The sequence below is a fragment of the Kitasatospora sp. NPDC101235 genome, from assembly GCF_044767505.1.
Taxonomy (GTDB): Bacteria; Actinomycetota; Actinomycetes; order Streptomycetales; family Streptomycetaceae; genus Kitasatospora.
On the sequence record NZ_JBIWNZ010000035.1, the window covers coordinates 3,281 to 84,434 of the forward strand.

The window sequence follows — 81,154 nt, forward strand, 5'->3', positions numbered from 1 at the left end:
CCCCGCCGCTCTCCCGACCCCCCGGGGCGCCCGGCGCGGGGGGGCCCCCCCCCCCCCCCCCCCCGGGGGGGCGCCGCCCGCCCCCCCCCCCCCCCCCCCCCCATGCCGGGTGGAGGCTCTGCCGACCAGCAGGGCCGGCCTCGGTCGGCCACGGCAATCCGCAGCAGTGAAGGAAGTCAGCACGATGACCACCGTCAACACCGGTTCGCCGGCGGCCGCCGGCGAACCGACCGGGCAGCAGGACTCCGCCACCGCCCGCACCTCCCGTCCGTCCCGCACCGCACGGCTCCGTCGGGGGATGGGCATGGTGGCCGTGATCGCGACCGGTGCCGGCGTGATCGGCCTCGGCACCGGCGTCAGCCCCGCGGCCGCCGAGACCGCCCCGGCGCACGCCGGGTGGGACGGCTCGCGGTACTGGTTCAAGAACAGCCAGGGGCAGTGGCGCTGGACCTCGCACTACAGCGTGTACGCGGCCCGCACCGGGGGCGGCTCGCCGTCCGCCGCGAAGGCCACCACCGGGTCCTCCGGCGGGATCAAGGAGGGCTGGGACGGCTCCCGCTACTGGTTCCGCAACAGCAAGGGCGAATGGCGCTGGACCTCGCACTACGACGTCTACCTGGAGCGCACCGGGCGCGCCCCCTCCTCGTCGGGGTCCGCGGGCTCGGGCCACGCCGACGACTCGGTCGCGGTGAACCGGGACGTCGAGGCCGCCGTGCAGTTCGCCCTCTCCCAGGTGGGCAAACCGTTCCTCCGGGCCGGCAACGGGCCGGACGGCTACGACTGCTCGGGCCTGGTGCAGCAGTCCTTCCGGCGCGGCGGGATCTCGCTGCCGCGCGTGGCCAACGACCAGTACGCGGCGACCACACCGATCAAGGCGAGCCAGCTGCGCCGTGGGGACCTGCTGTTCTGGTCGCCGAACGGGACCGCCCGGGGCATCCAGCACGTGGCGATCTACCTGGGCGACAACAAGTACGTCGAGGCCGCGCGGCCCGGGACCAACGTCCGGATCTCGACGATCAGCAAGGGCTACTACCCCATGTACATGGGGCGCCCGTAGCGGGGCCGTCGTCCGCCGGTCGGGGGCGCCGGGTCCGCCCGCGGCCCCCGACCGGCGCCGTGCGGGCGGGCTCCGGTGGCTCCCGACATGCGGTCAGAGGTCCGTCGGGCGGGGCAGCGCGCCGCGGGCACCGAGGCCGGTGACGGCGAAGGCCCCGGCGGCGACGGCGGTGGCGGCGGCGTCGGGCAGTCCGGCGCCGCGGGCGAGTCCGGCGGCGAGGGCGCCGCAGAAGACGTCGCCGGCACCGGTGGTGTCGACCACCCGGACGGCGGGGGCGGGCAGGCGGACCGGTGTTCCGTCCACGACGACCAGCGCGCCCTCGCCGCCGAGGGTGACCACGGCGCCTTCGGCGCGCCCGGCCAGGGCCCGGGCGGCCCCGGTGACGTCGGCGGCACCGGTGAGCTGGCGGGCCTCGACGGCGTTCGCGACGACCAGCGGGCGGCGTCCGGTGGGGCCGGCTGCCGGCAGGGTGCCGGCGGGGGCGGCGTTGTGCAGCCAGCGGGTGCCGCCCGAGCGGCCTGCGGCGGGCAGGGCGGCGGCGGTCGCGCGGATGCACTCCTCGGGGATCTCGTTGCTGGTCAGGACCACGTCGACGGGGAGCAGGCGGAGGCGGGTGAGCGCGGTCGTGACCTCCTCCGGGGTGAGGTGGGCATTGGCGCCGGGGACGACGACGATGCTGTTCTCGCCGGACGGGTCGACCATGACGATCGCCTGACCGGTGGGCGCGTCCGGGTGGGTGAGAACGGCGCCCGTCTCGACCTGCGCGCCGTGCAGATCGGCACGTGCCGCCTCGCCCTCGGCGTCCCGCCCGACCTTGGCGACCAGGTGCGCCGCTGCCCCCATCCGGGCCGCCGCCACCGCCTGGTTGGCCCCCTTGCCGCCGAAGCCCCGGGTGGCGGCGCTGGCGAGGACGGTCTCGCCGGGGGAGGGGAGCACGGGGCAGCGGAGGATGTGGTCGGTGTTCACTGAGCCGATGACGACCACGCGGCCGACGGGGAGCAGCTTCATCGTTCCTCTGTACGCGGCGGGGCGCGGGCGGCGCAAGCAGGCGGGCGGTGACGATCGGTGACGGGGAGCGCAGAGTGCGCACGGAGCGTGCACGCGGGCGTGCGGAGCGCACGAGCGGGGCGTGCATGGCAGGTCGACCCATCGGGCGCCCTGTGCCCTAGCAGTGGTGAAGGGGTGCAATTTTGATGTAGACCGGTCTGCATATTTCTGTGCACGGGTGCCTGACCTGGGCACATGCTGCTGTCACGGGGCAGGCCGGGGCGTGCGGGCGGGCGCGTCGGGGAGGCATGGGGAGCGGCATGGCGCGGGTACCACCACGGGTGGCGCTGGTTCGGCTGACGGGGGCGCTGCCCGGTGCGAACGGCATCGGGGGAAGTCGAGGGCAGGGGACGTTGTGATCGTCTGGGTCAATGGCACATTCGGGGCGGGCAAGACGAGCGCCTGCCGCGAGCTGGTGGAACTGCTGCCCGGGAGCGTGCTCTTCGATCCCGAGCTGGTGGGCTTCGGCCTGCGCCGGATGCTCCCGGCCGACCGGCTGGCGACGGTGTCCGACTTCCAGGACCTGGCGGCCTGGCGCCGGCTCGTCCCCGAGACGGCGGCGGCGCTGCTCGGTGAGGTCGGGGGCCCGCTGGTGGTCCCGATGACCCTGCTCAGAGAGGACTACCGGGACGAGATCTTCGGCGACCTCGCCTCGCACGGGATCGCGGTGCACCACTTCGTGCTGGACCCTGAAGAAACGATCCTGCGTGACCGCATAGCCCACCGCGAGGAGTGTCCCGGCGATCCGGAGGGCAGCGAGCGGGTCCGCGACTGGTGCCTCGAACACCTGCCGCGCTACCGCGCCGCCCGCCGCTGGCTGGTCGGCGACGCCCGGCTGATCGACACCAGCGAGCTCTCCCCCCGGGAGACCGCGCACCGGATCGCCGAGCTGGTCCGGGTCGGCGCCGCCCGCTGCCCGATCGTCCAGACCCCGGACCCGACCGGGGACACCGTGGCCTCCGCCGTCCTGTTCTTCGACGAGCAGGACCGCGTGCTGCTGGTCGACCCCGTCTACAAGCCCGACTGGGACTTCCCCGGCGGCGTGGTCGAACGCGGCGAGGCCCCCACCGACGCAGCCCTGCGTGAGACCGCCGAGGAACTGGGCCTGCGCCTGGACCCGTCCACGCTGCGCCTGCTCGCCGTCGACTGGGAACCGCGCACCGGTCCTCGCCGCGGCGGCCTGCGGCTGATGTACGACGGCGGCCTGCTGAACGCGGAGGGCCGGCAGAACCTGCTGCTCCAGCAGGAGGAGCTGCGCAGCTGGCGCTTCGTCACCCTGGAGGAGGCCGGCGAACTGCTGCCCCCGGGGCGCTACCGGCGGCTGGCGGCCGCGCTGGACGCGCGGCGGAGCGGCGAGCTGCGGTACCTGGAGGCGGGGAGCCGGGTGGCCGTCGGGCTGGCGAGCGCGGCGGACGCGGCGTAGCGGCCGGTCGGCGCGGGGCAGGGGCGGTGCGGGGCCGGGGCGGCCGGTACGGCTGCGCAGCGGCTCGTGGGGGCCTCCCGGTGCGCGGCGCCGCGGCCGCCGGCGGGAGGATGGAGGCATGCCGTTCACGCTGAGCCATCCCGCCGCCGTCCTGCCCCTGCTGCGCGCCACCGGGGCGCGCGGGCCGCTGGTGGCGTCGGCGCTGGTCGCCGGGTCGATGGCGCCGGACGTGCCGTTCTTCGCCGAGTCCCTGTTGCCCGGGGTGTACGGCCACGGCGGGCTGACGCACCGCTGGTGGGCGGTGCCGACGCTGGACGTGGCGATCGCCGGCGTGCTGGTGGCCGGCTGGCACGGGCTGCTGCGCGGGCCGATGGCGGCGCAGCGTGGTTCGCGGCCTCGGCGGCGATCGGCGCGGCCACCCACGTGGGCTGGGACGCGTTCACCCACGGGGACCGGCTGGGGGTGCGGCTGCTGCCCGTACTGGACCGGCCGGTGGCCGGGGTCCCGCTGTACGAGGCGCTGCAGTACGGCAGTTCGGCGCTCGCCCTGGCGGCGCTGGGCGGTTGGGCGGCGCGTGCGGTGCGGGCCGTCGAGCCGGTGCGGCCGGCCGTGCGGCTCGTGCCCCGGGCCCGGCGGGCCGCCGTCGCGGCGCTGGGCGCGGCGACGGCGGCCGGGGTGCTGTACCGGCTCAGCCCGCTGCGGCGGAACCTGGTGCCGGAGGTCTGCTTCGGCGCCGGGGCCGGGCTCGCGGTGGGCGCGGTCGGCTACGCGGCGGTGCTGGCGGCCGCCCGCCGGTTGCGCGGCGGGCGGCCGGACGCCCTTCGGGAGACCCCTCGGGACGTCGCCTCGAACGTCCGTCAGACGGAGCGCAGTTCGGCGTAGCGGCGGAGGAACAGCGCCTCGGTGAGGGCCATCCGCTCCAGCTCCTGCGGGTCGACGCTCTCGTTGACCGCGTGGATCTGGGTGGTCGGCTCCTCGACGCCGATCAGCACGATCTCGGCCTGGGGGTAGAGCGAGCGCAGCGTGTTGCAGAGCGGGATCGAGCCGCCCTCGCCGGAGGCGACCATCGCGGTGCCGAAGGCCTCGGCCATCGCCTCGCCCATGGCCTCGTACGCCGGGCCGCTGGTGTCGGCACGGAACGGCGCGCCGCTGCCCTGGCGCTGGACGGTGAGCCGGGCGCCGAGCGGGACCTGCGCCTCCAGGTGGGCGACCAGAGCGTCCTGGGCGGCGCCCGCGTCCGTGCCCGGCGCGACGCGCAGGCTGATCAGGGCCTTGGCGGTGGCCTGGACGGAGGAGGTGGCGCCGATCACCGGCGGGGCGTCGATGCCGAGGACGGTGACGGCCGGGCGGGCCCAGAGGCGGTCGGCGATGGTGCCGGTGCCGGTGAGGGCGACGCCGTCGAGCACCTTGGCGTCGGCGCGGAACTGCTCCTCGGGGTACTGCACGCCGGTCCAGGTCTGGTCGGCCGTCAGGCCGGCCACCGCGACGTCGCCGTTCTCGTCGTGCAGCGAGGCCAGCATCCGGACCAGGGACTGGAGCGCGTCCGGGGCGGCGCCGCCGAAGGCGCCGGAGTGCAGGTTGCCGGCCAGCGTGGTGACCGTGGCCTCGACGACCGTCATGCCGCGCAGCGAGGTGGTGACGGTGGGCAGGCCGGGGGCGAAGTTGCCGGTGTCGCCGATGATGATGGCATCGGCGGCGAGCAGCTCGGGGTGGGCCTCGGCGTAGCGCTCCAGACCGCCGGTGCCCTGCTCCTCGGAGCCTTCGACGATGATCTTCAGGCCGACCGGGTAGGCGTCGCCGTGGACCTGACGCAGCGCCCGCAGGGCGGTCAGGTGCATCAGGATGTTGCCCTTGCAGTCGGCAGCGCCGCGCCCGTACCAGCGGCCGTCGCGCTCGGTCAGCTCGAAGGCGGGGCTGAGCCAGGCGTCCTCGTCCAGCGGGGGCTGGACGTCGTAGTGGGAGTAGAGAAGGACGGTCGGCGCGCCCTCGGGGCCGGGCAGCTCGCCGTAGACGGACTGGGTGCCGTCCGGGGTGTCCAGCAGCCGGATGTTGGTCAGGCCCTCGGCGGCGAAGGCGTCGGCGACCCAGCGCGCGGCCTTCTCGCACTCCTCGACCGGGAACTGGCGCGGATCGGCGACCGACGGGAAGGCGACCAGCTCGGCGAGGTCGGTGCGGGCACGGTCCATCAGGGACCGGACGGCGTCGGCCAGGGGCTGTGACATCGGGGCTCCGAGGGGACGGTCCGCCCTCGAGGTGGTGCGGGCGGAGGAGACGGCTTGCGGTAGTGCCGATCATAGGCGGAGTGGAACGGGGAGCTCCGAGGGTGTGGCGCGGACCCGGACGGGTCGGGCGGCCGGTGCGGGGGCGGCGCGCTCGACCGGAGCGGTCGGACGCATAGGATTGCTCGACGTGACTGACTCCGGAAGCTCCGATTCCCGCAGCCCGCTCGACAGCCCGGCCGAGGGCGGTCCGATCGACGACGCGGCGGCGCCGCCGGACGGCGTCTGGGACGTCGTGGTGGTCGGCGCCGGACCGGCGGGTTCCTCGGCCGCGTACGCCGCCGCGGCCCAGGGCCGCCGGGTGCTGCTGCTCGACAAGGCCGAACACCCGCGGTACAAGACCTGCGGCGGTGGCATCATCGGCCCCTCCCGGGACAGCCTGCCGCCGGGCTTCCGGCTGCCGCTGCAGGACCGGGTGCACGCCGTCACCTTCGCCTACGACGGGAAGTACACCCGCACCCGGCGGTCCAAGCGGATGCTGTTCGGCCTGGTCAACCGGGACGAGTTCGACCTGCGCCTGGTGCAGGCGGCCAAGCAGGCCGGGGCGGTGCTGGTCACCGGAGTGACCGTCACCGGCGTCGAGCAGCGCGGCGGCGAGCACCGGACGGCGCTGGTGACGGCGGCCGACGGGCGTACCTTCGAGGCCCGTGCGGTGGTCGGCGCGGACGGCAGCGCGAGCCGGATCGGCCGGCACGTCGGCGTCACCTTCGACCAGATCGACCTCGGCCTGGAGGCGGAGATCCCGGTGCCGGCGCAGGTCGCCGCGGACTGGGCGGGCCGGATCCACCTCGACTGGGGCCCGCTGCCCGGCAGCTACGGCTGGGTGTTCCCGAAGACCGAGACCAGCAGCCTGACCGTCGGCGTCATCTCGGCGCGCGGCGACGGCGAGCGCACCAAGCAGTACCTCGCCGACTACATCCGCCGGCTGGGCCTGTCCGGGTTCACCCCCAGGGTCGAGTCCGGGCACCTGACCCGCTGCCGGGCCGAGGACTCGCCGCTCTCCCGCGGCCGGGTGCTGGTCGCCGGGGACGCGGCCGGACTGCTGGAACCGTGGACCCGCGAGGGCATCTCGTACGCGCTGCGCTCGGGCCGGCTGGCCGGCGAGTGGGCGGTGAAGGTCGCCGAGGCGGGCAACGCGGCGGCGGTGCGGCGCGAGGCGCTGAACTACGCGTTCGCGGTCAAGGCCGGGCTGGGCGTGGAGATGCGCGCGGGCAAGCAGCTGCTGGGCGCCTTCGAGCGGCGGCCGTACCTGTTCCACGCAGCGGTCTGCCTGGTGCCGGCGGCCTGGCGGGCCTTCGCCCGGACCACCCAGGGGCAGACCTCCTTCTCCCAGGTGCTGCGGCAGTACCGGGCCGCGCGGCGGCTGACGGCGATGGCCTCGCGGTAGGGCGGACGTCGTGACGCGGGGCCGGCGCCCCTCCCCGGTGCGGGGAGGGGCGCCGGCCCCGTTTCCGTGGTGGCGCCGGTCACGTGAGCCCCGGGTCGGGCCGTGCGGCCTGGGTGATCCCAGGGCCGGGTCGTGCGGACTACCTGAGCCCGGTGTCCAGCGCGGACATCAGGGTGCCGGACGGGGTGTCGCCGGACATCTCCCAGATCATGCCGCCGAGCAGGTTCTTCGACTTGAGGTAGGCCGTCTTCTGTGAGATCGACCAGGCGTCGTCGAAGGTCCACCACTGGCCGCCGGATCCCGTGTAGCCGTACGTCGCAACGGACTTGGGGTCGTGGTAGACCTTGAGGCCGGAGAGGCTGGTGATCAGGTTGTTGTACCCGCGGGTGCCGGCCTCGTCGGTGAACTGGCCCGGTGCGGCGCCGTTCGCGGACTGCCAGGCGCCGTTCGCGCCGCCGTCCGCGACGCTCTGCCAGCCGCGCCCGTAGAACGGGAAGCCGATGGTCAGCTTGCGCGGGTTGACCCCGGCGTTCAGGTACGTCTGGACGGCCGTGTCCACGCTGAAGTGGGTGTTGTAGGGGTCGTTCGGGTCCTGGAAGAGGTTGGAGGCGTGGCCGGTGCGGTTCGGCTCCCAGGAGTTGTCGCTGCCCGAGCCGTGGAAGTCGTAGCCCTGGACGTTGGCGATGTCCAGCGAGCTGAAGATCTTCGAGAGGTCCCAGCCGACGGCGACCTTCGCCGGGTCGGCCGGGGTGAAGGCGGTGAGCAGCTTGTGCGAGCCGCCCAACGCGTCCAGCTGCTTGCGGAATTCGGCCAGCAGCAGGGTCAGGTTGTCCTTGTCGTTGGCGCTCCAGTGGTTGCCCGGGTGGCCGTCGCCGGAGCCGGGCCACTCCCAGTCGAGGTCGATGCCGTCGAAGATGCCCGCCGCCACGCCGTCGCCGCCGGCACCGTTGTAGACCGGCAGGTTGCCCTTGATCCAGGTGTCGATGCAGGACTTGACGAACTTCTGGCGGGACGCGTCGGTGGCGGCGGCGTCGGAGAAGTACTTGGAGTAGGTCCAGCCGCCGAGCGAGACGACCACCTTCAGGTTCGGGTACTTGGCCTTGAGCTTCTTCAACTGGTTGAAGTTGCCCCGGAGTTTGCCCCAGCCGTCGTCGGCCACGCCGTCCACCGACTGGTCGGCGCTCATCGCCCGGCCGTAGTCCGCGTCGGCGTCACCGGCGCCGGTGCCCTGGTCCGGGTCCTCAGGGTTGCCGGTGGTGCCCTTGGTGACGCCCGCCATGCAGGTCAGGTTGACCGGATCGATGTTCTCGAAGGCGTAGTTGACGACGTCGAGCTTGGCGGCGGCGCCGGAGGTGTCCAGGTTCTTGACGAAGTACTGGCGGCCGTAGATGCCCCACTGGACGAAGTAGCCGACCCGGGCGTACTTCCCGGCGCCGACCAGGTCCGAGGTGGTCACGGTGAGCGGTGCGGAGGCGGGCGAGGCGTTGTCGGCGGCGTCCCGGGCCTTCACGGTGAACGTGTAGGTGGTGGACGGTGAGAGACTGCCGACGGTTGCGCCGAGCGTGCCGCCGGTGACCGTGGTCGCCAGGGTGTTGCCCTGGTACACGTCGTACGCGGCGACCCGGACGTTGTCGGTGGCGGCGTTCCAGGCGAGCTTCACGTCCGTCGAACTGACCGCCGTTGCCCGGAGGTTGGCCGGTGCCGTGGGCGGCGAGGTGTCGGTGGACGGGTCGAAGGTGGACGCGGTGACGGACGCGCTGAGCGAACCGGTGTTGCCTCGGCTGTCCTTGGCCCGGACGGTCAGGGTGTACGAGGTGGCCGGGGTGAGGCCGGTGACCAGGACGCTGGTGGACGGGCTGGAGGCGAGCACGGTGCTGCCGCTCAGCACGTCGTAGGAGGCGACCGGGAAGTCGCCGCCGCTGGCGGCCGGCCAGCTCAGGGCGAGCGTGTGCGCGGTGGACTCGGCGACCGTCGGGGTGCCCGGTGCGGACGGCGGGACGTCCGCGCTGCCGTCGCACTTGTCGCCGTTGATGCGGCAGTTGAGCGGGGTGGAGACCGGGCCGTTGCCGACGAACCAGAAGCTGTACGGCTCGGTGGTGCTGTGGGCGTTGACGGTGGAGTTGTAGAACGCGGCCGTGGCGGTGACGTGCCGGCCGCTGACGGCGGCGGTGCCGTTGTAGCTGTTGCCGATGGTGACGCCGGCCGGGAGGTCGAACTCCAGGGTCCAGCCGCTCACCGCGGTCGCGTTGTCGTTGTGGACGACGTAGGTGCCCTGCCACCAGGAGCCGTTGTCGGCGGTGGTGAAGGTGGCGGTGAGCCTTCCGGCGGCGTTCGCCGGGGCGGCCAGCGCGGTGAGCGCGGCGAGGGGCAGGAGCAGGACGGAGAGCAGTGCCAGCAGTCTGCTGCGCACGCGCGGGCGCCCGGCCCGGGATCGAGCGGACATGGTTCTCCCTGTGGCTGTGGGGGTGAACAGGGTGACGTAGAACCTTGGTTGATCCATTGATCCGTGTGCGATCGATGCCTGCACCGTGGGGAGGTGCGGCATGGGAACTGTAGGAGGACTGGACCAATGCGTCAACAGGTCTGTACCACTGGCGAGCATGGGGAGGCCGCCGCCGGGCCGGTCGGCTCTGGCCGAGGGGCGGGTGGGCGTGCCAGAGTCGACCGGGCGTCGTCCGGGCACCCCCGGACCGCACCCGCAGCCCGACCCACCCTCAGCCCGAAGGCAGGCCTCGCCGATGACCAGTGCAGCGCCCCTCGTCCACGTCAGCACCGCCGACGCCGTCACCACGCTCACCCTCGACTCGCCGCACAACCGCAACGCGCTCTCCACCCGGCTGATGGCCGAGCTGCACGCCGGGCTGGCCTCCGCCGCGGCCGACCCGGAGGTCCGCGCGGTGGTGCTCGGGCACACCGGCAAGGTGTTCTGCGCGGGCGCGGACCTCTCCGAGGCGACCGGCGCGGACCCGACGGTCGGCCCGCGCGGCCTGGTCGAGCTCCAGCGGGCGATCGTGGACTGTGCCAAGCCGGTGATCGCCGTCATCGACGGGCACGTCCGGGCCGGCGGTCTCGGCCTGGTCGGCGCGGCGGACCTCGCCGTCGCCGGACCGGCCTCGACCTTCGCCTTCACCGAGGTGCGGCTCGGTCTCGCGCCCGCCGTCATCTCGCTGCCGCTGCGCCCGAAGCTGGACCCGCGCGGCGCCTCCCGCTACTACCTCACCGGCGAGGTCTTCGACGCCGCCGAGGCCGCCCGGATCGGGCTGATCACCAGCGCCACCGACTCCGCCGAGTCCACCGGCGTGGTGCTGAAGGGCCTGCTGGACGCGCTGCGCCTGGGCTCCCCGCAGGGCCTGGCGGAGTCGAAGCGGCTGGCCAACGCCGAGGTGGTGCGCTCCTTCGAACGGGACGCGGACGAGCTGGTGGAGCTGTCGGCGCGGCTCTTCGGTTCGGCGGAGGCGCAGGAGGGGATGCGGTCGTTCCTGGAGAAGCGGCCCGCGCGCTGGGTGCGCTGACGCCGGGGTTCCCGGGCGTCGTGCTCGCTCGCCCGGGGGCGTCGCCGCCCCCGGGCGTCGCGAGCGTCATCGACGTCACGACACTTCGCCGGCGTCGCGATCAGCGGAGCGCCGCCGCGTCGTGCCAGAGGTCGAGCAGGTCCCGGTCGCCGGTCGCGACGACGTCCCGGGCCCGCCCGGAGGGCAGCCGGTTCCACAGCAGCAGGTAGAGCTCGCGGGCGGGACCGGCGAGGGTCAGGTCGGCCGGCTCGGGGCTCTCGCCGGTGGTGACGGTCAGCGGCTCCTGGGTGATCGTCAGTCGCCAGGAACCGGTGCCGGTGCTGGAGTCGGCGCCGGAACCGGTGCCGGAGTCTGCGCCGTCGGTGGCCCGGACCTGGAGAGTGCGCGGTCGGTCGCTGCGCAGCGTGGACCGGCCGCGGGTCATGAAGCCGCTCACCAGTTCGTCGATGCCGTCCAGGGCCAGCGCGGTGTCCACGGCCGGGCCGGGCATCCCGGCGGCCGCGTCGGCGTCATGGCGGTGGACGGCGGTCTCGTGCGCCTGGCGCCGGGCCCAGAACGCCAGCGGGCTGGGCGAGGGCAGGAAGCTCCAGCACTCGACGTCGGCGGGCGCTGCGGTGAGCGCGCCCACCAGGGCGGTGTGGCCCTCGCGGTACCAGTCGAGCAGTGCGGCGTCCGAGGGCAGCGGCCCGACGGCGGCCTGCGCGCCCGTCTCGTCCAGCGGTGCCCGCAGGCCCTGCGAGAGGATGGTGGCGGCCCAGCGGTGGACGTAACCGATGTGTCGCAGCAGGTCCACCAGTTGCCACTCCGGGCAGGTCGGTACGGGGGCGGACAGCTCGGTACGGGCTGCGGCCTCGGCGAGCCGGTTGCCCTCGCGACGCAGCGCGTCGATGTGCTCGGTGATCTCCATGGGGTGGAGTCTTCCATCGCGGTCGGCCGCCGGTCGCGGATTTCGGACACTCCTTGGGGCGGTCCGGTGCGGTCCGGTTCGGGTCGGTCCGGTGCGGTCCGGTTCGGGTCGGTCCGGTGCGGTCCGGTTTGGGCCGGGAGATCCAGCCGGGGTGGGACGGCGCTCCGATGGTCGGTCGGATGGTGCAGGGGCCGGGCAGATGCCGCTGTGCGCGGTCGCGGGCGGGCGCCCGTCCGCGGCGGCGGGCCGGGGCGGATGTGGCGGGTGTGATGTCGGCCTCCCGACGGACGGGCGGATGCTACGGGCCGGTAACGTGAGCGCATGCCGATAACCCGTTCCCTCGTCTCCGCCGTCCGGGCTGGTGGCCGCCGCGCTGCCGGACTTCTCGTCCACCGGGGCTGGCGCTGGGTTCAGCGGACCGGCGCGGTCAGCAACCGCAACCCCGGCCCGTACCGGTTCGGCGAGCTGGGGGACGGTACGACCCTCAGCTTCCCGCTCGGGGCGGTGTTCAACGAGCAGTGGATCACCATCGGGCCGTTCTCGATCATCGGCGAGCGGGTCACCATCAGCGCCGGCTTCCTGCCCGGGCTCGACCTCGGGCCGGAACCGATCGTGCGGATCGGCGGCGGCTGCGTGATCGGCCGGGACAGCCACATCGTCGGCCACCAGTCGATCGTGATCGGCGACGATGTGTGGACCGGCCCGGGCGTGTACATCAGCGACCAGGCCCACGAGTACCGGGACACCGAACTGCCGATCGGCAAGCAGTGGCCGCGCAACGAGCCGGTGGAGATCGGCGCGGGCAGCTGGATCGGCACCGGCGCGGTGATCCTGCCGGGCGCGCGGATCGGCCGGAACGTGGTGGTCGCGGCGGGGGCCGCCGTGCGTGGCGAGGTGCCGGACCACAGCGTGGTCGCCGGGGCGCCGGCCAAGGTGGTGCGCCGCTGGACCGAGGAGGAGGGCTGGCAGCCGCCGCTGCGCCACGAGGCTCCGCAGCCGGTGCCGGACGGCGTGACCGCCGAGCAGTTGCGAGCACTGGTCGGCTGGGACCTGCGGCTGCCGGGGGAGCAGAGCTGACGTCGGCGCCAGTGCACCGCACCGGGAGCACCGGCGCCGTGCGCCGGCGAACGGCCTGAACTGCCCCGTGGGGGAGGCCTGTTCGGCGGTGCGGGCGGCGGCGGTGGCGATCGCGGCGATCGCGGCGGTGATCCGAGGGATGCCGGCGGGGCGCGTCGGACCGCCGGGCTGGTCCGAGAGTCGGGCGCACCGTCCTTCGGCGGTGCGTCGGTGCGTAGGCCTGCCGGTGCGTCGGTCCGCCGGCTGTCAGGGCGCGGTGCGGAAGGTGACGACGGCGGTGGTGCTGTTCGGGTGCAGCTCGTACGCGCCCGGGGCGTCGAGCAGTGCGGCGTCGTAGCGGGCGAGTTCGACGCCGTCGACGGCGGCCGCGCCGGCGAGGCAGACCAGAAGGGCGGTGTTCCCGTCGGGGAGGTCGATCGTGGTGGCCACGGTGGCCAGGTCCACGGTGGCCTCGACCCGTCCGCGGCGCGTCATCACGTTGAAGTCCACCACCGGGCCGGCCACCAGCCGACAGTCGGTGGTGGCATCGCCGGAGAAGGCGAACGGCAGGAACGGTGCGTCGACCAGCCGCTCGGTGCCGTCGACGGTGAGTGCCATCCCTGCGCCTTCGACCAGGGTGATCACCCGGTCGATCCCGGGGAACGGGGAGAACGGTCCGGCCGAGGCGACGTCCGCGAGGCTCACCCGCCAGTCGAAGGCGTCCAGCCCGGCTCCGGCCGGGAACCCGGCGACCTCCCTGGTCACCCCGCCCCCGTTGAGCCACGCCGTCGCCGGGCGCTCGCTCGCCCGCAGTACCTGGAAGCGTTCGCTGGTCGTCATGGCCCCGCATCCTGTCACATGGCGGCTGACAGATGACAGATGACAGATTTCAACATCTGTCATCTGTTATCCGTCAGTCGTCAGCCGTCACCGGTCGTCCGTCACCCGCCGCCCGACCGAGAGTGGCAGGAGCGCCGCCACCGTGGCTGCGACCGCGACCGTGGTGAGGGCCAGTGGCAGTCCGGCCGCGTCGGCGAGGAAGCCGATCACCACCGGGCCGATCAGCATCCCCCCGTAGCCGAGCGAGGAGGCGAACGCGACGCCCTGTGGCCCGCCCGCCGCGCCGGCCCGGGCGATGGCGAGCGGGAAGAGGTTGGCCAGGCCGAGGCCGACCAGCACGAACCCGCAGATCGCCACCGGCACCGCCGGGGCCAGGGCGGCGATCAGCATGCCGACCGCGGCCGTCAGCCCGCCCAGCAGCATCAGCCGGGTCTGGCCGAGCCTGATGGACAGCCAGGTGCCGCCGACCCGCCCGCCGGCCATCGCGAACGCGTACGCCCCGTAGCCGGTGGCTGCGACCACGGAGCTCGCATGGACGTCGTCGGTGAGGTGGAGCGTGGTCCAGTCTGCGATCGCGCCCTCGCCGTACGCGGTGCAGAGCGCCGTGAGGCCGAGCAGCAGGACGAGCAGCCGGGTGTGCGTACGTACCGAGCCCGGGTTCGCCCCGGCGCTGTCGGACGGTTCCGCCGTGCGGCCCGTACGGCCCGGAGCGACCGGTGCCGCCGCCGGGCTGCGCAGCAGGACGATGCCCGCGCCGAGGGTGACGGTCATGCCCAGCACGGCGCTGAGCGCGAGTGCCCATGCGGTGCTCAGCGGGCCGGCGAGCAGTCCGCTGACGCCGGTGCCGGCCAGCCCGCCGAAGCTGTACCCGGCGTGGAAGCTGGGCATCACGGGCCGTCGCAGCTGCGCGACCAGGTCGACGGCGGCGCTGTTCATCGCGACGTTGGCCCCGCCGTACCCCGCGCCGAACAGCAGCAGCACCCCGCCGAGCGCGGTGACCGAGTGGGCGTGCGCGGGCAGCAGCACGGCGAGGCTGAGCAGGGCGAGCGAGCCGACGGTCACCGGCCGCGAGCCGTACCGCAGGCAGAGCCGGCCGACCATCGGCATGGTGAGGACGGCGCCGATGGATAGGCAGAGCAGGGCGAGCCCGAGGGCGCTGTGCGAGGCGCTGACCTGACTGCGGATGTCCGGGATGCGGACGACCCAGGCGGCGAAGAGGAAGCCGTCGATGGCGAAGAACGCGGTGAGGGCGACACGTGCAGGACCCCAGGGGCTGTCGGTGACCGGGGGTGTGCTGCGAGACTGGGAGGAGGGATCGTCCGGTGGAGTGCGTGAACCGATTTTGTTTCGAAGCGACACAAAGTCACAATAGGGGTGTGCAGCTCTCACCATCAAGCCCGAGGCCCGGTACCGGGAACGACTCCGACGCGCAGCGCGACAGTCACCGCCGCGCGGCTCCCGACCGGGGCCGGACGCTGCTCGGCCCCGCGCTCTCCCTGATCCACACCGGCCAGACGCCGACCCGCTCGGCGCTCACCCGCGCACTGGACGTCACCCGGGCCACCGCCGGCGCGGTCACGGCCGAACTGGAGGCGCTCGGCCTGATCACCGTCGACTCGCGCCCGGCCGGTGGTGGCCGCGGCCGCCCCTCGCACCGGCTCGCGATCGACCCGCAGGGCCCGGTCGTGGTCGCCGGGCAGATCCACGCCGACGGGCTGAGCGTCACCCTGGCCGGCCTCGGCGGGCTGCTCGACCCGCCCGTCCACCTGCCGCTGCCCGCCGCCACCGACCCGGTCCGGATGCTGCGCGCCGTAGCCGTGGCCGGCGCCGAGCTGGCCCGTGCGACCGACCGCCGCTGCCTGGGTGCCGCGCTCGCGCTGCCCAACCCGGTCACCGAGCCGGACGGCACCGCCCTTGCCGCGCTGCACTTCGCCTGGCCCAGCGGCACCCCGGTCGCCGACCTGTACGACGTCGAGGTCGGCCGCGCCGACCACGGTCCGAACGCGCTGCGCCCGCTTCCCACCGTGATCGCCAACGACGCCAACCTGGCCGCGCTCGCCGAGTACCGGCACGGCGCCGGCCGCGGCGCCCGCCACCTGCTCTTCGTCACCTCCGGCCACCGCGGCGTCGGTGGCGCGCTGGTCGTCGACGGCCACCTGCACACCGGCAGTGCCGGGCTCGCCCTGGAGGTCGGGCACCTCACCGTCGACCCGCAGGGCCGGCCGTGCATGTGCGGCAACCGGGGCTGCCTCAACTCCGAGACCGACCCCGACGCGCTGTTCGCCGCCGCCGGACTCGCCCCGGAGCCGGGGCGGCCGCTGCTCGACCAGGCGCGCGAGCTGTGCCGGGCGGCTGCGACGGACGACCGGGCGCGGGCGGCGGTGGAGCACGTCATCGACCGGCTCGGGCTCGGCCTGGCGGGCGTCGCCAACATCCTCAACCCCGACCGGGTGGTCCTCAGCGGGCTGCACCTCCACCTGCTGGAGGCGGCGCCCGACCGGCTGCGGTCGGTGGTCGCGGAGCGCAGCCTGTGGGGGCGCAGCGGCCGGGTGCCGATCGTCGGCGCGGAACTGGCGCACAGCGCGCTCGCGGGTGCGGCCGAGCTGGGCTGGGGGCCGTACCTGGCGGATCCGCAGTCGGTGCCCGTTCTGCACTGAAGCGATAAGGGGAAGCTGGCCCCTCGAAAACGGTTACTTATCGTGACTCTCATACACTCGTAGTGAGCAGTGGGGGGTCACCACGAGGGAGACAGAGCGACCAATGAGCACCCAGCCCGGCACCGAGCCGACCGTCGACATCGACCGCTCGGACCCCGAGTACCGCGCCTGGCTCAAGGAAGCGGTGCGCAAGGTCCAGGCCGACGCCAACCGGTCCGCCGACACCCACCTGCTGCGCTTTCCGCTGCCCGCGGAGTGGGGGATCGACCTCTACCTCAAGGACGAGTCCACCCACCCGACCGGCTCGCTGAAGCACCGCCTGGCCCGCTCGCTCTTCCTCTACGGGCTCTGCAACGGCTGGATCCGGCCCGGCAAGCCGGTGATCGAGGCCTCCAGCGGCTCCACGGCCGTCTCCGAGGCGTACTTCGCCCAGCTCATCGGCGTGCCGTTCATCGCCGTGATGGCCAAGAGCACCAGCCAGGCCAAGATCGACCTGATCCAGTTCCACGGCGGCGAGTGTCACCTGGTCGATCGTTCGGACGAGGTGTACGAGGCCTCCGCCCGGCTCGCCGAGGAGACCGGCGGGCACTACATGGACCAGTTCACCTACGCCGAGCGGGCCACCGACTGGCGCGGCAACAACAACATCGCCGAGTCGGTCTTCGCCCAGCTGTGCCTGGAGCCGCACCCCGAGCCCGCCTGGATCGTGGCCACCGCCGGCACCGGCGGCACCTCGGCGACCATCGCCCGGTACGTACACTACATGCAGCACGACACCCGGATCTGCGTCGCGGACCCGGAGAACTCCTGCTTCTTCGACGGCTGGGTGCGCCACGACCCGGACGCCGTCTGCGAGAGCGGCTCGCGGATCGAGGGCATCGGACGGCCGCGGATGGAGCCGAGCTTCGTCCCGGGGGCGATCGACCGGATGATGAAGGTGCCGGACGCCGCGTCGATCGCCGCCGTGCGGGTGTTGGAGCAGGTGCTCGGCAAGAAGGCGGGGGCCTCCACCGGGACGGGCCTCTGGAGCGCGCTGCGGATCGTCGCCGAGATGCGGGCAGCAGGGCGGACGGGCAGCGTGGTCGGCCTGATCTGCGACCCGGGGGACCGCTACCTGGACAAGTACTACTCGGACGACTGGCTGGCGGGCGAGCGGATCGACATCGCGCCCTACCGGGCGGCGCTGGAGTCCTTCCTGGCCGGCGGCGCCTGGACGGGCTGACCGGGTGGGAGGCTGTCAGGGGGCGGCTGACGGCTGACAGATAACAGCTGACAGATGACAGATTTCAGACTCTGTTATCTGTCAGCTGTTCGCCGTCATCTCTTCGCCGTCAGCCGTCAGCCGTCAGCCGTCAGCCGTCAGTCGCCACCTCGCCGGATCACCGCCCGCCCGCCCGCGAGGTCGATCCCCGTGCGCTTCGGCGCACCATCGTGCTCGTCGTCCCGCAACACCAGCTCGACCCGCCGCTGTTCCAGCTGCACCCGCTTGCTCGGGTAGAGCAGCGCGTGCAGCTCCTCCGTCGCGGTCGCACCCGCGCCGCGCGCCGCGCCGCGCCCCGCACCCGGCCCCGCCGTCGGCCGGGCGCGCAGCCGCCGCGCCACCGCGCCGAGGAAGAACGCCACGACCAGTCCGGCCGGCAGCAGCAACCCGCCCGCCGCGCCCGTCAGCAGCACACCCATGCCTGCCCAACGGACCGGCGCAGCCGACGAGTTCCCCTGCCGCTCGCCCTACGGCAGCGGCGCCGCCGGCAGGTCGGTCGGGACGAGCAGCTGGAGCTCCTCCGTGGACGGATCCGCGAGGTGGGCGACCCGTACCGCGTGCCGCTCGACCATGGTCTCGAAGACCTGCCGCGCGGTGCGCCCGTTACCGAAGTTGGGGCCGCGCTCCAGCCCGCCGAAGTGCTCCAGCAGCGCCTTCTCCGTCTCGTCGCAGAGCGCGTACTCGTGTTCGGCGCACTGCGCCCGGGCGATCTCCAGCAGCTCGTCCGCCGTGTAGTCGGGGAAGCCGATGGTGCGTGAGAAGCGGGACGAGACACCGGGGTTGGCGGACAGGAAGCGCTCCATCTCGGCGGTGTAGCCCGCCGCGATGACGACCACCTCGTCCCGGTGGTCCTCCATCAGCTTGACCAGGGTGTCGATCGCCTCGCGTCCGAAGTCCCGTGCCCCGTCCTCGGGCGCGAGCGCGTACGCCTCGTCGATGAAGAGCACCCCGCCACGCGCCCGGTCGAAGGCGGCCGCGGTGCGGATCGCGGTGGAACCGATGTGCTCGCCGACGAGGTCCACCCGGGCCACCTCGACCAGGTGCCCGCGCTGGAGCACCCCGAGCGAGGCGAGGATCTCGCCGTAGAGGCGGGCGACGGTGGTCTTGCCGGTGCCCGGTGCGCCGGTGAAGACCAGGTGCCGGCGCAGCGAGGGCGCCTTGAGCCCGGCCTGGCGGCGGCGCCGGCCGACCGAGATCAGGTCGATCAGCGTGCGCACCTCCTGCTTCACCGTGGCCAGCCCGACCAGCGAGTCCAGCTCGGCGAGCGCCTCCTCGGCCGGCCGGCAGTCCGGGATCGGCGCGATCGCCGCCGAGGTGGCCGCGGACGGTGCCAAGGCCTGGGCAGCGGCGCTCAGTTGGGCCGTCCGCGGTGCCGGTACGTCGGTGGAACCGAACGGCGGCCCCAGCCCCGGGCCGCGTCCGGACGCGGGCCCCGATCCGGGCGCGGGCCCCGCCCCGCCACCAGGGGCGGCGGGAACGGCCGGCACCGGAGCGGCCCCGACGTCGTCCGAGGTGCACCCCTCCGTGACCGGACCCGGCTCGGAGAACTCGAAACCGGCCCGCTGGTTGTGCTCCGCCCGGCACCGGATGAGCTGGGTCCGGCAGCCGTCGATGATGTGGAAGCCGAAGCCCTTGCCCTGCGAGACCCGGCAGTCCTCGAAGGTGCCTCGCCCCTGCGCCGAGACGTACACCCCGGCGTCCGTGCTGGCCCGTACGGTGCAGTCGCGCAGCACCGGGTCGGCGCCCTTGGTGACGATCACGCCGGTGGCCACGTCGGCGATCTCGCAGTCGGTGAGCAGTCCGCTGCTGCCGTGGTCGCGGAACCAGAGCCCGGTGCCCGCCTCCTGCACCCGGCAGGAGGCCAGGGAGACGCTGGCCCCGCCGCTGACCGAGACCGCCGAGCTGCGGATCCGGCTGAACGAGCAGCCCTCGGCGGTGGCGGCGGAGTTCCGGTCGAGGACGAACAGGGCGTCCGGCAGGTCGTGCAGCGAGCAGTCGGTGAGGGTCAGCCGGGCGCCGTCGCTGACCCACAGGGCCGGGTACTCGCCGGTCGAGCCGTGGATCTGGCAGGACTCGGCGACGGCCTCGGTGCCCTGGTCCCAGACCGACAGCGCCCCGCGCCCGAAGTCCCGGACGGTGCTGTGCGCGAGGCTCAGCCGGGCGCGTCCGCGCAGGTCGGCGCCGTTCTCTGGCAGGTCGTGCACCCGGCAGCCGGTGAGCACCAGCTCGGCCTCGCCGTCCAGGGTCAGACCGTTGCCGGTGACGCGGTGGATCTCGCAGTCGACCAGCCGCCCGCCCGCCTGGGCCTCGGCCTGCACGCCGCTGCCGCGGATCTCGTAGATCTCGCAGCCGGTCAGCTCGGCCGCGCTGCCGGGGTCGGAGAGCAGGACGCCGGCGCCGGAGGCGTGGTGGACACGGCAGCGGTCCAGGGCCGCGGTGGCGCCGCCGAGGACAGCCAGTCCGGCCTGGCCTGCGGCGGCGACCTCGCAGTCCTCGAAGGCGGCGGCGGTGTCCGCGCCGCGCAGCCGCAGCCCGAGCCCGCCCGGGTTGGTGACCACGCAGCCGCGCAGGGTCGGTCGGGCGCCGCCGGTGATCTCGATCCCGGTGGCCGAGCGGGTCTCGATCCGGCAACCGCTGAAGGCGGGTGTCGCCTCCGGCCCGGTGACCAGGACGGCCGGGGTGGAGCTGTCGCCGCCCTCGACCACCAGGTCGCGCACCGTTGCGGCGGCGGTCACGGTGAGCGCCACCCCGGAGGGCGGGTCGATCCGGACCGTTCCCGGGCCCTGGGCCGGGACGATCGTCACCGGCTTGTCCAGCAGCACGTTCTCCCGGAAGGTGCCCGGCCGGACGGTCACGGTGTCGCCCGGTTCGGCGGCCGCCAGGGCCTCTGTGAGCGTGTCGTACTCGCCCGCGCGGCGACGCCAGCGGGATGCGCTGTCCTGGGTGACCCGGACCCTGTGCTCAGCCATGACGGTCTGTCGTCCCCACCTTCGTCGAGCCGGCGATCAACGGGCCGAACGCGCGGGGGTGCGCGGGCCGCCCGCCCACCGTAGCGCGCCCACGTGGGTGGTCCGGCCGCCCGCGGTCGCGCGGACACCGGTAGCGCTCAGCGCCGCCACAGGTTCCGACCACTTGTTTCAACGAGCGCGCACAGCGGTGGTTCCGTCCGGGACGCGCCGGTTCCGGAGTGCAGCGTGCGCCCGGCGCCGGTCGGCGGGCCTGCGAGCCCGCCGTCCGGCGCGGGTGGTCGGCGGTGGGCGGGTCGGTACGGGCGGTCGGCCGGCCCTCCGGCAGAAGCCGGACCAGGTGCGGCTCGCCCTCCCGGAGAAGGTGCCCGGTGCTTCCCGCTCAAACGCTCAGCGCCCGTCGGCGGGCCAGTGCGCCCCGCCCTCCAGCACCTCGACCTCGTCGCCCAGCCGCAGCGTGCCGAGCGCGTCGCCCTCGACGCCGGCCGGCCGTTCGGGAATCAGGTTCTGCCCGAACGCGGCCTTGCGCAGCAGCCGGTGGTGCCGGGCCAGGGTGCGCAGCGGCTCCTTGCCGCGCCGCTCGCCGGTCTCCTGGTCGGTGGTGGTGATCACGCAGCGGCCACAGGGCTTGACCACCTTGAAGGTGACCGAGCAGATCCGGATCCGGCGCCAGGTGTCCTCGGCCCACGGTTCGGCGCCGCCGACCACCACGTTCGGGCGGAAGCGCTCCATCGGCAGGGTTTCGTGGCCGTCCGGGTCCTCGGCGGCGATCAGCTCGTTGAGCCGGTCGAGCGAGGCGGTGGTGGTGAGCAGCAGCGGGAAGCCGTCGGCCATCGAGACGGTGTCGTCGGGCTCGCCGTACTCGGGGTCGACCGGCCGGGCGTGCGGGTCGTCCAGGTGCACGAGGCGGTAGTCGCCGAGGTGCTCGGCGATCCACTGGTGCGCCTCCTTGGCGGCCTCCGCGGCGCGGAAGCGGGTGCCCCAGACCTCGACGTCGGCGAGCGGGTCGCCGGCCGCGACGGCGGGGGCGGGGACCTCGATCCGGGAGCCGTCGGGGGCGGTCAGGGTGAGGACGCCGTCGGGCAGCAGTCCGGCCCGGATCTGTCCGAGGGCCGGGTCCTCGCGCTGGCTGACGAAGCGTCCGGTCACGTCGGCGAGCATCCAGCGGCGGTCTCCGGCCAGGCCCCAGGGTTGGACCACGGCGGTGTCCGGGCTCAGGCGGTACATCGACTTGACGGGGTAGACGTGGAGTCCGGTGAGCTGCATTCCCCCATCCTGCCAGCCGGCCCCGACCAGCAGGGACGGCCCCCGTATGCGCACGGACCGCCCGGACGCCGTGGGGGGCGTTCCGGGCGGTCCGTGGATGACCCGTTTCTCCGTTCGCCCGGCGTACGGGGGGCGCCGGGTGGTGCTCAGGTGGTGCGGGTGCGGGCCGCGTGGGGGGCCGCGGGGTGTCAGTGGTTCAGTAGCCCTGGCCCTGCGGCTGGTAGCCACCCTGGAACTGGCCGGGCTCGCCGTACGGGCCCGGGCGCTGAGGCTGCATCGGGCGGACCGGCGCCATGGCCGGGCGCAGCTGGGCGCCACCGAAGGACTGGTCGCCGCCCGGGCCCTGGAAGCCGGGGCCGCCGACGGCCGGGCCGCCGAAGGACTGCTGGCCGCCGAGGCTCTGCGGACCGGCGGGCTGGCCCTGGCCGAAACCGCCCGGGCCGCCGGCCGGCTGCGCGCCGAAGGTCTGGGGGCCGCCCTGGGCACCGATGAAGGTGTTCTGGCCGCCGAAGCTCTGGCCGCCGGTCGGCTGGTAGCCGCCGCCGGAGGCCTGGGCGAAGGCCGGGGCGCCGGGCTGCGGTCGCTGGTACGGCTGGGGGGCGCCGTAGCCGGGGACCGGCGGCTGGGGGGAGGCGTACGCCGGCGCGGGCTGCGCGGGGATGTACGCCGTGGCGGGGCCGGCGGAGGGGCCGCTGCTCGGGCCGGGGCCCAGGGCGAGGCGGGCGGGCGGCAGCGCGGGGAGGTTGCTGCCGGCACTCTCGTACCCGTTGCCGTAGCGGTTCTCGTGGGACGGGCCGAGGCCGGATCCGTAACCGGACGACAGGGCCGGCGGCAGGGCGGCCGGCACGTTGATGGGCGCGATCTGGGGGACGCCGCGCTCAGCCACGAGGCTGTCGTAGATCGGCGTGCCGGAGGAGAAGGACGGAGAGGGGTAGCCGACTCCGTCGTAGGAGCGGGGCGAGGTCATGGGGCATACGGTAAGCCCACAACGCGCCTGCTGAGGAGAGCGGGAGGGGGAGCAGTTCGAGTGTTTACACAGTCTTCGCTCGCACAAAGGTTTCGAAAGTAGGAAAGCCGGACATTCCGGCGTCCGTTTCCGGACAGTCCTGGCGCCCCGTCAGTGATCGAACAGCGGCCGGACGGAGCCTCCGGAAGGCCTTGTGGCGAACGGCCGGTAGCCGGTTGGGGGCCCTGCGGAGAAACTTTTTCCGGATGGGCGTGCGCGGGCGCATTCGAGCCCCTGCCGAGGGGACGGCGGGGGCTCGTGAATGTTTCGGGAATAAAGTTCCCGTCAGCTCTTCGGGCATTCGGTTCAGGCCCGCGACCTGCGCTGTCGGCCCGGGGCCGGCGGTCAGTGCGACCGGAGCGCCTGGGCCTGAGCGGGCAGGCCAGGCTTGCGGACCTCGGAGGTGCAGAAGGAGCACCGGGTCGCGGCGGCCGGGATGGAGCTCAGGCACTCCGGGCAGTCGGTCTTCGCGGCCGGCTCGGGCCTGGCCGATTGGAAGCGGTCCTGGAGCTTGCCGACCGGCAGCACCACGGCGAAGTAGATGACGGCCGCGGTCAGCACGAAGCCGATGACCGCGTTGACGAAGACGCCGTACGGGAACCGGGTGCCGGCCACCTCGAAGGTCTTCTGGGTGAAGTCGCCGACGGCACCGGACGCGACGCCGACGAGCGGGGTGAGGAAGGCGCTGACGAACCCGGTGACGACGGCGGTGAAGGCCGCGCCGATCACGATGCCGACCGCGAGGTCCACCACGTTCCCGCGCAGCAGGAAGCTGCGGAATCCCTTGAACACCGGGCGACTCCAAATCCGTACGGGGAAGGGGAGATGGGGCGGCACGGCGGGTGCCGCCCCGGCCGGACATCCTGCCGAGCGGCCCGGGCCGAGGTCCAACCGCGTTCACCCGAACCGCGTAACCGCCCCCGCCCCGGCGTCCACCGGCCCGCCGGGGCGGGGGCGCTCCGCGTACCGGCCTTTCGGCGGTCGAACAGCCCGGGTGACTCGACGGTGTGACGTCGCATGTGACACCGGCACGAGCCGATCCGGGGCGGCGCCGACCCGGCGCGACAGGGTGGACCGGAGCGCGGCAGGGGGCGAGACGGGGCGCACGGCGGTCGCAACCGGCGCACGACGGCGGCCCTGTGGAGCACATCGGGTGTACAAGTGCGGGCGGATGGGCCACCATCAGGTTGCGCGAAGGGGATGTACCGGGCGGAGCACTGTGCCAAGGTCGGTCCATGCCCGACCATTTGTCGGCCGATCCGGCCGGAAACCGTCCGCGTGTCCTGCATCTGATCAGCGACTCACGCCGTGGCGGCGCACAGAACTTCGCCCGTGACCTCCACCGGGAACTGAACCGCCGGGGGCAGCCCTCCGCGCTGTGCGCCCTCGCCCCGCATCCGGCCGTCCATTCCGGGCCCGCCGAGGCCGGCCCGGATTCCGCAGGCCCGGGCCCCGGCGCCGCGGGCCGGGGCGCCGAGTCCGCGGGCGACGACTCCGAGTCCGTGGGTCGGGGCGCCGCCGGTTGCTCCGCCGTCTCCGGGCTGCGCTCCGCCGCCGTGCTGGGCCCCGGCCGGCTGCACCCGAGCACGCTGCGGGCGTTGCGCTCCGCCGCGCGCGCCGCCGACGTGGTGCTCGCACACGGCTCGGACACCCTGGCCGCCTGCGCCCTCGCCCTGGCCGGGACCGGTACGCCCTTCGTCTACGTCTCGGTCGGCCACCCGCGCTACTGGACCGCCAACCGGCTGCGCCGGGTGCGCGGCGGCGCGCTGATGCACCGCGCGGCCGCCGTCACCACTCTCACCGACGAGGCGCGCGACGTCCTGGAGGAGCAGTTCCAGCTGCCCGAGGGCAAGGTGCACGTGATCCCCAACTCCCGCGCGGCCGAAAGCTATCCGCCCGCCGACGGCCGGGACGACCGGCGCGCGGCGCGGCACGCGCTGGGCCTTCCGGCCGACGTGCTGCTGGTTGCCTGGATCGGGGCGATAGCTCCGGAGAAGCGGCTCGACCTCGCCCTCGACGTGCTCGACCGGCTGCCCGACGTCCGGCTCGCCGTCGCCGGGGACGGACCACTGCGCGAGACGCTGGCCCGCCACCCGGCCGCCGCCCGCGCCCATTTCCTCGGCCCGCTGCCCGACCCGGTCCCGCTCTACCGTGCCGCCGACGCGCTGCTGCTGACCAGCGACAGCGAGGGGGTGCCCGGTGCGCTGATCGAGGCGGCACTGGCCGGGGTGCCCGCGGTGGCCACCGACGTCGGCTGGGTGCGCGAGGTGGTCCAGGACGGTGCGACCGGTGCGCTGGTCGCCCCCGGGGACCCGCTCGCCCTCGCCGAGGCACTGGGCAAGGTGCTCGCCGTCAACCGGGCGGGCCTCGGTGCGGCGGCCCGGGCGCACGCGCTGGAGCACTTCGAACTGGGTGCCGTCGTGGACGCCTGGCAGCAACTGGTCGCGGAGGTCTGGACGGCGGGCACGGAGGGCGCCCGCTGACCGCATCGACCCCGTCGGTGGTCGGCTCCGTCCCCGGGCGAGGCCCGGCTGCGCCGTCCGGACGAATCCGGCACGGCCCGTGCCTGAGCAACCGGTCGGTAACGAGCCGTCGCCAGCACACTGCCCGGTGTGAACTCGAAGTCGCTGCTGCGGTCCACCGTCCTGCTCGCCGTCGCCGTCGGGATTGCCGCGTCCCCCGTCCAGGCCGGCGCGACGACCCACCAAGTCCTCTTCGGGGGTGTCCAGTTCGTCAAGCTCGACCACCCGCAACCGGTGCGCGAGAGCGCCCTGACCGAGGCGGTCGAGTTCTTCTGGTACGACTGCAGTCACTCCCAGGCGCTCGAACAGCCCTTGCGGGCCTGGGCGGAGAAGCATCGCGCCGATGTCGCGCTGCGTCGCGTCCCGGCCGTCTGGCCCGGCAGCCGGGACGAGGCCGTGCAGCGTGCCCACGCCCGGCTGTACTACACGCTGGAGCACCTCGGCCTGGTCGACCGCCTCCAGGTCGGCGCCTTCCGGGCCGTGCGCGACGAGGGGCTCGACGTCACCACCGAGGCCACCGCCACCGACTGGGCCGTGCGCCAGGGCGTCGACGGCCAGGCGTTCGGCCGGACGTACCGCTCCGCCGCGGTGAACCAGTCGGTCGACGAGGCCGCCGCCGCCTTCACCCGCTACGGCATCAACGAGCTGCCGACGGTCGTGATCCAGGGGGAGTACCGCACCTCGCCGACCCTGGCCGGTGGGGTCGAGGCGATGCCCGAGGTGCTCGACCGCCTGGTGCGGCAGGAGCAGGAACACAGCCGCTGAGCCTGCGCTCCCGGCCCTTGTCGTGACATCGGATCAGCTTGCTCATGTGCCCTGCCCGGCAGGCGGCTTGGCTGTTTCGACCGCTTCTGCTGTTTCAGCCGTTTCTGCCGTTTCTACCGCTTCGGTCGCATCAGCCGCGGCGCAGCAGGTACGTGACGAAGCCGAGCGTCCCCCGGTAGCCGTGCAGCCACCCGGTGCGGTGCCGGTCCGCGGCCTCCCGGGCGGCTGCCGCGTCCGGGTGGTCCGGGTGGTCCAGCGCCCACTCGGCCAGCGAGCCCGTCCAGGAGAACTCGTAGTCGTCCCACTCCTGTTCGGTGCTGACGTGCCCGAACACCGGTGTCCAGCCGTCCGCGAGGACCCGGTCGGTGGTCGTCGCCAGATCCGCGAAGTCCTCCCGGACCGCGCCCAGCCCGTCCAGCGTCGCCTGCGACGGCTCGCGCTGCCAGAACCCCTCGCCGACCAGCAGCCGGCCGCCGGGGGCCAGCAGTTCCCGGGCCGCGGCGAGCGTCGGCAGCAGACCGTCGAAGGCGTGGGTGGCGCCGACGCACAGCACCAGGTCGAAGGGCTCCTTCGTGGTGAACTCCCGTGCGTCCAGGTGGTGCAGGCCGATCCGGCGGACCACGCCGAGTGCGGTCGCGGTCTCCCGGGCCAGGGTCAGCGCCGCCGCGTCCAGGTCCACGCCCACCGCCTGCCAGTCCGGGCGGGCGGCCAGCGCCCGGAGCAGCCAGGCGCCCTCACCGCAACCGAGGTCAAGCGCCCGGCCCCGTTCCGTCCCGGCGGTGGCGCGGTCCAGCAGCCGGGCCACCGACTCGTCCGCCAGGGGGGCCGCGATCGGGTGGTGGGCATGGGCGAGGCGGGAGATCTGCTGACGGTCCATCCGAGCAGTATGGATCGGGGCGGCCCGCCGTGCAGGGGGTTTCTCAGGCCCGGGAGTAGGTGCGGCCCTTCCACGCCGCGCCCCGGCCGCGCCAGTGCTGCACCGCCGAGTCCACCGTCATCAGCAGGTACAGCCCCGCGGTGAACGGCAGCAGCAGAACGGCCGCGGCCGGCTGCCCGTAGTACCGGACCATCGGCAGGTACGTGCCCGCCATCAGTGTCCACGCCGCCCCGCCCGCGGCCGCCACCGCCGGCACCCCCGCCGCCAGCCCGGCCACCGTCGCCACCGGCGGGACCAGGTACACCAGCGCCAGCCCCAGCACCGTCCCGAACAGCAGCAGCGGCGAGTGCCTGAGCTGGGCGTACGCACTGCGTGACACCATCCGCCACAGCTGTTCCAGCCGTGGGTACGGGCGCACGCTGTCCACGTCGCCGGCCAGGCCCAGCCAGGTCCGGCCGCCGGTGGACTTCACCGCCCGGGCCAGCGACACGTCGTCGATCACCGCACCGCGGATCGCCGCCACCCCGCCCGCCCGCTCCAGGGCCTCCCGCCGCACCAGCGAGCAGCCGCCGGCCGCGGCCGCCGTCCGGGCACCCGGGCGGTTGCTCCGGCGGAACGGGTACAGCTGGGCGAAGAAGTACACGAAGGCCGGCACGATCAGCCGCTCCCAGCCGGTCTCCACCCGCAGCCGGGCCATCTGTGACACCAGGTCCAGCCCGTTGCTCTCGGCGGCGGCCACCAGCTCGGCCAGCGAGTCCGGGCCGTGCGCGATGTCGGCGTCCGTCAGCAGCAGGTACTCGACGTCCGGCCCGGCCAGCGCCACGCCGTGCCGCAGTGCCCACAGCTTGCCGGTCCAGCCCGGCGGCAACGGGGGAGGGGTGGTGACGGTCAGCTTCAGCCCGTCGGCCGTCCGCAGCTCCGCCGCCAGCGTGCCGGTGCCGTCCGAACTGTGGTCGTCCACCAGGATCACCCGGGCCCGCCCCGGGTACTTCTGCGCGAGCAGCGTCGGCAGGCTCACCGGGAGCACCGAAGCCTCGTCCCGGGCCGGCACCACGATCGCCGCCTGCGGCCAGCGGACCGGCGGACGACGCGGCGGCAGCCGTACGTCGGTGCGCCAGAACGAGCCGTGGCAGCACGCCAGCCAGAGCCAGACCAGCAGGGAGAACGCGGCGATCCACAGCAGGACGGTCACCCCGGCAGTCTGCCGCAGAACCGGGCGGGCCGGGCGGATCGACTAAAGTCTTGACCCGTGAAGATCGCACTGATGGACTCCGGAATCGGCCTGCTGGCCGCCGCTGCCGCCCTTCGGAAGCTGCGTCCGGACGTGGATCTGGTGCTCTCTTCCAACCCGGCCTCGATGCCGTGGGGGCCCCGTACGCCGGAAGAGGTCACCGAGCTGGCCCTCGGCTGCTGCCGGGCCGCCGCCGCGCTCGAACCCGACGCGCTGGTGATCGCCTGCAACACCGCCTCCGTGCACGCGCTCGCCACCCTGCGGGCCGAGCTGGAGCCCGGGCTGCCGGTGATCGGCACCGTCCCGGCGATCAAGCCCGCCGCAGCGCAGGGCGGCCGGGTAGCCATCTGGGCCACCCCGGCCACCACCGGCAGCGCTTACCAGCGCGGGCTGATCCACGACTTCGGCGGTTCGGCGGACATCACCGAGGTCGCCTGCCCGGGCCTCGCGGACGCGGTCGAGCACGGCGATGACGAGGCCATCACGGCCGCCATCGCCGACGCCGCCGCCCGGACACCGGCCGGCACCGACGTCATCGTGCTCGGCTGCACCCACTACGAACTCGTCGACGACCGCATCCGCGCCGCCGTCGCCCCGACCGCCTCCCCGGCGCTCACCCTGTACGGCTCCGCCGACGCCGTCGCCGCCCAGGCCCTCCGCCGCGTCGCCGACCCCACCCGGACCGGCACCGGTACCCTCACCGTCCTCCACGCCGGCGCCCCCGCCAACCTCCCCCCGGTTGCCGCCCTCTACCCCCAGGGCAACACCCTCGCCACCCTCATCGGCTGACACGAGCAGAAGTCGACAGGTCGACTCCCCGGCAATACGCAGGAGGTCGGCTCGGCCGGCTTCCAGCATTGCCTCCGGACGCCATCTCTGCGGAGCCCGCCCCCGAAAGCTGCCGGCCGCCCGACCGGCCCTCGCGCACGAGAAGTCGGCCCGGCCGACTTTTCGTGCGACTGCATCGACTTCCCCGCAGCACGCCGGGGGCGGCCCGGTCGACTTGCGGCACGGCCCGCGGGCGGCAGGCTGTGCAGTCCGTCCTCCGAAGGCCTTGGCCACCTGCCGGGGCCCTGCCCGCGCGAGAAGTCGGCCCGGCTGACTTCTCGCGCAGTGGCCGCATGGGCTTTCTGGCGGCGCATGAGAAGTCGACCAGTTCGACTTCCTGCGCCGTGCTCGGGCGCAATGGCTGCGCGGCTCGTTCGCCGAAGCCCCTGGTGGTTGCGTGCCGGGTCGCTGCCCGCGCACGGGAAGTCGGCCCAGCCGACTTCCCACGCAACGGCGGAGGCGTTGTCCGTGCTACGCGACGGCCTGGCGGCGCCAGCGGCGGTAGGCGGGTTCGAGGCCGGAGAGGATGGTGTCGAAGCGGCGGGTGCTGGTGGTGGAGTCGACCTGGAGGCGGCTGATCTGGAGGGGATGGGAGGGGAGCCGGGGGCCCAGGCGGTGGTCGGAGAGGAAGCCGAGGCGGTAGCCGAGCTCCTGCAGGACGGTTTCAGCGCGGACGTCGTGGCCGCCGTCCGGGTAGGCGAAGGCGATCGGTGGTTCGCCCAGCCAGCGGGTGAGGGCTTCGTGGGCGCCGGTGATCTCGGCGCGCACGGTGTCGTCGTCACAGCGCCCGAGGCACGGGTGCCCCTGGGTGTGGTTGCCGATGGCGACGCCCCCGTCCCGCAGGGCGAGGAGGTCGCCCGGGGTCAGCTGCTCCTGGCGGGGCGGTCGGCGGTCGGCGCTGACCCGTAGCTCGTGCAGGCTGCGCCGGCGGTCCGGGTCCGGCATGGCCTTGAGCCGTCGGAGCAGCTGGGACGGGTGTCCGCAGTCGAGTGAGCGGGCCCGGCCCCCGTGCCGGGCGAGGAAGTCGGCCTCGTGCCACCAGAACGGCCGCTCGGTGCCGATGAGCTCCGAGATGACGAACGCGGTGGCCGGAATGCCCCGGGCGTCGAGGGCCGGCAGGGCGTGGGTGAGCACGCTCCGGTCGGCGTCGTCGAAGGTGACCAGGACGCTCCGGGGCGGCAGCGGGCGCCGCTCGGTCACGGCTTGGAGAACCGCGTCGAGCGAGACGGGCGTGGCGAGCCGCTGGAGCCGGTCGAGCTGGGCGCCGAAGGAGCGGTGGTCGGTCACCCCGTGGTACGCGAGCACGGCGAGCCGCTGGGCGGCCAGGGCTCGGAACAGCGGCTGGACGGGGGCGAACCGCAGCCATTCGCCCCGAGCGTCCTGCTGTTCCGTATCGACGGCCGCCCGGTGACGGCCCCCGCCGTCCCGGTGCGTGCCCTGGCGGTGCTCGCCATGCCGGCGCTCGCCGTGAAGAAGCTCGTTGTGCAGATGCTCGCCGTGCAGGCGGCCGGTGGGCCGGCCGGTGTCGTGCCGGTCCGCCGCGCACCCGACGGGCGGAGGCAGCGCGCGCACGCCGGGTGCCGGCCGGGCGCGGGCCATGGAGGTCGATGTACTGGACTGGGACTGCGGCACGGTTCCCCCTCGTTCGCCGAGCGGCGTGGCGGTACCGCCGGAGGACGGAGCCCGGCCTCCGACTCCAGGGGCGGAGGCTCCGTCCCTGGATATTCCTGTTCTCGGTGGGGGGTTCACACCCGTCCCTCGAACGGCTCCTGGATCACTCAATGCCATTGAGACCGCTGCACCGGACGGATGGTTGTACCGGGGGGACGAGGATTTTTCGTGGACTGATTGTGGAGCCGGAATGCCCGCGCGGACGTCTCGGACACACTTCGGGGAGGCGCCGACGAGCCCCTGACCAGCCGGATCTCCCGGTTGCGCAGGGTGTTCACGCCTTCACTCCCCGCGGGCTGCCGCTCGCGCTGCCCCGGGGTACCTTGGCCTCATGGCAGATGCGGACCGTGACCCCCTCGACCTCCACGGGGCCTCCCGGATGGCTCGTGCGTGCAGCGGTGGAGCCCTGGTCACCCACCAGCTCCCGCTGGCCGTGGTGGGCCTGGCCTGCCTGGCGCTCGGCATCGTCGTGGCCGTGTTCGTTCCGGACAGTGACGGGCCGGCCTGGGCGATGGCGGTGGCCGGCTGTCTGGCGGCGGGCGTCCTGCTGCTCGGCCGGATCGCCTTCGGCGTGATCCGCGACCGGCGCCGCGCCGCGCTCTGACGGCACCCCGGCCGGCACGCCGGCCGTACGGTGGGCGGGTTCCGTCCGGACGATCCCCCCACCCGTTACGTCGATCGCTCTCGGCATTCCGAAACGGCAGATCGAGCGAAATTGGTCAGACCGACTGAATATCGTCCAGTCTGACAATCTCGGGTCCCCTTCTTTCACCATTCCAGGACAGAGGCTCCGTCCCGCCTCTACTGTGAATGCGTTCTTCCGGCTCGAGGCGCCGCGGAGGGGGAGCGATGGGCGGCAGACCGGATCGTGCCATGGCCGCCTCATGAGACGCGGTGGCGACCTCGCCGTCGCCGTTCTGGCCGCGATCGTCGCACTGCCCCTGGCGCTGCTGATCGCCGCCCTGCTCCGCTGCGCCACCAGCGGCCCGGTCCTCCAGCGGCAGACCCGGACCGGCCGGCACGGCCGCGAGTTCCAGATCCTGCGCTTCCGGACCGGCGGGGACGGCCGGCTCACCGCCCTGCTGCGCCGCACCGGCCTGGAGGAGCTGCCACGCCTGTGGAACGTGGCGCGCGGTGAGATGGGGGTGATCGGACCCCGGCCGGCCAGCCCCGACCAGGTGGTGCGCTACTCCCGCCGTGAGCGCGGCCGGCTCGCGGTGCGGCCGGGCCTCACCGGCTGGGCCCAGCTGCACGCCCTGAGCCGCGGCCGGACGTCCAGCCCGCTCAGCCGTCCCGAGTGGGCCGAGCTCGACCTCTGGTACGTCGAGCACCGCTCGCTCGGGCTCGACCTGCACATCCTCGGGCTCACCGTGCTCGCCCTGCTGCACCCCGACACCGGCCGGACGCGCCAGGTCGGTCCGTGACCGCCCCGATAGGCTGCGGCCATGGCCATTCCCCCCTTCCTCGCCGAACTCCGCGCCGTCGTGGGCACCCGTCCGCTCTGGCTGAGCGCCGTCGTCGCCGTCGTGCTGGACGACCGCGACCGGGTGCTGCTCGCCCGCCGGGCCGACGACGGCCGGTGGGCACCGGTCGGAGGCATCCTCGACCCCGGCGAGCAGCCCGCCGACGGCGTGGTGCGCGAGTGCGAGGAGGAGACCGGGGTGGTGGTCGTGCCCGAGCTGCTCGCCTCCGTCACGGTCTCGCCGCAGGTCACGTACCCGAACGGTGATGTGACGCAGTACCTGGTGCTGACCTTCCGCTGCCGCGCGGTCGGCGGCGAGGCGCGGGTGAACGACGACGAGTCGCTGGAGGTCGGCTGGTTCGGGCTGGACGAGTTGCCGCCGATGATCGAGAGCGAGCACGAGCGGCTGCGCCACGCGCTGGAGTGCGAGGGCCCGGCGGTCTTCACCTGGGAGGGCAAGGAGCGCCCCTGAGCCCGCCTTCCGCGCCCACCGCGGCCCCGTCCGGGCGGGGTCAGCCCTTGTGCTGCCGGTAGGCCTCCTCCGCCGCGTCCAGCACCGCGGCCAGGTCCCCGCCCGCCGTGGCGGTCGCGGTGGCGGCCACCGCGCCCTCGACGAACGGGGCGTCGGCGAACCGGACCGGGAACGGCAGCCCGTGCTCGTCCGCGTCGGACAGCAGGGTACGGACGGTGGTGACGGCCCCGCCCAGGTCGGCGAGCACCACCACGCCGTGGCCCTGGTCCACCCGGCGGGTCGCGGCGGCCACCAGGACGGCGCTGATGCCCGGTCCGTCCGACGGGTCGCCGCCGGTCGCCGCGACCGGCGCGGGGGAGTCGGATCCGGTCAACGCGAGCGCGAGGGAACGTACGGCGGTGGCCAGTTCCTGGCTGTGCGAGACCAGGACGATCCCGACCCGCCCGTGCGTGGCGGGCCGGGCGGGGGTCGGCCGGGGAAACGAGGTGGGCGAGGGAGGCGTGCGGGGCGCGGGGGGATGGGCCGAGGGGGCGTCGGAGATGGGGATGACGTCGGCGCGGGTGCCGTCCCGGCGGCTCATCGGCTGCTCCCTTGAGCGGATCGGTGGGTGGATCGTTCGGGCAAAACGTTCGGGCAAAACGTTCGGGCAAAACGTTCGGGCAAAGCGGTCGGGCGGAGCGGAGCAGTCGAGCAGCGCGGTGGGGCGGTCCGCGAGCGGCGGCGGCCCGGTCCGCGCGGGGCCGCCGAGGGTTCCCGGACGGCCGGCGGGCCCGCCCTTCCGGGCCTTCCGGGCCTCCCGGGGCGGGGAGGTGCCTGGGCGGCGTCCTGGCAGCACTCTGGCAGCTGCCCGCCGCCCCCGCCGGTCGGGACACGCCTCAACCCTTCCTCCGGCGGTGTCCGTCCCCGCCTGGAGGAGTCCTCGTCAACCCGCTGACCGGGGCCGGGCGGTGTGGCTAGGCTGGCCCCGGAACGCAGTCGGGAGGAGATCGGTCAGTGGGATCCAGCAGCGGGACGGACACGGAGGCCGGCGGGGCACAGCCGGGGCTGGCGCCGAACGGGAAGCCCAGGGTGGACTTCACCGGGGCGGAGTGGCTGTGCAGCAGCCAGGGCGTCGGGGACGTGCAGATCGCCTTCGTGGACGGCTACATCGGGATGCGGGACGGCCGCCAGGAGGACGGGCCGGTCCTGGTCTTCACGCCGGGCGAGTGGCGGGCCTTCGTGCTCGGCGCCCGGGACGGCGAGTTCGACCTCACCTGAGGCCCGAGCCGACGCTTGCCGGGCCGCTCATCACGGAGCGGGCCCTCGTCGTGGAGCGGGCCCTCGTCGCGAACCGGACTCCTCTCGTGGAGGCCGGTTCTGGTCCGACCGGGCCCCGACCGACGGGGGTCCGCTCCGCAGACGATCTTTCGGGTCCGAACATCACAAGTGATGATCCATTGAGCGTGCCCCGTCAGAATTTCTGTTGACTGTTAGACAAACGCAGCTCAGAGTATGAGCACGGGCAGACGCCGTGCCCACCGCCCCCACGCGGCCAGACACGGCGCCTGCTGTGCGGCCCGGCAGTACTGCCAGGCCATCCTCCCAGTCATCCCCTGCGCACCGGGGTGCGTCGGCCGGTCCCGGCCCCACGAGGGGCCGGCAGTCGCCGGGAGGCTGGCGCCGAAGCCGAGAGCGACTCGGATGACGGCACCGATGCTCGGGACCCGCACGCCCCCACGCGGCGGTGTCCCGAGCAGATCCACGGGAGCGACGGGCCGGGGCCCCGCGGATCTGGCTTGTGATGCATGGAACTGTTGGCTTGTGTGTTTGTGCTGTGTGCGATGACGAAGCTGGGTGCTCGGCAGTTCGGCACGACAAGTGCACAGTGAGGGAAACGCGTGTAGGGCCGCGTTGCGACATGCCGTCCCTCCGGAGGGTGAAACCCAGAACGGCTGTCGTGCTGAACCGAACGTAGCCCGGACGGTTGCTCAGAGTCAACATTGGTCTCTGAGCGTCGATCTCCCGCCCGTCCCCCGGCGGCGCCCCACCCACCTCGCGAGCGCGGTGTGCCGGACACGTACGATGTTCCCATGTCTTTTCTCCGCCGTCGCACCGGACAGCCCGCCGGCCCGGACTTCGACGTGCTCGCGATGGACCCGGGCGACTGGCCCGGTGACTTCGGTGCGGCCATGATGACCGGCCCGGACGGCTCCTGCCAGGGGATTTTCCTGCGCTACGACCTGTTCGGCGGCAGAGGCCCGGCGATGTTCATCGGCAACCTCCCCGAGGGTTCGCCCGCCCGGGAGACCGGCGACAGCGTTCCCTTCGAGGTGCGGCAGCTGCTCGCGGCGCTGGAGAACGACGAGCCGGTCGAGTTCGTCTCGGCGGAGGACTTCCCGGTGATGCTCGGGGACGACCTGCTGATCGTGAAGAAGGTCAAGGTCAGCGAGGAGCGCGTGTTCTGCGCCCAGTTCGGCCGCAGCGACGGCGTCCTGGTCACCATCGCGTCCTGGGACCGACCGATTTCGGACGACCTGTATCAGCTGCTGAAGCCGCTTCCGGCGGACATGTTCCAGCAGGGCTGATTCCGGCGGGGCCACCGGCTCCGCCCGGTGGCCGGACGCTGCTTGACGGTATCGATCAACGATTCGTACAGTCGCGAACATGCCGTGCCGTCTTCCGCTGCTGACCCGTCGCAGGCATCTCGACCTGCGACGCACAGCCAGCGCGGCGTGTCCGGGCCACTGAGGGGGATTCGTCCTCCGGCGGCGGTCGGTCGGCCGGGTGCCCGGTCGGCGCCGACACCAGGGGGCGGGCCGTGAACCGGCCTCCGGGGCCGCCAATCGGTACCGCGCGCCCGTACGGCGTGCCGCCCGCATCCGCCGAGCCCACGCTGCCGCCCGGAGGCACAGCATCATGACGACCCGCGCCGCCGACCGTTCGACCGCCGATCGTTCGCCCGAGGACCACACGTTCGACGACCGCCCCGTCGGCGACCGTCCGGCCAGGAGCGCCTCCGCGAAGGAGGCTCCCGTCATGGACGCTCCGGCCGAGGACGCCTCCGCCGGACGCCGTTCCCGGACCGCTCCGCCGACGGCGGGTTCCGACCGGTCCGATTCAGGCCATCTCGAATCCACCGGTTCCCCGTCCACCGGTTCCCCGTCCGCCGGCCCCGCCGGTTCCGCGCCCGACCGCACCGCGATCGAGACCGCCCTCGCCGGGCTTCCCCGGGTGGTCGACCTGCTGGCCGCCCGCGCCGAGGAGCACGACCGCGACGCGACCTTCCCGTACCAGGGGATCGAGGCCGTCCACGAGGCCGGACTGCTCACCCTCACCGTCTCCGAGCGGTACCGCGGGCCGGGCGGAACGCTCGCCGACACCGTCCGGGTGCTGTCCCAACTCGGCCGCGGGGACGCCTCGGTGGCCGTGGTCACCGCCTTCACCCTGCTCCGGCACGCCGAGCAGGCCCGGCGGGCCGACTGGCCGACGGCCGGCTACCGGCGGCTGCTCACCGAGTCCCGGCGAGGCCCGGTCCTGGTCAACACGCTGCGGGCGGAGCCCGGTGCCGGGGCGAGCGAGCTGCCCGCGACGGTCGCCCGGCGGGACGGCGACGGCTGGCTGCTGACGGGCCGGAAGACGTGCTGCACCGGCGCCGAGGCGCTCGCCTGGATGGCGGTGACGGCGCGGACCGACGAGGAGGAGCCGAGGGTCGGCACCTTCCTGGTCCGCGGCGAGAGCGAGGGCCTGGAGATCGACCCGACCTGGGACCAGCTCGGGCTGCGGGCCAGCGCCAGCCACGACGTGGTGCTGAACGGGGTCCGGGTGCAGGCCGACCTCGCGCTCGGCCTGACGGCCGGTCGCCGGACTGTCCGTCAGGGCGCCGACGCCGAGGCCGAACTCTCCCTGGCCTGGCACGACCTGGCCCTGTCCGCGGTGGCGATCGGCGTCGCCCGGGCCGCCGAGGCCTGGCTGATCCGCTTCCTCAACCAGCGCACCCCGGCCAACCTGACCGAGCCGCTCGGCACCCTGCCCCGCTACCGGACCGCCCTCGGCGAGATCGAGGCCCAGCTGATCGGCGCCGAGGAACTGGTCGAGGGCCTGGCCCCCCGGGTGGACCGGGGCGAGCCGGAGGCCGTCGCCCGGACCGGTCCGGCGCACCTGCTGGCCACCCGGGCCGCGACGGCGGTGGTCCAGCAGGCCGTCACCCTCACGGGCAACCCCGGCCTGAGTCGGCGTCACCCGTTGGAGCGGTACCTGCGGGACGTGCTCAGCAGCCGGGTGCACCTGGCCCCGGACGAGACCGTCCTGGAGGCCGCCGGCCGGGCCGCCCTCGAACGGGGCGCCCGGCCGTAGGAACTCCCGCGACCCAGCGGGGGCCCGACCGCGGCTCAGCGGGGGCCCGACCGCGGCTCAGCGGGTCCCGACCGCGGCGCGGACGGCCCGGCGAGCGAGCGCCGCGTCGTCGTAGAGCCGACGGATCATGATCCGCTGCTCCTCGCCGGCGCCCGGCACGTCGTACAGCCGGATCTCCCGCATCAGCACCAGCACCAGGTTCACCAGGAACGCGTCCCGGGCCAGCGTGCCGCCGCTCTGGGCGAGTTGGCTGATCTGGCGACGCGCCGCGGTGTCCCCGGACAGGACGCTCCAGAGCACCGCCAGGTCGTAGCCGGGCAGGTACCAGCCGGCCTGCTCCCAGTCGACCAGCACCGGGCCGGACGGCGCCAGCAGCATGTTGCTGAGCAGGGCGTCGCCGTGGCAGAGCTGGAGCGGGGTGTGGCCGAGGCCGTGCAGCAGGCCGCGCAGGTCGCCGGCGTCCCGGTCGGTGAGCTGGCCCACCGAGTGGTAGCGGGAGATCTCCAACTGGTAGTCCAGGCGCGGCTGGAAGACGTCGGTCGGAGGCCGCCACAGGTTCAGCGTGCGGACCGCGGTGAGCAGCGCCCGCACCTCGCCCGGGGTGGGCGCGTTGACCGGGTGGCGCTCGCGGGCCGCCGGGCGCCCGGGGACGCGCTCCATGACCAGCACGCACCGGTCGTGGTCGGCCGCCACCAGCCGGGGCAGCCGCACCGGCGGACGGTGCCGGACGAACGCCCGGTAGACCGCCACCTCGTGGTGGAAGTCGGCCACCAGCTGCTCGAAGTACTCACTCCGCACCGCCTGCGGCGCCAGGCACTTGGCGACCACCGGGGCCCGCCCGATGGTGCCCGCCACCAGGATGTGGCGGCTGCCCTCGCGCAGGACCTGACGCGGGGTGAACGCGGGACATATCCGCGAGACGCTGGCGAGCGCCGCCCGGACCGCCGGGGTCTGGAGCGCCGACGGATCGATCCGCTCCGGGCCGCCGCCGGGCTGGCCGGGCCGGCGGGCCCGCAGCACCTGGCCGTCGGCCTGCCGGGCCAGCGGCATCCGGCCACCGGCCGGCAGGGCGGTCTCGGGGGCGCGCAGCCCCAGCGCGGTGCGGCCGACGGGGCCCGGCGCCGTACGGCCGGTCGGGACGACCCGGGTGTCCGCGGCCCGGCCCTCGGCGCCGCGCGGGGCCGCGGGCCGGCTCGCCGGGGGCACCGCCCTGGGGCCGGTGCGGCCGGCGGCTGCGGTGGGGGGGCGCAGCGCTGGGCGGGTCGCGGCGGGCGTGGGGGTCGTCGCTGAGGAGTACATGGGCTGAGGGTGGTCCCTTCCGGTCCGTCGGCGGGTGCTGCCCCGCGGGGGCGGGGGAGGGCCGGTGCCGTGTGCTTCCTGGCGTGACGGCGGCCCTGCGGGTGGTGCGGTACGGCATGCGGTGCGGTGGGTGGTGCGCGGGCGCCGGGCACGGACGTGGGGTCGGGAACCCCTGTTCGGCGGTGCTCCGGCCGTCCGCACCCTGGGGAATGCGGTCGGCCGGACTGCCGTGGCCGTGCCCGGCGCTCCCGCGCCACCCGGCCGCGCCACCCCCTCGGGTGAGGACCGGGAACGCCCCGTGCCACTGTCGGGGGACAGCCCCGACGCTGGTGGGACGCCGCCCGACCCGGGGGACGAGGTGACGCACCTCTACAACACACCCGTCGGGCACTGGCTTAGTAGTCTGGCGGGCCCTGGCGAACGGTGGCGAATGCTCGCCTGGCACTTGCCGGAGCCTCTAGCCTCGGATCAGCCGAGGAACCTGGGGGCTTCGTTGAGCAGGGAACCCAACACCCGACTGGCCGATCTGTTCGTCCTGACCGGATGGTCGAAGGGCGAGCTGGCACGGCTGGTCAACCGTCGGGGTGCCGCGATGGGGCAGCTGCAGCTGTCCACCGACACGTCGAGGGTACGGCGTTGGATCGAGCAGGGGGAGATCCCGCGCGATCCGGTGCCGAGGGTGCTGGCGGCCGTGTTCACGGAGCGGCTCGGCCGTGTCGTCACCACTGAGGACCTCGGTCTGGAACGACACCGGCCCACCAGGTCCGGAGCGGAAGCGTCCGCAGCAGTGCCATGGTCGCCGGATCGAACAGCCGCGGTCCTCACCGAGTTCACGGGAATGGACCTCATGCTGAACCGACGTGGATTGGTGGGCGCGGGAGCCGCGCTCACGGCCGGGGCGGTCATCGCCGACTCGCTGAAGGGCTGGCTGAGCGGGGACGCGGTCGCGTACGCGGCCTCCGTCCCCGGGCCGCGACAGGTGGTCACCGGGAGCGGAGCGCGCCCGGTGGTGGACGTGTACGACGCGGGCCCGGTCGGGCTCGACGAGGTGGAGTCGCTGGAGCACTCGGTGCAGGTGTTCCGGGCCTGGGACGCCGCCCGCGGCGGCGGGTTGCAGCGCAAGGCGGTGGTCGGTCAACTGAACGAGGTCGGCGGCCTGTTGACGCACCGACACGCGCCCGCCGTGGAGCAGCGGCTGTGGCTGGTCGCGGCCAACCTGGCCGTGCTGGCGGGCTGGATGTCGCACGACGTGGGTCTGGAGCCCACCGCCCAGAAGTACTTCATGATCGCGGCCGACGCGGCCAAGGAGGCCGGTGACCGGCCGCGGGCCGGCGAGGCGATCTCCCGGGCCGCGCGGCAGATGGTGCACCTGGGCCGGGCCGACGACGCGCTCGACCTGATGGCGGCGGCCAAGGCGGCCGGCGGGCAGTTGTTGCCCCGAACGCGCGCGATGCTCAACACCGTCGAGGCGTGGGCGCACGCCTCGATCGGACACTCCCAGGACACCTACCGGCTTCTCGGGGAGGCCGAGGACCTGTTCACCGAGGAGGCACCGGAGCCGCCGCCCTCGTGGATGCAGGTGTTCGACGAAGCCGAACTGCGCGGCATGCAGGCCCTGGTGCTGCGCACGCTGTCCGAGCACGACCCGGGGGCGGCTCCCGAGGCCCGCAGGCACGCGGAGCGGGTGATCACCCTGCGCGAGGGCACCGGACAGCTGCGTTCGGCGCTGTTCGACCGGATCACCCTGGCCTCGGTGCACCTGATCTCCGGCGAGCCGGACGCGGCGCAGTTCCAGGCGAAGATGGTGATGAACCTGATCGGCCAGAACTCCTCGCACCGGACCTGGGACCGGCTGCGCGAGATGTACCGGCTGACCGCGCAGTACCGCGGGCTGCCGGTGGTGGACGAACTGCGGGAGGAGCTGGGCCGGGAGCTGAGGGCGGCGGACGCCAAGAACCGGCCGCGGCTGAGCTGACGGGGTCCCGGGTGTGAGGGCCGGGCCCGGGCCGTCGGTTCAGGCCGGCGGGGCCGGGCGGATCAGCATGCGCAGTGCGACGACGGTGCCGTCCGTGCCGAGGAGGGGCTCGCCCACGCACTCGACGCCGTCGTGCCGTCCGTCGGGCCGGCGGACCCGCAGGGTGCCGGCGGCGTAGCGGCCGTGTACCAGGGCGTCGGTCATCATCCGCCGCAGCAGCGGCCGGTCCCCCTCGGGGAGACGGTCGGGCAGCCGGTCGAGGCTGAGCGGGCCGTGTTCCGGGTCGCAGCCGAGGAGGAGGTAGGTCTCCGGGCTCCACTGGATCCCGTCGGTCAGCAGGTCCCACTCGGCGGAGCCGATCAGGCCGTCGTCGGTCGCGTCGTGGTCGCCGCCGTCGCCGAGACAGGGGCCGGACGGCTCCTGCGCCGTGCCGTCCACTCTGCCGTCCGTTCCGCTGTCGGCGTCGCCCGCGCCGTTTCCGCCGGAGCCGTCTCGGCCCGCGGCGCCGGGCGCTTCGGCCGTGGCGCCGCTCCCGCCGCTCACCGCGCTGCTCCCGCCCGTCGGGGCGCCGTCCACTGTGACGGCTCCCGGCGGGCGGGTGGCACCTAAGGGCATGTTCATGGCGGCCCCATCGCTCGGATGTCCCGCGGTGTGCGGGTGGTTCGGACAGTGAGAAGACTGTCGCACAGCGTCGTCAACCCCGGGGGCGATTTGGACAGAACGCAGGCAAAATTCCGCTGGCATATGCCACTGTGGCCGGAGGCTCCGTCGCCCTGTGTGCGGACGGGGGCCCGAGGCGGTAACCTTCGGTGATTCCGGCGCCCGGGCGCCCACCGCAGTACCGACCAGAGACCCCGGCGACGGAAATCCCGTTGCCACTACGACCGCCGCAACGGATGCTGACCTCATGTTCGAGCCAGTGATAGCACCCAGTGCCAGCCTCCTCGGCCTCCTTCAGCGAGGCCGTGGTGACGGGCAGCTCCACGCGCTGGCCGCCGACCGTGCCGAGGCCATCGCCGCGCTGGAGGAGTGCGTCACCAGGGACCCGCGAGCGGACTGGCAGGTCGAGAGCCGCTCCCTCTACTACGCGCGCATCTACATGGAGCTGGAAGCCCCCCTCGACGGCATCGAGGACCACCTCCACTCCGCCGAGGACCTGGTCACCGACGACGAGAGCCGCACCGGCCTCGCCCTTTCCGTCCTGGGCCACCTCGCCGCGTACGGCCGGCGCGACGCGCTGCTGATGCTGCGCGAGTACGCCGCCACCGGCGCCAACTGGTCCTGGGCCCTCGACGAGCTCGCCCTGCGCGACGACGACCGCGGCCTGCTGCTGCTCGGTACCGCCGTGCTGGACCGCTTCGCGCCGGGCCCCGAGGGTGACGCCGAGCTGCGCGAGTTCATCCGCAACGCGTACGAGCCCCGGCCCTGGCGGCTGTGGGCGGCCTACCACCCCAGGGTGGCGGCGGCCGGCGAACAGTCACCCTTCGACCTGTGGCAACGTCAGATCAACCGCAGCGGGGTCACCCCCGGCTGGTCCACCGCCGACGTGCTGGCCTGGGCCGACCAGGGCGAGCTCGGCGGCCTCGGCGCCGGCGCCTTCCTCGGCAGGCCCGACGTCCGCCCGGAGCCCGCGCGCGGCACCGACTCGCCGTCCGGCCCCGACGCGGTGGACCGCCGCGCCGCCGCGGCCGCCCGCTGCCTGACCGCCGTGGTCCGGCCGGAGGACCGTCCGCTGCTGCTGGAGGCGGCCCGCGACGGCCTGCCCGGCGCACGCCGGGCCGCCCTGCGCCACCTGGTCGACCAGCGCGACCCGGCCGCCGTCGAACTGATCGAGGCCGCCGCCGCGGACGTGGACGACCGGATCGTCCGGGCCGCCCTGGAACTGCTCGGCCGGATGCGCGGCCCCGAGGTGCTGGCGCACGCCCGCCGCTGGGCCGACCCGGCCAGCGGCGGTGCCGACAGCGCGCTCGGCGAGGCCGCCGTCCGGCTGCTCGCCGACGCCGGGGAGCCGGACGACGCGCCGCTGGTGGTGGCCGGGCTGCGTCGCTGGATCTCCGTGCGCGGGGTCAGCGGTACCGGGCTCGGGTCGCTGGTGGACGGTGCGGGGCGGCTGGTCGCCGCCGACGCCGTACCGGTCCTGCGCCACATCTACGGGGAGGCCGCCTCCTCGGAACTGCGCGGACGCGCCGCCCAGGCACTGGCCGCGACCGACGTGCACTTCCCCGAGGGGCCCGCCGTCGAGTGCCTCTGGGACTGCGAGGAGTCCACACGCGAGCTCGCCGCGCGCCACGTCGCCACCACGGGCGACGCGCGTGTGCTGGAGCGGTTGCGCAGGCTCGCCGCCGACCCGGCCGAGGAGGCCGAGGTCCACGCCGCCGTACGCGGCCGACTGACCGCCGCCCGGGAGCACGGGCGTTAGGGTCCTCGACGTTCAGTGGGCCGGGACACCGTGTCGGTGTCCCGGCCCACTCGCTTCTGCGGGTCCTCGGTTCTGAAACCCGGTTCTACTTCACCGCGCCGGCGTCCGGGGCCAGGACGCCACCGACGACCAGTCCGATGATCAGAATGCCGAGCAGTACCCGGTAGACCACGAACGGCAGAAAACTGTGGGTCGAGATGTACTTCAGGAACCAGGCGATCGCCGCGTAGCCGACCACGAAGGCGATCACGGTGGCCAGGATGGTCGGCCCCCAGGCCGGGGCCGGGCCCTCGCCGATCTTGAACAGCTCCAGCGCCCCCGAGGCGAGCACCGCCGGAATGGCGAGCAGGAACGAGTAGCGGGCCGCCGCCTCCCGGCTGTAGCCGAGCAGCAGGCCCGCGCTGATCGTGCCGCCGGAGCGGGACACGCCCGGGATCAGCGCCAGCGCCTGGGCGAAGCCGTAGATACCGGCGTGCGGCAGCGTGAGGTCGGTGATCGGACGGGCGTGGCGGACGGCCCGGGTTCGGTCGGCGAAGGCCAGGATCAGGCCGAAGACGATCAGCGTGGTGCCGATGATCCGCAGGTCGCGCAGGTGGGTCTCGATGGTGTCCTGGAACAGCTTGCCCAGGATGCCGATCGGCAGGGTGCCGATGATCACGAACCAGCCCATCCGCGCGTCCGGGTCCGAGCGCAGCGCCGGCCGGAACAGGGACAGCGCCCAGGTCTTGATGATCGAGGCGATGTCCCGGCGGAAGTAGATCAGCACCGCCGTCTCGGTGCCGAGCTGGGTGACGGCCGTGAAGGCCGCGCCCGGGTCGTCCCAGCCGAGCAGGGCGGAGAAGACCCGCAGGTGGGCGCTGGAGGAGACCGGCAGGAACTCGGTGAGGCCCTGGATCAGGCCGAGGACGGCCCCGTGGAACCAGTCGATCACCGGGCACCCGCCGGGGGTATCCGTCGGGCGTGGGGCAGGGGCGGCATGGGCGGGTCCTTGCGGGTCGGAAGGGCATGCGGGGCCGCCGCGACCCGCCTGGCCCGCAGGCCGCGCGCGAGCCCGGCGCGCGGCTGATGGTACGGGGTGAAAGTGACAGTTCTTTGTTCACCTTTTGTTCCGGCTTTGCGCACGGGGCCCCTGCTCGTCCGGAACCGGCCCGGGGCGGTGCCTAGAGCACCGGCCGCGCCCGGACCCAGGTGCGGTCCGCGGTCAGGTAACGCTCGACCGCCAGGCTGGCCTCCGCGAGCGCCTGCTCGAACGCCTCGGTGCTGAGCGGGCGGGACAGGAAGGTCTGCGTCCACGTGCCGTCCGGGAACACGTACTCGAAGCGGACGGAGTTGACGCCGTCGCCGACCGGCGTGGCCGAGACCAGCCGGGCCCGCGCGTCCGGGCCGATCGAGCTCTCCCGCGGCACGTTCCGGTGCCAGTCCTCGCCCTCGCGCTGCACCAGCACGCAGCCGCCCTCGCTGACGTGCCGACGGCAGGTCTCCAGCAGGCCCCGGCGGACCGTCACGTCACCGGCGTGCACGAGGAACGAGGCGAGCATGACGACGTCGAAGCGCTCACCGAGGTCCAACTCCTCGATCCGGCTGCGCACCGTGCGGACGTCCGTACGAACCCGGGCCAGCATCTCGGCGGACTCGTCCACGGCCGTCACGGCGAAGCCGCGGTCGGTCAGTGGGTGCGTCATCCGGCCGACGCCGCAGCCGAGTTCGAGGATGCGCGCGCCGGGCGGCACCGCGGCCTCGATCACCTCCGGGGCGTCGCCCACCGGAAGGCGGCTCCACACCTCGACGGCGCAGCCGTCCGGAGTGATCGCACCCTCGCCCGTTCCGTCGTAACCCTCGCGTCGTTCGTCTGCCATGCCGTTCATCCGAGCACGGACGGGTGCGCAGGGGAAGAGGGCGTCGGAAACTGATTGCCATATACCCCATGGGGGTATATGTTCGACACCGACGACGGAGCGGGAGAAGGGGCGCCGAACCGGGCGCCGCGGCAAGCGGAGGACGACATGGCACACCCTGCGCAGCACGAGCACCACGGGCACGAGCACGGCGGTCACCACGAGCGCCAGGCGCACGCCGGCCATCACCAGGCCCACGGCGGTGGAGGGACGAGCTGGCGGATGGCCGCCCAGGCGACCCTGCACTGCCTCACCGGCTGCGCCATCGGCGAGATCCTCGGCATGGTGCTCGGCACCGCCTTCGGCCTGCACAACGGCGCGACGGTGGTGCTCTCGATCCTGCTGGCCTTCGTCTTCGGCTACGCGCTGACCATGCGCGGCGTGCTGGAGGCCGGCCTCGACGTCGGCGCCGCGGTCAAGGTCGCGCTGGCCGCCGACACCGTGTCGATCCTGGTGATGGAACTGATCGACAACACCGTGATGGTCACCGTCCCGGGGGCGATGGACGCCGGCCTCGGCGACCTGCTGTTCTGGGCGGCGCTGGCGGCTTCGCTGGCCCTGGCGTTCGTGCTGACCGTCCCGGTCAACAGGTGGATGATCGGCCGGGGGCGCGGCCACGCCGTGGTGCACGCGCACCACCAGCACTGATCCCGTTCCCGGGCGCCGGAAATCCTCGCCCGCGGCCCGCACCGACCGTTCGACGGCCGGTGCGGGCCGCGGCGCGTTCGGGCCCCGGTCTACCGCGGACCGCCTTCCATGTCGGCCAGGGTCGCGTGCAGCCAGGCGAGTTCGGCCTCGGTGGTGGCACGGGCCACCAGCAGCAGGCCGCGCCGGAACGGGTCGGCGAACTCCTCGGCGCCGACGGGGCGGTCGCCCTCGTAGAAGAAGCTGGCCGGCTCGGCGAGGAAGGCCAGCCGGCGGCGGAGCACGGCGGCCTGGGCGGCCGGGTCGGCGAGGTGCCGCAGGAAGGCGAGCAGGGTGAACCAGCGGTTCTCGTCGCTGACGTCGAGCGGTTCGGGCTCGCGCAGCCGGTCGAGCAGCGCGGCGCGGCCGGCCTCGGTGAGGTGCAGGGTGTGCCGGGGCGCGGCGGCGCTGCCCGGCTCGGTCTCGCGGACCAGCAGGCCGTCGGCCTCCAGGCGCTTGATCGCGGGGTAGAGCGTGCCGTCGCTGATCGGGCGGACGTGGCCGGTGAGCGCGGCGAGGTGGCGGCGCAGCTCGTAGCCGTGCAGCGGCCGGTCGTACAGGAACCCGAGGATGGCGAGCTTCAGCATGGGGCCACTCTCTCAGATCCTTCCCTCGATGCGTGGGTATCTCGCTTCCGTGATACCTCGGGCCCGATGTATGGTCCTGGTCGTCCGCCGGAATCCCCCGGAGCCGGACCCGGGCCGGAGCCCGTCGGCCCGGCCCCCGGAACCGGAACCCCTGGAAGAGGAGCGAGTGAGCATGCGCGAGACCCCCGTCACCCCGAACGGCGACCGGATCCGCTGGGTCGACCTGCCCGGCGCCGAGCCGGCCCGGCTCTACCTGCACGGGCTCGGCGCCACCTCGCCGGCCTACTTCGCGGTGGCCGCCGCCCACCCGCTGCTCGCCGGGCGGCGCTCGCTGCTGCTGGACCTGCTCGGCTTCGGCCTCAGCGACCGGCCGACGGACTTCGGCTACACGCTGGAGGAGCACGCGGACGCGGTCGCGGCGGCGGTCGCGGCCGCCGGACCGGACCGGGTCGAGGTGATCGGCCACAGCATGGGCGGCGCGGTCGCGATCGTCCTCGCCCAGCGGCACCCGCGGCTGGTCGAGCGGCTGCTCCTGGTGGACGCCAACCTGGACCGGATCGACCCCGACCGGCGCCATCCCGGCAGCAGCGGCATCGCGGCCTACACCGAGGAGGAGTTCCTGGCCGGCGGACGGGACGAAGTCGCCGAGCGGGTCGGCCCGTTCTGGTGGTCCACCATGCGGCTGGCCGGCCCGGAAGCGGTCCACCGCAGTGCCCGCTACCTCGCCCGGGCGACCGTGCCGACCATGCGCGAACTGCTGCTCGCCCTCGACCTCCCGCGCACCTTCCTCCACCCGGCGGCGGACGGCGAGCCGGCGGGCGCCGACACCCTCCGCGCGGCGGGCGTGCGGGTGGTCGCGGTGCCGGACTGCGGGCACAACATCATGCTCGACAACCCGGACGGCTTCGCGGTCGCCGCGGCGGAGGCGCTCGGGCGGACGTGAGCGGCGCGGGCCGGACGGGTCCCGCCATAGGCTTGGACTGACCGCCCGAGAGGAGCCCGCCCGATGCCCGTCGAGGTCCCGCCCGCGCTGGCCGCCACCCTGGGGGAGTTCCTCGGCGCCGAGGGCCGCACCTGGGTGGACCGCCTTCCCGTCCTGGCAAGCGAGTTGCTCGACCGCTGGGAGCTGCGTCCGGACGGGCCGGTCGCGCACGGCGTGGTCGGGCTGGTGCTGCCCGTGCTGCGCGCCGACGGGGCGCCGGCCGTGCTCAAGCTCCAGCCCGTGGACGAGGAGACGGTGGGCGAACCGCTCGCCCTGCGGACCTGGAACGGCCGCAGCGCCGTCCGGCTCCTCGACCACGAACCGGCCACCGGGTCCCTGCTGTTGGAGCGCCTGGACCCGGGGCGCTCACTGCTCGACCTGCCCGACGACCTCGCGGCGCTGCGCGTGATCGCCGAGCTGCTACGCGAACTGACGAAGTGTCAGGCGCCAACCGGGCTGCGGACCTTGGCCGAGGGGTCGGCCCGTCTGCTGGAGCGGGTCCCGGCCGCCGCCGCCTCCCTCGCCGACCCGGCGGAGCAGCGCCTGCTCGCCGACTGTGCGGCCGCCCTGCGCGAGGTCCGTGCCGAGCCCGGCGACCGCCTGCTGCACTGGGACCTGCACTACGGCAACGTGCTAGCCCCGCTCCCCGGCAGCGGCCGGGCCCCCTGGCTGGCCATCGACCCCAAGCCGCTGGCCGGCCACCCCGGCTTCGAGCTGCTCCCGGCGCTGCACAACCGCTGGGCGGACCTGGTGGCCACCGGGGACCTCGCCCGGGCGCTGCGGCGGCGCTTCGACCTGATGACGGAGGTGCTGGAGCTGGACCGCGAGGTGGCGGCGGCCTGGACGCTCGCCCGGGTGCTGCAGAACACGGTCTGGTCGGCCGAGGGGGGTGAGGCGGCGCTGGACCCGGCCCAACGCGTCGTCGCCGAACTGCTGTTGGGGCGTTGAACGCGGATCTCGCGGGCCGTTCGGTGTTCCCGCCCGGTGCTCCCGTTCGGCGTTCCCGCCCGGCGCTCCGGCTCCGTGCTCCGGCTCAGCGCTCCCGCAGGGGTGCGAAGCGCACCGGCGTCCCCGGCCGGGCCTGTGCGGCGGCCGGGAGGTCGGCGGTCGGCACGACGCCGATCACCGGGTAGCCGCCGGTGGTCGGGTGGTCGGCCAGGAACACCACCGGCTGCCCGTCCGGCGGGATCTGCACCGCGCCCAACACCATTCCCTCGCTGGCCAGTTCACCGTCCCGGGCGCGGGCTACCGGCGGGCCCTCGGTGCGCAGCCCGATCCGGTTGCCGGTCGGGGAGACCAGGTACCGGTCGCGGGCGAGGCGGGCCACCGCCTCCGGGGTGAACCAGTCCGCGCGCGGTCCGAGCCGCAGCCGAAGCACCAGCTCGGCCGGGGGAGCGGGCAGCGGCACCAGCTCGGGCCTGGCCCGGTACGGCGGCGGGGTGCCGACCGGCACCCGGTCCCCGACGGCCAGCGGTGCGGGCCCGAGTCCGGAGAGCAGGTCCGCCGAGCGGCTGCCGAGCACCGGCGGGACGGCGATCCCGCCCGCCACCGCCAGGTAGCCGCGCACCCCGGCCGTCGCCGCCCCCACGTCGAGCAGCGCCCCGGCCGGCACCACGACCGGCGCGCCCCAGGCGGCCGGTCGGCCGTCCACCCGGACGGGCGAGGGCGCACCGGTGACGGCGACCAGCGCCGTCCCGACGGCCCGCAGCGCGACCCCGCCGAGCGTGGTCTCCAGCCCGGCGGCCCCGGGCTGGTTGCCCACCAGCCGGTTGGCCGCTCGCAGCGCCGGCTCGTCCAGCGCCCCGGCCCTGGGCACCCCGAGGTGGGCGACGCCGCGCCGCCCGAGGTCCTGGACCGTGGTGAGCGGTCCCGGCCGCTCCACCACCAGCTCGTTCAACTCCGCGCCCCCTCAGGCCCGTTCCGCGGTGAAGCGGACCCGGGTGCCGGGGGCCAGCAGGGCCGGGGGCACCCGGTCGGCGTCCCAGAGGGGGAGTGCCGTGCGGCCGATCAGCTGCCAGCCGCCGGGGGAGGGGTGCGGATAGACGCCGGTGTACGGGCCGGCCAGGGCGACCGAGCCGGCCGGCACGGAGCTGCGCGGGGTGGTCCGGCGCGGCACCTCGTGCCGCGTCGGGAGGCCGGTGAGGTAGCCGAAGCCGGGGGCGAAGCCGCAGAAGGCGACGACGTACTCGGGTTCGGTGTGGATCCGGACGGCTGCCTCCTCGGACACTGCCCACAGGGCGGCGACCTCGGCCAGGTCGGCGCCGTCGTACACGGTCGGGACCTCCACCAGCGGCCCGGGCGCCGCCCCGGCCGCCGTCGGGCGGGCGGTGCGCAGCAGCGCCCCCACCGTGTCGACGTCCGCGACGCCGTCCAGCAGCAGGGTGCGCGCGGCCGGTACGAGTTCCTCCACCGTGCCGAGCGCGCCCGCCTCCCGGCGTTCGCTCAGCCAGCCGTACAGCGCCGCCACCTCGGCCGTCCCGGGCAGCTCGACCAGCAGCGCCCGCTCGCCGACCCGGCGCACCGTCCCCACCGTCACGTGAAGGCCTCCACCCGGGCCCCGGCGGAGGCCAGGGCGCCGCGGATCCGCCAGGCGAGCTGGGCGGCGCCGGGGGTGTCGCCGTGGACGCACAGCGAGCGGGCCTCGACGCCGATCCGCTCGCCGCCGACGGCCTCCACCGTGCCGTCCCGCGCGATGCCGACGGCGCGGGTGATCACCGACTCGGGGTCGTGCACCACCGCGTCCGGCTCGCGGCGCGGGACGAGGGTGCCGGTGCGGGTGTACGCGCGGTCGGCGAAGGCCTCGGCGACCACCGGGAGCCCGACGCCCTCGGCCACCTCCAGCAGCAGCGAGCCCGGCAGGCCGAGCACGGGCAGCGGCCCGTCGCAGACCGCGCCCGCCCGCAGCACGCCGGCCACCACGGCCTCGGCCTGCTCGGAGTCGCCGACCACCCGGTTGTAGAGGGCGCCGTGCGGCTTGACGTAGGAGACCCGGGAGCCGGCCGCGCGGGCGAAGACCTGGAGGGCGCCGATCTGGTACGCGATCTCGTCGGCGAGCTCCTCCGGGGGCACGTCCATCGCGCGGCGGCCGAAGCCGGCCAGGTCGCGGTAGGAGACCTGGGCGCCGATCCGGACGCCGCGCTCGGCCGCCAGTGCGCAGACCCGGCGCATCGTCGACGGGTCCCCGGCGTGGAACCCGCAGGCGACATTGGCACTGGTCACCACGGACAGCAGTGCCTCGTCGTCGGTCAGGGTCCAGCGTCCGAACCCCTCGCCGAGGTCCGCATTGAGATCGATCACCGCATCGGCCACGCCCGTCCGCCTCCCAGCAGCTGTTGAGCCAGATGGTAGGGCCTGCGGATGAAGGCCGTTGCGCGTGACCCGGAGCCCCGCGGGCGCTGCGGCGCGTGCCCGGGACCGCACGCCCCTCGGCGGCGCCGCGCGGGGGCGTGCAGGTCCGCGAGCGGGTCGCGCGCCCCGCCCCGCTCAGCCGGTGGGCGCAGGCTCCCGGAGGGGACGCTCCAGCGGGCGCAGCGCCCGCAACACGATCAGCAGCGGTATGACGCCGAAGACCCCGAACGACATGTCGATGAATCGCCATGCCAGCGGAATCCCACGCAGCGGCCCGCAGATCAACGCCAGCGGGATGACGGCCCCGCAGGCGAGCACGGCCCAGCGGATCACCCAGATGTTGCGGACCGGGTCCTTGAGCGGCCCCCAGAAGGCGGCGGCGATCACCAGGTGGGCGAAGGCCAGCCAGTCGGTCCCGTACGTGTTCAACTCCCTGTCGGGCAGGTGCGCGGCGGGCCGGCCGGACCCGGAACGCACCGGTGCCCGGGCTCCGTGGAACCCGGGCACCGGTGGCGGGCGGTCCGCCCTGTGCGGCGATACGCCGCGTGCGGCCGTTATGCCGTGTAGGTGTACGTCGTCGGCGTGCTGGTCCCGCCCGCCGTGGTGACGGTGACGTCCACCGGCCCGGGCTGGGCACTCGCCGGGGCCGTGGCCGTGCAGAAGGACGGGCCGCAGGAGATGTGGGTGGCCGGCACCCCGCCGAAGGCCACCGTCCCGTACGTCAGGTTGCTGCCCAGCACGGTCACCCGGGTCCCGCCGGCGGCCGGGCCGGAGGCGGGGGACAGGCTGCTGATCGCCGGAGCGGCGGGCGCCGGCGGCGGGGCGCCGGTGTAGTCGAAGGCGGCCGGGGCCGCGGCCGTGCCGCCGGGCGTCACCACGCTGACCGGGGCGCTGCCGGAGCCGCCCGGGGTGGTCACCGTGCAGGCGGTGTCGGTGCAGGTGCCGGGCGCCGGGACGCCGCCGACCAGCACCATGCCGCTGGTCAGGTTGCTGCCGCCGACCGTCACCGTGGTGCCGCCGGCGCCCGGGCCGGTGGCGGGGTCGAGGCCGGTGACGGTCGGTGCGGGCTGGACGGTTGCCGGCAGGTAGCTCTTGCTGACGAGGTCGTAGCGGGAGATGTGCCCGGTCGGGTCGGTGTCGTTCGGGTTGGCGACCGTCGCCGTGATCACGCCGGCGATCGGCACTCCGGGTGTGGTCGCCAGGTTGAGCTTCATGAAGTTGTACGCCCCGACCGCCCGGGTGGCGGTGAACACGGCCTCCAGGTGGCGGTGGTCGGGGGAGAGGGCCGCGGTGAAGGTGTAGTCCTGCGGCGTGGGGAAGAACATCGCGCCGTCGGTGGTGACGCCCGGCGGCAGGTCGAGGGTGATGTGCGTCGGCCCGGTCAGGTCCGCGGTGCCGGACGAGGTCCAGCCCACCGACATGTTGCCGGTGGTGAAGAAGCCGCCGGGGTAGTTCCCGCTCTGTGACACGGTCACGTGCTGGGCGGAGGTCGACGTCTGCTGGGCGGAGGTCGATGTCGCGGCGGCCGGGGTGGCCGCGCCGGCGGCGCCGGCGGCGAGGGTGGTCACGGACAGCGCGGCGGCGAGGCTCGCTTTGGCCAGTCGGGTGATCATAGGTCGATCATCACCGAACCAACGCGCCGCCCTCACGGTTTTCTCGAATACGGGTTCGGGAATGGCGGAATTCCGTCGAAACCATGTTCTGAATCGGTCGCCTGCACCGCCGCCCACCTGCTGGTCCGCCCGCCCGCAAGGTCCGTTTCGGTCGATGTCGGTGCGAACCTCTAATCTTGTCCCCCGTGACCGCCATCGCAGACCCGCCCATCGAGCCCGGCCTCCGACCGCCCGCCGGCCCGGCCGCCGCCGTGCGCCCCGCGCCCGGCCCTGCCGCCGACGAGGGCCTGGCCCGCCGGCTCAAGGCGCTGGCCTGCACCGCCCCGCTGCACGACCTGGACAACCGCAAGGTCAACCTGGCCGGCGAGTACGGCGGCTACGCGATGGCCGAGGTCGGGCTCGCCGCGATCGACCTGGTCACCCTGAACATGGACTTCGACACCGGGGCCGACCGCGAGATAGTGCTCGCCCGGCTGCTGCCCCGGGTCGCCGCCCAGGCCGTCGGCCGCCCCGCCACCGAGCACGAGCGGGTCGCCCGCTGGGTGCTGGAGTCGCTGATCAACGTCGGCAGCGTGGACCGCGGCTTCCGTGCCGTCTACGGCACCTTCGGTGCGGACGGCGAGTACGTCCGCCGCGACTACGACTTCAAGCTGATCGAGGAGGTCCCCGGCCCCGACGGCGGCGTCTACCTGCGCACCACCGACGAGGCGGTCAACGTCCTGGTCGGCGCGCTCGACACCGACGTCACCTCGGCCCAGATCGCCGCCGAGGTCAAGCTGGAGGTGCTGATCCGCCGCGGCCGCCTGGCCGACGCCCAGCTCGCCGCCGAGCAGGCCCGCTACCGCACCGTCCAGTACGCCGAGACGCTGCGCCGCGCCCTGGACGCCACCCGCCGCAACGTCCGCGCGGTCGACTGGATGCGCGCCATTCCCGACCTCATCGAGGAGGCGCTGGACCACATCGCCGACCGCTACCGGCACGAGAACGCGATTCTCACCAACATCCGCAAGGCCCGCGACGAGGCCGAGGACCCGGAGCACAAGCGCCGCGCCGCCGAGCTGGTCGACATCGTCAAGGACTGCATCCGCCGTCACACCCAGCTCCAGACCCGCCTGCTGGAGGCCGGCCCGCTGTTCCGCGCCGAGCAGGACCGCCAGGCCTTCGCCACCCCCGGTGCCCGCAGCGGCATCGACCTCTACGGGCAGCTGCTCGCCCCCGTGCTGCGGCTGCCGATCGAGCAGGCCGTCCGCCCCACCGGCGCGTTCTTCGCCCGCGGCGCCGGTCTGCGCACCCCGGTCTCGGTCCGGGTCGCCGACCTGGTCGACCTGCTGCTCACCCCGCCGGTCGAACGCGAGCACCTCGGAGCCGAGCTCCCCGACCCGGACCTGGTCGCCACCCCGGACGACAGCCGGTTCTCCGAGGCCCAGCTGGAGTCCGCGATGCTCCTGCTCGACCTGCCCCCGGACGCACCCCGCCGGCTCTCCGGCCTGCTCGCCGACGCCCGCAAGCAGGACCCGGACCTGCCGTACCTGGTCGCCCTGCTCGCCGTGCACGCCGCCAGCCCGCCGGTCGGCACCGCCTACCGCCAGGGCGAGGAGCGGCTGCTGTTCGCCGTGGACGACGGCACCCCGCTGCTCGACCCGGAGTTCGGCGGCGCCGACCTGATCGTCGGCAGCGCCCTGCTCGACGCGGTCGGCATGGCCGCCGACCGCAAGGACGCCGGCTGACCGGCCGGCAGGCACACGTTGCCGGGACCAACCTTGACGAACCGTAACCACCGCGCCACCCCCGAGGAGCACCGCCCGTGACGACCCACCACGACACGTCCTGGGCGGCCGAGAGCGAACCCGCGGCCCCTGCGCCGATCACCCCGGCCGACGTCGCGGACGCCGCCCGGCTGGTGTCCTTCGGCCTCCAGGCCAAGCTGCTGCCCGCCCGGGACGCCGAGTACGCCGAGCTGGTGCGCCGCCACCGCGAGGACCCGCCGTTCGCCCGGCTCGCCGACGCCATCGCCACCGGCATGGGGCTGGTCGTCCTGGAGGTCTCCCCGCGGGCCGGCATGGCCGTGGCCGCCGCCGAGGACTCGCTGTTCGCCGTCCGGATGGGCGACTACTCGCGCCGCGCAGCCTCCGAGTCCACCGACCGCTTCCTGCACGGCCTCGCCCACCTGGCCGTCGCCGCGATGGCCTTCCCCCGCCCCGAGGACCTCGCCGACGACGGCTACCTCGGCCGGATCACCGTCAACGGCGTCGACTCCTTCGTCCGCCAGGCCTGCCGCCGCCTGGAGGAGCAGGCCGACGCCGAGGGCGCCAACACCGACCCGGCCTCCGACGCCCCCGGCCTGGAGGCCGCCTGGCGGGTGTGGGCCCGGCGCACCGCCACCGGCGCCACCAAGGACGCCCGCCGGCTCTCCGGCTCGACCATCGGCATCGTCGCCAAGGCAGTGCTGTTCCTGGTCGACTCCGGCTTCCTCCAGAAGGTCTCCGACGACTCCGGCGGCACCTACCGCACCACCGCCCGCTACCAGCTCCAGGTGCGCGACCTGGCGGGCAGCGCGGCCATGGCCGAGCTGCTCGACCTCGGCATCGTCCCGGTCTCCGACGGCACCGCCAGCCTGCTGCCGCCGGACACCGGCGACGAACTGGTCGCCGACGCCGGGCTGCCGTTCCACTCGCTCTGAGCCCCGGGGCTCGGAGTCCACCCGCTCCGAGCCCACCGCGCCGGCCCCGGCCACCCGCCCCGAGCCGGCCCGCCGCCCATCCCTCACGCCCCGCAAGCCACGGAGAACCGCCGCACATGTACGAGCTCAACCGGGTCCGCCTCTACTCGATCGGACCGGCCGGCGCCCGCTACGCCGACACGGTGCTCGACCTGCGCGGCGTCGGCGAGCCGGTCGCCGACCCGGCCCCGCAGCAGATCGGCCTGTTCGGCGAGGAAACCGAGGGCCCGGTCCGCCGCCCCGCCCCGGCCGGCGTGCTCTTCCTGGAGAACGGTGGCGGCAAGTCCGTCCTGCTCAAGCTGATCTTCTCGGTCATGCTCCCCGGCCACCGCAACACCCTCGGCGGCGCCAGCTCCGGTGTGCTGCGCAAGTTCCTGCTCGCCGACGACTGCGGCCACGTCGCCCTGGAGTGGCAGCACACCGTCACCGGCGAGCTGATCGTGGTCGGCAAGGTCAGCGAGTGGCGCGGCCGCCAGGTCTCCTCCGACCCGCGCAAGTTCGCCGAGACCTGGTACTCCTTCCGCCCCGGCCCCGGCCTGACCCTCGACTCGCTGCCGGTCGCCGAGCGGGTCAGCCTGGCCGGCGACCAGAAGGCCCGCGGCCGCCGCCGCACCATGAAGGGCTTCCGCGACGCCCTCACCGAGGCCGGCAAGGCCCACCCCCACCTCGACCTGGTCTTCGAAGACGGCCACGACCGCTGGACCGAGCACCTCGGCGAACTCGGCCTCGACCCCGAACTCTTCCGCTACCAGCGCGAGATGAACGCCGACGAGGGCGAGGCGGCCGGCCTCTTCGCGGTCAAGCACGACAGCGACTTCACCGACCTCCTGCTGCGCGCCGTCACCGACACCCGGGACACCGACGGCCTCGCCGACCTCGTGCACGGCTTCGCCGCCAAGCTCGGCCGCCGCGCCGAACTCACCGCCGAACGCGACTTCACCGCCGGCTCGCTGGACCTCCTGGAGCGCATCGCGGAGGCCACCACCGCCCGCGAGACCGTCCGCGAGGCCCACCGCACCGCCGAGCGCCGCACCCGCCGCCTCGCCCTCGCCCTCGCCTCCCGCGCCGCCGCCGAACGCGACCGCGCCCAGGACCTCGCCATCGAGGTCGCCGCCGCCGCGAGCGCCGTCACCGCAGCCGAGGCCGACCGCACCCGGCACAGCCTGATCACCGACGAACTCACCCACCGGCACGCCACGTTGAGCCTCACCGCGGCCACCGCCGAGGCCGCCGCGCTGCGCCGCGAACTCATCGACGCCCGCACCCTGCACTCCGCCTGGCAGGCCGCCGAGGCGGTGCTGCGCCAGCGCGCCGCCGCCGACCGGGTCGCCCGGGTCGCCGCCGCCATCCGCGAGGCCGAACTGGACGCCGCCCCCGCGCTCGCCGCCCGCGCCCGCGCCGCGACCGCCCTGGCCCGCGCCCTGGAGGCCGCCGCCGGCGCCGCCGAGTCCCGCGCCGACACCGAGGAGGAGCGCGCGGGCGAACTCCAGGCGGACGGCGGCAAGGCGCAGTCCGACGCCACCGAGGCCGCCACCGCCGCCCAGAAGGCCCGCAGCGAGGCCGAGCACCTGCGCCAGCGCCTCGCCGAGGTCGAGCAGGAGACCGAAGCCGCCGTCTCGGCCGGATTCATCGACGCCGACGGCGACGTGGACCCGGCCCGCGCCGCGCTGCACGCCGCCGACGTCGAGAAGGCCGCCGCCGCCGCACTCGCCCAGGCCCGTACCGCCGCCGAGTCCGCCGCCGCCCGGCTGCGCGAGGCCGCCGCCGCCACCTCGCGCGCCGAACTCGCCGCCGAGCGGGCCGGCGACGCCCGCAAGGACGCCGCCCGGACCCTCGCCGCCGAGCAGCGCACCGCCGCCCTGCTCGCCACCGAACAGCGCCTCGCCGACCTGCTCTCCCTCACCCCCTACCAAGAGGGCGCCGAGGAGGACGCCGGCTTCCTCACCCCCACCGTGCTCGACCGCAACGCCGAGTACCTGCGCGAACTCCTCGACGAGTCCATCGCCACCGCCGAACGCACCCTGTTCGACCTCCGTACGGCGGCCGCCGACGACTCCCGCATCCTCGCCGCCCTCGGCGACGGCGGTCTGCTGCCGCCCGGCCCGGACGTGCTCGCCACCGTCGAGTACCTCGCCGAGCACGGCATCCCGGCCCTGCCCGGCTGGCGCTACCTCGCCCAGTCCGTCGACCCGGCCGACCACGAGGCGATCCTCGCCGCCCGCCCCGAACTGGTCGACGGCGTGGTCGTCACCGACCCGGCCTCGCTGGAGCGCGCCCGCGAGGCCCTGCAGGCCGCCGCCCTGCTGCCGCGCTCCACCGTCGCGGTCGGCGCCGCCGCCTCGCTGATCGCCCCGATCACCGACGAGCCGGCCTTCTTCCTCGTGCCGCCGAACCCGGCCATGCACGACGAGTCCGCCGCCGACGGCGAGCGCCGCGAACTGCGTGCCCGGGCGAGCGCCCGCGAGGAGCACATCCGCGAACTGGCCGGCCGCCTCGGCGCCGACCGCGCCCTCGCCGCCCGCCTCGCCTCCTGGCACGCCAGCTGCCCGCCCGGCACCCTCGCCGAACTCGCCGCCGCCGACGCGGCCGCCCGTGAGCACGCCGAGCAGGCCGCCGCCGCGCTGGCCACCCTGCGTGCCGACCACGACGAGGCCGAGACCGACCACGCCATGGCCGCCTCCGCCCACGAGGAGCACCGCGAGGCAGCCCAGCGCGCCCGCCGCCGTGCCGACGCCCTCTCCGGCCTCGCCTTCCGGCTGCGCGAGCGCGGCAACTGGGCCCGCCGCCAGCGCGAACTCGCCGAGGACGCCGCCGAGTGCGACCGTCGCCAGGCACTGTGCGCCGAGCGCGCCCGCACCTGCGACGAGGACCGCCGCGCCGCCCAGCGCGCCGCCGACGACGCCCGCCGGACGGCCCGCGCGCTGCGCGCCGAACGCGCCGAGATCCCGGCCGCCGAGCAGGCCGACGAGCCCGCCGAGACCGCCCCCGCCGCGCTGCCCGCCCTCCGCGAGGCCTACCGCGCTGCCTCCCAGCTGTACGAGAAGGTCGGCGTCGGCGCCGACCTGCGCGCCGAACAGGCCCGCGCCGAGGGCGACGAGGCCGCCGCCGCGGCCGAACTCGACCGCCTCACCAACAAGGTGCGCACCCGCGCCGAGGAGCTCCTCGGCAGCCCCGACGGCGCCGACGGCCCGGCCCGCCAGGCCGCCGCCGCGCGCGCCGAGGAACTGGTCGCCACCATCGAGGCCCGCTCCGCCGCCGCCAGCGAACAGCTCGGCCGCCTGCGCGGCGAGGCCGAACGCTCCGCCCCCGCCGACGGCGAGGCGCACACCGAGCTGCCCGAGGACCTCGTCCCCACCGACCCGGAGCACGCCCAAGCCCTGCTGCGCACCGCCACCAGCCGCCTCGCCGAGCGCCGCGAGGCCCTGGACGCCGCCCGCACGGCCCACGCCGACCTCCAGCGGACCTTCGACACCGCCCAGGCCGCCGCCGCCGACTTCGACGAGCTGGCCGGCCAGCTGCGCGACGGCCTGCGCGACCATCAGGAGGACCCGGACGACCCGGTCGAGCCGTACCTGGGCTCGCTGGCCGAGGCCCGCACCGGCGCCATCGAGGCCCGACGCGCCCTGCGCACCGCCGCAGGAGAGCTGTCCTCCGCCGAACTCGCCGTCCGCGACGCCGCCGACGCCCTGGTCCGGCACGCCAACGCCGCCCGCTACGAGGCCGTCCGCACCCCCGCCCGCCAGCAGATCCGCGAACTGCCCGCCTCCGCGCTGCCCGAGCACGCCGCCGCCTGGGCCGCCGCCTTCGCCCCCCGGCTGCGGGTGCTCACCGACGAGCTCGCCCAGCTGGAGAAGAACCGCGGCTCGATCGTGGACCGGCTGCGCGGCCTGGTCGAGTCCTCGCTCACCACCCTGCGCGCCGCCCAGCGGCTGTCCCGGCTGCCCGAGGGCCTGGGGGAGTGGTCCGGCCAGGAGTTCCTCCGGATCCGCTTCGAGGACCCGGACCACGCCACCCTGGTCGAGCGCCTGGGCGAGGTCATCGACGAGGCGACCCGTGCCGCCGTCAGGAAGAACAGCGACCTGCGCCGCGACGGCATGTCCCTGCTGCTGCGCGGGGTGGCCGCCGCGATCGGTCCCAAGGGCGTCAGCGTCGAGATCCTCAAGCCCGACGCGGTGCTGCGCGCCGAGCGGGTCGGCGTCGGCCAGATGTCCGACGTCTTCTCCGGCGGCCAGCTGCTCACCGCCGCCATCGCGCTGTACTGCACGATGGCCGCGCTGCGCGCCAACGACCGGGGCCAGTCCCAGCTGCGGCACGCCGGCACGCTGTTCCTGGACAACCCGATCGGCCGCGCCAACGCCACCTACCTGCTGGAGCTCCAGCGGGCCGTGGCCGACGCGCTCGGCGTCCAGCTGATCTACACCACCGGCCTGTTCGACACCACCGCGCTCGCCGAGTTCCCGCTGGTGATCCGCCTGCGCAACGACGCCGACCTGCGGGCCGGCCTCAAGTACATCTCGGTCGAGGAGCACCTGCGCCCGGGCCTGCCCGCCGCGCCGGACCCGGACGGCCCGACCATCCACGGCGAGATCACCGCCACCCGGATGTTCAAGCGCCCCGCAGAGGTTCCCGTCCAGCCGTGAACTCACTAGCGTGATCGTCATGCTGACGATCGCGCACCTCAGTGACATCCACCTCGGCCAGGTCCACCGCCGGGACGGCGGCAAGCGTGCCCGGCGGCGGGCCGAGCAGGTGATGGCGTACCTCGACGCCCTGCCCGGCCCGCTGGACGCGGTGCTGGTCACCGGCGACCTCGCCGACCAGGGCCTGCCCGAGGAGTACCGGCAGGTCGCCGAGGTGCTGTCCTCCCGGCACCCGGTGCTCATCTGCCCCGGCAACCACGACCACCGTTCGCCCTACCGCGAGGTGCTGCTCGGTGAGGCGCCGGGGGAGGAGCCGGTCAACCGCCTGCACCGACTGCCCGGTGCCGACGTGCTGATGCTGGACTCCTCCATACCCGGGCAGCACGACGGCCTGCTGGACGATCGGACGCTGGACTGGCTGGACGCCGAACTCGGTTCCGGGCGCAGCGAGTTGCCCGCCCTGGTGGCCTTCCACCACCCGCCGGTGGAGCTGCACCTGCCGTATGTCGACGAGATCCGCCAGTTCGGCGAGGTGCGGCTGGCGCGGGTGCTGCGCCGCCACCCCCGGGTGGCCGCCCTGTTCTGCGGTCACTCGCACACCCCCGCCGCGACCACCTTCGCCGGCCTGCCGCTGCTGGTCGCGCCCGGGGTGGTCTCCACCGTCACGCTGCCCTGCGAGGGCGGGCAGGTCATCTCCTTCGACCACCCGCCGATGCTGGCCTTCCACATCCTGGACGGGGACGGCCGGCTCACCACCCACTACCGGGCGCTGCCGTTCCAGGACTGACCGGCCCGCCCGGTGCTACGGCTGGTTGGTCCGCACCCGGGCCTGGCGCGGCGGCTGAGGCGGTGACTGGCGCGGCGGTTGGTACGGCTGTTGGTACGGCAGTCGGGGCTGCTGCTGCCCGGGGCCGTACGGCTGCTGCTGCCCCGGCCCCGGCCCGTACGGCTGCTGCTGCCCCGGCCCCGGCCCGTACGGCTGCTGCTGCGCAGACTCGTACGGCTGCCGGTACACCGAGGAGGAGCCGGGCCGGGGGAACGGCCGCGCGGCCAGCGGCTCGGAGGGCGCCCGGCTGCCCGCCATCGGGTGCGCGGAGCCGGGTGCCCGCATCCGCTGGGCGGCGACCTGGCGGGAGATCAGGATCTCCAGCAGGCACCACATGGTGCCGAACACCCCGAGCCCCATCGCCAGCAGCGCCGGTGTCAGCAGCCAACTGCCCGCGTACGAGGCCAGGGTGGCCACCACGACGCCCACGAGCGTGAAGGACAGGCAGAGCACCGCCCGGACTGCGGCGGCGCGCACCTCGTCGGGCAGGCGGCGACGGCGGCGGCGTGGCACGGACATCGAGCGACCCCCAGGCGCGTGGCGCGTGTTCGGTGAAGCATACGGAACGGGCGCACACGAAACGCGCCCCCTGGCCTCACTCTGCCCCGTCGAACCAGGACTATGCGTCCGAAATCGCCGAACTGCCGCCAAATCGTGTCATCCGGGAATTCCCGGCAGGCCCGGTACTCCCGGCAGGCCCGGTACTCCCGGCCGATCCGCTGGCCCGGGCTCAGCCCAGCTGGAGGTTGAGCTCCTCCAGCGCGCCGCTCACGATCGTCCGCATCGCCTGCTCGGCGTGGACCGGGTCCTTGGCGCAGATCGCCTCCGCGACCTCGCGGTGCAACCGGATCGCGTACGACTCCGGCTGATGGGGCATCAGATGATACTCGGTCCGGCCGGTGAGCACCGCCGCGACGGTGTCCCCGAGGTGGGCGAACATCTCGTTGCCGGAGGCGCGCAGCACCAGGGAGTGGAAGGCGATGTCGTGCCTGAGGAAGGTGGCCAGGTCGGCCGCCCGCGCGGTGACCGTCAGATCCACGGCCAGTGAGCTGAGTTCGCGCCGGTCGTCGTCGCTCGCGTGGGTGGCGGCGAGCGCGGCCGCGGCCGGTTCGACGGCGACCCGCAGCGAGCCGAGCGAGCGCAGCTGGGCGGGGCGGTCCGAGCCGGCCAGGCGCCAGCGGATCACCATCGGGTCGAAGACGTCCCAGAGCGACTTCGGCTGCACGGTGATCCCGACCCGCCGCCGGGACGCGACCATGCGCATCCCCTCCAGGACCCGCACCGCCTCGCGGACCACCGTCCGGGAGACCCCGAACCTGGCCTCCAGCTCCTCGCCGCGCAGCACCGCCCCCTCGGGGATCTCCCCCGACGCGATCGCCGGCCCGAGCTCGTCAAGCAGCCGCCCGGGCAGTCCCTGGATCTCCATCCGCTCAGCCTAGACGCCCGCCCCGAGAGAGTTCACGCCGCCCTGCGACCCAGACCACACCGCAAAAGTATGACGATTTGGTTTCCGCCACTTGAATACGTCATATCTTTGAGGCGATAGTGGCGGCCAGGCAACGAAGGAGCACCACCCATGGCTCTCAGCGTCGAGAACCACGACCTCCCGCGGGCCCCCCTCACCATCGTGGTGATGGGCGTCTCGGGCGTCGGCAAGACCACCCTGGCCCGGCTGCTGGCGGACCGCCTCGCTCTCCCCTTCGCCGAGGCGGACGACTTCCACCCGCCGGCCAACATCGCCAAGATGTCCGCCGGCATCCCGCTGGACGACCAGGACCGCGCCCCCTGGCTGCGCGCCATCGGCGCGTGGCTCAAGGAGCGGACCGAGGACGGCACCGGCGGTGTGGTCACCTGTTCGGCGCTGAAGCACCGCTATCGCGACACCCTGCGCGCGGCCTGCCCGGGTGCCTTCTTCCTGCACCTCAGCGGTGGCCACGAGCTGGTCGAGGACCGGCTCAACCACCGCACCGGCCACTTCATGCCGTCCTCGCTGCTCGACTCGCAGTACGCCGCCCTGGAACCCCTGGCGGCGGACGAGCGCGGTGCCGTCCTGGACGTGGGCCCGTCCCCCGAAGAACTCGTCGAGATGGCCGCGGCACTGCTGCGGCCCGTCAATGGAGACCTCACGTGAGCGAGCGAAGCGAGCAAGCCATCAGAAGGCGCGCATGGGCGCATGCCCCTGCCGAGCGAAGCGAGGCAGGCGCATGAGCATTGCCCCCACTCTGCTGGCGGCCGCCCCACCGGCCCTGCCGCACACCAGCAGCGACTCCCAGCTGCTGATCGCGGTGCTGCTCAGCATCGGTGCGATCGTCGTACTGATCACCAAGCTGAAGCTGCACCCGTTCCTCGCCCTCACGCTCGGCTCCGGTCTGCTGGCCGCCGTCGCGGGTGCCCCCTTCGACAAGCTGCTCAGCAGCTTCTCCACGGGCTTCGGCTCGACCGTCGCCAGCGTCGGCCTGCTGATCGGCCTCGGCGCGATGCTCGGCAAGCTGCTCGCCGACTCCGGCGGCGCCAACATCATCGCGGACACCGTGCTCTCCCGCACCGGCAACAAGGCGCTGCCCTGGGCGATGGCGCTGATCGCGGCCGTGCTCGGCCTGCCGCTGTTCTTCGAGGTCGGCGTCGTCCTGCTGATCCCGATCGTGCTGCTGGTCGCCCGCCGCGGCAACGTGCCGCTGATGCGGGTCGGCATCCCGGCCCTGGCCGGCCTGTCGGTGCTGCACGGTCTGGTGCCCCCGCACCCGGGCCCGCTGGTCGCCGTCGACGCGCTGAAGGCCGACCTCGGTATCACCCTCGCGCTCGGCCTGCTGATCGCCGTCCCGACCCTGATCATCGCCGGTCCGCTGTTCGCGCGGCTGGCCGAACGCTGGGTCGGCCCGCTGGAGATCCCGGCGGCCACCGCCCCCGAGGAGACGGCCAAGCCCGACCGCACCCCGTCCTTCGGCGCGGTGCTGGCCACCATCCTGCTGCCGGTCGTGCTGATGCTCGGCAAGGCGCTGGCCGACGTGGTGATCGACGACCCGAAGGCGATGGGCCAGCGGGTGTTCGACTTCATCGGCTCCCCGCTGATCGCGCTGCTCGCGGCGACCCTGCTCGCCATGGCGACGCTCGGCAAGGCGGCCGGCTTCGACAGGGCGCGGATCTCCGACACCGTCGGCAAGTCGCTCGGCCCGATCGCCGGCATCGTGTTCATCGTCGGCGCGGGCGGCGGCTTCAAGCAGACCCTGATCGACGTGGGCGTCGGCAACGCGGTGAGCGAGTGGTCCGGCAAGTGGCACATATCGGCGCTGCTGCTGGGCTGGCTGATCGCCGTACTGATCCGCCTGGCCACCGGCTCGGCGACGGTCGCCACGATCACCGCGGCCGGCATCGTCTCCCCGCTCGCCGCGAACATGTCCTCGACCCACGCGGCCCTGCTGGTGCTCGCGATCGGCGCGGGCTCGCTGTTCCTCTCGCACGTCAACGACGCCGGCTTCTGGCTGGTGAAGGAGTACTTCGGGATGAGCGTCGGGCAGACGCTGAAGTCCTGGTCGGTGATGGAGACGGTGATCTCGGTGGTCGCCATCGCCCTGATCCTGCCGCTCAGCCTGATCATCTAGCCGGGTCCGTCCCGGCCGGGAAACACCGAACGGGCGGGCGCTCCGCGAAGGAGCGCCCGCCCGTTCGTTCCTTGTCCGGGCCACGACCGGGCCTGGCGGGATCAGTTCAGCAGGACCCGCCAGCCGCCCCCGCCGTCCGGACCGTCCATGCGGAGCGTCAGCTCCTTCACCTGGCCGGTGCCGTGGAAGGTGAGCCGTACGGTCTGCCGGTTCGCCGGGTCGTCACCGAAGTCGGCGGTGACCTCCCCGGCGGCGCCCGGCCCGTAGGCGCGGACCCACTCCTCGGCCGCCGCCCGGCGTGCGTCGGCCGGGCCCTCCGCGGCGGCCAGCTTCACCAACCGGTCCGCGGAGCCGTCGGCCAGCCGCCACACCACCTGCTGGACCAGGCCCAGCGTCTCCGGCACGGGGTAGCCGGTGACCTTCAGGTGCGGATGGGCGGAGTAGTCGGCCGAGTGCTGCAGCCGGTCGTCCTCCGTGCCGCTCGAACATCCGGCCAGGAGGGCGGCCGAGAGCACGGCCGCCAGTGCGGCCGCCACCGGCCGCCCCGCCGCCATCAGTTGGTCCCGAGCGGGCGGACGACGACGAACCACTCGATCGGGTCGCCCTTCTGCCGGTAGTACGACAGCACCTCGTTCAGGGTGGTGACACCCTGCCGGCCGTGCTGGCGCAGCTCCATCCGGGCGCCCCAGCTCACCACGATCGCGGCGTGGTTGATCCGCGACTCGTTGCGCCACTTGAAGAACACCACGTCGCCGGGGCGCGCCTCGGAGGTCCAGCGCAGCCAGGTCGAGTACCGGTAGTTCAGCAGGTGCCGGTGCAGGTTGGCCGCGCCGGCCCAGGTGTAGCTGCGGTTCTTGTGCCAGCCGAACAGCCAGTAGTCGTTGGTCCACCAGGCACTGTCCCAGGTCTTGAAGCCGTACCGGGTGCGCATGCCGCCACCGTAGTAGAGGGCCTTGGAGACGAAGTTGGTGCAGTCCTGGGGGAAGTCCCAGCCGATGTTGACGTTGCGGCGGGCCCAGTCGGCGGTGCCGTTGTAGTTGTACCCGGCCTGGACGGCGCCGGCGGCCGGCTGCGCCGGTTGGACCGGGAAGCCGTTGGCGTCCAGCGGCACGGCCTTCTGGGCGTCCGCCGGGTCGGGCTGTGCGGCGTCGGCCACGTCGACCTGGGCCTGGGCGGCCGCGGAGGAGGACAGCTTCTGCTGGGCCGCGAGGTCGTCGGCCTCGGAGACCATCACCGCGGCGGTGCCGACGGCGAACTCGAACCGCTTCGGGCCGGCGCTCTCGCTCGGCGAGTCCACACCGCCCGACCGGATCATCACCGAGTCCTTGACGGTGGCCCGCACGACGACCTTGCCGGCCGTCTGCTGGTCGACCACCACGTCGGTCAGGCTGACCGCGGCGGCCGTGTACAGCTGGTTCTGGGTCGCCAGCGCCTCGCGGTTGGCGACCAGCGAGGCCTCCTGGGTGGCCAGCAGGTCGACGAAGACGGTGCCGTGCGCGGCCTCGGCGGCGGCGTCCGGCGCGGTGAACCCGGCCTTCATCTTGATCTTGTTGCGGGCGTCCAGGTACTCCTGCACGTAGCCGCGGTACTGGTTCGGGCCGCCGGCCGTCGGCGTGCCCTGGACCACGGCCGAGGCGACCGGGGCGGCGGTGCCGTAGCTGTTGCGGGCGGTGACCACCGCGCGGTACGAGAGGGCGTTGTCGAGGCCGGTGAACACGGCCCGCAGGTCGCCGGTGGTGACCTCCTGGACCGGGGCGCCGGCCGAGGTCTCGACCCGGACGGTGTAGCCGACGTCGCCGACCGAACCGCGGTCGGCCGGGGCGTTCCAGGTGACGACCAGACCGGCGTCGCCGCCGACGGCGGCCACCAGCTCGGCCGCGCCCGGCGCGGTCGGCGCCAGGTAGTCGAGGGTCAGCTTCGGCCGCCGCGCCGGGTCGGCGGCGGTGGCCGAGGAGTAGCGGGCCGCACCGGTCCAGCCGGCCGGCGGCCGCAGCGCCAGGCCGTAGGCCTCGCCCTTCTCGATCCACGAGCCGACCAGCGCGGCCAGGTCGGTCTCCGACAGCTTGGCGGCGGAGGCGTAGCTCTCCGCGCCGGCGGCCGCGGTCAGTGCCGCACCGCCCTGGCCGGGAGCCCAGGCGCTGCCGAGCTGGAAGACGTCCACCGCGGTCTCGTCGCAGCCGGCGGTACCGGCCGCGCAGTCCGAGCGGGTCAGTTCGAGCTTGCCGCCGATCACCCGGGAGCCGGCCGGGACGGCCGACAGGTCGGGCTTGAGCCAGCTGGTCCAGCTGCTGCCGTCGGGCGTGGTGCCGATCCGCAGCTCGGCCGGGTCGGCGGCCGGGCACGTGCCGGTGTCGCAGCCGCCGCCGGCCGTGGCCGCCGAGGCGTCCGCGAGGGCGGCGCCGGTGAGGACCACGGTGGTCGGCGCGGGCTGGACCGGCGGGGCCTGGACGCGGACGGCCAGCGGCTGGTCGGCGGTCCACGCGGAGCAGCCGACGGCGGCGCAGGCGCGCACGGCCCAGGTGTAGTCCCCGCCGTCGGCCACCGCGCCGTCCGGCAGCTGGACGGAGGCCCGGGTGCCGCTCTCCGCCCACACCGGGGCGATCGAGGTCGGCAGCGGCTGGCCGGTTCGGCCCTTGAGCGCGAACTCGGTCCGGATCCGGCCCTGGTTGGGGTTGGTGACCAGGGCGGAGAGCACCGGCGTGAGGGTCTGCTGGGCGCCGGTCTGCAGCTGGCTCGGCACGTCCGGCAGCGGGCTGACGCTGAAGGTGGCCCAGGCGGACCAGCCCAGGTTGTAGTGCAGGCCGTCGTAGGGCGAGCTGCGGAACCGGTAGGTGTGGCCGTACTGGAGCAGGCCCGCCGGCACGGTGACCTCGGCGGGGGTGCCGCTGGGTACGTAGCCGGAGACGTTGACGTTGCCGACCTGTGCGCCGGAGATGGCGTCGACCAGCTGGAAGGTTCCGGTCACCTTGTCGCCGTCGGGGTCGATGAAGGTGTCCCGCAGCACCGGGGTGGTGGTGTCGACCCGCCAGGTGCCGGTGCCGTCCTGGAGGAACGGCGGACCGGCCTCCTGCTTGGTGCCGGTGCGCGGACGGTAGTTGTAGTTGACCGTCAGCTTGGGCACGTCGGTGGCGGCGTTGGCGGAGTTCACCTCCTTCCAGTACTTGGTGTTGACCTCGTCGGGCGCCCTCAGGCCCATCCCGGAGACCTGGTTCTTCGCCGAGGCCCAGCCCTGGACGAGGTCGGTGACGTTGGCGGTGATCCAGCCGTCGCCGCCGCAGTTGTCGCGGCCCTTGGTCTCGGTGGAAGTGGCCTTCCTGGCGTTCCAGGCCGGCTGGTTGGTCCAGCGCGAGGCGGTGGAGGCGAGCCCGGTGTCCCACACCTCCCAGGTGTAGGGCAGGCAGTCGGTGTTGCCGGAGTGGATGTTGTACAGCGACAGCGTGGCGTTCTGGACCAGCGCGTCCGCGATCGAGGAGGTGTTCCAGTTGATCAGCGAACGGGCCTCGCGCGAGCTGCCGTCGGCGTTCTTGGTGCCGGGGTTGCCCCAGTACAGCTCGACATCGGCCGACCAGTCGACCGTCTCGCCCTTCTGGACCCGGGTGTCGAGGGCGTTGCCGAGCCCGCTGGTGGACGGGTCGACGGTCACCGGATACGCGGTGGCCGGGTCGGCCAGGAAGGCGGCGTCGGGGGTGAAGACCAGGTCGACGTCGTCACCGTGCTGGACGACCTTGAGGTCGACCTTGGCCTGCCGGGGGTGCTCGCTCGACCCGGTCGCGGTGGTGGCGTCCCACATCACCGGCGCGGGCAGCACGGCGCGCTTCTGCCCGTTCTTCCGGTCGGTGAACAGCACGCCGCCGTCCGGCTGCGCCACGGCCTTCAGGCCCTTGGCCCGGAACGGCATGGTGTACGAGTAGCTCCCGCCCGCCGGGCGCTGCTTGAGCGTGACGAACTGCTCGAAGCCGTTCCGGTTGGCCTCGACGACGAGGTCCCCGGCGCCGTCGCCGATCGCGTCCCGGTAGACGGCGCGCGGGCCGTCCAGCTCGGGCGCGGGCAGGCCGCCCTTCCACTCCAGCGCCAGCTCGTCGTCGCCGGAGCCGAGCGACACCAGGGTGCGGGCGGGCTCGGCGGCGGTGGGCGCGGTGGCGGCCTGCGACTCGGCGAGGGTGCGGGGCCGTTTGCCGCCGGGGCCGGCCAGCTTCATCCCGTGCGGGTGTGCGGCGGGGGCCACCGAGCCGTCGGGCGCCTGCTTGAGCGTCAGGTCGACGTCGGTCCACGTGCCGTCGCGCAGGAAGCGGACCGGCCCGGCGGCGAGTTCGGTGGTGAGCGTGCCGTCCGGGTTGACCCAGGTGGTGGACACCTCGCTGCGCTCGGACGCCGCCTCGACGCGTTGGCCGGTGGTGCGCGCGGCAACCCGGGCGGCGGCGATGCTGCCGGTCGGGTCGATGGCGGCCGCCGTCGGCGGCTTACCGGGGGAGGGCTTGGGGTGGGGCTTGGCCGCGAACGCGACCGGCGCCCCGCCGGCCAGCGACAGCGACAGCGCCACCGCGAGGGACAGCGGACCGACGAGGGCCCGCTTTGGAACGTGCATGGGAGCTCCTTGGCTCACTCTTGGTCGAAGAGGTCCGGAGCATAAGCAAGATCATCAGGGATGATGATCATGATAAATCGGCGCAAATCCGTCCAGATTCTGAATATTTCCTTAGGAAGTTGATGGGATCGTGACGCATTGTGCACGCACGAGTGCGAAAGGGCGGGCACCCCCGGGAAACCCCGGAGTGCCCGCCCTGCGAACGTCCTCGGACCGTACGGCGCCGAGCCGCGCCTACTTGGTGCGCTTCGCGAGGAAGGCCTCGACCTCGGCCCGGATCTCCGGGGTGTCCAGCCCGCGCACCGTCATCGTGGTGCGGCGGCGCAGCACGTCGTCCGTGGTGTACGCCCACTCGTTGTCCGCCGCGTACGCGACCTGCGCCCAGACGTCCGGACCGTCCTCGTGGATCGGCCGGCCGAGCTCCGGGTTCTCGTCGATCATGCGGGCGATCTCGAAGGACAGGGTGCCGTAGTGGCTGGCCAGGTGCTTGGCCACCAGCGGCTCCATCCGCGAGCCCGGCTCACGGTCGATCAGCAGGCGGTGCGCCACCGCGTTCGGCGCGCCGACGCCCGGCAGCGGGACGGTCGGGGCGATCGGGGACATGTCCTCGCCGAGGCTGGTGCCGGGCACGTGGGCCAGCTTCTCCAGCACGGTGCGGCCGATGTGCCGGTAGGTGGTCCACTTGCCGCCGGAGACCGACAGCATGCCGCCGCGGCCCTCGGTGACGACGGTCTCGCGCTTGGCGGCGGCCGTGTCGCCCGGGCCGCCCGGCAGCACCCGCAGGCCGGCGAAGGAGTAGGTGATCAGGTCGCGGTCGAGGTGCTCGTCGCGGATCGCGTGCGCGGCCTCGCCCATGATCTGGTCGATGTCCGCCTCGGTGGCCCGGACGTCCTTCGGGTCGCCGGTGTACTCCTCGTCGGTGGTGCCGAGCAGGACGTGGTCCTCCCACGGGATGGCGAAGGAGACGCGGTACTTGTCGATCGGGATGGTCAGCGCGGCGCGCCACGGCGAACGGCGCTTGACGACCACGTGCGCGCCCTTGGAGAGGCGGATCGACGGCGCGGCGCCGGAGTCCTCCATCTTGCGCAGGTGGTCCACCCACGGGCCGGTGGCGTTCAGCACCAGGCGGGCGTCGATGCCGAACTCGCTGCCGTCCAGGCGGTCGCGGACCTCGGCACCGGTGACCCGGCCGCCGGTGAAGCGCAGCCCGGTGACCTCGGCGTGGTTGAGCACCACGGCGCCGGCGTCGACCGCGGCGCGCACGGTCATCACGGCGACGCGCGAGTCGTTCATCTGGTGGTCGCCGTAGACGGCCACCGAGCGCAGGCCCTCGGTGCGCAGCGCGGGCACCTGCTGGGCGGCGTGTGCGGCGGTGGAGACCCGGCCCATGCCGTCGCGGAAGGCGGACAGCGCCGAGTACAGGAAGACGCCGGCGCCGAGCTTGGCGGCGCCGTGCGGGCCGCCCTTGTAGACCGGCACGAAGAAGGTCAGCGGGTTGACCAGGTGCGGGGCCACGTCGGTGGAGAGCGCGCGGCGCTCCTTGTGGTTCTCCGCGACCAGCTTGACCGCACCGGTCTGGAGGTAGCGCAGACCGCCGTGGACGAGCTTGGAGGAGGCGCTGGAGGTGGCGCCGGCGAAGTCGCCGGCGTCGACCATGGCGACCTTCAGGCCGGCCTGGGAGGCGGTCCAGGCGACGGCCGTGCCGAGGATGCCGCCCCCGATCACCAGCAGGTCGTAGGTGGCCTTGCCGAGCAGCTCGCGGGTCTCGGCGCGGGAGGCGGTGTGGCCGGCGGTGCGCTCGGCGCCCAGGGTCGGGATGGTTGCCATGGTGGTTGTGTACGGCGCGCGGGTCGGGCGGCGCCGTTACTCCTCTCGTGTGCGGTGTGGCCCCTACGGGAGAGGCCGGTCGGCCCGGTGCGGCGGGCCGGTGAAACACGGTGACGCCCGTTGCCGGAACAGCGGGCGGCCGGTCGGGGCCCGGGGCCCCGACCGGCTTGTCGGTCAGTTGTTCTCTTCCTCCTCCACCCAGCCCATGGTGCGCTCCACGGCCTTGAGCCACTTCTTGTACTCACGCTCCCGAGTGGCCTCGTCCATGCGCGGGGTCCACTCGGCGGCGCGGTGCCAGTTGGCCCGCAGGGTGTCGAGGTCGTTCCAGAAGCCGACGGCGAGACCGGCCGCGTAGGCGGCGCCGAGGGCGGTGGTCTCGGCCACGTACGGGCGCTCGACCGGGGCGTCCAGGACGTCGGCGATGTTCTGCATGAGCAGGTTGTTGCTGGTCATGCCGCCGTCGACCTTGAGGGCGGTGAGCTCGACCCCGGAGTCCTTCTGCATGGCGTCGACGACCTCGCGGGTCTGCCAGGCGGTGGCCTCCAGGACGGCCCGGGCCAGGTGGCCCTTGGTGACGTACCGGGTCAGGCCGGCGATCACACCGCGGGCGTCGGAGCGCCAGTACGGGGCGAACAGGCCGGAGAAGGCCGGGACGAAGTAGGCGCCGCCGTTGTCCTCGACGGTGTTGGCGAGGGTCTCGATCTCGGCGGCGGTGGAGATGATGCCGAGCTGGTCGCGCAGCCACTGGACGAGCGAGCCGGTGACGGCGATCGAGCCCTCCAGCGCGTACACCGGGGCCTGGTCGCCGATCCGGTAGCCGACGGTGGTCAGCAGGCCGTGGTACGAGTTGACGACCTTCTCGCCGGTGTTCAGCAGCAGGAAGGTGCCGGTGCCGTAGGTGGACTTGGCCTCGCCCTCGTCGAAGCAGGTCTGGCCGAACAGCGCGGCCTGCTGGTCGCCGAGCGCGGAGGCGACCGGGACGCCGGCCAGGTCGCCGACGGCCTCGCCGTACACCTCGGCGGAGGAGCGGATCTCCGGCAGGACGGCCATCGGCACGTCCATCGACTCGGCGATCTTCTCGTCCCACTGCAGGGTGTGCAGGTTCATCAGCATGGTGCGGCTGGCGTTGGTGACGTCCGTGACGTGCTTGCCGCCGTTGACACCGCCGGTGAGGTTCCAGATCACCCAGGTGTCCATGGTGCCGAAGAGGATGTCGCCGGCCTCGGCGCGCTCGCGCAGGCCCTCGACGTTGTCCAGCAGCCAGCGGATCTTCGGGCCGGCGAAGTAACTGGCCAGCGGGAGGCCGGTCTCGCGGCGGAAGCGGTCCTGGCCGACGTTGCGGCCCAGCTCGCGGCAGAGCGCCTCGGTGCGGGTGTCCTGCCACACCAGCGCGTTGTGCACCGGCTCGCCGGTGTTCTTGTCCCACAGGACGGTGGTCTCGCGCTGGTTGGTGATGCCGATCGCGCGGATGTCGTCCTTGGTCAGGCCGGCCTTCTCCAGCGCGCCGCGGACGACCGACTGCACCCGGGTCCAGATCTCGGCGGCGTCGTGCTCGACGTAGCCGGGCTGGGGGAAGATCTGCCGGTGCTCCTGCTGGTCGACGGCGACGATCCGGCCGTCGGCGCCGAAGATGATGCAGCGGCTGGAGGTGGTGCCCTGGTCGATCGCGGCGATGTAGTTACCGGTGGAGGTCATGGGGAGGGTCCTCGGCTCGGGTTCGGGGGTTACGGGGTGGGTGGGCCTGACGCGCTTGCTCGGTCAGTCCCCGTGCTCGGAGGGGTCGAACCCGTCCTCTAGAAGATGGCGTTGTAGACGCCACCGGCCGCCAGGCCGCCCAGGACCGGGCCGACGACCGGGATCCAGGCGTACGACCAGTCGGAGCCGCCCTTGTTCGGGATCGGCAGCAGGGTGTGCGCGATGCGCGGGCCGAGGTCACGGGCCGGGTTGATCGCGTAGCCGGTCGGGCCGCCCAGCGAGAGGCCGATGCCGACGACGGTGAAGGCGACCATCAGGGTGCCGGTGCCGGACTGGGAGAGGCCGGAGTTGGTGCCGATGGTGAGGATCGCGAAGCAGAGCACGAAGGTGCCGATGACCTCGGTGATCACGTTCTGGATCGGGTTCCGGATCTCGGGGCCGGTCGAGAAGATGCCGAGGGTGGGTTCCTTGTTCGCGTTGAACTGGCCCAGGTAGGTGGCCCAGACCAGCACGGCGCCGATGATCGCGCCGAGCAGCTGGGAGCCGATGTAGAGCGGCACCTGGCTCCACTCGCCGCTCTTGACCGCGAGCGCGATGGTGACGGCCGGGTTGAGGTGGGCACCGGACTTCGGAGCCGACATGTAGGCGGCGATGAGGACCGCAAATCCCCAGCCGAAGGTGATCGCCAGCCAGCCGGCGTTGACGGCCTTCGACTTCTTGAGGGTCACGGCGGCGCAGACGCCGCCGCCGAGGAGTATCAGGGCGGCGGTGCCGAGGGTTTCGCCGACGAAGACGTCGCCGTTGGAGAACGCGGACACAAAGACTCCCTTGTCCATATGGCCCGGAGGGTGGGTGGGGGCAGGTGACTGGTCGATCGCTGTGCGGGTGAGCGCACTGTGGGAGTGATCTTCCCGGCCATCGTTCGACAATGTCGACCGTCATGCGGAAGCTTCCTCCCCAGGTCGCCCCCGCGTCAAGGCAGGGTTACGGAGCTGTGACCCTCGCCTCGACCGGTCCGTCGACGTTACCGAGCGGAGCGCCCCGAAACAGGACAAAACGCCAGAGGCGCGGACAGGCCTCTCGCCCGTCCGCGCCTCAGCGTGACGAATCGACGGCCCGTCGCGAGCCGTCCCCGGATGTACTCAGAACCGCCCGGCGCCCAGGTCGCGGGAGATCGCCCGCGCCGCGCTGCGCACCGAGGCCACCAGCGTGGGCTTCACGAAGCCGTCCTCGCAGACCCGCTCGACCGCCCCGCTGATGCACACCGCGCCCACCGGGTTGCGCCGCCGGTCCTGGATCAGCGCGCCGATCGAGGCCACGCCCTCCCAGGTCTCCTCGATCGAGTCCGCCCAGCCGCGCTCCCGGATCAGCGCGCACTCGGCGTCCACGTCGGCCGCCCCGGTCAGCGTCCGCATGGTGTACGACTCGTACGGCCCGTCGCCCAACTCCCCGCGCGCGACCGGGTCGTAGGCCACCAGCACCTTGCCCAGCGCGGTGCTGTGCAGCGGCTGCATCGAGCCCACCTCCAGTACCTGCCGGGTGTCGTCCGGCCGGAACACGTGGTGCACGATCAGCACGCCCTGCTGGTGCAGCACCCCCAGGTAGACCGTCTCCCCGGCCGCCCGGGCCAGGTCGTCCGCCCACACCAGCGCCCGCGCCCGCAGCTCGTGCACGTCCAGGTAGCTCTGCCCCAGCCGCAGCAGTTCGGCGCCCAGCTGGTACTTGCCGCTCTCCGGGTCCTGCTCGACGAACCCCTCCTGCTGCAGTGTGCGCAGGATGCCGTGCGCGGTGCCCTTGGCCAGGTCCAGTGCCGTCGCGACCTCGGACAGGCCGAGCCGGCGCTCGCCGCCGGCCAGCAGGCGCATGATCGCGGCGGCCCGGGAAAGCGACTGGATCGGGCCGGGCATGGGTACCTCCGCGCTGACAGGCAGTCGACAATGTCGACCGCAGTGGTGACGGGACGAGTCTGCCAGGCCGCGCCGACTCCGTGCACCTTCCCCCCGGGTAACCCCGTCCGCGTGCGGCCCGAACCGCGGGCCGCGCCGCGCCGCCTCAGCCCACCGCCCCCGCCCGCTGCGCCCGCAGCACCGCCACCTGCGCCGCCAGCGCCGCGATCCCGTCCGTCCCGACCCGGCAGCAGCCGCCCACCAGCCGCGCCCCGTCCGCGAGCCAGCCGCCCACCCGCGCCGAGCGGAAGGTCGGCTCGCCGCACCAGCCCCGGCGGGCGGCGTCCCAGCTCTCCCCGCTGTTCGGGTAGACCACCACCGGCTTCCCTGTCACCTCGGCGGCCACCGCCACCGCCCGGTCCGCGTCCTGCGGCGTACAGCAATTGACGCCCACCGCGACCACCTCATCCACATCAGCGGCCGGCGCGAAGGCCTCCGCCAGCGGCTGCCCGGCCCTGGTCCGGTCGCCCTCGATGCTGTACGAAAGCCAGGCCGGCACCCCCAGCCCGCGCACCAGCCCCAGCAGCGCCCGCGCCTCGTCCGCGTCCGGCACCGTCTCCAGCGCCAGCACATCCGGCCGGGCCGCCGCCAGCACCTCCAGCCGCGGCCGGTGGAAGTCCGCCAGCTCCACGACGCTCAGCCCGTACCGGCCCCGGTACTCCGAACCGTCCGCCAGCACCGCTCCGTACGGGCCCACCGAGGCCGCCACCCAGCGCCGTCGCCCGCCCGGCTCCGACCGAGCCGCCTCCCGGGCCAGCTCCACGCTGCTCGCCAGCAGCCGTGCGGCCTGTGCCCGGCCGACCCCTCGGCGCGCGAAGCCCTCGAAGCTCGCCTGGTAGCTCGCGGTTATCGCGACGTCCGCGCCCGCCGCGAAGTACGCCCGGTGCGCGGCCACCACCGCCTGCGGGTCGTCCGCCAGCAGCCGCGCCGACCACAGTTCGTCCGACAGGTCGTGCCCGGCCGCCGCCAACTGGTTCGACATCCCGCCGTCGAGCACCAGTGGACCGGCGGCCAGCGCGGCGGCGAAGCCCGGCGGGGGAGCAGCGGACATGTCGGCCTCCTCTGGCAGAGTTCCTGGTCACAGCCTAGAGGTGGGTGTCCCCGCCGAGAGGGAAAACCATTTGCCGCAGGGGAATCCGATCGCTACGTTGTGCTCATCCCGAGAAGAACAGCGCCGGTGAGACAGGCCACGCGGCGCCCGTGAGCACGGAGAGGAGCCCGGCGATGGCAGCGGACGACCAACTGCCTCCCACCGGGTCCGAGGCCGAGCAGGAGTGGCTCGCCGCGTACGACCCGCGCGCCTACGCCCCGATCGCCGTCACCGTGGACGTGGTCGCCCTGACCTTGCGCCACGGCAGCCTGCACGTCCTGCTCGTCGAGCGCGGCGCCCCGCCCTACCAGGGCTGTTGGGCGCTGCCCGGCGGCTTCCTGCGGGCCGGCGAGGAAGGCCTGGACGAGGCGGCCGCCCGCGAGCTCGCCGAGGAGACGGGCCTGCGGAGCGCTTCCGAGGCCGAGGTCAGGCTCTGCCGCCTCCACCTCGAACAGCTCGGCACCTACGGCGCCCCCGAGCGGGACCCGCGGATGCACGTCGTCTCCGTCGCCTACCTCGCCTTCGCCCCAGACCTGCCCGACCCCCAGGCCGGCACGGACGCCGCGGCCGCCGCCTGGCACCCCGTCTCCGACCTGGACCTCCGGCCCTGCGGCCGGTCCCGAGCCGCCGGTGCGCCCGCCGACACCCACGGGGGTGGCGTCGACGGGCGCACCGGCCACGGCCCGCTCACGCTGGCCTTCGACCACGCCCGCATCCTCGCCGACGGCCTCGACCGGGTGCGCGCCAAACTCGAGTACAGCCCGCTGGCCACCGCCTTCCTGCCGTACGACTTCACCATCCCCGAGCTCCGCGCCGTCTACGAGGCGGTCTGGGACGAGAAGCTCCACCCCGGCAACTTCCACCGCAAGGTGCTGTCCGTGCCCGGCTTCGTCGAGAGCACCGGCACCACCACCGAGCGCGGCGGCGCCCGCGGCGGCCCCCGCGCCCGCACCTACCACGCCGGCGACGCCCGCCTGCTGCACCCGGCGCTGCTCCGCCCCACCCGCGACGGCACGACCGACGACCCCGAGGCCCCCTGACGTTCCGCAGCCCGCGGCAACACCGTCGACCCACCGGGCTACCATCCGGCCATGACCACTGACGAAGCGATCCAGACCGCCCACCGGCCGTTCTCGCACTGCCACTTCTGCGGCACGCCCTACCCGCCCGGCACCCGCGCCTGGCCGCGCACCTGCCCCGGCTGCGCCGAGATCAGCTACCGCAACCCGCTGCCCGTCGCGGTCACCGTCCTGCCCGTCACCCGCCCCGACGCCGACCCCGCGCTGGTCGTCATCCGCCGCACCATCGAACCCGGCTACGGCGAACTCGCCTTCCCCGGCGGCTACATGGACTACGGCGAGAGCTGGCAGCAGGCGTGCGTGCGCGAACTGCACGAGGAGACCGGCATCCCCGCCGACCCGGCCGAGGTCACCCTGATCCACACCGCCTCCGACCCCAACGGCCGCTTCGTCATGCTCTGCGGACTGCTCCCGGCCCGCCCGCTCGCCGACCTCCCGCCCTCGCGCCCCACCGACGAGACCGACGGCTGGCTGCTCGCCACCGCGGAAACCCCGCTGGTCTGGGACTTCCACAACGGCGTCCTGCGCCGCTGGTTCAGCGGCGAGTTCACCCCCCGCTGACCTGCCGTCCACCCACCGGCCGACCCTGGCGCGGCGGGCGATCACATGGCATGGTCTGCACCGACAGCCCAACCGGACGGGTCTGCCACGAGCCCTCCCGTCCCCACCACCGGCCGGGAGACCACCACCGTGAGCACCCCACCGCAGGATCAGCCGCTCTGGCGCCCGAACCCCGCTCGCGCCGCCGCCACCACCCTCGTGGCCTTCCAGGCCTGGGCCGCCGAACACCACGGCGCCCCGGCCGCCCCGCTCGCCCCGGTCGCCGACGACCAGCAGGCCGCCCAGCGCTACGCGGACCTGCACGCCTGGTCCACCGGGGACCTCGACCGGTTCTGGACCGCGATCACCCAGTGGTTCGACGTCCGGCTGGCCACCGACCACTGCACCACCGTCCCGGTCGAGATCCTCGCCGACGCCACCATGCCCGGCGCCCGCTGGTTCCCCGGTGTCCGCCTCAACTACGCCGAGCACGCCCTGCGCGCCGCCGAAGACCCGGCCAACGCCGACCGTCCCGCGATCCTCCACCTCGACGAGACCACCGAGCAGCCGGCCGTCCTCACCTGGGCCGAACTCCGCCGCCAGGTCGGCTCGCTGGCCGCCGCCCTGCGCGCCCGCGGCATCGGCCCCGGCGACCGGGTCAGCGCCTACCTGCCCAATGTCCCGCAGGCCGCCGTCGCCCTGCTCGCCACCGCAGCGGTCGGCGCGGTCTGGACCAGCTGCGCCCCGGACTTCGGCGCCCGCAGCGTCCTCGACCGCCTCCAGCAGATCGAACCCGCCGTCCTCTTCGCCATCGACGGCTACCACTACGGCGGCAAGGACCACGACCGCACCGAGGTCGTCGCCGAACTGCGCCGCGAGCTCCCCAGCCTGCACACCGTCGTGCACGTCCCGCTGCTCGGCGCCCCCGCCCCCGAGGGCGCCCTGAACTGGGACGACCTGGTCGCCGACGAGGTCGAGCCGGTTTTCCAGATGGTCCCCTTCGACCACCCGCTCTGGGTCCTCTACTCATCCGGCACCACCGGCCTGCCCAAGGCGATCGTCCAGAGCCAGGGCGGCATCCTCCTCGAACACCTCAAGCAGGCCGGCCTCCACCTCGACCTCGGCCCCCAGGACCGGTTCCTCTGGTACACCTCCACCGGCTGGATGATGTGGAACTTCCTGCTGGCCGGCCTCCTGGTCGGGTCCACGATCGTCACCTACGACGGCAGCCCCGGCCACCCCGACACCGGCGCCCTCTGGTCGGTCGCCGCCCGAACCGGCGCCACCGTCCTCGGCACCTCCGCCGCCTACGTGATCGCCAGCCGCAAGGCCGAGCTCCACCCCGGCCGGGACCTCGACCTCTCCGCCGTACGCTGCATCGGCACCACCGGCTCCCCGCTCCCGCCCGACGGCTTCCGCTGGATCTACGACGAGGTCAAGCAGGACGTCTGGCTCGCCTCCGTCAGCGGCGGCACCGACGTCTGCTCCTGCTTCGTCGGCGGCGTCCCCACCCTCCCGGTGTACCTCGGCGAGATCCAGGCCCCCTGCCTCGGCGCCGCCGTCGAGTCCTGGGACGTCCAGGGCCACCCGCACACCGACACCGTCGGCGAACTCGTCGTCACCAAGCCCATCCCGTCGATGCCCACCGGCTTCTGGAACGACCCCGAGGGCACCCGGTACCACGACAGCTACTTCGACACGTACCCCGGCATCTGGCGGCACGGCGACTGGATCACCGTCACCTCGCGGGGCACCGTCGTCATCCACGGCCGCTCCGACTCCACCCTCAACCGCCAGGGCGTCCGGATGGGCTCCTCGGACATCTACGAGGTGGTCGAGCGCCTCCCCGAGATCGCCGAGTCCCTGGTCATCGGCCTGGAGGAGCCCGACGGCGGCTACTGGATGCCGCTGTTCGTCGTCCTCGCCCCCGGTGCGGAGTTGAACGACGACGTGATCGGCCGCATCCGGACCTCGCTGCGCACCGAGCTCTCCCCGCGCCACGTGCCCGACGAGGTCATCGCCGTCCGCGGCCTCCCGCACACCCTCACCGGCAAGCGGATCGAGGTCCCGGTCAAGCGCATCCTCTCCGGCACCCCGCTGGAGCAGGCCGTCAACCCCGGCTCAGTCGACCACATCGAGCACCTGCGCTTCTTCGAGCGGCTCCGCCTCGACCGCCAGGCCTGACCGGCCCCCAGGCACACGACGAGGCACACGAAAGGGGTGCCCCCACCGTCCTGGGTGGGGGCACCCCTTTCGCGTCGCTCCGTCCTCACTCGCCCGAGAGCACCTGCTGCGCGGCGGCCCGCGCCTCCTCGGCACCGTCCGCGGCCCGGGCCGCCTCCGCCGCCCGGCGGCACTGCGCCAGCGTGTACTTGGCGAGCGTGGTCCGCACGTAGGGGATCGAGGCCGCGCCCATCGACAGGCTGGTGACGCCCAGACCGGTCAGCACCACGGCCAGCAGCGGGTCGGAGGCCGCCTCGCCGCAGACGCCGCAGCTCTTGCCGCTCGCCCGCGCAGCGTCGGCCGCCGAGGCGACCAGGTCCAGCAGGGCCGGCTGCCACGGGTCCTGGAGCCGGGCCAGCGCACCCACCTGACGGTCGGCCGCGAAGGTGTACTGGGCGAGGTCGTTGGTCCCCAGCGACAGGAACTCGACCTCCTGGAGGATCGCCCTGGCGCGCAGTGCGGCCGATGGGATCTCGACCATCGCACCGAACTTGGCGTCCAGCCCGGCCTCCCGGCACGCGGTCGCGAAGTCCTTGGCGTCCTTGCGGTCGGCCACCATCGGGGCCATCACCTCAAGGTGCACCGGCAGGCCCTCGGCCGCCTTGGCGAGCGCCTCGAGCTGGGTCCGCAGCACGTCGGGGTGTTCGAGCAGGGTGCGCAGACCGCGCACGCCCAGCGCCGGGTTCGGCTCGTCGGCCGGGGTCAGGAAGTCCAGCGGCTTGTCGGCGCCGGCGTCCAGCACCCGCACCACGACCCGGCCCTCGGGGAAGGCCTCCAGCACCTTGCGGTACGCCTCGACCTGCTTCTCGGCGCTGGGCGCCTTCGCCGAGTCGTCCAGGAACAGGAACTCGGTGCGGAACAGGCCGACGCCCTCGGCGCCGTTCTCCAGCGCGGCCGGCACGTCGGCCGGGCCGCCCACGTTGGCCAGCAGCGGCACCCTGTGGCCGTCCGAGGTCTGCCCCGGGCCGGAGGAGGCGGCGAGCGCGGCCTTGCGCTCGGCGGCGACCGCCCGCAGCTCGTCCTGCTTCTCCTGGGACGGCTCCAGCAGCACGTCACCGGAGCTGCCGTCCACCGCGACGACGGTGCCCTCGCCGACCTCGATCGCACCCGGCAGCGCCACGACGGCCGGCACACCCATCGCCCGGGCCAGGATGGCGCTGTGGCTGGTCGGCCCGCCCTCCTCGGTCACGAAGCCGAGCACCAGCGTCGGGTCGAGCAGCGCGGTGTCGGCCGGCGCCAGGTCCCGCGCGAACAGCACGTACGGCTCGTCGCTGTCGGGCACGCCCGGCATCGGCACACCGAGCAGCCGGGCGACGATCCGGTTGCGCACGTCGTCCAGGTCGGCGACCCGCCCGGCCAGGTAGTCCCCGGCGGAGGCGAGCAGCGCCCGGTAGGCCGCGAACGCGTCGTAGACACCGCGCTCGGCACTGCTGCCGACGGCGATCCGGCGGGACACGTCGGCCATCAGCTCTGGGTCCTGCGCCATCAGCGCCTGGGCCTCCAGCACGGCCTGCGCCTCGCCGCCCGCGAGGTTGCCGCGCGCGATGAGGTCGGCGGCGACCGCCTCGACTGCGGCCTGGGCACGCGCCTGCTCGCGCGGGGCGTCCTCGGTCGGGATCTGGGTGGCCGGAGGCTCCAGCACCGCCGTCCCCATGTGCCGCACCTGGCCGATCGCGACCCCGTGGCTCACGCCCACGCCGCGCAGCGTCTTCTCCATGTCACCTGTCTCCGCTGAGATGAGCGGCCCCGCCGGGAACCGCTGTGTGGGGGCCGCCCCGTCATCTCGTCCGGGGCGGGTGTCGGAAGGAAGAGGTCAGCTCCAGCTGAACAGCTGGTCGCCCGCCTTGGCCTCGCCGTCCTCCCGCAGCGAGCCGAGCGACTCGGCGGTGGCCTCCAGCGCCACGATCGGCGAGATCGGCGACTTGCCCGCGGCCTCGACGGCAGCCGGGTCCCACTTGATGACGGCCTGACCGCGGGTCACCGTGTCGCCCTTGTTGACGAGCAGCTCGAAGCCCTCGCCGTTGAGCTGAACCGTGTCGATCCCGAGGTGGGTCAGCACACCGTGGCCCTCGGCGTCCACGACGACGAACGCGTGCGGGTGCATGGAGACGACGACACCGTCCACGGGAGCGACCGCCGTGGTCTGCTCACGAACGGGGTCGATCGCGGTGCCCGGGCCGACCATCGCACCCGAGAACACCGGGTCGGGCACGCCCGCGAGCCCCACGATCTTGCCGGTCAGCGGCGACGTCACAGTGGTCATGGTTGTGCCTCCCAAATGCGCAGTACAGCGAGCGGCCGCGAGGAGCGGCATGACGATCAACTGAAGCCTAAATCATGTCAACTTCGGACATCTTCTGACATTCCAGGGCGAAGGCCCTGCCCTTGCCCACCAGCCCGGCCGGCGACTCACCGACCTGTGAGTGGTCTAGTCCTCTGGGTCGATGCGCCGCACTCTACAGGCATCTTGGCGAATCGGGACCATTGCTGTATATGCTCGCGAGAGCAACAAATCATGCAGCCGCCCGGAGGACTCCCGGCGTGGCTCGATTCGCGCTCCGGTCATCGACCGGCTATGGTTGGTCGAGTCGCCGCGACTCCGCGGTTAACACCAGATTTCAGATGTGAAAAGCCCTGGTAAACGGAGCGGAAAGCGTCTGATAGGCTGGAAGCACGAAAGAACGAAGCCCGGAGGGTCCGCTGGAAGGCGGTCCGAAGGAAGCGTCCGTTCCTTGAGAACTCAACAGCGTGCCAAAAGT

The 81,154-nt window shown here is 74.0% G+C and carries 66 protein-coding genes and 2 pseudogenes; 32 read left to right on the forward strand and 36 right to left on the reverse strand.

Annotated features, from left to right (window positions below):
- The first annotated feature begins 184 nt into the window (after positions 1-184).
- The gene (locus ACIRRH_RS37445) at positions 185-1,057 is read left to right on the forward strand and encodes a C40 family peptidase (RefSeq protein ID WP_403076624.1); all 873 of its coding nucleotides are present in this window, start codon (positions 185-187) and stop codon (positions 1,055-1,057) included.
- A 93-nt stretch (positions 1,058-1,150) separates the two neighbouring features.
- Here ACIRRH_RS37445 and ACIRRH_RS37450 read toward each other — a convergent pair whose 3' ends face one another.
- Positions 1,151-2,065 (reverse strand): PfkB family carbohydrate kinase, encoded by a 915-nt coding sequence (locus tag ACIRRH_RS37450; RefSeq protein ID WP_403076626.1) that lies wholly within the window; start codon positions 2,063-2,065, stop codon positions 1,151-1,153.
- A 394-nt stretch (positions 2,066-2,459) separates the two neighbouring features.
- Between ACIRRH_RS37450 and ACIRRH_RS37455 the strand changes: the two genes are divergently transcribed.
- Both ACIRRH_RS37455 and ACIRRH_RS37460 read left to right on the forward strand, forming a co-directional pair.
- On the forward strand, positions 2,460-3,527 hold the full coding sequence (locus tag ACIRRH_RS37455) for an NUDIX domain-containing protein (protein WP_403076629.1): 1,068 nt from the start codon (positions 2,460-2,462) through the stop codon (positions 3,525-3,527).
- Between the two features lie 118 nt (positions 3,528-3,645).
- A pseudogene (locus ACIRRH_RS37460) lies at positions 3,646-4,409 on the forward strand (DUF4184 family protein).
- Here the strand turns inward: ACIRRH_RS37460 and ACIRRH_RS37465 are convergent.
- On the reverse strand, positions 4,385-5,749 hold the full coding sequence (locus tag ACIRRH_RS37465) for a dipeptidase (RefSeq protein ID WP_403076632.1): 1,365 nt from the start codon (positions 5,747-5,749) through the stop codon (positions 4,385-4,387). The pseudogene ACIRRH_RS37460 and the gene ACIRRH_RS37465 overlap by 25 nt on opposite strands.
- 187 nt (positions 5,750-5,936) lie before the next feature.
- Here ACIRRH_RS37465 and ACIRRH_RS37470 point away from each other — a divergent pair, with 187 nt between their 5' ends.
- Positions 5,937-7,193: a geranylgeranyl reductase family protein gene (locus tag ACIRRH_RS37470; RefSeq protein ID WP_403076634.1), complete on the forward strand. Its 1,257-nt coding sequence runs from the start codon at positions 5,937-5,939 to the stop codon at positions 7,191-7,193.
- Positions 7,194-7,332: 139 nt separating this feature from the next.
- Here the strand turns inward: ACIRRH_RS37470 and ACIRRH_RS37475 are convergent, their stop codons facing one another.
- A complete protein-coding gene (locus ACIRRH_RS37475) occupies positions 7,333-9,636 on the reverse strand; it encodes a glycosyl hydrolase family 18 protein (RefSeq protein WP_403076637.1) in 2,304 nt (767 codons plus the stop codon).
- Positions 9,637-9,931: 295 nt separating this feature from the next.
- Between ACIRRH_RS37475 and ACIRRH_RS37480 the strand changes: the two genes are divergently transcribed.
- Positions 9,932-10,705 (forward strand): enoyl-CoA hydratase family protein, encoded by a 774-nt coding sequence (locus ACIRRH_RS37480; protein ID WP_403076640.1) that lies wholly within the window; start codon positions 9,932-9,934, stop codon positions 10,703-10,705.
- Between the two features lie 100 nt (positions 10,706-10,805).
- Here ACIRRH_RS37480 and ACIRRH_RS37485 read toward each other — a convergent pair whose 3' ends face one another.
- Positions 10,806-11,612, reverse strand: a complete 807-nt coding sequence (locus ACIRRH_RS37485) for a maleylpyruvate isomerase family mycothiol-dependent enzyme (protein ID WP_403076643.1) — start codon at positions 11,610-11,612, stop codon at positions 10,806-10,808.
- Between the two features lie 321 nt (positions 11,613-11,933).
- Here ACIRRH_RS37485 and ACIRRH_RS37490 point away from each other — a divergent pair, with 321 nt between their 5' ends.
- Positions 11,934-12,689 carry an acyltransferase gene (locus ACIRRH_RS37490; RefSeq protein ID WP_403076646.1) on the forward strand — a complete coding sequence of 252 codons (756 nt, stop codon included), beginning with the start codon at positions 11,934-11,936 and terminating at the stop codon, positions 12,687-12,689.
- 246 nt (positions 12,690-12,935) lie between these two features.
- Here the strand turns inward: ACIRRH_RS37490 and ACIRRH_RS37495 are convergent, their stop codons facing one another.
- Positions 12,936-13,508, reverse strand: a complete 573-nt coding sequence (locus tag ACIRRH_RS37495) for a HutD family protein (protein WP_403076648.1) — start codon at positions 13,506-13,508, stop codon at positions 12,936-12,938.
- Between the two features lie 87 nt (positions 13,509-13,595).
- A complete protein-coding gene (locus tag ACIRRH_RS37500) occupies positions 13,596-14,867 on the reverse strand; it encodes an MFS transporter (RefSeq protein ID WP_403076650.1) in 1,272 nt (423 codons plus the stop codon).
- A gap of 17 nt (positions 14,868-14,884) precedes the next feature.
- On the opposite strand from ACIRRH_RS37500, the gene ACIRRH_RS37505 reads away from it, so the two are divergent.
- Both ACIRRH_RS37505 and ACIRRH_RS37510 read left to right on the forward strand, forming a co-directional pair.
- The gene (locus ACIRRH_RS37505; protein ID WP_403076652.1) at positions 14,885-16,165 is read left to right on the forward strand and encodes an ROK family protein; all 1,281 of its coding nucleotides are present in this window, start codon (positions 14,885-14,887) and stop codon (positions 16,163-16,165) included.
- A gap of 103 nt (positions 16,166-16,268) precedes the next feature.
- Entirely contained in the window at positions 16,269-17,387 is a 1,119-nt protein-coding gene (locus tag ACIRRH_RS37510; RefSeq protein WP_403076653.1) for a PLP-dependent cysteine synthase family protein, read from the forward strand.
- A 137-nt stretch (positions 17,388-17,524) separates the two neighbouring features.
- On the opposite strand, the gene ACIRRH_RS37515 is transcribed toward ACIRRH_RS37510, so the two are convergent.
- From ACIRRH_RS37515 to mscL, 5 genes are all read right to left on the reverse strand, one after another.
- Positions 17,525-17,845, reverse strand: a complete 321-nt coding sequence (locus ACIRRH_RS37515; protein WP_403076655.1) for a DUF6191 domain-containing protein — start codon at positions 17,843-17,845, stop codon at positions 17,525-17,527.
- Between the two features lie 48 nt (positions 17,846-17,893).
- On the reverse strand, positions 17,894-20,395 hold the full coding sequence (locus tag ACIRRH_RS37520; RefSeq protein WP_403076657.1) for a right-handed parallel beta-helix repeat-containing protein: 2,502 nt from the start codon (positions 20,393-20,395) through the stop codon (positions 17,894-17,896).
- A 387-nt stretch (positions 20,396-20,782) separates the two neighbouring features.
- Complete coding sequence (locus tag ACIRRH_RS37525; protein ID WP_403076659.1) at positions 20,783-21,658, reverse strand: MOSC domain-containing protein; 876 nt, start codon at positions 21,656-21,658, stop codon at positions 20,783-20,785.
- A gap of 196 nt (positions 21,659-21,854) precedes the next feature.
- Positions 21,855-22,625 carry a hypothetical protein gene (locus tag ACIRRH_RS37530; protein ID WP_403076661.1) on the reverse strand — a complete coding sequence of 257 codons (771 nt, stop codon included), beginning with the start codon at positions 22,623-22,625 and terminating at the stop codon, positions 21,855-21,857.
- Positions 22,626-23,009: 384 nt separating this feature from the next.
- Entirely contained in the window at positions 23,010-23,456 is a 447-nt protein-coding gene (gene mscL / locus ACIRRH_RS37535) for a large conductance mechanosensitive channel protein MscL (RefSeq protein WP_403076664.1), read from the reverse strand.
- A gap of 443 nt (positions 23,457-23,899) precedes the next feature.
- Here mscL and ACIRRH_RS37540 point away from each other — a divergent pair, with 443 nt between their 5' ends.
- Both ACIRRH_RS37540 and ACIRRH_RS37545 read left to right on the forward strand, forming a co-directional pair.
- Entirely contained in the window at positions 23,900-25,147 is a 1,248-nt protein-coding gene (locus ACIRRH_RS37540) for a glycosyltransferase family 4 protein (RefSeq protein WP_403076667.1), read from the forward strand.
- 129 nt (positions 25,148-25,276) lie between these two features.
- Positions 25,277-25,951, forward strand: a complete 675-nt coding sequence (locus tag ACIRRH_RS37545) for a thiol:disulfide interchange protein DsbA/DsbL (RefSeq protein WP_403076670.1) — start codon at positions 25,277-25,279, stop codon at positions 25,949-25,951.
- Between the two features lie 130 nt (positions 25,952-26,081).
- On the opposite strand, the gene ACIRRH_RS37550 is transcribed toward ACIRRH_RS37545, so the two are convergent.
- Positions 26,082-26,828, reverse strand: coding sequence for an SAM-dependent methyltransferase (locus ACIRRH_RS37550; protein WP_403076672.1), 747 nt, complete (start codon positions 26,826-26,828; stop codon positions 26,082-26,084).
- Positions 26,829-26,871: 43 nt separating this feature from the next.
- Positions 26,872-28,008: a glycosyltransferase gene (locus tag ACIRRH_RS37555; RefSeq protein WP_403076765.1), complete on the reverse strand. Its 1,137-nt coding sequence runs from the start codon at positions 28,006-28,008 to the stop codon at positions 26,872-26,874.
- Between the two features lie 69 nt (positions 28,009-28,077).
- Here ACIRRH_RS37555 and ACIRRH_RS37560 point away from each other — a divergent pair, with 69 nt between their 5' ends.
- The gene (locus ACIRRH_RS37560; RefSeq protein WP_403076675.1) at positions 28,078-28,848 is read left to right on the forward strand and encodes a glutamate racemase; all 771 of its coding nucleotides are present in this window, start codon (positions 28,078-28,080) and stop codon (positions 28,846-28,848) included.
- Positions 28,849-29,358: 510 nt separating this feature from the next.
- On the opposite strand, the gene ACIRRH_RS37565 is transcribed toward ACIRRH_RS37560, so the two are convergent.
- Positions 29,359-30,519: a polysaccharide deacetylase family protein gene (locus ACIRRH_RS37565; protein WP_403076676.1), complete on the reverse strand. Its 1,161-nt coding sequence runs from the start codon at positions 30,517-30,519 to the stop codon at positions 29,359-29,361.
- A 370-nt stretch (positions 30,520-30,889) separates the two neighbouring features.
- Between ACIRRH_RS37565 and ACIRRH_RS37570 the strand changes: the two genes are divergently transcribed.
- The 3 genes from ACIRRH_RS37570 (at position 30,890) to ACIRRH_RS37580 (ending at position 32,492) form a co-directional block, all read left to right on the forward strand.
- Positions 30,890-31,162: a hypothetical protein gene (locus tag ACIRRH_RS37570; protein ID WP_224281173.1), complete on the forward strand. Its 273-nt coding sequence runs from the start codon at positions 30,890-30,892 to the stop codon at positions 31,160-31,162.
- A 280-nt stretch (positions 31,163-31,442) separates the two neighbouring features.
- The gene (locus tag ACIRRH_RS37575) at positions 31,443-31,982 is read left to right on the forward strand and encodes a sugar transferase (protein WP_403076679.1); all 540 of its coding nucleotides are present in this window, start codon (positions 31,443-31,445) and stop codon (positions 31,980-31,982) included.
- A gap of 21 nt (positions 31,983-32,003) precedes the next feature.
- Positions 32,004-32,492 (forward strand): NUDIX domain-containing protein, encoded by a 489-nt coding sequence (locus tag ACIRRH_RS37580; RefSeq protein ID WP_355260830.1) that lies wholly within the window; start codon positions 32,004-32,006, stop codon positions 32,490-32,492.
- Positions 32,493-32,532: 40 nt separating this feature from the next.
- Here ACIRRH_RS37580 and ACIRRH_RS37585 read toward each other — a convergent pair whose 3' ends face one another.
- Positions 32,533-33,072 carry a PTS-dependent dihydroxyacetone kinase phosphotransferase subunit DhaM gene (locus tag ACIRRH_RS37585; protein ID WP_403076681.1) on the reverse strand — a complete coding sequence of 180 codons (540 nt, stop codon included), beginning with the start codon at positions 33,070-33,072 and terminating at the stop codon, positions 32,533-32,535.
- Positions 33,073-33,536: 464 nt separating this feature from the next.
- On the opposite strand from ACIRRH_RS37585, the gene ACIRRH_RS37590 reads away from it, so the two are divergent.
- The 4 genes from ACIRRH_RS37590 to ACIRRH_RS37605 all read left to right on the forward strand — a co-directional run bounded on the left by ACIRRH_RS37590 (position 33,537) and on the right by ACIRRH_RS37605 (position 36,824).
- Entirely contained in the window at positions 33,537-33,749 is a 213-nt protein-coding gene (locus ACIRRH_RS37590; protein ID WP_181970881.1) for a DUF397 domain-containing protein, read from the forward strand.
- 812 nt (positions 33,750-34,561) lie between these two features.
- Positions 34,562-35,056, forward strand: a complete 495-nt coding sequence (locus ACIRRH_RS37595) for a hypothetical protein (protein WP_224281170.1) — start codon at positions 34,562-34,564, stop codon at positions 35,054-35,056.
- A gap of 79 nt (positions 35,057-35,135) precedes the next feature.
- Positions 35,136-35,219, forward strand: a complete 84-nt coding sequence (locus ACIRRH_RS37600; RefSeq protein ID WP_387629966.1) for a putative leader peptide — start codon at positions 35,136-35,138, stop codon at positions 35,217-35,219.
- A gap of 168 nt (positions 35,220-35,387) precedes the next feature.
- Positions 35,388-36,824: an acyl-CoA dehydrogenase family protein gene (locus ACIRRH_RS37605; RefSeq protein WP_403076684.1), complete on the forward strand. Its 1,437-nt coding sequence runs from the start codon at positions 35,388-35,390 to the stop codon at positions 36,822-36,824.
- 57 nt (positions 36,825-36,881) lie between these two features.
- On the opposite strand, the gene ACIRRH_RS37610 is transcribed toward ACIRRH_RS37605, so the two are convergent.
- On the reverse strand, positions 36,882-37,874 hold the full coding sequence (locus ACIRRH_RS37610) for an aminoglycoside phosphotransferase family protein (RefSeq protein ID WP_224281179.1): 993 nt from the start codon (positions 37,872-37,874) through the stop codon (positions 36,882-36,884).
- A 742-nt stretch (positions 37,875-38,616) separates the two neighbouring features.
- On the opposite strand from ACIRRH_RS37610, the gene ACIRRH_RS37615 reads away from it, so the two are divergent.
- Entirely contained in the window at positions 38,617-40,098 is a 1,482-nt protein-coding gene (locus ACIRRH_RS37615; protein ID WP_403076686.1) for a hypothetical protein, read from the forward strand.
- Between the two features lie 39 nt (positions 40,099-40,137).
- Here ACIRRH_RS37615 and ACIRRH_RS37620 read toward each other — a convergent pair whose 3' ends face one another.
- Positions 40,138-40,641: a hypothetical protein gene (locus ACIRRH_RS37620; RefSeq protein WP_403076689.1), complete on the reverse strand. Its 504-nt coding sequence runs from the start codon at positions 40,639-40,641 to the stop codon at positions 40,138-40,140.
- A gap of 364 nt (positions 40,642-41,005) precedes the next feature.
- Here ACIRRH_RS37620 and ACIRRH_RS37625 point away from each other — a divergent pair, with 364 nt between their 5' ends.
- A complete protein-coding gene (locus ACIRRH_RS37625; RefSeq protein WP_403076692.1) occupies positions 41,006-42,517 on the forward strand; it encodes a HEAT repeat domain-containing protein in 1,512 nt (503 codons plus the stop codon).
- Between the two features lie 85 nt (positions 42,518-42,602).
- On the opposite strand, the gene ACIRRH_RS37630 is transcribed toward ACIRRH_RS37625, so the two are convergent.
- Complete coding sequence (locus tag ACIRRH_RS37630) at positions 42,603-43,445, reverse strand: undecaprenyl-diphosphate phosphatase (protein ID WP_403076768.1); 843 nt, start codon at positions 43,443-43,445, stop codon at positions 42,603-42,605.
- Positions 43,446-43,677: 232 nt separating this feature from the next.
- A complete protein-coding gene (locus ACIRRH_RS37635) occupies positions 43,678-44,373 on the reverse strand; it encodes a class I SAM-dependent methyltransferase (protein ID WP_403076695.1) in 696 nt (231 codons plus the stop codon).
- A gap of 147 nt (positions 44,374-44,520) precedes the next feature.
- Between ACIRRH_RS37635 and ACIRRH_RS37640 the strand changes: the two genes are divergently transcribed.
- A complete protein-coding gene (locus ACIRRH_RS37640; protein WP_403076697.1) occupies positions 44,521-45,060 on the forward strand; it encodes a DUF4396 domain-containing protein in 540 nt (179 codons plus the stop codon).
- 89 nt (positions 45,061-45,149) lie between these two features.
- Here the strand turns inward: ACIRRH_RS37640 and ACIRRH_RS37645 are convergent, their stop codons facing one another.
- Positions 45,150-45,683 carry a PadR family transcriptional regulator gene (locus ACIRRH_RS37645; RefSeq protein WP_403076700.1) on the reverse strand — a complete coding sequence of 178 codons (534 nt, stop codon included), beginning with the start codon at positions 45,681-45,683 and terminating at the stop codon, positions 45,150-45,152.
- A 172-nt stretch (positions 45,684-45,855) separates the two neighbouring features.
- Between ACIRRH_RS37645 and ACIRRH_RS37650 the strand changes: the two genes are divergently transcribed.
- Entirely contained in the window at positions 45,856-46,626 is a 771-nt protein-coding gene (locus ACIRRH_RS37650) for an alpha/beta fold hydrolase (RefSeq protein ID WP_403076703.1), read from the forward strand.
- A 63-nt stretch (positions 46,627-46,689) separates the two neighbouring features.
- Entirely contained in the window at positions 46,690-47,613 is a 924-nt protein-coding gene (locus ACIRRH_RS37655; protein WP_403076704.1) for an aminoglycoside phosphotransferase family protein, read from the forward strand.
- 85 nt (positions 47,614-47,698) lie between these two features.
- On the opposite strand, the gene ACIRRH_RS37660 is transcribed toward ACIRRH_RS37655, so the two are convergent.
- The 5 genes and pseudogenes from ACIRRH_RS37660 to ACIRRH_RS37680 all read right to left on the reverse strand — a co-directional run bounded on the left by ACIRRH_RS37660 (position 47,699) and on the right by ACIRRH_RS37680 (position 51,626).
- Positions 47,699-48,562 (reverse strand): biotin-dependent carboxyltransferase family protein, encoded by an 864-nt coding sequence (locus ACIRRH_RS37660; RefSeq protein WP_403076707.1) that lies wholly within the window; start codon positions 48,560-48,562, stop codon positions 47,699-47,701.
- A 12-nt stretch (positions 48,563-48,574) separates the two neighbouring features.
- Complete coding sequence (pxpB, locus tag ACIRRH_RS37665) at positions 48,575-49,201, reverse strand: 5-oxoprolinase subunit PxpB (RefSeq protein ID WP_403076710.1); 627 nt, start codon at positions 49,199-49,201, stop codon at positions 48,575-48,577.
- Complete coding sequence (locus ACIRRH_RS37670) at positions 49,198-49,974, reverse strand: LamB/YcsF family protein (RefSeq protein ID WP_403076711.1); 777 nt, start codon at positions 49,972-49,974, stop codon at positions 49,198-49,200. Before ACIRRH_RS37670 ends, pxpB begins: the two co-directional genes overlap by 4 nt.
- Positions 49,975-50,148: 174 nt before the next feature.
- Positions 50,149-50,451: pseudogene (locus tag ACIRRH_RS37675) on the reverse strand (hypothetical protein); the annotation flags it as partial.
- A gap of 116 nt (positions 50,452-50,567) precedes the next feature.
- Complete coding sequence (locus ACIRRH_RS37680; protein WP_403076713.1) at positions 50,568-51,626, reverse strand: IPT/TIG domain-containing protein; 1,059 nt, start codon at positions 51,624-51,626, stop codon at positions 50,568-50,570.
- Between the two features lie 194 nt (positions 51,627-51,820).
- On the opposite strand from ACIRRH_RS37680, the gene ACIRRH_RS37685 reads away from it, so the two are divergent.
- From ACIRRH_RS37685 to ACIRRH_RS37700, 4 genes are all read left to right on the forward strand, one after another.
- Positions 51,821-53,353, forward strand: a complete 1,533-nt coding sequence (locus ACIRRH_RS37685) for a hypothetical protein (protein WP_403076770.1) — start codon at positions 51,821-51,823, stop codon at positions 53,351-53,353.
- Positions 53,354-53,430: 77 nt separating this feature from the next.
- On the forward strand, positions 53,431-54,306 hold the full coding sequence (locus tag ACIRRH_RS37690) for a hypothetical protein (protein WP_188294818.1): 876 nt from the start codon (positions 53,431-53,433) through the stop codon (positions 54,304-54,306).
- A gap of 116 nt (positions 54,307-54,422) precedes the next feature.
- Complete coding sequence (locus ACIRRH_RS37695) at positions 54,423-58,985, forward strand: hypothetical protein (protein WP_403076716.1); 4,563 nt, start codon at positions 54,423-54,425, stop codon at positions 58,983-58,985.
- A gap of 19 nt (positions 58,986-59,004) precedes the next feature.
- On the forward strand, positions 59,005-59,772 hold the full coding sequence (locus ACIRRH_RS37700) for a metallophosphoesterase (protein ID WP_403076719.1): 768 nt from the start codon (positions 59,005-59,007) through the stop codon (positions 59,770-59,772).
- Positions 59,773-59,787: 15 nt separating this feature from the next.
- On the opposite strand, the gene ACIRRH_RS37705 is transcribed toward ACIRRH_RS37700, so the two are convergent.
- Both ACIRRH_RS37705 and ACIRRH_RS37710 read right to left on the reverse strand, forming a co-directional pair.
- Positions 59,788-60,330, reverse strand: coding sequence for a hypothetical protein (locus ACIRRH_RS37705; RefSeq protein ID WP_403076722.1), 543 nt, complete (start codon positions 60,328-60,330; stop codon positions 59,788-59,790).
- 211 nt (positions 60,331-60,541) lie between these two features.
- Positions 60,542-61,237 (reverse strand): FadR/GntR family transcriptional regulator, encoded by a 696-nt coding sequence (locus ACIRRH_RS37710; protein WP_403076725.1) that lies wholly within the window; start codon positions 61,235-61,237, stop codon positions 60,542-60,544.
- A gap of 150 nt (positions 61,238-61,387) precedes the next feature.
- Here ACIRRH_RS37710 and ACIRRH_RS37715 point away from each other — a divergent pair, with 150 nt between their 5' ends.
- Both ACIRRH_RS37715 and ACIRRH_RS37720 read left to right on the forward strand, forming a co-directional pair.
- Positions 61,388-61,942: a gluconokinase gene (locus tag ACIRRH_RS37715; RefSeq protein WP_403076730.1), complete on the forward strand. Its 555-nt coding sequence runs from the start codon at positions 61,388-61,390 to the stop codon at positions 61,940-61,942.
- Between the two features lie 73 nt (positions 61,943-62,015).
- Positions 62,016-63,410, forward strand: coding sequence for a GntP family permease (locus ACIRRH_RS37720; RefSeq protein WP_403076732.1), 1,395 nt, complete (start codon positions 62,016-62,018; stop codon positions 63,408-63,410).
- Between the two features lie 101 nt (positions 63,411-63,511).
- Here ACIRRH_RS37720 and ACIRRH_RS37725 read toward each other — a convergent pair whose 3' ends face one another.
- From ACIRRH_RS37725 to mmuM, 7 genes are all read right to left on the reverse strand, one after another.
- Positions 63,512-63,964, reverse strand: a complete 453-nt coding sequence (locus ACIRRH_RS37725) for a hypothetical protein (protein WP_403076734.1) — start codon at positions 63,962-63,964, stop codon at positions 63,512-63,514.
- Complete coding sequence (locus ACIRRH_RS37730; protein ID WP_403076737.1) at positions 63,964-67,995, reverse strand: DNRLRE domain-containing protein; 4,032 nt, start codon at positions 67,993-67,995, stop codon at positions 63,964-63,966. The genes ACIRRH_RS37725 and ACIRRH_RS37730 overlap by 1 nt, the downstream gene beginning before the upstream one ends.
- A 234-nt stretch (positions 67,996-68,229) precedes the next feature.
- Positions 68,230-69,822, reverse strand: a complete 1,593-nt coding sequence (locus tag ACIRRH_RS37735) for an FAD-dependent oxidoreductase (protein WP_403076739.1) — start codon at positions 69,820-69,822, stop codon at positions 68,230-68,232.
- 174 nt (positions 69,823-69,996) lie between these two features.
- Positions 69,997-71,517: a glycerol kinase GlpK gene (glpK, locus tag ACIRRH_RS37740; protein WP_403076741.1), complete on the reverse strand. Its 1,521-nt coding sequence runs from the start codon at positions 71,515-71,517 to the stop codon at positions 69,997-69,999.
- 98 nt (positions 71,518-71,615) lie between these two features.
- Positions 71,616-72,335: an MIP/aquaporin family protein gene (locus tag ACIRRH_RS37745; RefSeq protein ID WP_403076743.1), complete on the reverse strand. Its 720-nt coding sequence runs from the start codon at positions 72,333-72,335 to the stop codon at positions 71,616-71,618.
- A gap of 324 nt (positions 72,336-72,659) precedes the next feature.
- Positions 72,660-73,424, reverse strand: coding sequence for an IclR family transcriptional regulator (locus ACIRRH_RS37750; RefSeq protein WP_403076746.1), 765 nt, complete (start codon positions 73,422-73,424; stop codon positions 72,660-72,662).
- Between the two features lie 145 nt (positions 73,425-73,569).
- Positions 73,570-74,514, reverse strand: a complete 945-nt coding sequence (gene mmuM / locus ACIRRH_RS37755; protein WP_403076749.1) for a homocysteine S-methyltransferase — start codon at positions 74,512-74,514, stop codon at positions 73,570-73,572.
- A gap of 173 nt (positions 74,515-74,687) precedes the next feature.
- Between mmuM and ACIRRH_RS37760 the strand changes: the two genes are divergently transcribed.
- From ACIRRH_RS37760 to ACIRRH_RS37770, 3 genes are read left to right on the forward strand one after another with little or no spacing between them, the layout of a single operon-like run.
- Positions 74,688-75,593, forward strand: coding sequence for an NUDIX hydrolase (locus ACIRRH_RS37760; protein WP_403076752.1), 906 nt, complete (start codon positions 74,688-74,690; stop codon positions 75,591-75,593).
- 51 nt (positions 75,594-75,644) lie between these two features.
- On the forward strand, positions 75,645-76,193 hold the full coding sequence (locus ACIRRH_RS37765; RefSeq protein WP_403076755.1) for an NUDIX domain-containing protein: 549 nt from the start codon (positions 75,645-75,647) through the stop codon (positions 76,191-76,193).
- Between the two features lie 45 nt (positions 76,194-76,238).
- The gene (locus tag ACIRRH_RS37770; protein ID WP_403076757.1) at positions 76,239-78,356 is read left to right on the forward strand and encodes an acetoacetate--CoA ligase; all 2,118 of its coding nucleotides are present in this window, start codon (positions 76,239-76,241) and stop codon (positions 78,354-78,356) included.
- An 85-nt stretch (positions 78,357-78,441) separates the two neighbouring features.
- Here ACIRRH_RS37770 and ptsP read toward each other — a convergent pair whose 3' ends face one another.
- Both ptsP and ACIRRH_RS37780 read right to left on the reverse strand, forming a co-directional pair.
- On the reverse strand, positions 78,442-80,112 hold the full coding sequence (gene ptsP / locus ACIRRH_RS37775) for a phosphoenolpyruvate--protein phosphotransferase (protein ID WP_403076759.1): 1,671 nt from the start codon (positions 80,110-80,112) through the stop codon (positions 78,442-78,444).
- Positions 80,113-80,208: 96 nt separating this feature from the next.
- Positions 80,209-80,658, reverse strand: a complete 450-nt coding sequence (locus ACIRRH_RS37780) for a PTS glucose transporter subunit IIA (RefSeq protein WP_403076762.1) — start codon at positions 80,656-80,658, stop codon at positions 80,209-80,211.
- Between the last annotated feature and the right edge of the window lie 496 nt (positions 80,659-81,154).

Bases quoted from the DNA above. Each gene is read 5' to 3' on its own strand.
- ACIRRH_RS37465 (WP_403076632.1), bottom strand. From the start codon at position 5,749: ATGTCACAGCCCCTGGCCGACGCCGTCCGGTCCCTGATGGACCGTGCC.
- ACIRRH_RS37570 (WP_224281173.1), top strand. From the start codon at position 30,890: ATGGCAGATGCGGACCGTGACCCCCTCGACCTCCACGGGGCCTCCCGG.
- ACIRRH_RS37475 (WP_403076637.1), bottom strand. From the start codon at position 9,636: ATGTCCGCTCGATCCCGGGCCGGGCGCCCGCGCGTGCGCAGCAGACTG.
- ACIRRH_RS37765 (WP_403076755.1), top strand. From the start codon at position 75,645: ATGACCACTGACGAAGCGATCCAGACCGCCCACCGGCCGTTCTCGCAC.
- ACIRRH_RS37750 (WP_403076746.1), bottom strand. From the start codon at position 73,424: ATGCCCGGCCCGATCCAGTCGCTTTCCCGGGCCGCCGCGATCATGCGC.
- ACIRRH_RS37520 (WP_403076657.1), bottom strand. From the start codon at position 20,395: ATGGCTGAGCACAGGGTCCGGGTCACCCAGGACAGCGCATCCCGCTGG.
- ACIRRH_RS37725 (WP_403076734.1), bottom strand. From the start codon at position 63,964: ATGGCGGCGGGGCGGCCGGTGGCGGCCGCACTGGCGGCCGTGCTCTCG.
- ACIRRH_RS37580 (WP_355260830.1), top strand. From the start codon at position 32,004: ATGGCCATTCCCCCCTTCCTCGCCGAACTCCGCGCCGTCGTGGGCACC.
- ACIRRH_RS37650 (WP_403076703.1), top strand. From the start codon at position 45,856: ATGCGCGAGACCCCCGTCACCCCGAACGGCGACCGGATCCGCTGGGTC.
- ACIRRH_RS37770 (WP_403076757.1), top strand. From the start codon at position 76,239: ATGGCATGGTCTGCACCGACAGCCCAACCGGACGGGTCTGCCACGAGC.
- ACIRRH_RS37610 (WP_224281179.1), bottom strand. From the start codon at position 37,874: ATGCCGCTGGCCCGGCAGGCCGACGGCCAGGTGCTGCGGGCCCGCCGG.
- ACIRRH_RS37445 (WP_403076624.1), top strand. From the start codon at position 185: ATGACCACCGTCAACACCGGTTCGCCGGCGGCCGCCGGCGAACCGACC.
- ACIRRH_RS37490 (WP_403076646.1), top strand. From the start codon at position 11,934: ATGCCGATAACCCGTTCCCTCGTCTCCGCCGTCCGGGCTGGTGGCCGC.
- ACIRRH_RS37705 (WP_403076722.1), bottom strand. From the start codon at position 60,330: ATGTCCGTGCCACGCCGCCGCCGTCGCCGCCTGCCCGACGAGGTGCGC.
- ptsP (WP_403076759.1), bottom strand. From the start codon at position 80,112: ATGGAGAAGACGCTGCGCGGCGTGGGCGTGAGCCACGGGGTCGCGATC.
- ACIRRH_RS37585 (WP_403076681.1), bottom strand. From the start codon at position 33,072: ATGAGCCGCCGGGACGGCACCCGCGCCGACGTCATCCCCATCTCCGAC.
- ACIRRH_RS37540 (WP_403076667.1), top strand. From the start codon at position 23,900: ATGCCCGACCATTTGTCGGCCGATCCGGCCGGAAACCGTCCGCGTGTC.
- glpK (WP_403076741.1), bottom strand. From the start codon at position 71,517: ATGACCTCCACCGGTAACTACATCGCCGCGATCGACCAGGGCACCACC.
- ACIRRH_RS37680 (WP_403076713.1), bottom strand. From the start codon at position 51,626: ATGATCACCCGACTGGCCAAAGCGAGCCTCGCCGCCGCGCTGTCCGTG.
- ACIRRH_RS37575 (WP_403076679.1), top strand. From the start codon at position 31,443: ATGAGACGCGGTGGCGACCTCGCCGTCGCCGTTCTGGCCGCGATCGTC.
- ACIRRH_RS37450 (WP_403076626.1), bottom strand. From the start codon at position 2,065: ATGAAGCTGCTCCCCGTCGGCCGCGTGGTCGTCATCGGCTCAGTGAAC.
- ACIRRH_RS37730 (WP_403076737.1), bottom strand. From the start codon at position 67,995: ATGCACGTTCCAAAGCGGGCCCTCGTCGGTCCGCTGTCCCTCGCGGTG.
- ACIRRH_RS37625 (WP_403076692.1), top strand. From the start codon at position 41,006: ATGTTCGAGCCAGTGATAGCACCCAGTGCCAGCCTCCTCGGCCTCCTT.
- ACIRRH_RS37700 (WP_403076719.1), top strand. From the start codon at position 59,005: ATGCTGACGATCGCGCACCTCAGTGACATCCACCTCGGCCAGGTCCAC.
- ACIRRH_RS37780 (WP_403076762.1), bottom strand. From the start codon at position 80,658: ATGACCACTGTGACGTCGCCGCTGACCGGCAAGATCGTGGGGCTCGCG.
- ACIRRH_RS37605 (WP_403076684.1), top strand. From the start codon at position 35,388: ATGACGACCCGCGCCGCCGACCGTTCGACCGCCGATCGTTCGCCCGAG.
- ACIRRH_RS37530 (WP_403076661.1), bottom strand. From the start codon at position 22,625: ATGACCTCGCCCCGCTCCTACGACGGAGTCGGCTACCCCTCTCCGTCC.
- ACIRRH_RS37600 (WP_387629966.1), top strand. From the start codon at position 35,136: ATGCCGTGCCGTCTTCCGCTGCTGACCCGTCGCAGGCATCTCGACCTG.
- ACIRRH_RS37720 (WP_403076732.1), top strand. From the start codon at position 62,016: ATGAGCATTGCCCCCACTCTGCTGGCGGCCGCCCCACCGGCCCTGCCG.
- ACIRRH_RS37550 (WP_403076672.1), bottom strand. From the start codon at position 26,828: ATGGACCGTCAGCAGATCTCCCGCCTCGCCCATGCCCACCACCCGATC.
- ACIRRH_RS37695 (WP_403076716.1), top strand. From the start codon at position 54,423: ATGTACGAGCTCAACCGGGTCCGCCTCTACTCGATCGGACCGGCCGGC.
- ACIRRH_RS37655 (WP_403076704.1), top strand. From the start codon at position 46,690: ATGCCCGTCGAGGTCCCGCCCGCGCTGGCCGCCACCCTGGGGGAGTTC.
- ACIRRH_RS37645 (WP_403076700.1), bottom strand. From the start codon at position 45,683: ATGCTGAAGCTCGCCATCCTCGGGTTCCTGTACGACCGGCCGCTGCAC.
- ACIRRH_RS37710 (WP_403076725.1), bottom strand. From the start codon at position 61,237: ATGGAGATCCAGGGACTGCCCGGGCGGCTGCTTGACGAGCTCGGGCCG.
- mmuM (WP_403076749.1), bottom strand. From the start codon at position 74,514: ATGTCCGCTGCTCCCCCGCCGGGCTTCGCCGCCGCGCTGGCCGCCGGT.
- ACIRRH_RS37715 (WP_403076730.1), top strand. From the start codon at position 61,388: ATGGCTCTCAGCGTCGAGAACCACGACCTCCCGCGGGCCCCCCTCACC.
- ACIRRH_RS37735 (WP_403076739.1), bottom strand. From the start codon at position 69,822: ATGGCAACCATCCCGACCCTGGGCGCCGAGCGCACCGCCGGCCACACC.
- ACIRRH_RS37525 (WP_403076659.1), bottom strand. From the start codon at position 21,658: ATGCAGCTCACCGGACTCCACGTCTACCCCGTCAAGTCGATGTACCGC.
- ACIRRH_RS37640 (WP_403076697.1), top strand. From the start codon at position 44,521: ATGGCACACCCTGCGCAGCACGAGCACCACGGGCACGAGCACGGCGGT.
- ACIRRH_RS37495 (WP_403076648.1), bottom strand. From the start codon at position 13,508: ATGACGACCAGCGAACGCTTCCAGGTACTGCGGGCGAGCGAGCGCCCG.
- ACIRRH_RS37510 (WP_403076653.1), top strand. From the start codon at position 16,269: ATGAGCACCCAGCCCGGCACCGAGCCGACCGTCGACATCGACCGCTCG.
- ACIRRH_RS37595 (WP_224281170.1), top strand. From the start codon at position 34,562: ATGTCTTTTCTCCGCCGTCGCACCGGACAGCCCGCCGGCCCGGACTTC.
- ACIRRH_RS37760 (WP_403076752.1), top strand. From the start codon at position 74,688: ATGGCAGCGGACGACCAACTGCCTCCCACCGGGTCCGAGGCCGAGCAG.
- ACIRRH_RS37485 (WP_403076643.1), bottom strand. From the start codon at position 11,612: ATGGAGATCACCGAGCACATCGACGCGCTGCGTCGCGAGGGCAACCGG.
- ACIRRH_RS37515 (WP_403076655.1), bottom strand. From the start codon at position 17,845: ATGGGTGTGCTGCTGACGGGCGCGGCGGGCGGGTTGCTGCTGCCGGCC.
- ACIRRH_RS37480 (WP_403076640.1), top strand. From the start codon at position 9,932: ATGACCAGTGCAGCGCCCCTCGTCCACGTCAGCACCGCCGACGCCGTC.
- ACIRRH_RS37635 (WP_403076695.1), bottom strand. From the start codon at position 44,373: ATGGCAGACGAACGACGCGAGGGTTACGACGGAACGGGCGAGGGTGCG.